The organism is Tardiphaga sp. 866_E4_N1_4 (assembly GCF_052076075.1).
Classification (GTDB): domain Bacteria; phylum Pseudomonadota; class Alphaproteobacteria; order Rhizobiales; family Xanthobacteraceae; genus Tardiphaga; species Tardiphaga robiniae.
This window is the reverse complement of record NZ_CP197242.1, coordinates 6652246-6767588: the sequence shown is the minus strand read 5'-3', so window position 1 is coordinate 6767588 and position 115343 is coordinate 6652246. Positions and strand designations below refer to the sequence as shown.

At 60.8% G+C, this 115343-nt stretch carries 79 protein-coding genes and 1 pseudogene (1 of these 80 running past the window's edge); 34 read left to right on the top strand and 46 right to left on the bottom strand.

Going from position 1 to position 115343, the window contains the following annotated elements; all coding sequences use genetic code 11:
* The 9 genes from AB8B20_RS32180 to AB8B20_RS32140 form a co-directional block, all read right to left on the bottom strand.
* Nucleotides 1–702, bottom strand: the 5' portion of a protein-coding gene (locus AB8B20_RS32180; protein ID WP_439071112.1) for a TetR/AcrR family transcriptional regulator. Its footprint begins 6 nt before the window's first position; only the first 702 of its 708 coding nucleotides appear in the window; it begins with the start codon at nucleotides 700–702; its stop codon lies off the left edge, out of view.
* Between the two features lie 594 nt (nucleotides 703–1296).
* Complete coding sequence (locus AB8B20_RS32175; protein WP_439071111.1) at nucleotides 1297–2160, bottom strand: sugar phosphate isomerase/epimerase family protein; 864 nt, start codon at nucleotides 2158–2160, stop codon at nucleotides 1297–1299.
* 1 nt (nucleotide 2161) lies between these two features.
* The gene (locus tag AB8B20_RS32170; RefSeq protein WP_439071110.1) at nucleotides 2162–3361 is read right to left on the bottom strand and encodes a dihydrodipicolinate synthase family protein; all 1200 of its coding nucleotides are present in this window, start codon (nucleotides 3359–3361) and stop codon (nucleotides 2162–2164) included.
* Nucleotides 3362–3369: 8 nt separating this feature from the next.
* Complete coding sequence (locus tag AB8B20_RS32165; protein WP_439071109.1) at nucleotides 3370–4521, bottom strand: Gfo/Idh/MocA family protein; 1152 nt, start codon at nucleotides 4519–4521, stop codon at nucleotides 3370–3372.
* A 2-nt stretch (nucleotides 4522–4523) separates the two neighbouring features.
* Nucleotides 4524–5936: a hypothetical protein gene (locus AB8B20_RS32160; protein ID WP_439072996.1), complete on the bottom strand. Its 1413-nt coding sequence runs from the start codon at nucleotides 5934–5936 to the stop codon at nucleotides 4524–4526.
* A gap of 11 nt (nucleotides 5937–5947) precedes the next feature.
* Nucleotides 5948–6799 carry an ABC transporter ATP-binding protein gene (locus AB8B20_RS32155; RefSeq protein ID WP_089266959.1) on the bottom strand — a complete coding sequence of 284 codons (852 nt, stop codon included), beginning with the start codon at nucleotides 6797–6799 and terminating at the stop codon, nucleotides 5948–5950.
* A 50-nt stretch (nucleotides 6800–6849) separates the two neighbouring features.
* On the bottom strand, nucleotides 6850–7842 hold the full coding sequence (locus tag AB8B20_RS32150; RefSeq protein ID WP_439071108.1) for an ABC transporter substrate-binding protein: 993 nt from the start codon (nucleotides 7840–7842) through the stop codon (nucleotides 6850–6852).
* Nucleotides 7843–7917: 75 nt separating this feature from the next.
* Nucleotides 7918–8649, bottom strand: a complete 732-nt coding sequence (locus AB8B20_RS32145; protein ID WP_246297556.1) for an ABC transporter permease — start codon at nucleotides 8647–8649, stop codon at nucleotides 7918–7920.
* Nucleotides 8650–8820: 171 nt separating this feature from the next.
* Entirely contained in the window at nucleotides 8821–9504 is a 684-nt protein-coding gene (locus tag AB8B20_RS32140) for a TetR/AcrR family transcriptional regulator (RefSeq protein WP_439072995.1), read from the bottom strand.
* Nucleotides 9505–9735: 231 nt separating this feature from the next.
* Here AB8B20_RS32140 and AB8B20_RS32135 point away from each other — a divergent pair, with 231 nt between their 5' ends.
* Entirely contained in the window at nucleotides 9736–10500 is a 765-nt protein-coding gene (locus AB8B20_RS32135; RefSeq protein WP_439071107.1) for a sulfite exporter TauE/SafE family protein, read from the top strand.
* Nucleotides 10501–10581: 81 nt separating this feature from the next.
* On the opposite strand, the gene AB8B20_RS32130 is transcribed toward AB8B20_RS32135, so the two are convergent.
* Nucleotides 10582–11424: a VOC family protein gene (locus AB8B20_RS32130; RefSeq protein WP_439071106.1), complete on the bottom strand. Its 843-nt coding sequence runs from the start codon at nucleotides 11422–11424 to the stop codon at nucleotides 10582–10584.
* A 204-nt stretch (nucleotides 11425–11628) separates the two neighbouring features.
* Between AB8B20_RS32130 and AB8B20_RS32125 the strand changes: the two genes are divergently transcribed.
* Together AB8B20_RS32125 and AB8B20_RS32120 are read left to right on the top strand one after the other, a co-directional pair.
* Nucleotides 11629–12522 (top strand): sugar kinase, encoded by an 894-nt coding sequence (locus tag AB8B20_RS32125; protein ID WP_120291164.1) that lies wholly within the window; start codon nucleotides 11629–11631, stop codon nucleotides 12520–12522.
* Nucleotides 12523–12527: 5 nt separating this feature from the next.
* The gene (locus AB8B20_RS32120; RefSeq protein WP_439071105.1) at nucleotides 12528–13439 is read left to right on the top strand and encodes a ribokinase; all 912 of its coding nucleotides are present in this window, start codon (nucleotides 12528–12530) and stop codon (nucleotides 13437–13439) included.
* Between the two features lie 2 nt (nucleotides 13440–13441).
* On the opposite strand, the gene AB8B20_RS32115 is transcribed toward AB8B20_RS32120, so the two are convergent.
* On the bottom strand, nucleotides 13442–15148 hold the full coding sequence (locus AB8B20_RS32115; RefSeq protein WP_439071104.1) for an IlvD/Edd family dehydratase: 1707 nt from the start codon (nucleotides 15146–15148) through the stop codon (nucleotides 13442–13444).
* An 88-nt stretch (nucleotides 15149–15236) separates the two neighbouring features.
* On the bottom strand, nucleotides 15237–16052 hold the full coding sequence (locus AB8B20_RS32110; RefSeq protein ID WP_439071103.1) for an NAD-dependent epimerase/dehydratase family protein: 816 nt from the start codon (nucleotides 16050–16052) through the stop codon (nucleotides 15237–15239).
* Nucleotides 16053–16198: 146 nt separating this feature from the next.
* Between AB8B20_RS32110 and AB8B20_RS32105 the strand changes: the two genes are divergently transcribed.
* Nucleotides 16199–17158 (top strand): SMP-30/gluconolactonase/LRE family protein, encoded by a 960-nt coding sequence (locus tag AB8B20_RS32105; RefSeq protein WP_439071102.1) that lies wholly within the window; start codon nucleotides 16199–16201, stop codon nucleotides 17156–17158.
* Between the two features lie 199 nt (nucleotides 17159–17357).
* On the opposite strand, the gene AB8B20_RS32100 is transcribed toward AB8B20_RS32105, so the two are convergent.
* The 3 genes from AB8B20_RS32100 to AB8B20_RS32090 all read right to left on the bottom strand — a co-directional run bounded on the left by AB8B20_RS32100 (nucleotide 17358) and on the right by AB8B20_RS32090 (nucleotide 21116).
* The gene (locus AB8B20_RS32100) at nucleotides 17358–18788 is read right to left on the bottom strand and encodes an aldehyde dehydrogenase family protein (protein ID WP_068738114.1); all 1431 of its coding nucleotides are present in this window, start codon (nucleotides 18786–18788) and stop codon (nucleotides 17358–17360) included.
* 275 nt (nucleotides 18789–19063) lie between these two features.
* Nucleotides 19064–20038, bottom strand: coding sequence for a DMT family transporter (locus tag AB8B20_RS32095; RefSeq protein WP_093761931.1), 975 nt, complete (start codon nucleotides 20036–20038; stop codon nucleotides 19064–19066).
* A 157-nt stretch (nucleotides 20039–20195) separates the two neighbouring features.
* On the bottom strand, nucleotides 20196–21116 hold the full coding sequence (locus AB8B20_RS32090) for a c-type cytochrome (RefSeq protein ID WP_439071101.1): 921 nt from the start codon (nucleotides 21114–21116) through the stop codon (nucleotides 20196–20198).
* 164 nt (nucleotides 21117–21280) lie between these two features.
* On the opposite strand from AB8B20_RS32090, the gene AB8B20_RS32085 reads away from it, so the two are divergent.
* From AB8B20_RS32085 to AB8B20_RS32075, 3 genes are all read left to right on the top strand, one after another.
* On the top strand, nucleotides 21281–21703 hold the full coding sequence (locus AB8B20_RS32085) for a CHRD domain-containing protein (protein WP_439071100.1): 423 nt from the start codon (nucleotides 21281–21283) through the stop codon (nucleotides 21701–21703).
* A gap of 140 nt (nucleotides 21704–21843) precedes the next feature.
* The gene (locus AB8B20_RS32080) at nucleotides 21844–22059 is read left to right on the top strand and encodes a type II toxin-antitoxin system PrlF family antitoxin (RefSeq protein ID WP_089266946.1); all 216 of its coding nucleotides are present in this window, start codon (nucleotides 21844–21846) and stop codon (nucleotides 22057–22059) included.
* Nucleotides 22046–22399, top strand: a complete 354-nt coding sequence (locus tag AB8B20_RS32075; protein ID WP_439071099.1) for a type II toxin-antitoxin system PemK/MazF family toxin — start codon at nucleotides 22046–22048, stop codon at nucleotides 22397–22399. Before AB8B20_RS32080 ends, AB8B20_RS32075 begins: the two co-directional genes overlap by 14 nt.
* A gap of 8 nt (nucleotides 22400–22407) precedes the next feature.
* Here the strand turns inward: AB8B20_RS32075 and AB8B20_RS32070 are convergent, their stop codons facing one another.
* From AB8B20_RS32070 to AB8B20_RS32050, 5 genes are all read right to left on the bottom strand, one after another.
* Nucleotides 22408–22854, bottom strand: coding sequence for a c-type cytochrome (locus tag AB8B20_RS32070; RefSeq protein WP_093761935.1), 447 nt, complete (start codon nucleotides 22852–22854; stop codon nucleotides 22408–22410).
* A 92-nt stretch (nucleotides 22855–22946) separates the two neighbouring features.
* Nucleotides 22947–25244: a xanthine dehydrogenase family protein molybdopterin-binding subunit gene (locus AB8B20_RS32065; RefSeq protein ID WP_439071098.1), complete on the bottom strand. Its 2298-nt coding sequence runs from the start codon at nucleotides 25242–25244 to the stop codon at nucleotides 22947–22949.
* A 102-nt stretch (nucleotides 25245–25346) separates the two neighbouring features.
* Nucleotides 25347–26879, bottom strand: coding sequence for a murein biosynthesis integral membrane protein MurJ (gene murJ, locus AB8B20_RS32060; RefSeq protein ID WP_439071097.1), 1533 nt, complete (start codon nucleotides 26877–26879; stop codon nucleotides 25347–25349).
* Between the two features lie 43 nt (nucleotides 26880–26922).
* A complete protein-coding gene (locus AB8B20_RS32055) occupies nucleotides 26923–28074 on the bottom strand; it encodes a DegT/DnrJ/EryC1/StrS family aminotransferase (protein ID WP_439071096.1) in 1152 nt (383 codons plus the stop codon).
* A 78-nt stretch (nucleotides 28075–28152) separates the two neighbouring features.
* The gene (locus AB8B20_RS32050) at nucleotides 28153–29163 is read right to left on the bottom strand and encodes a Gfo/Idh/MocA family protein (protein WP_439071095.1); all 1011 of its coding nucleotides are present in this window, start codon (nucleotides 29161–29163) and stop codon (nucleotides 28153–28155) included.
* 272 nt (nucleotides 29164–29435) lie between these two features.
* Here AB8B20_RS32050 and AB8B20_RS32045 point away from each other — a divergent pair, with 272 nt between their 5' ends.
* The gene (locus AB8B20_RS32045; protein ID WP_439071094.1) at nucleotides 29436–29924 is read left to right on the top strand and encodes a hypothetical protein; all 489 of its coding nucleotides are present in this window, start codon (nucleotides 29436–29438) and stop codon (nucleotides 29922–29924) included.
* A 116-nt stretch (nucleotides 29925–30040) separates the two neighbouring features.
* Here AB8B20_RS32045 and AB8B20_RS32040 read toward each other — a convergent pair whose 3' ends face one another.
* The 8 genes from AB8B20_RS32040 to AB8B20_RS32005 form a co-directional block, all read right to left on the bottom strand.
* Complete coding sequence (locus tag AB8B20_RS32040; RefSeq protein ID WP_439071093.1) at nucleotides 30041–45724, bottom strand: DUF5801 repeats-in-toxin domain-containing protein; 15684 nt, start codon at nucleotides 45722–45724, stop codon at nucleotides 30041–30043.
* A 637-nt stretch (nucleotides 45725–46361) separates the two neighbouring features.
* Nucleotides 46362–46706, bottom strand: a complete 345-nt coding sequence (locus tag AB8B20_RS32035; protein WP_089268234.1) for a hypothetical protein — start codon at nucleotides 46704–46706, stop codon at nucleotides 46362–46364.
* A gap of 125 nt (nucleotides 46707–46831) precedes the next feature.
* A complete protein-coding gene (locus tag AB8B20_RS32030; protein WP_439071092.1) occupies nucleotides 46832–47869 on the bottom strand; it encodes a transglutaminase-like cysteine peptidase in 1038 nt (345 codons plus the stop codon).
* A 224-nt stretch (nucleotides 47870–48093) separates the two neighbouring features.
* Nucleotides 48094–49428, bottom strand: a complete 1335-nt coding sequence (locus AB8B20_RS32025; protein WP_116660556.1) for an HlyD family type I secretion periplasmic adaptor subunit — start codon at nucleotides 49426–49428, stop codon at nucleotides 48094–48096.
* Complete coding sequence (locus AB8B20_RS32020; protein WP_089268213.1) at nucleotides 49415–51601, bottom strand: type I secretion system permease/ATPase; 2187 nt, start codon at nucleotides 51599–51601, stop codon at nucleotides 49415–49417. Before AB8B20_RS32020 ends, AB8B20_RS32025 begins: the two co-directional genes overlap by 14 nt.
* Before the next feature lie 216 nt (nucleotides 51602–51817).
* Complete coding sequence (locus tag AB8B20_RS32015; RefSeq protein WP_439071091.1) at nucleotides 51818–53401, bottom strand: TolC family outer membrane protein; 1584 nt, start codon at nucleotides 53399–53401, stop codon at nucleotides 51818–51820.
* A 393-nt stretch (nucleotides 53402–53794) separates the two neighbouring features.
* Nucleotides 53795–55207 carry a mannose-1-phosphate guanylyltransferase/mannose-6-phosphate isomerase gene (locus AB8B20_RS32010; protein ID WP_439071090.1) on the bottom strand — a complete coding sequence of 471 codons (1413 nt, stop codon included), beginning with the start codon at nucleotides 55205–55207 and terminating at the stop codon, nucleotides 53795–53797.
* 9 nt (nucleotides 55208–55216) lie between these two features.
* On the bottom strand, nucleotides 55217–56215 hold the full coding sequence (locus AB8B20_RS32005; protein WP_439071089.1) for an NAD-dependent epimerase: 999 nt from the start codon (nucleotides 56213–56215) through the stop codon (nucleotides 55217–55219).
* Nucleotides 56216–56471: 256 nt separating this feature from the next.
* Here AB8B20_RS32005 and AB8B20_RS32000 point away from each other — a divergent pair, with 256 nt between their 5' ends.
* The gene (locus AB8B20_RS32000) at nucleotides 56472–57485 is read left to right on the top strand and encodes an MraY family glycosyltransferase (protein ID WP_439071088.1); all 1014 of its coding nucleotides are present in this window, start codon (nucleotides 56472–56474) and stop codon (nucleotides 57483–57485) included.
* 7 nt (nucleotides 57486–57492) lie between these two features.
* On the opposite strand, the gene AB8B20_RS31995 is transcribed toward AB8B20_RS32000, so the two are convergent.
* The 3 genes from AB8B20_RS31995 to rfaD are packed head-to-tail and all read right to left on the bottom strand — an operon-like array spanning nucleotide 57493 to nucleotide 61872.
* Nucleotides 57493–59403 carry an SDR family NAD(P)-dependent oxidoreductase gene (locus AB8B20_RS31995; RefSeq protein ID WP_439071087.1) on the bottom strand — a complete coding sequence of 637 codons (1911 nt, stop codon included), beginning with the start codon at nucleotides 59401–59403 and terminating at the stop codon, nucleotides 57493–57495.
* Entirely contained in the window at nucleotides 59400–60869 is a 1470-nt protein-coding gene (gene rfaE1, locus AB8B20_RS31990) for a D-glycero-beta-D-manno-heptose-7-phosphate kinase (protein ID WP_439071086.1), read from the bottom strand. The genes AB8B20_RS31995 and rfaE1 overlap by 4 nt, the downstream gene beginning before the upstream one ends.
* Nucleotides 60870–60891: 22 nt before the next feature.
* Complete coding sequence (gene rfaD / locus AB8B20_RS31985) at nucleotides 60892–61872, bottom strand: ADP-glyceromanno-heptose 6-epimerase (RefSeq protein ID WP_439071085.1); 981 nt, start codon at nucleotides 61870–61872, stop codon at nucleotides 60892–60894.
* A 191-nt stretch (nucleotides 61873–62063) separates the two neighbouring features.
* Here rfaD and waaF point away from each other — a divergent pair, with 191 nt between their 5' ends.
* Nucleotides 62064–63137 (top strand): lipopolysaccharide heptosyltransferase II, encoded by a 1074-nt coding sequence (waaF, locus tag AB8B20_RS31980; protein WP_439071084.1) that lies wholly within the window; start codon nucleotides 62064–62066, stop codon nucleotides 63135–63137.
* A complete protein-coding gene (locus AB8B20_RS31975) occupies nucleotides 63134–63664 on the top strand; it encodes an HAD family hydrolase (protein ID WP_439071083.1) in 531 nt (176 codons plus the stop codon). Before waaF ends, AB8B20_RS31975 begins: the two co-directional genes overlap by 4 nt.
* Here AB8B20_RS31975 and AB8B20_RS31970 read toward each other — a convergent pair.
* The gene (locus tag AB8B20_RS31970) at nucleotides 63646–64704 is read right to left on the bottom strand and encodes a glycosyltransferase (protein ID WP_439071082.1); all 1059 of its coding nucleotides are present in this window, start codon (nucleotides 64702–64704) and stop codon (nucleotides 63646–63648) included. The genes AB8B20_RS31975 and AB8B20_RS31970 overlap by 19 nt on opposite strands.
* Before the next feature lie 115 nt (nucleotides 64705–64819).
* On the opposite strand from AB8B20_RS31970, the gene galE reads away from it, so the two are divergent.
* On the top strand, nucleotides 64820–65833 hold the full coding sequence (gene galE, locus AB8B20_RS31965; protein ID WP_439071081.1) for a UDP-glucose 4-epimerase GalE: 1014 nt from the start codon (nucleotides 64820–64822) through the stop codon (nucleotides 65831–65833).
* 424 nt (nucleotides 65834–66257) lie between these two features.
* Here galE and AB8B20_RS31960 read toward each other — a convergent pair whose 3' ends face one another.
* Together AB8B20_RS31960 and AB8B20_RS31955 are read right to left on the bottom strand one after the other, a co-directional pair.
* Nucleotides 66258–72176, bottom strand: a complete 5919-nt coding sequence (locus tag AB8B20_RS31960; protein ID WP_439071080.1) for a DUF4082 domain-containing protein — start codon at nucleotides 72174–72176, stop codon at nucleotides 66258–66260.
* Nucleotides 72177–73147: 971 nt separating this feature from the next.
* A complete protein-coding gene (locus AB8B20_RS31955; protein ID WP_439071079.1) occupies nucleotides 73148–73999 on the bottom strand; it encodes a hypothetical protein in 852 nt (283 codons plus the stop codon).
* 464 nt (nucleotides 74000–74463) lie between these two features.
* Between AB8B20_RS31955 and AB8B20_RS31950 the strand changes: the two genes are divergently transcribed.
* The 5 genes from AB8B20_RS31950 (at nucleotide 74464) to AB8B20_RS31930 (ending at nucleotide 80295) form a co-directional block, all read left to right on the top strand.
* Nucleotides 74464–74868, top strand: coding sequence for a hypothetical protein (locus AB8B20_RS31950; RefSeq protein ID WP_439071078.1), 405 nt, complete (start codon nucleotides 74464–74466; stop codon nucleotides 74866–74868).
* Nucleotides 74869–74900: 32 nt separating this feature from the next.
* Entirely contained in the window at nucleotides 74901–75116 is a 216-nt protein-coding gene (locus tag AB8B20_RS31945) for a hypothetical protein (RefSeq protein WP_439071077.1), read from the top strand.
* Between the two features lie 1403 nt (nucleotides 75117–76519).
* Nucleotides 76520–77059: an FkbM family methyltransferase gene (locus AB8B20_RS31940; protein WP_439071076.1), complete on the top strand. Its 540-nt coding sequence runs from the start codon at nucleotides 76520–76522 to the stop codon at nucleotides 77057–77059.
* A gap of 656 nt (nucleotides 77060–77715) precedes the next feature.
* Nucleotides 77716–79518, top strand: coding sequence for an ABC transporter ATP-binding protein (locus tag AB8B20_RS31935; RefSeq protein WP_439071075.1), 1803 nt, complete (start codon nucleotides 77716–77718; stop codon nucleotides 79516–79518).
* A gap of 78 nt (nucleotides 79519–79596) precedes the next feature.
* Nucleotides 79597–80295: a fumarylacetoacetate hydrolase family protein gene (locus AB8B20_RS31930; protein ID WP_439071074.1), complete on the top strand. Its 699-nt coding sequence runs from the start codon at nucleotides 79597–79599 to the stop codon at nucleotides 80293–80295.
* 873 nt (nucleotides 80296–81168) lie between these two features.
* Here the strand turns inward: AB8B20_RS31930 and AB8B20_RS31925 are convergent.
* On the bottom strand, nucleotides 81169–81564 hold the full coding sequence (locus AB8B20_RS31925; RefSeq protein ID WP_439071073.1) for a hypothetical protein: 396 nt from the start codon (nucleotides 81562–81564) through the stop codon (nucleotides 81169–81171).
* Nucleotides 81565–82942: 1378 nt separating this feature from the next.
* Between AB8B20_RS31925 and AB8B20_RS31920 the strand changes: the two are divergent.
* A pseudogene (locus AB8B20_RS31920) lies at nucleotides 82943–83117 on the top strand (LLM class flavin-dependent oxidoreductase); the annotation flags it as partial.
* A gap of 203 nt (nucleotides 83118–83320) precedes the next feature.
* Here AB8B20_RS31920 and ahcY read toward each other — a convergent pair.
* The 3 genes from ahcY to AB8B20_RS31905 all read right to left on the bottom strand — a co-directional run bounded on the left by ahcY (nucleotide 83321) and on the right by AB8B20_RS31905 (nucleotide 87493).
* Nucleotides 83321–84742 carry an adenosylhomocysteinase gene (gene ahcY / locus AB8B20_RS31915; RefSeq protein ID WP_439071072.1) on the bottom strand — a complete coding sequence of 474 codons (1422 nt, stop codon included), beginning with the start codon at nucleotides 84740–84742 and terminating at the stop codon, nucleotides 83321–83323.
* 142 nt (nucleotides 84743–84884) lie between these two features.
* The gene (metK, locus tag AB8B20_RS31910; protein ID WP_089268239.1) at nucleotides 84885–86078 is read right to left on the bottom strand and encodes a methionine adenosyltransferase; all 1194 of its coding nucleotides are present in this window, start codon (nucleotides 86076–86078) and stop codon (nucleotides 84885–84887) included.
* A gap of 59 nt (nucleotides 86079–86137) precedes the next feature.
* Complete coding sequence (locus tag AB8B20_RS31905; RefSeq protein WP_068738171.1) at nucleotides 86138–87493, bottom strand: hypothetical protein; 1356 nt, start codon at nucleotides 87491–87493, stop codon at nucleotides 86138–86140.
* A 176-nt stretch (nucleotides 87494–87669) separates the two neighbouring features.
* Here AB8B20_RS31905 and AB8B20_RS31900 point away from each other — a divergent pair, with 176 nt between their 5' ends.
* From AB8B20_RS31900 to AB8B20_RS31880, 5 genes are all read left to right on the top strand, one after another.
* A complete protein-coding gene (locus tag AB8B20_RS31900) occupies nucleotides 87670–88980 on the top strand; it encodes a UDP-glucose dehydrogenase family protein (RefSeq protein WP_439071071.1) in 1311 nt (436 codons plus the stop codon).
* A 1080-nt stretch (nucleotides 88981–90060) separates the two neighbouring features.
* Nucleotides 90061–90378, top strand: coding sequence for a hypothetical protein (locus AB8B20_RS31895; protein WP_439071070.1), 318 nt, complete (start codon nucleotides 90061–90063; stop codon nucleotides 90376–90378).
* A 975-nt stretch (nucleotides 90379–91353) separates the two neighbouring features.
* A complete protein-coding gene (locus AB8B20_RS31890; RefSeq protein WP_439071069.1) occupies nucleotides 91354–92766 on the top strand; it encodes an AAA family ATPase in 1413 nt (470 codons plus the stop codon).
* A 333-nt stretch (nucleotides 92767–93099) separates the two neighbouring features.
* Entirely contained in the window at nucleotides 93100–93480 is a 381-nt protein-coding gene (locus AB8B20_RS31885; RefSeq protein ID WP_439071068.1) for a transcriptional regulator, read from the top strand.
* Nucleotides 93470–94750 (top strand): type II toxin-antitoxin system HipA family toxin, encoded by a 1281-nt coding sequence (locus AB8B20_RS31880; RefSeq protein WP_439071067.1) that lies wholly within the window; start codon nucleotides 93470–93472, stop codon nucleotides 94748–94750. Before AB8B20_RS31885 ends, AB8B20_RS31880 begins: the two co-directional genes overlap by 11 nt.
* A gap of 18 nt (nucleotides 94751–94768) precedes the next feature.
* On the opposite strand, the gene AB8B20_RS31875 is transcribed toward AB8B20_RS31880, so the two are convergent.
* Nucleotides 94769–95029, bottom strand: a complete 261-nt coding sequence (locus AB8B20_RS31875) for a hypothetical protein (protein ID WP_439071066.1) — start codon at nucleotides 95027–95029, stop codon at nucleotides 94769–94771.
* Here AB8B20_RS31875 and AB8B20_RS31870 point away from each other — a divergent pair.
* Entirely contained in the window at nucleotides 95028–95789 is a 762-nt protein-coding gene (locus tag AB8B20_RS31870) for a hypothetical protein (protein ID WP_439071065.1), read from the top strand. The genes AB8B20_RS31875 and AB8B20_RS31870 overlap by 2 nt on opposite strands.
* Before the next feature lie 579 nt (nucleotides 95790–96368).
* On the opposite strand, the gene AB8B20_RS31865 is transcribed toward AB8B20_RS31870, so the two are convergent.
* From AB8B20_RS31865 to AB8B20_RS31840, 6 genes are all read right to left on the bottom strand, one after another.
* Nucleotides 96369–97487 carry a cobalamin-independent methionine synthase II family protein gene (locus AB8B20_RS31865; protein WP_439071064.1) on the bottom strand — a complete coding sequence of 373 codons (1119 nt, stop codon included), beginning with the start codon at nucleotides 97485–97487 and terminating at the stop codon, nucleotides 96369–96371.
* Nucleotides 97488–97518: 31 nt separating this feature from the next.
* Nucleotides 97519–98265: an ABC transporter ATP-binding protein gene (locus tag AB8B20_RS31860; protein ID WP_439071063.1), complete on the bottom strand. Its 747-nt coding sequence runs from the start codon at nucleotides 98263–98265 to the stop codon at nucleotides 97519–97521.
* Nucleotides 98258–99010 (bottom strand): ABC transporter ATP-binding protein, encoded by a 753-nt coding sequence (locus tag AB8B20_RS31855; RefSeq protein WP_439071062.1) that lies wholly within the window; start codon nucleotides 99008–99010, stop codon nucleotides 98258–98260. The genes AB8B20_RS31860 and AB8B20_RS31855 overlap by 8 nt, the downstream gene beginning before the upstream one ends.
* On the bottom strand, nucleotides 99007–100050 hold the full coding sequence (locus tag AB8B20_RS31850) for a branched-chain amino acid ABC transporter permease (RefSeq protein WP_439071061.1): 1044 nt from the start codon (nucleotides 100048–100050) through the stop codon (nucleotides 99007–99009). The genes AB8B20_RS31855 and AB8B20_RS31850 overlap by 4 nt, the downstream gene beginning before the upstream one ends.
* A gap of 7 nt (nucleotides 100051–100057) precedes the next feature.
* Nucleotides 100058–100924 (bottom strand): branched-chain amino acid ABC transporter permease, encoded by an 867-nt coding sequence (locus tag AB8B20_RS31845; protein ID WP_439071060.1) that lies wholly within the window; start codon nucleotides 100922–100924, stop codon nucleotides 100058–100060.
* A gap of 191 nt (nucleotides 100925–101115) precedes the next feature.
* Nucleotides 101116–102285, bottom strand: coding sequence for an ABC transporter substrate-binding protein (locus AB8B20_RS31840; RefSeq protein WP_439071059.1), 1170 nt, complete (start codon nucleotides 102283–102285; stop codon nucleotides 101116–101118).
* A 232-nt stretch (nucleotides 102286–102517) separates the two neighbouring features.
* Between AB8B20_RS31840 and AB8B20_RS31835 the strand changes: the two genes are divergently transcribed.
* The gene (locus AB8B20_RS31835; protein WP_439071058.1) at nucleotides 102518–103009 is read left to right on the top strand and encodes a MarR family winged helix-turn-helix transcriptional regulator; all 492 of its coding nucleotides are present in this window, start codon (nucleotides 102518–102520) and stop codon (nucleotides 103007–103009) included.
* Nucleotides 103010–103665: 656 nt separating this feature from the next.
* Entirely contained in the window at nucleotides 103666–103929 is a 264-nt protein-coding gene (locus tag AB8B20_RS31830; RefSeq protein ID WP_439071057.1) for a hypothetical protein, read from the top strand.
* A gap of 18 nt (nucleotides 103930–103947) precedes the next feature.
* Here AB8B20_RS31830 and purU read toward each other — a convergent pair whose 3' ends face one another.
* Nucleotides 103948–104823 (bottom strand): formyltetrahydrofolate deformylase, encoded by an 876-nt coding sequence (purU, locus tag AB8B20_RS31825; RefSeq protein WP_439071056.1) that lies wholly within the window; start codon nucleotides 104821–104823, stop codon nucleotides 103948–103950.
* Nucleotides 104824–104955: 132 nt separating this feature from the next.
* Between purU and AB8B20_RS31820 the strand changes: the two genes are divergently transcribed.
* From AB8B20_RS31820 to AB8B20_RS31785, 8 genes are all read left to right on the top strand, one after another.
* Nucleotides 104956–105792 (top strand): uroporphyrinogen-III synthase, encoded by an 837-nt coding sequence (locus AB8B20_RS31820; RefSeq protein WP_439071055.1) that lies wholly within the window; start codon nucleotides 104956–104958, stop codon nucleotides 105790–105792.
* A 61-nt stretch (nucleotides 105793–105853) separates the two neighbouring features.
* A complete protein-coding gene (locus tag AB8B20_RS31815) occupies nucleotides 105854–108313 on the top strand; it encodes a CoA transferase (RefSeq protein ID WP_439071054.1) in 2460 nt (819 codons plus the stop codon).
* A gap of 116 nt (nucleotides 108314–108429) precedes the next feature.
* Nucleotides 108430–109662 carry a branched-chain amino acid ABC transporter substrate-binding protein gene (locus AB8B20_RS31810; RefSeq protein ID WP_439071053.1) on the top strand — a complete coding sequence of 411 codons (1233 nt, stop codon included), beginning with the start codon at nucleotides 108430–108432 and terminating at the stop codon, nucleotides 109660–109662.
* A gap of 196 nt (nucleotides 109663–109858) precedes the next feature.
* Nucleotides 109859–110806 carry a branched-chain amino acid ABC transporter permease gene (locus AB8B20_RS31805; protein ID WP_439071052.1) on the top strand — a complete coding sequence of 316 codons (948 nt, stop codon included), beginning with the start codon at nucleotides 109859–109861 and terminating at the stop codon, nucleotides 110804–110806.
* Nucleotides 110803–112104 carry a branched-chain amino acid ABC transporter permease gene (locus AB8B20_RS31800; RefSeq protein ID WP_439071051.1) on the top strand — a complete coding sequence of 434 codons (1302 nt, stop codon included), beginning with the start codon at nucleotides 110803–110805 and terminating at the stop codon, nucleotides 112102–112104. The genes AB8B20_RS31805 and AB8B20_RS31800 overlap by 4 nt, the downstream gene beginning before the upstream one ends.
* On the top strand, nucleotides 112101–112850 hold the full coding sequence (locus AB8B20_RS31795; RefSeq protein ID WP_439071050.1) for an ABC transporter ATP-binding protein: 750 nt from the start codon (nucleotides 112101–112103) through the stop codon (nucleotides 112848–112850). Before AB8B20_RS31800 ends, AB8B20_RS31795 begins: the two co-directional genes overlap by 4 nt.
* Nucleotides 112850–113545, top strand: a complete 696-nt coding sequence (locus tag AB8B20_RS31790; RefSeq protein WP_439071049.1) for an ABC transporter ATP-binding protein — start codon at nucleotides 112850–112852, stop codon at nucleotides 113543–113545. Before AB8B20_RS31795 ends, AB8B20_RS31790 begins: the two co-directional genes overlap by 1 nt.
* A gap of 1299 nt (nucleotides 113546–114844) precedes the next feature.
* Nucleotides 114845–115240, top strand: coding sequence for a hypothetical protein (locus tag AB8B20_RS31785; RefSeq protein ID WP_439071048.1), 396 nt, complete (start codon nucleotides 114845–114847; stop codon nucleotides 115238–115240).
* Nucleotides 115241–115343 lie beyond the last annotated feature (103 nt).

Below are 115343 nucleotides of genomic sequence, written 5' to 3'. Positions count from 1 at the left end.
GCTTTCTGTCGTAGTCGCTGGCATCAGGTCCGGCGGAAGCTCGCGATCGATATACGTCGCGATCGCCGTGTCTTTCAGTCCGATTCCGCGGAGAATAAATTCGCAAAGTTGCCGCTCATTATCCGCGGTGCCGGCATAAGGCAAACAGGGAACCGAGGGAAGGCGCGATAAAGCCGCCATCATCGCGGTGTGGTGCGCGAACCAGAAAAGACCCATCGGCTCTTTTCCGATCCGCACCGCATCGCCTGTCCCGACAGCGTGCTCCAGCGACGCAGTAAAGGTCGGGCCGATCAGTGCGCCGATCTTGTCAAACAGCAGCCGGGCGAATTCGCCGTCCTGTAACTGGCTGATGACCATTAGCCGCAGGCGCTGCGCCTCTTCATGATCGGGATCGGGATCGCGCGGAATGTCGAGGAAATGTCCGACCATGCCGCGAATCAAAATCACCAGCGTCTCGGTCGACGGCGGCAGACCGAGCAGCTTGTTCAGTCCGGGATCGGCTTCGCATTCCTCCGCCAGGATCTCGGCATAGAGCGCAGACTTGGTCGGGAAGTGCTTGAAAAGCAAGCCTTCCGAAATTGACGCTGCGACCGCGACGCTCTTGGTCGTAGTGCCGGCAAATCCATTGCGCGCAAAGCATCGCTTCGCCGCGCTGAGGATCAGCTCGCGCCTGAGGTCATGGGTCATTCGAAGTGTTGTCATAGCGTCGTGAGTAAGCACTCACCCAAGTTTCTGTCAACAAAATGGTGCGCCGCGTCAGGAGAATGACTGTAGGTGGTATCCGCCCGCCACAGTGTTGCATTCTCGCGACGCCGATGCGCCGAGCCATGCGATCCCCTCAAGATGAGGGGTGGCTGCGCGCCTTGAGGCGCAAAGGGTGGTTTCCGTCGCGATCGCTCCACCGGACCGCCGGTAAATTGCAACCGCGCAACGCCTCACGGCGCGCCACACCAGCCGACAAGCGGCAGAACCCGGTAGTGGCCCGGACGGCTACCCGAGACCTCCCGAGTGCGCGAGCTACGTCCCATCACCGCCCGCGGGCGCCCCTTGCTCCACTTGAAGACGCCTCCAGAAGCGCCCCCTCATGAACAGGGCTGACGGAGTATAATCCTATTTAGGATATTATCAATATAGATAGGAAAAAATGTTTAGGCGGATCCGAACTCTGCGCAGCCCCACGCTGTCATTCCGGGGCGACTGCGCGCCTTCGCGCAGGCGAGCCCGGAATGACAGTCTGTGAAGCGCCTGCCGGAATGACAAATGAGGGTGCAGTTCGGTTCGCGACAGAGAGACTCGCTACACCACCGTTTTATGCCGCTCTATGCAGGTCGTCAGCACCTCGTCCATCGATCTGCTCCACCAATTCTCCGAGAAGATCTCGATCTCGGAGTACCCGGCGAAGCCCTGCGCCTCGACAGCAGCGCGGGCAGATTTGATATCGATGACGCCATCGCCCATCATGCCGCGGTCGTTGAGGATGTCCTTGGTCGGGACCAGCCAGTCGCAGACATGGAAGGCCAGCAGACGATCTTGCCCTGCCCGCGCGATCTGGGCATGCAGTTCCGGATCCCACCAGATGTGATAGACGTCGAGGGCGACGCCGAGCATGCCGGTGCGGTTGGGATCGAGACGGTCGCAGATGTCGAGCGCCTGTTCGGTAGTGTTCACGCAGGCACGGTCGGCGGCGTAAGCCGGATGCAGCGGCTCGATGGCCAGCGGCATCTTCGCTTGCCTCGCATATTCCATCATCTCGGCGATGCCGTCATCGACCTGCGCGCGCGCATTGATGATGTTCTTCGAAGGCGCAGAGCCCGGCCGCGAATATTGCGGCAGGCCGCCGACGACCAGCACGATGCACGGTGAGCCCAATGCCGCCGCTTCATCGACGCAGCGTTTGTTGTCGTCGCGCTGCTGCTGGCGATGGGCTTCGTCCGAAACAAACATACCGCCGCGGCAATAGCCGGACAATTCGAGGTCGTGATCCCGCACGGCCTTCACGGCCTTGTCGAGACCCACATGGGCGACCTGATCGCGCCACGGGCTGATGCCGCGGATCTTGTGGCGGGCACAGGCTTCGGCGATGGCGACAAAGTCACCCTGCTTGCGGACAGTCGCCGTGTTCAGCGATAGCCAGCGATGGTCATTCGAGAAGTCACGCATCTCAGGCTTCGATCCCGCGCGTTGCCATGATCGCCTTCATACGCTGCGTCGCCAGTTCGGGATTGGCCAGCAGACCTGCCTTGTCGGCGAGACGGAACAGTTCGGCGAGATGCTGGGTCGAGCGCGTGCTCTCCTGCCCGCCGATCATGGTGAAGTGATCCTGATGGCCGTTGAGATAGGCCATGAACACGATCCCCGTTTTGTAAAACCGGGTCGGCGCCTTGAAGATGTGACGCGACAGCGGCACTGTCGGGCCGAGTACGTCGTGGAAGCCGGCTTCATCACCGGCTGCGAGACGCGACAGTGCGTAGGACGCCGCCGGCGCGATGGCATCGAAGATACCGAGCAGCGCGTGGGAGAAGCCCCTGTCGTCTCCGGCGATCAATTCGGCATAGTTGAAATCATCGCCGGTATACATCTTCACTTCGGGCCTGAGACGGCGACGCATGTCGATCTCGCGCTGCGCATCGAGCAGCGAGACCTTGACGCCATCGACCTTGGCGGCATTACGGTTGATGACGTCCACCGCGATGTCCATCGCGGTGTCGAGGCTCGGCGTACCCCAGTAATTGGCCAGCGCCGGATCGAACATGTCGCCGAGCCAGTGAATGATCACCGGCTGTGCTGACTGCGAGAGAATGCGGTCATAGACGCGGCCGTAATCCTCGGCGTTCTTGCCGAGCTTGGCCAGCGCACGCGACGCCATCAGGATGATGCGGCCGCCGACTTTCTCGATCGCTTCGAACTGCTGTTCATAAGCCTTGATCACGTCGTCGATCGATTTGGCATCTTCCACCGCGAGGTGATCGGTGCCGGCGCCCGAGAATACAAGCGCGCCGCGCGGCTTGGCCGCCGCGACGGAGCGCGTGATGAGTTCGAGCGAGGTCGGCCAGTCCATGCCCATGCCGCGCTGAGCGGTGTCCATCGCTTCCGCGACGCCGAGACCGAGATCCCAGACGTGTTCACGGAACGCGATGGTGCGGTCCCAATCGATGGTCTGATTGAGCCACGGATCGCATTCCGCCAGCGGGTCGGCAACGATATGCGCCGCCGAGAAGGCGATGCGGTTCAGCGCACCTTCCAGCTTGGCCGGAAACGCGCGCGACGCTGCGAGACGATAGGTCTCGATCGAACGATCGGCCTTCGGCAGCTTCAGCGACAGCGTCGAGCCGGTAGACGTGGGCATGACTGGCTTGTTCATGGCGGACCTCAGACCTTGAGTGCGGGAACGTCGATCCAGCGGCGCTCCTTCCAGCTTTCCAGCGCGCATTCGACGAGCTGCACTCCCTTGGCACCTTCGAGCAGCGTGTACTTGTAGGGCGCATCCTCACAGACGTGACGGATGAACATTTCCCACTGTTCCTTGAAGCCGTTGTCGTAGACGGCATTGTCCGGAACCTTCTGCCAGTCGGCATAGAAATCGTGGGTGCGCTTCTCGTCGGGATTCCAGATCGGGCGCGGCGTCGCCTGACGCGCCTGGATCATGCATTCGGTGAGACCGGCTACAGCCGAACCGTTGGTGCCGTCGACCTGGAAGGTCACGAGATCGTCGCGATAGACGCGCGTGGCCCAGGACATGTTCATATGGGCGATGACGCCGCCCTTCAACTTGAAGGTCGCATAGGCCGAGTCGTCGGCAGTGGCCGTGTACTTCTTGCCCTGCTCGTCCCAGCGCGCCGGGATGTCAGTGGTGCCCAAGCACGTCAGGCTCTCGACTTCGCCGAAAAGATTGTCGAGCACGTAACGCCAATGGCAGACCATATCGAGGATCATGCCGCCGCCGTCTTCAGCACGGTAGTTCCACGACGGGCGCTGGGCTTCCTGCCAATCGCCTTCGAACACCCAGTAGCCGAACTCGCCGCGTACCGAGAGCATCTTGCCGAAGAAGCCAGAGTCACGGAGCATCGCCAGCTTCTTTAGACCGGGCAGGAACAGCTTGTCCTGCACAGTGCCGTGTTTGAGACCCTTTGCGTTCGCCTTCTTGATGACGTCGAGCGCGGCTTCGAGATTGGTCGCGATGGGCTTCTCGCAATAAATATGCTTGCCGGCCTCGATGGCGCGGTTGAGCAAACCCGGACGCGCCTGCGTGGTCGCCGCGTCGAAGAAGATGCTGTCGTTCTTGTCGGCGAAAGCCTTGTCGAGATCGGTGGTCCAGCGCTCGATGCCGTACTTCCTGGCGAGGCCTTCGATCTTCTCGGCATTGCGGCCGACCAGGATCGGATCCGGCATCATGCGGTCGCCGTTCTTCAGGGTCACGCCGCCCTGTGCACGGATCGCGACGATCGAGCGCACGAGATGCTGGTTGAGACCCATACGGCCGGTGATGCCGTTCATGATGATGCCGAGGCGGTGGACAGCCATAGTCAGGACTCCTGGAGAACTTTAGTTTGAGAATGATCGGATGAAGCGAGCTGGAGCGGCGACAGCACCGACCAGTCGGGATGTGCGCCGGATGCAAATCCGGCAGAGGTCAGCGATCCCGTGAGAAGATCGCCGTCCTGGATCGATAGACGGATGGTGTCGCCGTCGCGGCGGTAGAGATCGGGATGGGCATTCAGGAATGCCTCGGCCTCCTCCGCTGGTGCAGTGCCGAAACCATCGACGTAGTGATGGCCGTTGCGTTCGGCGTGGGTCACGCCGATCAGCGCGCCAAGCGCCAGATCCTGCTGCACGCCAAGGCCGGCCTGGCAGGTGAGATCCTCGCCGGTGATGAAATGGTTGACACCCTGCGCGCTCCACGCGGCAGCACGGGTCGCATTCGCAATCGACTTGTAGAAGCCTTTGCAGGATTTCGAGGAGATACCGCGGTAGCCCAGCGCATTGGCGGCGGGGAATGCGTCCCAGCTGTCGTCGGCTTCGTCGATGATGAAATTGCGCGACGACAAATTGCCGAGCGGCGACTCGCGCGTGATGTCGCGCGGCATCGGCTGCTCGATGTAAAGTAGCTTGGATGCAATCGGCGCCAGTGCGCTGTCATTGTCGAGACGATCGACCAGCGCGCCGAGCGCGTTGAGATCGGCATATTGCTCATTGGCGTCGAGCGTCACCTGATAATCGTAAGGCAGCATCGTCAGCGCGTTTCCGATCCGGGTCAAACGAGCGGCGTCTGCCGCGGGATCGCCGTTCATCTTGAGCTTGAAGTATCGTGCGCCGCTATTCTCACGGGGGTCGGCGACACCGCCCTCGCCTTCGATCACATCGTCGAGGCCGACGGTGTGGCGCAGCGCGACGCGCTCAAGCCGGTGACGGCTGGCCAGGAACGTCGCGATGTCGTCGGCGCCGAGATCGGGAGCAAGACGCGCGGTAAGACCGGCGACGTTGGCCTTCATGCCCGTGAAGAAATCCGTGCCCAAGCCACGCAGCAGTGCGTCGAGCACAGCCTTGTCTATCTCCGCCGGCCCGAAAGCCGCCGCCAATGGTGGAATGTCCAGTTCGGCGCAGGCCTTCATCTGCTCGCCGATGCACGCCGCATGCAGACCAAAGGCCGAAATGAAACCGGACTGCGTGCGATAGAGCTCTTTCGCGATTGCCAGCGACTGCCGCAATTCGTTCACGGTGTCATCAATGGCGAGATGCGGCCGCTTGTCGAACCATTTCGGCACCATCAGCTCGGCTGAGGCGCCGACGAACACGCCCTTGCCTTCGACCTCGACCTCGACCCGCACGAAAGCCTGTGGCGCGGCATTGACCGTCACGGCGCCAAAGCGAAACGGCCGCACGAATGCCACGTGGCGCTCGAACAGCGTAATGTCTCGCAAGGCGATCCGTGCCGACATGGACATGGGCGCTAGTCCAGCGTGCTGTTGGTCATGAAGTGCTTGCGGATGCGCGCGACCAGATCGGTGAAGATCGGGTTCGACATCGCATCGAGCGTGCGCTCGCGGCCGAGCGGCACGTCATAGATCGCGGCAATGCCGCCGGGGCGCTCGGTCATGACCAGCACCTTGTCGGCAAGGAACACCGCTTCCGGGATCGAATGGGTGATGAGGAGAATCGTCTTGCCGGTGGTGCGCTGGATGCGCGACAGCTCGACATTCATCTTCTCGCGCGTCATGGCGTCGAGCGCGCCGAACGGCTCGTCCATCATCATGATCTTGGGATCATGCACCAGCGCGCGGCAGATCGAGGCGCGTTGCTGCATGCCGCCGGAGAGCTGCCACGGCAGCTTCTTCTCAAAGCCCTCGAGGCCGACCATTTTCAGCAGCTGCTTGGCGCGGTCCATATACTGCGCGCGCGGCAGATTCTTCATGTCGATGGGCATCAACACGTTGTTGATGATGTTCCGCCACGGCAGCAGCAGCGCATTCTGGAACACGATTCCGACATCGCCATGAGGCTCGGTGACTTTCTTGCCGTCGACGTGGATTTCGCCTGATGTCGGCGCAAGAAGGCCCGAGATCAGTTTCAGCAGCGTGGACTTGCCGCAGCCGGATGGGCCGACCACGACGAAGAACTCACCGTCATTGATGTGGAAGTCCAGGGGACGCAGCGACTGCACCTGGCCGTCGCCGGTCCCATAGGTTTTGGAGACGCCGGAGAGATTGATCCCCGACGCCTTTGATGGTGCGGACTGCTCGGATACGACGCGAAGATGCGCACTCGGTTGATCGACGCTCATGGTCCTCATCGCTGCAGTCATTACGGCTAGTCCTGTTGATTTCGTCAGTTCGGTCGAGATAACCGGGCCGGTTACTTCGGCAGATATTCGTTGGTGTAGAAGGCCTTCGGATTTTCCTTGGCCTTGGCTTCCAGACCGCCGTATTCGACCATCAGCTCCACCGATTCCTTCATGTTCTGATCGGTGACCTGGAACGGGCGCTTACCCTTGGTTTCCGGCGTGGTGTAGAGCGGGATGGTGAGTTCGAAGCCCTGGGTCAGGGTCTCGATCTTGCCGCCCTTCGGGTTGGCATCGAGGATCGACTGCGCGGCAGCCTTCGGCTCCTTCGACGCAGCTTCGACGGCCTTGGTGGTGGCCGACATGAAGCGCTTCACAAGATCCGGATTGGCCTTGGCATAGTCAGTATTGGTGATGATGCCCGACGACACCAGATGAATGCCGTAATCGGCAAACTTGATCGGATACACATCCTTGCCGGTGGCATCCTTGATCTTCATGGACTGGTCCATGACATAGCCGAGCAGCAGGTCAGCCTGGCCGTTGATGACGGCGTTGAGCTTGGTCTGTCCGTCGCCGGCGACGGTCTTGAAATCGGATTCCTTGAGGCCGGCCTTCTTGAGGAACAGCGGCCAGATCTGGGTCATCGAATCCGCGGGCGTAATCGCCACGGTCTTGCCCTTGATATCGTCCGGCTTCTTGATGTTCTTGTCGACGAAGCCCATCACCGACATGGCCGAGGTCTGCAGCAGCACGCCGGTGGCGATCACCGGGGCGCCCTTCACGGCTGCGCGCATCATGGTGGGAACGTCGACATAGCCGAAGTTCACGCTCTTGGCGGCAACGGCCTGCACGGTGGCCGCCGAACCGCGGCCTTCCTGGATGTCGAGATCGATGCCTTCGGCTTCATAGATGCCCTTGGCCTTGCCGTAATAGAACGGCGAATGCTCACCATAGACATACCAGTTGAGCATCAGCGTCACCTTGTCGGCCGCAGCGGCCGGCGTGGCGAGTGCGAGCGTGACGGTGATCGCGGCAGTCGAAACAGCAGTAACCCATTTCAGCATTTTTAGCCTCCCATTGAAGCAGGTGATCGCGGCCCGTTTCGCCGGACCGCTTGTTTGGAAATTGCGCGTCCCCGATCAGGACCCGATAAAGACATCCGCGCGCTGGCTGACGTGCCAGGGAATCGCAAAGCGTTCGATACGATCGACCAGCCAGAACAGAATGACGCCGAGCAGCGCGAGGATCACGAGAGCCGCAAACATCGTCGGCAGATCGAACGTGCCGATCGAGCGCTGCAGCACATAACCGATACCGGAATTGGAGCCGACGAACTCACCGACCACCGCGCCGACGACGGCGAGCGTGACGGACACCTTGAGACCGGAGAAGATCGCCGGCAGCGCGTGTGGCAGGTTCACGGCGCAGAACACGCGCAAGCGGCTGCCCTTCATGGCGCGGGCGAGATCGACCATATCGGGATCGACCGACTTGAAGCCCTGCACCGCCGACACGACGACGGGAAAGAAACCGAGCAGGAAGGCGGCGATGATCTTCGGCACGATGCCGAAGCCGAACCACACCACGAACAAGGGCGCGATAGCGACTTTGGGAATCGACTGCGAGAACACCAGCAGCGGATAGACATAGCTTTCGACGGTCCGCGAACCGGCGATCAGCATGGCAATCGGGATGCCGAACACGGCCGAGGCGAGAAAGCCGAGCAGCGTGGCGTAAGTCGTCGGCCCTGACTGCGCGAGCAGCTCGGGCCAATCGGTGTAGAGCACCTTCACGACGTCGCCGGGCGCAGGGATCTGATAGGCAGGAATGTTGAAGATGCGGATCGCCAGATCCCAGCCGACAACGATCATCACCAGCAACAGGAATGGGCGCAGCCATGAGGCGTTCAGCAGCTTCGATACACTGCCGGGTGCTTTCTTCTCACTCACGCGTCTCGTCTCCCAGATGCCGGCTTCGCGGTCGCATTTAACTCGTTGGATAAATACAGCGCATGGCTTCGCCGTTGTCAATTGGGCGCTTAACTAGCGAGAATTATGCAATGATTTCAGGCGCTCTGGCGCGTCGGGGTGTGGACAACCGATGCCGGGGGGCAACTGGAATTCGGCGACCGAACGCCCGGTGAGCGCCGCCAGGACGAGTGCCACCATATGGGCCAGCCGCTCGTCCCTCGCCTCCTTCGCCAGGAGATCCCTGCCGAAAATCACGCTGAGCGTGGCGTTGTTGCCGATATAGAAAAAGCTCAGCGCGGCGATGGAAATGTAGAGCTGCACCGGATCCATCGCGACCTTGAAATCGCCTGACGCGACGCCGCGCAACACCACTGTGCGGATCATCTCCACGAAGGGCGAATGCATCGACTTCACCTTCGTGGAGCGCTTGATGTGCTTCGCGCGCTCCAGATTCTCGGTGTTGAGCAGCGCGAGGAATTCCGGATTGCGGATAAAGTAGTTCCAAGTGAAGGCGATCAGGCTCTCGATGGCCTCGGGCGGATCGAGATGTTCGAGATCGAGCGTGCGTTCTTCGGCGCGGATCTGCTCATAGGCACCTTCGAGTACCGCAAGATAGAGCGCATCCTTGTTGCCGACGTGATAGTAGAGCATGCGCTTGTTGGCGCCGGCCTGTGCAGCAATGCGATCGACGCGCGCACCAGCGAGGCCCTTGCTCGCGAATTCCTTCTTGGCAGCCTCGAGAATGCGCAGACGCATCCCTTCCGGGTCACGCTGCCACTTCAATGCTTTCTTCGGCGCTTTTTTAGTTGTTTTTGCCAAACCCGAATCCCGTCGCTCAGCGGAATGACGCAACAGCCGCACGTCTATCGCGTGTAGCATGCGTTTGCCCGCTTGAGAACAAAGCATGTTCCAGGCCATATGCGCAAACGGGCATCGCCTTTTGCGGATGCCGTCGCTATCACTGCCCTGCCCCAACCGGACCTGCTTGTGCCTGCCATCATCACAGACCCGTTCTTCTATGCCGTCGCCATTCCGGCAGTGATTTTCCTTGGCCTCTCCAAAGGCGGCTTTTCCGGCGTCGGCATTGCCGCCACGCCGCTGCTGGCGCTGTATCTGCCGCCGCTCGAGGCCGCCGCCTTGCTGCTGCCGGTGCTGATCACGCAGGACCTGATCTCGATCTATGTCTATCGCCGCGAATGGGACGCCTCGAATCTGAAGATCATGTTGCCGGGCGCGGTCGCCGGCATGACGCTGGCGTGGCTGCTCGCCTCCTATATTTCCGACAATGCCGTTCGCATCACTGTCGGTTTGATCGGCCTCATCTTCGTGATCGACGTCTGGCGCAAGCGCGCCAGGATCGAACCGACCCGCATGGGCCCGGCCGGCGGCGTATTCTGGGGCGCGGTATCGGGCTTCACATCCTTCATGACTCAAGCCGGCGGCCCACCATTTCAGGTCTATGTGCTGCCGCAGCGGCTGCCGAAGCTGGTGCTGGTCGGGACCACCACGATTTTCTTCGCCGTGGTCAATGCGCTGAAGATCGTGCCCTACATCGCGCTCGGCCAATTCCAAGCCGGCAATTTTGCGACATCGCTGGCGCTGCTGCCGATGGCCATCATCGCGAACTTCATGGGCATCTGGCTGGTGAAGCACACGCCCACTAATCTGTTCTACAACATTGCCTATGCACTGCTGCTCGTGATCTCGCTGGTGCTGCTGTGGCAGGGTTGTTCGATGTTGTGGCGGGGGTAAATTCTTTCGGTCGTTCCCGCCCCGCGCACGCCTTCGGCGTGCTAGGCGGGGACGACACCGAGGGCGATGTCCCGCCCTTCTTCAATCCTTCCCCGTCCGCTCGATCAGCAGCGTCGGAATTCCGCAGGTCCCGTCGCGGAGGCTGACAACGCGGGTGCCCGGCTTGCGCCCGTTACGCACCTCCGACACGTTGACATGCGCGGCGAGCAAACGCTCGCGCACGGCATCGACGTCGGCAACGCGCCAGGTCATGCCCCAGAGCTTGTCGCGATTCTTGTCGGCCTTGTCGTCGGGGCGATGCACGACCTCGACGATCAGATCGCCGCAGCGGAAGAACATCAGATGGCCCCACTCCGGATTGGAGCGATCGAGCGCCATATCGAGGCCCAGTCGCGCGCCATAGAGCGCAGCGGCGCGCTCCGGATCCTGCGTGGCGACAACGATATGGTCGAGGCCAAGGAACGGCGTATCGCCCACCGGGGGCGACACCGGGCGCTCGTCGGACAGTTCCAGAAAGAATTGCCGGACGCCGCGCGTCGCGTCCGTCGCCGCGCGGGTGCGCTTCCAGGAGAGTGTGGCGCCGGTCTCGGTATCCATGCTCTCGACCTCGGCGATAGGATCAGGCTTCAGCGCCAGGCGATCGAGCCGGCGATGCATCTTCGCGATATCGCCGGTCCGGAAACAGATGCTGGCCAGCGTCGCACCCTGCTCCGGCAACACGGCCCTGATGCGATCGGCGGCCGGGCCGTGACCGACAGGCGCCATCAGCTCGACCGACATGTTGGCCACCGTGAAGATCGCCATGGCCGCACCGTCGCTGGTGCTGCGCCAGGCGGGCGCGCGGGCGAACAGGGTCTGATAGGTGGCGATCCCCGCCTCCAGGTCCTCCAGCAAAATGACGACGTGATCCAGCCCGGTGATCATCGCATCCCTCCCCTCTTCGTGGCGTTGTTGTGATCGAACTATGCCAGTTTTCGAGCCGCAATGCTGAAAACCGAGTCCGCCCGGCTGCGGCATCCCGCGGCATCGCACAATTTCGGTGGTGACCTCGTCGCAAGCGCTGTTAAGCTGACTGATGCGCCGTCTCCGGACGGGTGCAGCCATCCCTCAGGCGAGACGGACGGATTCATGAAGGCACTTTTTATCGGACAGACCTATATCGACGTCACGTTCATTACCGACCATATGCCGACCGGCGACGAGAAACACGTCGCCTCCGACTATGCCGTGTCATTCGGCGGCAATGCGGTGACGGCGGCCTTCTGCTGCGCCAAGCTGGGCATTGTGCCCGATCTCATCGCCACCGTAGCCAATGACTGGCTCGGCCGCATGTTCATGGACATGTCGGCGAAATACGCTATCGAGGTCCATCCGCGGAAAGTGGCGAGTTCGTCGCTATCCTTCATTATGCCGAAAGACGGCAAGCGTGCCATCGTCCGCTGCCGCGACGACGAACACATCCATCCGTTCCCGCTGCTCAATCTCGGCGCCTGCCGCGCGCTGCATATCGACGGCCATCAGCCCGATGCCGCGATCCATTATGCGAAGCTGTGCCGCGAAGCCGGCATTCTCACCTCACTCGACGGCGGCGGCTTGCGCACCAATACGCACGAGCTGCTGGAGTTCATCGACGTCGCCATCGTCGCCGAACGTCTGTGCGAACAGATGGATCTGACGCCGGAGAAGATGCTCGACTATCTCAAGAGCCGCGGCTGCCGCGTCGGCGGCGTCACGCTCGGCGAGAAGGGCCTGCTCTGGTATGACGAGGCAGGCACCGTGCACACACTGCCCGCGCTGCCGATCCCGCGTGAGAAAGTGATCGATACCAATGGCGCCGGCGATGTCTTCCACGGCGCTTATGTCTATTCGTACCTCGCCAATCCCGGCCATAGCTGGGCCGAACATTTCAAATTCGCGCGGGCCGCGTCGACGTTCAAGATCCAGCGGCTTGGCAATGAAGCGGGACTACCGACATTGGCTGACATCGCAGCGGTGCGTGAGGAATATCGGGCACAGGTGTGACCACCATGAGCCGGATTGTCGTCGCCGGCAGCATCAATATGGACGTAGTCGCGACCGCCGACCGCCATCCGGCAATCGGCGAAACCGTGGCAGGCCGCGAGGTATTGTATTTTCCCGGTGGCAAGGGCGCCAATCAGGCCGTTGCTGCGGCGAAACTTGGTGCAGCGACCATGCTGATCGGCTGTACCGGCGCGGATGCCTTTGGCCGCGACACCAGGGCATTTCTGGCCATGCAGGGCGTCGATCTCGCTTACGTGCGTGAGGTCGCTGGCGCCGGCACGGGAACAGCGATCATCACCGTTGCGAAAGCTGAGAACACCATCGTTGTCATTCCCGCCGCCAATGCGTTGGTCAATGTGGCCGATGTCGCTGCGTCCGCATTCCGAAAAGGCGATATCGCCGTCAGCCAATTCGAGATTCCGCTGCCGGCCATCACGGCTTTCTTCACGCGGGCGCGCGCATCCGGCGCAACGACGATTCTCAATCCAGCACCGGCGATGCCGATTGACCGTGAGCTGATGGCTCTGGTGGATATTCTGATCCTCAATGAAAGCGAACTCGGCCTGCTTGCAAGTCTCGAACTGCTCGACACCGATCCCGATGCACGCTTCATCGCCGCCGCATCGACATTGCAAACCGATCATCGGCCGAACATCTGCATCACGCTGGGCAAGCGCGGCGCGATCGCGCTGATCGATGGCCGGGTCCACCTCGAAGTCGCCCGCATCGTGAAGGCCATTGACACCACCGGTGCCGGCGACTGTTTCGTGGGGGCTGTTGCCGCAAAGCTTGCGGATGGACATTCACTGCAGAGCGCCATTGGCTATGCTAATGTCGCCGCCTCGCTTTGCGTACAGCGGATGGGCGCCGGGCCGTCGATGCCGACAGCGCAAGAAGTGTCGGCGGCTGCCGGCTAGCGTCAGCTCTTCCCCTTCGCCGTCATGAAGTCGAAATCGCAGCCGTCATCGGCCTGCAGGATCGTGGTGTGAAACAGATGCGCATAGCCGCGCTTCGCCCAGTCCGGCGTCTTCGCTGGCGGGAGCGCAGCCTGGCGCTTTGCAAGCTCGGCATCGTCGACCAACAGATCGATCGACCGTTTCGCCACATCCAGACGGATCATGTCGCCGTTCTTCACAAGCGCCAGCGGGCCACCCACGGCGCTCTCCGGCGTGATGTGCAGCACAATGGTGCCGAAGGCCGTGCCGCTCATGCGCGCGTCTGAAATACGCACCATGTCCCTCACGCCGGCACGCGCCAGCTTCATAGGGATTGGCAGATAGCCGGCCTCCGGCATGCCCGGTGCGCCCTTGGGACCGGCATTGCGCAGCACCAGCACGTCATCCGCAGTCACATCGAGATCGGGACTATCGACGCGGTTGGTCATGTCCTCAACGGACTCGAACACCACGGCACGGCCGGTGTGCTGCATCAGCTTCGGCGACGCGGCGGAATGTTTGATGACGGCGCTGCGCGGTGCCAGATTGCCGTGCAGGATCGCCAGCCCGCCTTCGCGCTTGATCGGATTGTCCTTCGAGCGGATCACGTCCTGGCCCGGCACTTCTTCGGCATTCTCAACGATCTCGCGCAGCGTCTCGCCGGTGACAGATTTCGCGTCGAGATCAATGAGATCGCCGAGCTGCGCCATCAGTTTCGGCACGCCGCCGGCGTGATGGAAGTGCTCCATATAGTGATCGCCCGACGGCTTCAGATCGACCAGCACCGGCACGTCGCGGCCGAGTTCGTCGAAAGCAGCGAGATCGATCCGGTTCGGCGTACGGTTGGCCATCGCGGTGAGATGAATGAGGCCGTTAGTGGAGCCGCCGATCGCCTGCAGCACCACCTGCGCATTGCGGAACGAGCCCGGCGTCAGGAATTCGCTCGGCTTCGGTCCCTTGTTCTTCGCCAGTGTCGCCGCCACCTTGCCGCTGGCTTCAGCGGACCGGAAGCGCTCGGCATGGGGCGCCGGGATCGTCGCGCTCATCGGCAACGACAGGCCCATGGCTTCTGTGATGCAGGCCATGGTGGAGGCCGTGCCCATCACCATGCAGGTGCCGACCGACGGCGCGAGGCGCGCATTCACATCGTCGATTTCCTGCTGATCGATCTCACCGGCGCGGAACTTGCCCCACATGCGTCGGCAGTCGGTGCAGGCGCCGAGCACTTCTCCCTTGTGATGGCCGACCACCATCGGACCGACCGGGATCACCACGGTCGGCAGATCCACTGAGAGCGCCGCCATGATCTGCGCCGGCAGCGTCTTGTCGCAGCCGCCGATGACGACCACCGCATCCATCGGCTGTGCCTTGATCATCTCCTCGGTATCCATCGCCATCAGATTGCGCAGATACATCGAGGTCGGATGGGCGAAGCTTTCGCCGATCGAGATGGTCGGAAACACCATCGGTAGCGCGCCGGCCAGCATCACGCCGCGCTTCACGGCCTCGATGATCTGGGGCGAATTGCCGTGGCACGGATTGTAGTCGCTATGGGTGTTGGTGATGCCGACGATGGGCCGGTCCAGCGCATCGTCGGAATAACCCATAGCCTTGATGAAGGCCTTGCGCAGGAACAGCGAGAACCCGGCATCACCGTAACTGGTCAGCCCCTTGCGCAATCCGTCGGCCATGTCGCGTTCCCATTCCAAGCTTGTTTTGAATGCTTCTTATGAAGCCGCCAAAATTCTTGTCAATGCGCGGGACGGACTGGCTGGGCCCCTATTTCGGCTCCCACACCTTGCTGAAATCGCCGGCGAATTCGGCGCTGCAAAATGCGCCGCCCTGATAGAAATCACCGACCGGATCGGGTTTCATCTTCGCCTGTTCCGCCATTGCGTGTTCGCGATGATCCTCGGCTTTGCCGACCGGGCGATAGCCGAGTTCATAGGCGCGGGAGTTATCCCACCAGGCGCGCTCGTTATAGGAGGCGCCATACAGCACCTCGAAATGGATCGCGGGATGTTCGAGCCCGATCTGGCAGAGCTGCACCAGATCCTCGGGCTTGAGCCAAATCGACAGCCGACGTTGATCCAGCGGACGGTCACCGAAATTGCCGATGCGCAGACATGTCACCGACAGTCCATATTTGTCGGCGTAGAGCGAGCCCACCGCCTCGCCGAACACCTTACTGACACCGTAGCGGCTGTCCGGCCGCGCGGTGACATCGGGCGGGATTTTGCTGTGACGCGGATAAAAACCAACTGCATGGTTCGATGACGCGAAGATGATGCGCTTGACGCCCTTCTTGCGCGCGGCCTCGAACAGATTGTAGCCGCCGATGATATTGGCCTGCAGGATGGTGTCCCACGGACCCTCCACCGAGAAGCCGCCGAAATGCAGGATGCCGTCCACGCCCTCGCAGATCGCCTCCACGGCGGCGAGATCGGCGAGGTCGGCCTGTTTGAAATTCTCGGTCGGCTTGAGATTGGGCGGCGTGGTGAGATCGCTCAGCGCCAGGTCAGGATAGATCGGCGGCAGCAATTCGCGCAAGCGCGTGCCAATTCCGCCAGATGCGCCCGTCATCAAGATCTTCATTCCGTCCCTCGCAATGTTGTCAGTTGTCAGACAAGTATGGCGCGGTACAGGCGCAACGGCAAGGCAGTGGAACCGACATTGCTTGCCGCCTACCCTCGCCGATGTTAGCAAACGCATCCGAGGAAACGACAGAGAACGAGACGCCAATGTCCGACATAACATCGCGCGGCTGGCAGCCGGCGACCTATTATCCCGACCCTGCCATTCACGCCCTCGATCCCCGCTTCGAAAAATACTGGATCAAGCTCGGCGCCATTGAACGCATCGCCACCGGCATGCGCTGGGCCGAAGGACCGGTCTATTTCGGTGACGGCCGCTATCTGTTGTGTTCGGACATTCCCAACAACCGCATTATCAAATGGGAAGAGGAAACCGGCGCGATCGGCGATTTCCGCAGACCTTCGAATTACGGCAATGGCAACACGCGGGATCGCCAGGGACGCCTGATCACCTGCGAACACGGGCGCCGGATCACACGCACCGAATATGACGGCTCCATCACGGTGCTGATGGATAATTTCGAAGGCAAGAAGCTGAACTCGCCGAATGACGTCGTGGTGAAGTCCGACGGCTCGATCTGGTTCACGGATCCACCCTTCGGATTGATGAGTGATTATGAGGGCAACAAGGCGCCATCCGAGATCGGACAGAATATCTATCGCATCGATGGCGATACGTTGACGTCCACCATTGTCGCCGACGATGTGCTCGGCCCCAACGGGCTATGCTTTTCACCGGACGAGAAGCTGCTCTATGTCGTGGAATCCCGCGGTGTGCCGAATCGCAAGATTCTCGCTTACGACGTTGCTGCCGACGGCAAGACACTCAAGAACAAGCGCGTGCTGATCGATGCTGGTCCGGGCACGCCCGACGGCATGCGTTGCGATATCGACGGCAATCTCTGGTGCGGCTGGGGCATGGGCAAGCCGGAGCTAGACGGTGTCTTCATCTTCGCGCCCGACGGCGAACAGATCGGCCGCATCGCGCTGCCCGAGCGCTGTGCCAATGTCTGTTTCGGCGGCGTGAAACGCAACCGGCTGTTCATGGCATCGAGCCAGTCGATCTATGCGGTGTATGTAAACACGCAGGGGGCGTTGGGGGGCTGACGGGTACACCGCCCTCTCAACGTCATTGCGAGCGTAGCGAAGCAATCCAGTCTTTCCACGCTTGTGGCCTTCTGGATTGCCGCGTCGCTTCGCTCCTCGCAATGACGGCGGAGAGACCATCGTAGAAACAAAAACGCCGGCATGGATGGCTCCATGCCGGCGTTTTCAGTCACGAAGCTTGCGCTTCAACGACGCGGTCTTACGCCGCGGTGTAGCCGGCGATTGCTTTGACCTCGAGGAAGTCCTCAAGACCGTGCTTACCCCATTCGCGGCCGTTGCCCGACTGCTTGTAGCCGCCGAACGGCGCCGTGCGATCGTTCGGAGCGCCCTGCAGGTTGACGTTGCCCGCGCGGATGCGACGGCCGAACTTGCGGGCGTTCTCAACCGTGTCAGCCGAGACGTAGCCAGCGAGGCCATAGGGCGTGTCGTTGGCGATGCGGAGCGCATCGGCTTCGTCCTTGGACCCCATGATCACGAGCACCGGCCCGAAGATTTCCTCGCGCGCGATGGTCATGTTCTCGGTCACGTCGGCGAAGATCGTCGGACGCACATAGAAGCCCTTGTTGACGCCTTCCGGCAGGCCGGGCCCACCGGCGACCAGCGTGGCGCCTTCCTCGATGCCCTTCTGGATCAGGCCCTGGATCTTGTCCCACTGGCCGCGATTGACCACCGGACCGATGACGGTGCCATCAGCGCGCGGATCGCCGGCCTTGGTCTTGTCCGCCTGGGCCTTCGCGATGGCGGCGATTTCCTTCATCTTCGCCTGCGGCACGATCATGCGGCTCGGCGCGTTGCACGACTGTCCGGAGTTGTTGAACATGTGCGCGACGCCGCCGGTGACGGCCTTCACGAAGTCGGCGCCATCGAGGATCACGTTCGGCGACTTGCCGCCGAGTTCCTGGCTGACGCGTTTCACGGTGTTCGCGGCGCGCTTGGCAACGTCGATGCCGGCGCGGGTCGAACCGGTGAAGGAGATCATGTCGATGTCGGGATGTTCGCTCATGGCGACGCCGACGTCGGGGCCCAAACCATTCACGAGGTTGAACACGCCTTTCGGCACGCCGGCTTCATGGAGGATTTCCGCGAAGATCAAGGCCGAGGTCGGGGTGTATTCCGACGGCTTCAGCAGCATGGTGCAGCCGGCGGCGAGCGCGGGTGCGACCTTGCAGGCGATCTGGTTCAGCGGCCAATTCCACGGGGTGATCATGCCGACGACGCCAATCGGCTCCTTCGTGATCATGGCGGCGTTGTGCGCCTCGTCGAACTTGTAGGTCTTCAGCACGTCGAGCGTGGCGACGAGATGACCGAGCCCGGCACCGGCCTGCAGCTTCTCGGCCATCGGCAGCGGAGCGCCCATCTCGTCGGAGACCGACGCACCGATATCCGACATACGGGTCTTGTAAACCGCGATGATCTTTTCGAGCAGCGCGATGCGCTCTTCACGGGTGGTCTGGGAGAACGTCTCGAAAGCGCGCTTGGCAGCGGCGACAGCCTTGTCGACGTCGGCCTTGGAGCCCAGCGCAATGTCGTACATCGCATCTTCAGTCGCCGGATTCACGACAGGGGTGGTCTTCTTGACGACGGGATCGACCCAGGCGCCATCGATGTAGAATTGCAGGCGGTTGACCATTGGTAACCTCTTTGATTTCGGGAACGTCTGTCGTCAGAAAATTCTGTGCAGCCGGGTCTATCTGGGAAGGAACGACACGTCCGGCAAGCACCCTTGCGCGGTCATTTCGCCTCATGAGCCCGTCATGCACGGGATGCCGCGTGAAAGCAGCAAATGCATATAAATCCAGCCGCGTGGCAGGAGCAAGGCCCTGTGATTTGCGCGCGTTCTAAAATCAAAATGGCACAGCTTGCCAGCCAAGCGCAGTGTGCATTGCAACAAAATCGAACGAAAAATCAGCGCGACTTTGCGCGGACGGCAATAGGCGCATCCGGATCGGCTTCGTCATCGGCCATGGTAGAAATCGGCGACATCGGTGTGTCACGCAGCCGCTTCAGGCCAAGATGGCGTTCGCGCAGGATGACGAAGATGCCTGCGCCCGCGACGATTACCGCGCCGCCGACCACGTAAGGCGTCGGCACCTCGCCGAACATCCAGAAGCCGAGCAGGAAGGCCCACAGCATCGCCGTGTAGTCGAACGGCGCCAGGAAGGACGCCGGCGCATAGCGATAGCTCTCGGTGAACAGCATCTGCCCGAGGCCGCCGGAAATGCCGATACCGACCAGCAGTGCCAGTTCGAAATTCGTCGGCCAGCGCCAGCCGAATGGCGCCGTGAGCAGCGATGCCGCCATCACGATCAGCGTCATGAAGATGACGATCGCGGATGAGGACTCCGTTGCGGTCAGCCGGCGGATCTGGATGGTCGCACCGCCCGACGAGAAGGCATTGAGCAGCGCCAGCGACAGACCGACGATCATCGACGTGGTCAGCGCCGCGTGGTCGTGGAAATACGGCGACAGCATCAGGATCACGCCGGAAAAGCCGATCGCTACCGCCGACCAGCGATAGGCATGGACCTGCTCTTTCAGGAAGATCGCAGCGAATACCACGGTGATCAGCGGCGCGATGAAGGCAATGGCGGTGACATCCGCGATCGGCAATCGCGCCAGGGCGCCGAAGGTGCAGAACGTCCCGATCACGCTGAACGAGCCACGCACCAGATGCGCGGAGACCCGGTTGGTGCGCAGCGCGCCGCGCAACTGACCGCGCCAGCCGAAGAACAGCACGATCGGGATCAGCGCAAACAACCCGCGCGCAAACACGATCTCGCCGAGCGGCACGTCGCTGCCGAGATAGCGACCCTGCGCGCCCATGATGGCAAACGCCATGGTGCTGGCAATCTTCAGCGACACGGCTTTGAAGATGTTCATGAGTTCGAGGAAATGGAGATCAGGGGAATCGTGGGGGTCTTCATGTTGCAGCACACAATCACGTGAGCCTCCTCACGAAAACCGCCGATGCGACATGGCTTGGCGGGTTTCCATGCAAGGCTGCACCTCGCCACAACCCAACCTTGCGCGGGCGGTTTTAGCCCTTTTTGGCGGGCCTGATGGGCCCCTCCACCGCAGGGAGCGATTTCAGATAGAGCGCCATCGCCGAGCGGTCGTCTGCGCTCAACTGGGAGGTATTGCGGATCACGCGGGCCATTGAGCCACCGGCGGTGTCACCTTCCGGGGTCTGCCCGGTTTCGAGAAAATACCCGATGTCCTTTTCGCTCCAGTCACCGAGACGCTTTTGGGTGATGTTGGGTACCCAACCCTCTCCGTCAGGATTAGGACCTCCGGCAAAGCGCTGTGCCGTCACGATGCCGCCCAGCGCATTGCGCGGGCTGTGGCACTCGGCACAGTGGCCCAGCGCATTCACCAGATAACTGCCGCGATTCCACTGCGGCGACTTCGATGCATCCGCCTCGAAGGGTTTGCCATCGAGGAACAGCAGCTTCCAGACGCCGAGATTGCGGCGGATGTTGAACGGGAATGGCACCGCATGATCCGGCGCCTTGCTGGCGACCTGTGGCAGCGTCTTTAGATAGCCGAACAGATCGCGCACGTCCTCCATCTTCATCTGCTGATAGGACGTGTAGGGAAAGGCCGGAAAGTAATGCGAACCGTTCGGCGACGTCCCCTTCAACAGCGCCGTGACGAAATCAGCCTCGCTCCAGCGGCCTATCCCGGCGACCGGATCCGGCGAGATGTTTGGCACATAGAACGTACCGAACGGCGATGTGAGCGGCAGCCCGCCGCCAAGCTTGAGCCGATCCCGCTGCGCCGGCGTCGCATGGCATGACGAGCAGCCACCGGCATTGAAGACCACTGCGCCATTGCCGGGATTGGGCGTGTGCGGCGGGAGCGTGCTCGCAGCCACTGTTACGGGAATCGTCAGCCACCAGAACACGCCGAGGCCGATGACAGCCGCGACAAATGCGAGAATGAAAAGCCGTTTCAGCACGTGCATGTCCAATTGGTATCCGGGTCAAACTTCAGCACATAAAGCGCGTCGAACAGCCGCTGCCGGAACGAAACCGTGATCCATCCCTTAGGCTCCCGGGGGAATGAATTGGCGTCTCGGATGTTTCCAGCCATGACGACCTCACCATCATCAGGGAGAAAACCATGTCATCTCGTTCGATCATGCTCGCGTCCCTCGCACTCGGCGCCAGTATCGCCCTCGCCGGCCCCGCTTCCGCCGACAAGATGAAGGCGACCCTCGACAGCGCCTCCGAAGTGCCCGCCAATACCAGCGCCGGCAAGGGCACCGCCGATATCGACTTCGATCCCGCCACCAAGAAGCTGACCTGGAAGCTGACCTATTCCGGCCTCACGGGTCCTGCGACCATGGCGCATTTCCACGGCCCCGCCGAAGCCGGCAAGAATGCCGGAGTGGCCGTACCGATCACACCAGCCACATCCGGCTCCGAAGGCAGCGCCACGCTGACCGACGCACAGGCCGCCGACCTGTTGGCCGGCAAGTACTATGTCAACATCCACACTGAGGCCAACAAAGGCGGCGAGATCCGCGGACAGGTGACGAAGTAACATTCGTGCCGAACATGGCCTGGACACGAGGGCGAGTGCTACAGCACTCGCCCTCGTGCTGTCGGGAAACATCTCATTTCCGGAGACATCCACTTGAACAATGTAAGGACTTTCCTTACATTGTAATCTGAGGATGCTCGATGATCACCAGCAAGATGACCAGCAAGGCTCAGACGACGATCCCCCAACCCGTGCGCGCGGCGCTTGGGCTGAAGGAAGGCGACGAGATCGCCTATGCCATCGAAGAAGGCCGCGTGGTCCTTACGCGTGCCGAGCAGAGCAAACCCGAAGACCCCTTCGCGACATTCGACGAATGGGATAGCGCCGCTGACCGGAAGGCCTATGGCCGACTTTGAGCAAGGCGATATCATCCGCGTCCCATTTCCTTATACAGATAAGGACACGAGGCAACGTCGCCCCGCTTTGGTCGTGTCTTCCGGCCCGATAGGAGAAGCCAGCGCGTTGCTCTGGGTCGTCATGATTACATCCGCAGAGAACAGGCCATGGCTCGGCGATGTACCCATCCCGAAGCACGAGCGTAGCGGCCTCCCCGTCGCATCAGTCGTTCGCCCGTTCAAGATCGCGACCATTGAAGTTCGGCACGCTGACCGCATCGGCAAGATCGCCAAGCCTGCGCTTCGAAATGTCATGCACCAACTTCAGACAATCTTGTCCGTAAATAGCTCTGCCGACTGAGGTCTGACTCAGATCTTGAGCCTGAACGTCTCGTGACAGCCACCGCATGCCTTGCCGATGCCGCCGACATTCGCCTTGAGGCTGTCGAGATCTTTGATCTTGGCCTTGGCGTCGGTGACGGCCTTGGCGAAGGTGACGATGTGGGCATCGAAACCGGCCTTGTCTTCCCAGACCTTCGGCGACGTCGAATAGTCACCCTCGGCCTTCAGACCCTTGGTGCTGTCCGGAAACAGCGTCGGCAGCTTCTTGGCGGTTTCGTCCAGCACGGTCAGCGCGGCCTCGACCGCGGCCTGATCATAGGGCTTGTCGCCCTTGGCCATCGCGCTGAGCGTGCCGCCAAGAGCGCGACCATTGGACTTCATCAGCGTCTGGCGTTCCTTGACGATCTCTTGCTGGGCCGAGACCGCCCCCACGCCCAACAGCAAAGCTCCGACAACGAGAAGCGCACGTTTCATCAACCAATACCCCTGTTTGGAATTCAATTAGGACTAGTTCGCAACATGTAGATGAACCCCGCCGCCATCCGGCTATTCCCGGCGGCGGCGCTTTACAGCGTGTGGAGCCGTTCGTGCTCGCGGATCGCCATCCACACCCGCTCAGGAGTTGCGGGCATGTCGATGTGCTCGATTTTGTATTCGCGATAGAGACCATCGATGATGGCGTTCATCACAGCCGGACAGGAGCCGATGGCGCCGGCCTCGCCAGCCCCCTTCACCCCCAGCGGATTGGTCACGCAGGGGATGTTGTGGGTCTCGAACGAGATCGGCGCGCCGTCGGCCGCGCGCGGCAGCGCATAGTCCATGAAAGTGCCGGTGACGAGCTGGCCGTCCTCGGGATCATAGATCGCCTGCTCCATGAGCGCCTGGCCGATGCCCTGCATGGTGCCGCCATGAACCTGGCCGGCCAGCAGCAACGGATTCAGCGTGACGCCGAAATCGTCGACGATGACGTAATTGACAATGGCGATCTTGCCGGTCGCAGGATCGATCTCGACTTCGACCAGATGGGTGCCGTTGGGGAAGGTGCCGTCGGCGCTGCTGAAGGTTTCAGACGCATTGAGCTTCGACGGATTGGCCTTCTTTGCGAGATCGGCGAATGACACCGAGCGATCAGTGCCGGCGATCTTCACCACGCCGCCATCGATCTCGAGGTCGGCGGCGCTGGTTTCCAGCACATCCGCCGCCAGCTCCTTGAGGTTGATACCGAGCTGCCTGGTGGCGCGCTGCACGCTGACGCCACCGGTCGGGATCGATGCGGAGCCGCCGGTACCGAGACCGGTCGCCACCTTCGCCGTGTCGCCCTGGACGATGTGGACGCGGTCCGGTGTCACACCGAACTGTTCGGCGACGATCTGGGCATAGGCGGTGTGGTGACCCTGCCCGGTCGATTGCGTGCCGATCAAAATGGTGATGTCGCCATCGGCGCCAACAGCAACATTGGCGGTCTCGTCGCCCATAGTGCCGCAGACTTCCACATAGGTGGCCATGCCGATACCGCGAACCAGGCCCTCCTTCTTCGCGGCCTTGGCCCGCTTTGGAAATTCCTTCCAGCCCGCGACATCCATCGCGCGTTTCATATGCGCGGTGAAATCGCCGGAGTCGTACACCTTGCCGGTCGCGGTCCTGTACGGCATCGCCTTCGGCGGGATGAAGTTCTTGCGGCGGATCGCATCCGGCGACATGCCGAGCTTGCGCGCGCATTGATCGACGAGACGTTCGACGACGTAGGCGGCCTCCGGACGGCCGGCGCCGCGATAAGCATCCACCGGCACGGAGTTGGTGAACACCGTGCGGACGCGGCAATGGAATGTCTGGATATCGTAGAGACCCGGCAACATGCCGGCACCGCCATGCGGGATATATGGCCCGAAGGTCGACAGATAGGCGCCCATGTCGGCCATCAGGTCGACATCCATGGCGAGAAACTTGCCGTCCTCGCTGAGCGCCATGCGTGCATGGGTGACATTGTCACGGCCCTGCGCGTCGCCGAGGAAGTGATCGGTGCGATCCGCCGCCCACTTCACATTCTTGCCGAGCTTCTTCGCGGCAAAGGCCACCAGCGCATATTCACGGTAGGGAAACAGCCGTGTGCCGAAACCGCCGCCGACATCAGGGCAGATCACGCGCATCTTGTCCTTCGGCATCTTCAGCACGTTATCGCAGAGGATGTCGCGCAGACGATGGCTGCCCTGGCTGCCGATGGTCAGCGTCATGTAATCGCGCCTGGCATCGTATTCGCAGATCGCCGCGCGGGTCTCCATATAATTGATGATGACGCGCGGATTGACGATCTTCACTTCGGCGACAACTGGCGCCTTGGCGAACACCGCATCGACCGCCTTCTTGTCGCCGATCGGCACATCGAACAGCACATTGCCGGCATGCTTGGCCCACACCTGCGGCGCGCCCTTGGCGACGGCATTGACCAGACCGTTCACGGACGGCAGCGACTTCCAGTCGACCTCGATCGCCTCAATCGCATCGCGCGCCTGCGCGACAGTCTCCGCAACCACGAAGGCCACGGCGTCGCCGACATGGCGGACTTCCCCGGCGGCGAGGATCGGATAATCCGGCCCGGTGAAAGGATGATCCTCGAGATTGAACAGGCAAGGCAGACCGCCGAGGTCCTTGGTGTCCTCTGCCGTCAGAATCGCAGCCACACCAGGAAGCGTGCGCGCCTTGCTGACATCGATGGTGAAACTGGCATGGGCATGCGGCGAGCGCAGCACCAGGGCATGCAGCGTGGCGGGCGCGTGATCGTCGGTATAGCGGCCACGGCCACGAATGAGGGCGTCGTCTTCTTTGCGCAGGACACTCTGTCCGACGCCGAATTTGATGGGGGCCATCGTTCCTCCGCATGCAGTTTAGACTCAATCTACACTGCGGGAGAACGGCGGCAAGTGGCACAGAGCGTCGCCCTGCCCGACTTTGGGACACGATGAAGCGAGCTATCTGGCGCGGACCAGGCTGCGCAGCCAGCTTTTGCCGAAAAGCATCAGGACCAATGCCGAATAGACCAGGACGGTCACGATGATGAGAACTCCCAGCGTCGCTTCGTCGCGGAGGCTGGTGAGGCCCGCAAACTGCTCCGCCGCAAGACGCGCGGTCCCCCATAGCACCGCAGCGAGGACCACGCCGGTCAGCGCGAATTTGCCGAGTGCCAGCAGGAATGCGTGGTCGAATTCAAGATAGCCGGCCCGCATGGCGAAGAAGATCACGAGCAACAGATTGATCCAGGCTCCCGCCGCGGTAGCAAGCGCGAGGCCGATCTGCGCCAGAGGTCCCATCAACAGAATCTTCAGCGCGACGTTGACTGCGATACCGGTGAGCGCGGCAATCATCGGCGTCGTGGTGTCCTTGCGGGCGTTGAAAGTTGCGACTGCGCTGCGGATCATCACGAAGGGGATGAGCGCAATGGCATAGGCGGCCAGCGTCGCCGCAGCGACGGCGGCATCGGCCTTGGTGAAAGCCCCGCGGGCAAACATCGCCCGCATGATGACATCGGGCACCACGAGAAATGCGGCGACGAAGGGCAGCGAGAACAACAGCGTGAACAGGAAGGCACGCCGCTGCGCGCCCATGGCGCCGACGTGATCGTCTGCCGCCATCCGCCGCGACATTTCCGGCAAGAGCACCGTACCGATGGCGATGCCGATCACACCGATCGGCAACTGGTTGAGACGGTCGGCATAATACAGCGCCGACAATGCGCCGACCGGCAGGAAGGTCGCGATGATGGTGTCGGCAAACAATGCGACTTGCGTGCCCATGGAGCCCAGCGTCGCCGGGCCGAGCGCGCGGAAGAACCCGCGCACGTCCTCGTCGAGGCGCAGCGGCGCAAAACGAGGAAGTCCGCCATGACGCTGCAGGTCTCCGGCGAGCAGGAAATATTGCAGAAAGCCCGAAATCAACACGCCCCAAGCCGCCGCGTGACCTGCACTCGGAAAGAACGCAGCCAGCGCCAGTGTCGCCATCATTGAGATATTGAGGAAGATCGAGGCCGCAGCAGCACTGGCGAAACGCTGCATCACGTTGAGCATGCCGCCATAGAGCGTCACCAGCGTGATCAGCAGCAGATAGGGAAAGGTGATGCGTGTCAGCTCGATGGCGAGATGACGCTGCGCGGGATCATCGGTAAAGCCCGGCGCCAGGACGCTCATGGCCTGCGGCATGAACAGAATGGCCAGGATGAGCAGCACGACCTGTGATGCGAACAGCAGCGTGAAGATGCGATCGGCAAACAGATGCGCCGATGCCGGGCCGCCCTTTCCCGTCACATGGGCATATGCCGGGACGAAGGCGGCATTGAATGCGCCTTCGGCGAAAATGGCGCGGAAGTGATTGGGCAGCCGCAGCGCCACGAAGAAGGCGTCAGCCACCGGCCCGGCGCCAAGGATCGCCGCGAGCATGATGTCGCGCGCGAAACCGGTGATCCGCGAGAGCAGCGTATATCCGCCGACGGTGAAAATGCGTCCCAGCATCAGCCGCTTCTACAGCATGAAGCGGCGCTGCAAAACGGCCAAATCAAGCGGCCAGTGCGTCCCGCACAGCCTGAATGACACGATCCTGTGTGGCCTCGTCGAGATAGGCGTGCACCGGCAAGCTGATGACGTCGGCCGACAGCGCCTCGCAGACCGGCAGGCCGCCATCGACGACAGGATAATCCCTATAGGCGGTCTGCATATGCATCGACTTCGCATAATAGATCGCAGTCGGCACGCCCTGCGCCTTCAGCGCATTGGCAAAGGCGTCGCGGTCCGTGCCCTTGGGCAGGCGGATCACGTAGCAGGCCCAGATCGACGTATTGCCTTCGGCGACACGCGGCACCGTGACGAGGTTGCCGAGGCTGCGGGCGTAGCGGTCGGCTACTTTGTTGCGGGCGGCGATTTCGTCGTCGAAGATCTTCAGCTTTTCCAGCAGCACCGCGGCCTGGATGGTGTCGAGGCGGCCGGTGATCCCCAACCGGACATTGTCGTATTTGTCGGAGCCCTGGCCGTGGATGCGGATGCTGCGCAGGTCCTCGGCGAGCTGGTCGTCATCGGTGAAGATCGCGCCGCCGTCGCCGAAACAGCCGAGCGGCTTGGCCGGAAAGAAGCTGGTGGTGGTGGCGAGCGCCGAGGTGCCGATGCGCTTGCCTTTATAGGTGGCACCGAAGGCCTGCGCCGCGTCTTCAAGCACGAACAGGCCCTCGGCTTCGGCGATGGCGTTGATCGCATCGAGATCGGCCGGCTGGCCGAACAGATCGACCGGGATGATCGCCCGGGGCCTGAGACCGGCCTTCCTGGCGGTGGCAATGCCACGCTTCACGGACTCAGGGCTGATGTTGAAAGTGACTTCGTCGACTTCGACGAACACAGGCGACGCGCCGACCAAGGCCACGGCCTCGCCGGTGGCGCAGAAAGTGAAGGACGGGCACAGCACCGCATCGCCCGGCCCGATCTGTTTAGCCATCAGCACCATCATCAGCGCGTCGGTGCCGCTGGCGCAGCTGATCACATGCTTGGCGCCGCAATACTTGGCTAGCTCGGTCTCTAACTTAATGACTTCCGGGCCGTTGATGAACTGGCAGTGATTGAGCACGCGGGTGACCGCTTCGTCGATCGACGTGCCCAGCCGCTGACGCTGCGCATTGAGGTCGATAAAGGGAACGGGATCGATGCGCGTGTGCTGGTTCATGATACTTGGCCTGCAGAGTGTCGTGTTAAAGTCTGTATATTGGACGCCGGCGCATGCATGCGCCGGTTCACCGTTGCCTCAGCCGACGACCTTGCGGGGCGCCGGACGTGATGCTGTGGCCGTGCGCGTCTTCGGCGCTTCAAGGCACTGGATGGCTATTTCGAGGGAGGCGACGCCCTCCTCGCCGGTCACTGCCGGCACGCCGCCGGTGCGCACGGCGTCGAGAAACGCCATCAATTCGGCGCGCAGCGGTTCATCCTGCCCGACCGGCAGATGGCGCATCGAATAGCTGCCGTCGGTCTGAAAGCCGAAGCACTCGGTGACCTGACGGGTGAGGAGATCGCCCATCACATATTTGCCGCGTGTCGCGACGGTGACGGTGCGCGCCTTGAACGGCGTCAGCCAGTTGGTGTTGATATGAGCGAGCACGCCCGACGCGGTGCGGAATTGGAGCAGCGCAATGTCCTCACGCTCGGCGACGGCGGAGGCCAGCTGCGGCTGCACCTCGACGATGTCGCTCTCGGTGAACCAGCGGATCAGGTCGATGTCATGCACGGCCAGATCGATTACGACACCGACATTGGACATGCGCGGCGGAAACGGGCCGACGCGCGTGATGCCGATCGACAGAATATCCTCACCCTCGATCGCCTTCTTGATGGCGGCGACCGCCGGATTGAAACGTTCGACATGGCCGATCATCAGCGTCACGCCGGCCTTGCGCGCGGCATCCACGATGTCGCGGCCTTCTTCCACCGTCGATGCCACCGGCTTCTCGACGAGGGCGTGGATGCCCCTAGCGATGCAGGCGAGCGCTATCTCGTGATGCAAGTGAGTGGGAGCTGCGATGACGACGGCATCGACGCCAGTGGTGAGCAATGCATCGAGATCCAAAAAAGTCTTACAGCCGATCAGTTTCTCGGCGCGGGTGCGATGTTCGAGCATGGGATCGACGATGCCGACCATTTCAATGCCCGGCAGCCCGGCCAGCACGCGGCCATGATTGGTGCCCATGACACCTGCGCCCACGACGCCGACCCGCAGCGTGCGCGCCGCATCCTTCGCTGCGGAAGTTTCTTTCGACACCATTCAACAAACCTCAGAATTCTTAAAGGCGCGCGGCGATTCACCATATCGGCGCCGTGCGTTCTCCTAGCATGCCCGCCACAGATGTGGCGATTGCCCCGCGAAGCTACCCAAACACGTTTTGATTCAAAGAATTACACCAAGTCGTGAGACCGGCCAACCGCCCCTCGTCGACCCGGCCCACGAACTGCCGATCCATTGATATGACAGCACTTTTGCTGCATCCTTGGGATGTCGCGACGCGCTGTTATCACCCGCCAATCGAGAGAAATTCCATGTTTCGCAAGCCGGTTGTCGCGCTGAGTCTCGTCGTAAGCACTCTGGCGGGAACCGGTGCCGGAACCGCCGTCTGGGCGCAGACGCCCCTGCCGCCTGCCGCGACGCCGTCTGTCGTCGAGCGGACCGCCAAGGGGCCGACTGCGCGCAACTTCCAGGTCGGCGTTTATCTCAACGTTCAGCCCGACTGCACCTCGGGCACCCTGCCCGCCCTGCGCATGGTCACGCCGCCAATCAACGGCACCGTCAGCATCAAGCGCGGCAAGGTGAGCGCCACCAATTACAAGCAGTGCCTCGCTCTCGAAGTGCCAGGATTCATCGCCTTCTATCAATCGAAGGCGGACTTCGTCGGCAGTGATGAAGTGATGATCGAAGTGAAGTATCCGGCAGGCCGCACGGAAGTGCAGCGGATCAAGATCGATGTGGGCGGAAGCGGCAGCGGCGTGGCGCCGGCAGTGCCGAAGGCGCCGCAGGGGCAGAAGATTTAGCAGCAGACTTCCGGGCTGCAAAGAAACGACGGCGCGCCGGCCACGCAACAGCACGCCTCAAACGCAAGGAGGTCGCCCAGTCAGGCGCGACCTCCTTCCATTCAATGTCAGACCTCTCAGGTCGTGTAGGTCTGATGCTGATTGGTCATGTTGTTCAGTACGATATTGACTGAGTTAGTTGCGCTCGTATCGAATGCTACGAGCGTTGCAACGTCCTGCCAATTCGTAACTGGGCCGGTATTGACATCGACCTGAATCGAGACGTTGCCGCCACTCCCATCAAACAATCGAACATTACTGCTGATCTGGCTTCCGCCATAAAGCCCATTGAGAAGACCTGTGAGGTCGATCTGGTCGCTCTGAGCCGACGAATAGTCCAGGATCGTATCAACGCTGCTGTTGGGACCGCCGCTGTACTCGCCAGCATTGAACACAAAAGTATCAGCACCTAGGCCGCCGGTGAGCGTATCGTTGCCAGCGCCGCCGACCAGCGTGTCGACGCCGGCACCGCCATTGAGGAAGTCATTGCCGGCACCGCCGTTCAGGACATCGTTCTGCCCACCGCCGAAGATCAGGTCACGGCCGCTGCCGCCCGTTATATTGTCGGACGTTCCGGTTTCACCCGCGATGAAGTTGTCGGCAGTCGACGCCGCCAGGTTGATGACACGTTGGCCGCCGCTATTGGTTGGGTCCAAGCTATTGATCAGATAGGATTCGCTGCCGAGATCATATCCGGACACCGAACCGCCATCGAACGAAATAGACTCAACTTTCAAATTCGCGTCGCTGCTGTACTGATTGTTGATGGTAATCGACTGACCGTTGAACTGGATCACCAGGTCACCAGAATTAGTGCCTGTATTGTCGTCATAGGCGTTCAACGAGGTCAGTGCGGCACCACCGCTCGCAATCAGGATACGATCGGTACCACTCGTTTCGTTGATCGTGTCACTGCCGCTGGCGAGACCGAACACGTAGGTGTCGTTGCCGGCTCCACCGCTAATCGTGTCGTCGCCTGAACCACCGGTGATCGTATCATTGCCTGCAGACCCCGTGATGTTGAGCTTTTCGGCCTGATGCGACAGATTCAGCGTTCCGCCTGTCGTCAACACTACATTTTCAATGCCGCTAAGCTGTGCATCGCTCGTATCCGTGAACCCGCCGGTGAGTGTTAACGTGTCGTTGCCGTCAGCGAGGTTGATCGTCGTGAACCCCGCAAGCTGCTGGGCTGACATTGTAACGGTGTCATTGCCCGAGCTCCCTGTCAGGATTTCGACATTACTGATCGTGCCGGTACTGAAGTCGACCGCCGTCCCATTGGTCAGCGTAATTGTGTCGCTATCAGCTCCACCATCGATCGACTCGCCGGCCACCCAGTCGCCATTAGCCAGTTGGAAGTTATCAGCGCCCGCGCCTCCGGAGAGCACATCCGCGCCGCCATTTCCATCGATTGTATCGTTCCCGGCGCCGCCGTAGATATAGTCCACGCCGCTGCCACCGGTCAGGACGTCACTTCCGCCAAATCCGTACAATACATTCGTGCCGCCAGGCAGTGCTGCCTGGACCGGAAAACCAGACGTGCCGTTGCCATTATTCGTCCCGACATAGAGGCCAATCACATCGGTCACGTTTCCGGCAGCATCGGTAACAGCCACCGTACCCGACTGAGCCGAGAGCTGCGCCGTCGGCGTCAAAGTGAAATGATTGACGTTTGAAGAGACGGTCGAGCCGGCAGTTCCCGACAGCGTCGCCGTTTCCGAGACATCGAAGCTGATGCCGGCCTCTGTCGCGACAAGATTGGAAATCGTCGGCGCCGTCGTGTCGATCGTGACCGACAGTGCCGCAGAAGTCCCGACATTGCCCGCCGTATCCGACGTCGTTGCCGTGATGCTGTGCATGCCGGCCAGCAGAGCCGACGTCGTGATGCTGTAAGTGCCACCGCTCACCACGGCAGAACCGATCACCGTCGAACCATCCAGCAGCGTCACCGTCGTCCCGTTGACACCCGTGCCCGTAAAGGTCGGCGTGTTGTCTTTGGTAATGTTGTCCGTGTTCGACGAACCCGTGTCCGATGTGCCCAAAAGATCAGGCGTGCCAGGCACCGCCGACGCCGTCGTGTCGATCGTGACCGACAGTGCCGCAGAAGTCCCGACATTGCCCGCCGTATCCGACGTCGTTGCCGTGATGCTGTGCACGCCGTCCAGCAGAGCCGACGTCGTGATGCTGTAGGTGCCACCGCTAACCACGGCAGAACCGATCACCGTCGAACCATCCAGCAGCGTCACCGTCGTCCCGTTGACACCCGTGCCCGTAAAGGTCGGCGTGTTGTCTTTGGTAATGTTGTCCGTGTTCGACGAACCCGTGTCCGATGTGCCCAAAAGATCAGGCGTGCCAGGCGCCGCCGGCGCGGTGTGATCTTCGATGACCGCATAATTTGACGAGGCAGTGCTGGTGTGTCCGAAAAGATCTGAGATCTTGGCGTTGAGCTGATAAGTTCCATCGTTGAGCGAAGGCGTCGTCACGTCGACGTGGCCCGCCGCAATATCAGCAGCCGTCAGCACCACTGCAGAGCCCAGAGCCGTCGCCCCGTTATACAATTGCACGCGGTCGCCGGCCAACGCGCCGGTTCCCGATAGCGAAACCTCGACAGTCAGGGTTGGATCATTCGTGTAGCCACCAGGAGCAACTGTTACAGGATTTGCGGGCGGGACGTTGTCCGTTACCGAAGCAATGCTCGGTGCCGATGGACCAGCGCCCAACTGCGCGTAGGTCTGCGTCACATCCGTAAACTGGAAGTTCTCGAAATTGGTCAAGACGTCGGTGATGCCGTTATGCGTGATCTCGAAACCGCCAGTCACCGCTAACACACTCGTGATGGCGCTATAGGCGAAATCCAGTTTCACCGTATCGCCACCTGCAGTATTGGCGCCGCCATCGGCGACCACACGGTGGATGTCACCGGCACCGCGCCCGGTCAGATTGACGACATCGTCGCCCGCGCCACCGACGATGTTGATGGTCGAGACATCCAGTGCGGTGCCGTTGAGCGAGGTCGTGACGTTGACGGCGTCGCCGCCCGAACCGAGGTGAACGACGATATCCTCAATCCCGTCCATGCGGATTGTCGACGCGCCGCCATTGTAGGACACCCGGATGTCGGTCGCATTGGCGCCTGTGGTCGGCACCACTTCCGCACCACCGGTGATCGTGCCGATGTTGAAGACCTGTGCGCCACCGTTGTTGGTGATATCCAGAACGTCACTGCCCGACCCACCGTCCGCGACGTCGTTGCCGTCGCCGACCGCATAGTAGATCGTGTCGTTGCCGCTGCCACCATGGATCTGGTCATTGCCGGCGCCGCCGGTGATCTGGTCGTCACCTTCCTGACCATAGACGACATCGTTGCCGGCGCCGCCATTAATCGTGTCATTGCCGCCGCTGCGGCCGCTTTCGCCGGCGAGTTCGGCCTGATGCGACTGGATGTAAGCCAACGTGTCGGCGCGGGTCCATGAGTTCGACCCTGCCACAGCTCCAGTCTCGAGCAGTGCGAACACGGCCCAGCCGGAGCCCGCAGCCAATGTGGTGATGCCCTTGGCAACGGCCAGCGTATCGGTGAACAGCACGTCACCATAAATGATGTCGTCGCCGCCCTTACCGGTGATCGTATCGCTTCCGGCCGCGAGCACCGACGCCGGCGTTCCAGCGAGGCCCGCAATAACCCCGGCATAAGCCGTCGTCAGACCGGTGCCGTTGCTGGGCAGATTCGTTGCGCTGCCGCCGGAACCTTCGACCTGACCGAGAATGCTGAGCGCACCATTCAGTCCGAATGCCTCGATGGTGAATGCCAGATCGCGGCCCGCGCCATCACTGTCGGTCTCAATAGCTCCTACCTCATTGGTGGTGTCGCCACCGGTGCCCAGAATGTGATTGATCGCGGTCTGTGCATTGGTCGAGATTATGTTGCCATTTTCGTCAAGCGCTTCGTTCGGCTCGCCGTCCGACACGAAGACGAGTTGATTGACAGTCGCGTTAGGCAGCGTGCCCGCGGTGACCGGAGTGGTGATCGACTGCAGGTCGATGTCGCCTTCTCCCGAACCGTTGGTGACGGAGAATTCGACGTAATCGATCAGGCTGCCGAGATTGCCGCCGCTGCCCGCCAGCGTGACATCGGCTGCACTGTTCACCGTTGCCGTGCCGCTCTGCGTGCCGCCGCCGACGAAGTGGATCGTATAGGCGAAATTGGTGCTACCCGATCCGTTATTGTCGTCGAGGGTGAACGTCGCAGTCAGAACCGGAACGCCGTTGAAGGTGACCCCGTTAGGATAGCTGCCTGCACCGTCGAAGTCGGTGAGAGCTCCGAAATCGAACCGCAGGACCTCTCCCGATTCCAGCTGAGAACCCGGGCTCCAGCCACCCGAGATGCTGCCCTCGACGCTCTTAAGCGAACCAATCGTCGTCTCCGGCGCGGTCCACCCAGACACCAGCGCGATCTGGGTATTGCCGTGGCCGATAATATAAGCAGTGTCATTGTTGCCGCTGCCGGTTCCGGCATTGGCGTCAAACGCCGATATCTGCGTGTCCACCGCGATCGACGTGCTGCCACCCTGGATCCAGAGTTGTGCGGCCTGCAGACCAGCTTCGTAGTTCGTGCCGCTACCGTCGCCATCCATGCTGCTCACTGCAGCGATCGCGGCATTGTAGGCAGCAGTGTTGATGACGCCGCCCTGAACGATGTCGAATGTGCCGAGATCGGTCGCGGTTTCGTCAAAGGACACCAGATGAATACGGATGTCCTGCCCATGCGAGTCGCGTAGCGAGGCAAGCATATTGCCAACCGACGTCTTCATCAGCGCGAGGCTGTCATCGACGCTGCCCGAATTATCAAGCACGAACACGAAATTCGCGACCTTGCCGGCTACGGCAGCAGTCGCGCCGCCTGGATCGCCTACCAGGATGTCCTGACCGCCTTCACCTGAGACCACGCCGTGATCGGCGATCGGGCTGGCAACGGTGTGCGTGGCAGTTGCACCCGAGACGTCGTTCACGTTCGAGCCAACCACCAGCAGGTTCTGCTGTCCGAGATCGATGGACAGCGTCGCCGTCGTCGTGTCGCCGTCACCGTCGGTCAGCGTATAGGTGAACGTGTCCGTCGCCGCATCCACCGCGGTGCTCGAGCGGGTGTAGGTGTAAGAGCCATCCTCGTGAATAACGAGATTGCCGTAATGGCCGGCCACCTGGAAGTTATGCGAACCGTCGGCCTCTGAATCCGAAGCGCCGTTGTATCCGACGATCTTCGTGACATGCGCACCGTCAGCACCGACCGTGTCTTTGCCACCAGCGGGATCGCCGGTCAGATCGCCACTGATCACATTGCCGGTCGCGCTGGTCCCTGCCCCCGTCGTGTCGGAATCGTTGTGTGCGGTCGGAACGTCGTCCACAACGGTGATCGAGACATCGCCGGCGACGGTATCGCCGTCGGTGTCGGTGGCCACAACGGTGACGCCCGAGATCGTGACGTCGCCCGAGCTTGCGGCATGCGGGAAGTTGTCGGTCAGCGTTGCCGTGATCGTCGGCGACGCCGTACCGCCCGCCGCCGCAGTGGTCGTGCCGCTGATCGACAGGATGATCCCGACCGGCCCACCGGCATTGCCGATATGGCCCTCGAGCTGGCCGGAGCCATTGACAACCCAGGTGAAGGAGCCCGTGGCGCCGCTGACGTTGATGCCAGCGGTCGCGCCGAAGGTCACGCCGGTGATGTTGTCCGATCCCGCCGTGAAGGTCAGGCCGGTCGACTGCGCCGTTTCGGCCGTGCTCGACGGTGAGGACCCGGTGACGAGGCCAGCCAGGATATCCTGGCCACCCTGCGCGGTATCGAGCGCAGCTTCGTTCATGGTGAGCGAGGCCGTACCGGACACGGTCGGATTGGCACCGTCGCTGATGGCGATCGCGAGTGTCGCGGACGACGTGTCGCCGTCACCATCGGTCAACGTATAGCTGAACGTATCGGTGACCGGCGACGCGTTGCTGATGTTCTTGTTGGCGGCATAGCTGTAGCTGCCATCCGGGTTCAGCGTCAGGGTGCCGTACTGACCCACGATGGTCAGGACGCCATTGCTGCTGGTCGCAACATTGCTCGTGTTGGCGCTGGTCACCTGCGTGACGGTTGCGCCATCGGCGCCCGTCTTGTCGACGACGTGCGACGTCGTATCCACGCCGGTGATCACATTGCCGGTCGCAATCTGGCCTTCCGTCACGGCGTCGGTGTCGGCGAGCGCCACCGGGACGTCGTCATTGATCAGAACCGTGAAGCTGCCCTTCGCCGTATCACCGTCTGAATCGGTGGCGGTGAAGTTGAACGACAGCGTCATGTCGTTCTCGCGGCCGCCGCTCACCTGATCGAGCGAATCCTTCAGGATGAAGCGGAACGCGCCGGTGCCGTCGTCCGACAGCGACACTTCGAACACGGTGCGGATCACGCCGCCATGCGTGGCCTTGCCGATCAGCGTCGTCTTGTCCGGCGAAAGCTCCAGCACGATGGTGTCGCCATGCGACGTCAGCGTGCCGCCGGCTACGGCGATCGCGCTGTTGGTGAAGGTCACGCTGCGGCCGGACGCATCCTGCACGAAGCCGGCTGCGCTGTTGCCGCCGACATGACCGTCGGTGCCGCCATTGAAGTTGTCCGCACCCCACTTGATGCCGAGCTGGCCCGTGGCCGTCGACTCATTGGCGTCGCCGTCGCCATCGACAACAACGATATCGCCGGCCTGGCTGTCATGGGCACCGTTCGGCAGACCATCCTCGTCGACTGCGGCTGCTGCAGTCGAGATCAGGCTGACACTATCGATATAGGCGCCGAGCGAATTCTCCTGGCCTGTGCCCTGGAAGCCCAGCACGTCGCCGCTCACGGCACCGGTGCCGGTGACCACGACGGAGACCTGATACCAAAGGCCCGGAGTCATGCCGGACGAGTCCACCGACTTCACGACCGCGCCATTCCACAGCACGTTCATGCTGCCGCTATCGGCATCGCCCTCATTGGCGCGCGGCGAATACCAGAAGGTCAGGACATAGGTCTGGCCCAAAACCGTCGTCACGCCCTGCTGGACGATCGCATTGGTGTGGCCGGAGTCGTTGTAGTGATCGGTACCACCATCAGCCACCGTATGCGCGCCAAACTGGCTGTTCGCACCGGTGACGTCGGAATCGAGCTCCAGCTTCGCGCCGCCCTGGTGAGCGCCGAAACCATCGAAGGTGCCATTCTGGATTTCGAACGGCACGACCGTGCCGGCGACGCCCGTCGGCGTCGTCCAGCCGGTGATCGCGTGGTACAGTCCCCACTGGCCGCTGTTCAATCCGTCGAGACCGTCCTCGAAGCTGCCATTGACGATCAGATCCGTCGCGGCAACCACGCTCGGGCCGTCGTCCAGGAACTTGATCTGGCCAGTGATGCTGGTGAAGCCGGTCGACGAGTCGTTGTCGCCATCGGTGATGGTCACAGTCGCCTGCACGACACCGCTGGCGAGCGTCAGCGGCAACGAGCTCTCGTTCGGATCGGTAACGTCCGAATGCTGGAGCGCCGAATATTCCACCACGGTGAGGACGCCCGAGTTCGGATCGATCGAGATCGCGAACACGACTGCGCCGGACGGATTCGCGGTGTTGCCGCTACCCTCGCGACCGACAACCAGCCCGCCTTCCTGATACAGGAACACCTTCTGTCCGTCCGTCGCATTCACGCCCGAATAGACACCTGCTGCGCTGACCGTGACGCCGAATGCCGGCGCAGTGCCCTGCCCGTCGGCACCATAGGTGCCGGTGAATGAGACCACGGCCCCGCTGCCATGGGCGATTTCGATTGGCGTACCGAGGTTGGTGAAAATGGACGTAATCGGGGTGTTGGCGTCGCCAAGGGCATCATTGGTCAGGCTCTGATCGCCATAAGTCTCATCGATGATCACGGCATTGCCGGTCGACACGATGGACGCGTGAGGAACGTCGTCCTTCACATTGATCGTCAGGCCGGTCTGCACCGCGTCACCGTCGGAATCGAAGGCGTTGATCGTGAAGTTGAGAACGGTCGTGTCCGTTCCAGTGCCGGCATGGTCGATCTGCTGATACTGAACGAAGGTATAGTAACCCTCACCCTGCTCATAGAGCGTGATACTGAAGACGATATTGGCCTCGACCGAAGGATCGTCACCGTGCTTCACGGCAATGATCTGCTCGTTGCCCTTGGAATCGCTGGCAAAACGGACGAAATAGTCCAGCGACTCGCCACCGGATTTCAGCGCCGGGCCGATGACGTGGCCGTCGTGATCCTTGGCGAATTCCAGATGCTTCGCAGCGCCATTGTCGGCGCCCCAGTTGATATGCAGGAACCCGGCCTTCGCCTGACTGATACCCGAGGGATTAGCGTCGCTGTGCAATAAGGATTCATCGATATTGAGCACGTCGGCCGCAGCCGTGATCACAGGCCTGTCGTCGTCGATACCAACGATGAACGAGCTGCTTGCAGTGTCGCCGTCTGAGTCCTTCGCCGTGTAGTTGAAGGCCAGCGTGATGTCGTTCTCGTTGCCGCCAGCCGCATGGTCGATATTGCCAAGCAGGTTGAACTGGAAAGAACCGGTCCCGTCGTCGGAGAGCTTCACTTCGAAAACGAGGCGATCGCCGTTGCCGTAACCGCTGTTGGCGGTCCCGTTCTCGACATAGCCGACCAGGCGCGTGCCGTTGTCCGTGAGCTGGAACAGCACCGTTGCACCGTTCGACGTCAGAGCGGACGTGCCGCCGACGGTCACGCTTGCATTCGTGAATGTCAGGCTGCGACCGACACCGTCCTGCGGACCACCGGCATCCGCCACGTCATAGCTGTCCGCGCCCCAGTTGACGCCGAGCACACCGGTGACGCTGGCCGAATTCGTGGCAGCGTCGCCGATCTGGTTGCTGTCATGGATCCCATGCGCGAGGCCATCCTCGTCAACAACCGCGCTGACAGCCAAGACGCTGACATTGGCGATATAGGTGCCGTGATAGCCTTCGGTCTGGTTGTCGCCGCCGAGCGGCGCGTTGCCCTGACCGACTTCATGGAACGACAGCTTGTTGTCGCTGGCCGTCGCGGATGCCGTCACGATGAAGCCGTATTTGTCGAGGGTGCCCGACGACTTCGTCGTGTCGATGACGCCGATCAGCGTGGTGCCCCAATAGACTTCAAGCAACGCAGTTTGCGGGAACGGCGCGCCGGCTTCGAAGTTGATGGTGTATTGCTGACCGCCGACCAGCGTATGCCCGGGCGCATCGAAGGTCTGGGAGAGCTGATAGTTGCCCGGCGATGCGCCGAGATCGATCATGCCAAGACCGTTCGACGAATGCAGGCCATCGAAGCCCTCAGCCTGACGCTCGAACTGGATGTTCCCCGGGTTGTCCGACGGATCGCCCGTGAGCGTCCAGCCGGGGACGGAGCCCTGCGGAGCAGACGTGCCCCAGTATTGCGGAGACGACCAGTTGCCCTGGGCGAAGTTGCCATTGATCGCGAGATCGCCGCCAACAGGCTGCACACTCGGTCCATCGTCCAGGAACTTGATCTGGCCGCCGAGATCGATGGTTGCCGTGGACGTATCGCCATCGCCATCGGTGACGGTGACAGACGCTTTGACGGTGCCGGTGAGCAGCGTCAGCGGATTGAGAGACTCGTTGGGGTCGGTGGGAAGCGCATGATAGAGCGCGATATATTCGGCAACGGTCAGCACGCCGGTTGCGCTGTCGAGTGAAATCGCAAAGGCAACGGGGCCAGCGGGATTCGCGGCTCCGCCGACATCCCCCTCGCGACCGACAATGAGGTTGCCCTCCTTGTACAGGAAGATGCTTCGGCCATCGGTGGCGTCGAGACCGGAATCCACCCCCTGAACCGATACGCTCAGGGCATAGACGGGATTTGCAGCGCCCTTCCCGTCAGCACCGTAAGAGGTGCCGGCGATCGAGAATGCCGAACCTGCCGTCTGCGCGACTTCGATGGGCGTACCGGAAATGGCACTGAACAGGCTGAACACCGACGCGCCGGCGGCGTGCGGCACATCCTGCGTGCCGATGTCCTGACCATTCGTTTCATCAATGATCAGGTTGGCCGAGGCGGAGAGCACGGCCGTCGGGCCGTCGTCATCGAAACGGATACGGGTCGAGACGTCGGCGGTCTGCGAGGCCGTGTCGTCGTCGCCATCGGTGACGGTGACGCGAACCGTCAACGAGCCGGCGTTGAGATAGACCCCTTCGTCATGGCTCGACGTATTGGGTTGATGCAGCGACACATATTGCACTACCGACAACACACCGGTGGCCGGGTCGATACGGAACGCGAAAGCAGCACTATCATTGCCATTGACGACGTTATTGCCGGTGGTTTCGTAACGTCCTACGACAAGACCGTTTTCGTTGAACAGATAGATGTGCTGACCAGCCGTGGTTGTCAGGCCTGAATCCACGCCGGACGTGGTCAGCAGTTCGAACGCCGTGCCGGCCGCGGCCGATCCGCCCTTCGGGCCATCCGCGCCAAAGTTTGCCGTCACGGTGACGACCGGGGCTGTTCCCGCCGCGAACTGTGCGGGGGACATGTCCGGATCAAAGCCCTTGTTTGCAACGCTGCTAAACAGGTTATTGGCAGCGACTTCATTGGAATCGCTTTGCTTGCCCAACGTTTCGTCGATCACGATATCGCCGACGGACACATTGGCGAGATAGGTGCCCTGGTTGTCGGGCGAGCCGGTTTCGCGGAACTCAAGCAGGTTCGAGCCATTGCCCGATCCGCCGATCAGCGTGAGGCTGTATCCCTGCATCTGGCCGGTCGGGGAAATATCTCCGCCGCTCACCAGCACACCGCCGAAATAGACCTGCAGATGGGCCATACCCGGAAACGGCGCACCAGCCTCGAAACGCAGGTCATAGGTCTGGCCTGGCGCCAAACCATTCAATACCTGGGTGATCGACACGTCACGGGCCGACGCATCGAGGTCGATCATGTAACCATTGGTCGACGAATGCATACCGAGATAGCCGTCGCCGACGCGCTCGAGCTGCAACGCGCCGCCACCGCCCAAACCTGCATCGCCGATCGTCCAGCCACCGTTGGTTCCGGTGGCTGTGCCACTGCCATTGCCCCAGACATTGCCGTTCGGGGTAAAGGTCCCGAAATCGAGCCCGTTGAGAGCCACAGGCGACGTCAGCGACAGCGTCGGGCCATCATCCTGGAACTGGATCTGTCCAGAAATATCGGCGGCATCCGTGTCCTGGTCGCCGTCGCCATCGGTGACAGTCACAGTGGCGATTACATTCTTCAGGCCGGTTGCCGCCTCGTCGTGGCTGGAACCGCTGACTGGATTCTGCAGCGAAACATACTGCGCCAGACTAACCTTGCCATCCTGTCCGATGGAAATGGCGAAAGCTGCGGGGTCAGTCGAACCCGGGCCGTTGCTGACTGATGAATTGCTATCAGGTCCATCGTAGCGGCCGACGATCAGACCATTCTCAAGAAACAGGTAGATGCGGTGGCCATCGGTGGTCTTCAGGCCGGAATCCGCGCCGTTGCCGCCGTTGATGGCCAGCGCCAGCACTTGGGCGTTGCTTGTCGCCTGACCGTCGGCGCCGAATGCCGCGGTAACGGCTACCAGAGCTGCCGTGCTGGTCGCAAATCCCAACGCGCCGTGATCCCGCAGGCCGCTGGCGACATCGGTGTCGACGCCCTTGTTGGCGACGGCATCGAACCGCGCCAGAACTCCCGCTGGCAAATCCGAGATGCTGACATCATTTTGGCTGCCTGCAGGTGTCGTCTGTACGCCCGGGGTCTCGTCATGGACGACCTTCGCGGAAGTCGTATTGATCGCAACGCTCGGACCATCGTCCTCAAAGCGAATCTTGCCGGAAATATCGACGGAATCCGAGTCCTTGTCGCCGTCGCCATCGGTGACAGTGACAACTGCGGAAATCTTGCCGTTGGCAATCGCGACATAGTCATCCGGATTGCTGGTGTTCGGATGCTCGATGGACAGATACTCGACGACTGAAATCTTGCCGGTCGCAGGATCGATCGCGATCGCGAATGCTGCCTGGCCGTTGAAGGTGCCGCCATCGACGCGGCCGACAATCAGACCACCCTCCAGAGACAGCCGGATACTGTGACCGTCCGTCACATCCAGTCCGGAATCGTTGCTGCCATTGCCGAGCTTCAACGAATAGACGACGGAACCCGTCGTCGCGGCGCCATCGGACCCGAAGTCGATATTGACGCTCAGCGCGGATACGCTGCTCTGCGCATAGGCAAGCACCCCCGCCCGGTCAGGATCAACGCCAGGGCTCGACACCCCGGCAAACACGGCCAACGGGCCTGTGACGTCATTGTTCTGCAAACCAGCCGTCTCATCGGCCGTGACGCCAAAATCGTTCTTGAGACTTGCGCTGACGCTCGGGCCGTCATCGGCAAACAGAATCTTGGAGCCGACGCTCACGGTGTCCGTCGACACATCACCGTCGGAATCGGTAATCGTCAGGACAGCGTTGATCTTGCCGGACAGATTGACCGTCTCGTCATAGCTGTTCGGCGCCGTCGGGTGCTGCAGCGACAGATACTGCGCTACGCTGATATAGCCGTTGTCGTCGATCACGACCGCAAAGGCGGTCTTGCCGGACAGCGAGGGATTGGCCGTGTCGGTGTCAACGACGCCGAGAATACGCCCGCTGCTGTCCATCACCAGATGGATCGACGTTCCGTCTGTCAGCTTCAATCCGGAATCAAGCCCGCTGATGCCGTTGATCTGCAGCGAGAAATGCTGGCCGAGGGCGGGCGCATCGGCGCCGACATCTGAATTGTTGGTGACAACGGGGTCATCACTGCGCGCATAGTTGATCGCGCCGCTCCCGTTCACATCCGGGTCGTTGCCCTGATTGGCAACTGTAGTGAACAGCGCGCGCACGGCGTTTAAATTGGTGTCGTCGTGCTGATTGCCGGGCGTCTCGTCTATCGTGACGGATTCCGAGCGCAGGCGGATGTCGGCGACCGGCGCATCGTCGTGAATCTTGATCAACACAGACCCATCCAGAGTGATCGTATCGCCATCACCGTCGGTGACCGTGATGATTTTGCCGAAGTCGAGCGCGTCGATGAAGCCCGACGCACCGGACCGCAATGCGTAGTCCGAGTCGGCGCCCGTGCCTGGCGCGACATGGATCAGTTCATCGAAAATGCGGAAGGTGAACTCGCCGGTATCGGTGTTCAGGGTGAACGAGAATACGGGATTGCCGGTATTGCCGGGACCTGGGGTGTCAGGCTCGCTCGCTGTCAGGACAACCGTATTGCCGCTGGTCGTGATGGCATAGGTCAGTTCGAGCCCATTTTCCGGCAGCGCCGTCTGCTTGGAAAACAGATGAAGCGACTCGAAATACGCCTTGGCGCCGTCCGTGAATCCGTACTTACCCAGACCGTCTGCACCGGCGCTGACGATCGTCGATAGCGAGCCTGAGACAACCGCGGCGCCGGATGATTCCGTGAGCGAGCCATCGCCCGCGCCATCATGCGGACTGGTGCCGTGCGACCATGCGGTGTCGATATCGTTTTCGTTCACCGTGAGGACGATCTTGGCCGGCTGTTCGCCACCGCCGTTGATGCTCGGCATGTCGTCGTCGACATTGATAGTGAGATGTGCGCTGGCCTGATCGCCATCACCGTCCGTAACTGTATAGGTGAAGGACAGTTCAAGATTGTCCTCAGTATTGGTGATCGGGTGCTCGAGCGGAGCGTTGAGCTCGAACTTGAAATCGCCTGCCGCGTTGAGAACCGTCAGCGTGAAGACCGGCGTGCTATCGAAATGACCGTTGACGGTGAATCCCTGCAACACGCCACCGCCCGTCACCGGGTCCGCAGTCCAGACAAAATGCGTGACGGCTTCCGGGCTTCCATGTCCAGTCACCGGATCGACATACATGACATTGAGCGTGTCGGTGCTCTCTGCTCCGAGCGAAACGCCCTCTGCAAACGCGATCTGCTTGACGCCATCGGCACCGGCCGAAAAATTCAGGGTGCCATAGGCGGTCTTGCCGGCGCCGTCGTCGCCATTCCCGTCACCGCCAGAAATGCCGTGGGCCTGGTCTTCATCGTCGAGCACAACGCCGGCTTCAACGCGCGCCGATACCGGGCCGTCGCCCCCGCCATCCGGAGCTGTGATCGACGTCGGCACCGAGTCTGTTGCCACGGGCGCATCGTCATTTACAGTGATCGTGAGGCTGGCGCTCACCTTGTCGCCGTCACCGTCCGTGACCGTGTAGGTGAAGGACAGGTTGAGATTGTCTTCGAAGGACGTCTCGGTCGTTCCTGCAGTCGCCGGATCATCCGTCAACGGATGGGCCAGAGGTGCATTGGCAGTGAACGTATAGTTACCCGTTGCATCGACCGAGAGCGTGAACGCCGGCGTGCCTTCTGGATAGTGAAGGCTGGTGCCGGACAATGTTCCGGTCGCCGCATTCCATGACAACGTCACGTTTTCGATGTGGGCGACGCCATTGCCGTCGACCCAGATGGCCTGCAGGGCAACCGGATTGCCGTTGCTGTCCGTGACGGCCAGAGCAGGGCTACCGGCCTGATTGGTGAAAGCGATCGAACCGATGCCATCGGCACCGGCACTGAAGTTCAGCTTGCCCGAGACCGATGTCGCGTGACCGACGGTGTCGCCCTGCTGGCTGTAAAACGGATCCTGGTTGCCGTTCGCCTGACCTTCGTCGTCAAGCTTGGCATAGAGCGTGATCGTCCCCTCTGATCCTTCTCCGGACGGCTGCGTGCTGTCGCTCGGCGTGCTGGCTTGCGCCGTCGGCGTGTCGTCATTGATGACCAGATTGACCGTGCCGTTGACGACTTCGTTGTCGGAATCGTGGACAGTATATGTCAGGACGAACGTGCTGTTGCCCTCGACATTGTCGCCGGTCGTGTGATGCAGCAGCGCGTGCTGTAGGGTCACCGTGAAATTGCCGTTCACCGGGTCGGTCACAACAAGCTGGAAGACGTCATTAGCACCGTCGTTGCCGGTCAGTGTATGCGTGGCGTCGTTCCATGCGAAATTCACCGTGATGCCGTTGACGACCTGCGTCGTGCCGTTCATCGCGGCGAAGTCGATCGTTCCCGGCCCATTCGCATTGAAGTTATGAGCGAGCACACCCGAGACGGTGTACGGAGCATCGATATCGCCCGTACCGCCCGGGTTGCCGTTGGCACCCGGAATGCCGTCTTCATCCAGAACGATATCCGCATTCACGCCTGCGGTCGGTTGGGTGTTCACGCCCTCGCTCTGAACACCGAACTGAATGCCCGGCAGCTCTTCCTGTCCAAGCAGATCGAGCGGATTCGGCGTCGACAGCGGATCAACTGACGCGTTGGTGAAATTCGCGCCGCCCGTCGGGCCCGCGTTGCCCGCAGCAGGCAGAACCGATTGATCGGTGGTGATCGGAAACGTCTGCGCGAACTCATCACCCGTAAGCGTGCGGTTCGACCCCATGTCGAACGCAAGATCCGTAAGCGGCCTGCCCAGCGAATCGAACACCGGATCGACAGTGACGGTCGATTGATTGTCGAAAAGGACGATCAGCTTTTCGCCGACCTTGACGAAGGTCAGCTTCTCGCTCGCGACATCCGAGAAATCGAGCTTGGTGTTTCCGTCGAGATGGACGGTCACGGCCTGCCCATTTTGCGGCTTCTCGAGCTTCAGGTTCTTCGGAGACGGCGGGGTCTGCGTGGTGGAACCGGCGAGCTGCGCGAGCAATACGGGAGCGTTCATGACTACAACCTCAAGCTGATCGGACCGAAAAACGTCCAAGTCCTGCGAGGGTTAAAATATTCTTAAGAACGTAGAGACGTCAATGAATACCTGTAAAATTTGAAGCGTTTTCGTTGCATTGGTTAAGTTCAAAAATGAAACAGCGTATTAATAAATATGAACTTTTGGATAGTAATACTTCTTTTAGACAGTCTATTTTTGGGAATGCCCGAAAAAATCCACAAATCGTGACGCATCTATTGTAAAAATAAGAAAGTATTAGGAAAAATGACTTATTTTATACTTTGTAAGATGACTTCTCATATCACACTGAACAACGAAATCAGCTCACAACCACAGGCACCTCCGCCAATATTGGACGGGCGTCTGAATTTGCTTTCGCAAGCCGATATCGACAGCGGCGCGAACCGCCGCATAGTGGTCGCCCTTCGCGAGCAAATTTCGAAATGGGACAGTTGCTTAAAGCGCATTCGCGTCACGGCCAGATGGCAAGGTCGCCATTTGCAGTGCGCATTCCGCGAATCGCTGGGATCGCGGACCTGTTCTCCGGACACAGACGTGAAGCAGCAAGCTGCGCAGATAAGCAACTCGCTATCGCAGGACTGCTATCGCACGAGATAATTGATAGGATAAAAGTCTAGATGCGGGTAACGACGCACGCGACCGGGCTATACTTGGCCCGATACAGAAGCGCGTGCTCGCGAATGCCATCCAGCCATACGCCACGGCCTGCATAGCGATATCCCTCACCCATCGGGATCAGGCGAACAGGCATTGCACGGTGCGGGGTCAGGTACAGGTGGCCGGTGACGATATCACCGGGAAAGGTCACCCGGCCCGAGGTCAGCTTGTAGACCGCCCCATTCTGACAATCGACGGAGAATGCAGCGCCTGGAAGCAGGCCTTCGGCATGCGAGACAGTTGCACCGGAAGCCATTCCGGCCGCCACCAACAAACCCAACAGCGTGTGCTTGAAGCGCATCTCAATCCCCTCGTCGACCTCACCCTGGCGGCATTAAGAGCCCAAGATGCACGGAAGTACAAGATCGCGAAGCGCATAAAACGTCGATATCAGACCGATTGTCGACGTTGTGTTGTCGAACTATCTCAGAGAGCCAGCGGCAAGGAAGAGCCGCCGCCGAAGCCGTCCACCTCGGCCGCGGGCAACATGTCGGTTTCGCTCTCATGATGCGGACGCGCGGCATAGGGCGCGGCGAACAGGCTGACGCCTTTGTGGTCGATAGCGAAAAGCGGCATGAAATGCGGCAGATCACGTGTTTCCGACAGTCGGGAGTAGCGATTGTCGAGAACCAGCCAGCGTCCATCGACACGGACGGTCAGCACCGCATGGTCCTGGCGCACCGCCATGTCACGCACCAGCATCATCTTGATATCGGCCTCCGGCACGCCCGCTGCGACCAGCATGGCGAATTTGGCGATCGCATAATCTTCGCAATCGCCGATGCCCGCAGACAGCGTCTCAAGCGGCGAACTCCACAGATCGGCGACGCCGTGCTGCTGATAGTCTCCGACATAGCGGATCGCATAGTTGACGTCGCGATTGATCGCCTCGACGCGTGTGCGCAGACCCAACTCCGCGGCGGAACGCGTGACGGCGACAAACTTGCGCGCACCGGCGGCGCAGTTCTCGCTATCAGCCTTGCAATCCTCGATCGATTTCAAGTCGGCGCGCATACGCGCTTCCACACCGCGCCATTTCGTCCATAGCAGCCCTTCAGGCGCGCGGAACGTGAACAGGCCGAACGGCTCCTCGCTGGTGGCAGGCAGGATCGCGGCCGGAGACGGCGCATCGCTGATGACCTTGGCATCTGATCCCTGCGACGCGTCCAAGGATGCGAGTTCGATATTGCCGGGCTTTGCACGGTTCTCGCTGTCGCGCTTGGCCAGCACCTGGTTGATCGTGAAGAACCGAACCGGCGGCGCGGTCATGCCCGCGTTCGGCGTATCCATGACAGGGCGTTCAAGCACCGTCTTCTTCGCGCGTGACTTTGCAAATGCTCCATCGCAAGCGCTGACGCTTACGACACCGGCGAGCACGAACCCCAGCGCACGCGGGAATGCCCGCGTCTGATCGATACGCAACATGACTGACGCCCCGTTGTCCGGAGCATCGGCCGACGTCATTGCGTCGATCCCCGTCCGGATCTTGTGGCATCAGGGATAAATCGGGGGCTGCTTCAGGCCGGTTAAAACACGTCAACCAGTGCTTGTATGTCGTTGAACGCGCTCAATCGCCTACCAACGCATTCGCTCGAATTTTAGCGAAGCCTGCGTTTTAAGAGTTCGTTGACTCTAATGGACTGGGAGCAAGGTAACATACGGAGCAGCGGAGATGCTCCGTAGCGCTATCAGCGTTCACGAAACGCCTCGTCGCGCAGCATGCGCGCAGGCTTCACGAGATAATCCAGCACCGACTTCTTGCCGGTCAGGACTTCGACTGTCGCTACCATGCCGGGAATGATCGGCAGCGGCTGCTCGGCAGTGCCGAGGTGGTTCTTTTCGGTACGCACCATGACGCGGTAGAACGTCTCGCCGCGCTCATTCTTGTCGCCCTTCTCGTCGGTGATCGTATCGGCGCTGATACGTTCGACCCGGCCGTGAAGCGAACCATAGACGGAGGAGTCATAGGCGCTGAGCTTTACCACCGCCTCATGGTCCGGACGGATGAAGGCGATGTCCTGCGGACGAATGCGGCCTTCGACCAGGAGCGTATCCTCAAGCGGTACGATCTCCATCACGCTGGCGCCAGGCGCCACGACCGCGCCAATCGTTGTGACGTTGAGTCTGTTAACGATGCCGTAGACCGGCGAGCGCAGTTCGGTGCGCCGAACGCGATCCTGCGCGGACTTGATGTTCTCGTCGAGCACCGCGAGATCGCCGCGCGATTTCGCAAGATCATCCTCCGCCGTGGAACGAAATGCCGTGGTGATATTCAAAAGCCGCGACTGCGCTTCCTTCACGGCAGCCTCGGTCTTGACCATGGTTGCCTGCACCACCGCGAGCTGGCCGCGCATGTCGGTGGCCTGCCGGTCGGACCGCAGCATCTCGATCTCGGGAACGACCTTTTGCTCATAGAGCCGGCGCGTCAGCAAGGTTTCGCGGGTCAGCAGCGTCAGCGTCTCGGAGAAGCGGGTTTCCGACGCACGGAGCTCGTCGATTTCCTTTTTCTTCTGCCATTCCTGCTGGGCGATCACGTCGATGTCCTGCGCAAGCTTGCGCATATGGGCGTCGAACACGCTGCGTTCGGTCTGAACCGCACGCGGTGCAAGCTTTGTGAGATCTTCCGGAAACTCGACGCTGGTCTTGCCGAAGGTCTCTGCTTCCAGTCGGATCACGCGGGCAGCCATGGCACCACGCCGCTCGCGGATTTCGCCAAACTGCGCCGCGAAGTTGGTATCTTCGATGCGGGCAAGCGGCTGATCTTTCCTGACGATCGCGCCTTCCTGGATCAACAATTCGCTGATGATGCCGCCTTCGAGCGATTGCACCACCTGGGTCTGGCGCGACGGCACCACCTTGCCATTGCCGCGCTTCACTTCATCCAGCACCGCGAAATGCGCCCAGAGCAGGAACACGACGAGCAGACCGGTGACGGTCATCAACAACATCCGCGCCGTGCGCGGCGTGCGCATTTCCATGGCCGCACGAACGTCGTTCGAAAATGCGAAATCAGACTGCGACATTGACCGGCCTCCCCGCGGCTTGAGGAGCCTGCGGCTGCGGACGCAAGCGCGTCAGGATCTGATCGGCGGGACCGTCGGCGACGATCTTGCCGTTGTCGAACACGAGGATACGATCGACCAGCGACAGGAGCGACGGGCGATGCGTCGAGACGATGATCGACATCTCACCCTTGGCAAGCGTCTTGAGGCGATCGAGAAATTCACCTTCACTGCGCACATCGAAATGCGCAGTGGGTTCGTCGAGAAACAACACGCGCGGCTTGCGGATCAGCACACGCGCGAGGCCGATCGCCTGTTTCTGGCCGCCCGACAGGCTACGGCCGCCTTCGGCAACCATCATATCGTAGCCCTGCGGATGACCGGCGATGAAGGTCTCGACGCCGGACAGCCTTGCAGCAGCCAGCACTTCCTCATCGGTCGCATCGGGACGGCCCAGCGTGATGTTGTCGCGCAGCTTGCCATAGAACAGATCGGTGTCCTGCAGCACGAAACCGATGCCGGCGCGCAAGTCCGCCGGATCGTATTGCCGGATATCGATGCCGTCGATCAGGATGCTGCCTTCGCTCGGCGGATAGAACGCCGTCGCCAGACGGCCGACCGTGGTTTTGCCAGAGCCAACCCGGCCGATGATGCCGATCTTCTCACCCGGCTTCACGTGGAAAGAGATGCCATCGAGGGCTTTGGCCGGGCTGTTCGGATAAGAAAAGCTGACATTGCGGAATTCGATGCTGCCCTTGGTGATCTCGCGGGCCACGAAGATTTTTTCCGGCGGCCGCTCGCGCTCCGTCGCCATCAGGCGATCGATCGAGCGCAGCGCCGACATGGTCTGTGTCGCGCGCGTCATCACAGCCGCGATGCCCGCGATGGGACCGAGAATGCGGCCCGATAACATATTGGCGGCAACCAGCGCACCGACCGACAGCTTGCCGTCGAGAATGAGGAACACACCGACCACGACAAGCAACAGACTGCAGAGCTGCGTCGCCACGCTCGCACTGGTCATCGCCAGTGACGACCAGAACTGCACGCCTTCGCTGGAACGTGCCGTCGCTGCGACGGAACGTTCCCACACTGTCTGTACCCGGCTTTCACCGGCGACAGCGCGAACGGTCTCGATGCCGTTCAGCGACTCGATGAGGATGCCGTGGCGTGCGGCCGATTCCGCCTGCAGGCGCTTCATCGCCCGATCGAGCGGCCGCTGGATCAAGAGACCGACGAGGATCATCACTGGCAGCATCGCCAGCGGGATCCAGGCCAGCGGCCCGGCAATCACGAACAGCACCGCAATGAAGATGATCGCGAATATCATATCGGTCGCCGAAACGACCGTGCCCGACGTGAAGAATTCGCGCACCGAGTCGAAGTCGCGCATCTGATTGGCGAGAATGCCGACCGAGGGCGGACGCTTGTCCATCTTCAGCGCCATCACATGTTCGAAGATGTTCGACGCCAGCACCACGTCGATCTTCTTGCCGGTCATGTCGATGATGCGGCTGCGGACCACCTTGAGCAGGAAGTCGAAAGCGATCGCCAGCGACAGGCCGATACCAAGTGCGACCAGCGACGGGATCGCGCCATTCGGGATGACGCGGTCATACACGCTCATGGTGAACAGCGGCGCGGCGAGCGCCAGCATGTTGACGATGAAAGCTGCAATGGCGACATGGCTGTAGTTGGAGCCGAACCGGCTGACGACGGACCAGAACCAGTGAGCCTTCGGCAGATCGCCGGCGGCGATCGCGCGCGGATCGCTGACGGACGCCGGACGGACGAAATAGACGAAGCCGGCATATTTCTCTTCGACGGCTTCGATGCGCTCCATGGCGATCGCACCGTCACCGACGGGGGTTGCCAGTGTCAGACGGCCACTCGCCAGATCGATGCCGCGCAGAATCCGCGTCGAACCGTCGTGAAAGAGAAGCACAGCAGGCAGGACCAGCGCAGGAATATCCTTGAGCGGCCGCTCGTTCAGTTCGGCCTCGAGGCCTGCCCGCTGCGCCGCGCGCTCATACAGAGCCGTTGTCAGCACGCCGCGCTCGACCGGGAGACCGGCAAGGAGGGCACTGCGGCTGACAGCTCTGCCGTGATGCGCGGCTAGGTAAAGCAGGCTGTCCGTTAACGGATCGGCATGCTGATGCTCGACCTCCGCTACGGGCGCAGCCGGCAGGTCCATTGCAATATCGAACTGGGGTGAGCGAATGTTCAATGCAGCCTCGGAAATTCCAGGCGCCTTGTATGACCCGTGCGCGGATCTACTGGCCTTATAAAATATGACTTGCCAGCTTTACAGGCGATCCTTGCGGAGCGCCTGTACTATTTCGCGGTTCGGACGAATTGCTGAACTTACGGTAAACCCGACCGCGGATTATAAATCCGCTTGCTTAATTGGTTAACGGCGTCCCGCAGAAGCATCGGCCGACACGCCGCCCTGCCCGACCTGGCCCGATGTTACGAACAATGCGTTGGCGTTCGACAGATCTTGGGAGGCCCAGCGATCACCGAACAGCACGACTTTCGGTTCCAGAGCCGCGGCGAAAGGTGAATTCCAGGTCTGGAAGGGCAGAACCGTATTGAGTGGTTCGGATCCCGGCTCCGGCGCCGTCAGCAGGATCGGCGGCAGGCGATACGGGATCAGACCGGATGCACGGCTCTCGATCGGCTCAGACTCCGGCGGCTTGCCGGTCTTCAGATAAGACAGCAACTGTCCCATAGCTGCCAGCAATTGATAGTCGGCGAACACCGTAACGCCGCGTGCAGACACCAGCGAGACGTTGGCGTTGAAATACTGATTCTGCGAGTTCAGTAGATCGATCAGCGTGCGCTGACCGAGCTCGTATTCCTTGTTGTAGGCCACGAAAGTACGGCGAGCCGCTTCAACTTCACGCACCAGCGCTGCTGCACGTTCCGTCGTGATCGTCCGCGCAGCCCATGCCTTGTCGAGCGACTCCAGCGCATCGCGCTGCAGGCGTGCATGGCGCTGCTGCTGCTCGATCATGCGTTCGCCGGCTTCGGCGCGCCTCCACGCATCCTGACCGCCGCGGAAGATATCCCAGCTCACAACAACCTTGCCGCTGACTTCGTCGCGATTGCCCGGATAGGTGATCGAATCCTTGCCGCGCAGCGCGCGGCCTTCCAGAGCGACGTTCGGAACGAATGCGCCGGCGGTCGAGTCAAAAGCGCGCTTGGCTGCATCGACATCTGCGCCGGCGGCACGGATCGTAGGATTGTACTTGAAGGCGACGTCGAGCGACTCGTTCTTGGTTGCCGGCATATCCGGCAGGCGACCGGGGAAACGCACATTGAACGGCTCAAGACCAACGGTCTTGCGATACTTGGCGCGCGCGAAATCGAGGCTGAGGCGGAAATCCGACAGCACGGCTTCTGCCGCAGCCACCCGCTCTTCCGCCTGCTGGGTATCGCCCTCACCGGCACGCCCGCCAGCGAAACGCGCGCGGACATTGGCGCGCAGTTCGAGATGAACCTTGAGATTTTGTTCGGCCAAAGCGACCAGACGCAAATAGCGCGTCACATCGACATAGGCTTCGGCCGCATCGAGCGCGATCAGTTCGGTCCGTTCAAGCACCCGGAACGCCGCAGCATCGACGCGCGCAGCCTGACGCCAGATGTCGTTGATCGACGCAAAGCCGTCGAACACCAGTTGGCGCACCGTAACCGACGCCTCGCTGCCGTTGACATAGGAGCCATTGCCGGCCGGGGCTGGAACGATCGCCCGGTTCAACATCTCGGGGCCGGTATTCGCCTGCAGCCTAATCTGAGGCAGCAAAGTACCTTGGGTCTGACGCAACTCGGCTTCGGTGGCGCGGCGATTGGCTGAAGCCTCGCCGACACCTGGGTTCGTCTTTACCGCCTGATTGATGGCGTCAAGAATGAAAAATGGCTCGGCTGCATCAGCGAACTTGCCGCTCGATCCCAGCAATACAACTACAAGGAAAATCTGTGCGATCTGCTTCATGGATTGAGCGCTAACAAGAAACGGAACTTGCCGCAATCCGAAAGCCACATTTTAGATCGAAAACTGACTCATTGTTGCAAGAATGCATTACCTTCTGCGGAGGCGGCACGGTCCGCTTATTCGCCGCGGCACTGTCATTTTTCGTCCCTGATTTCAGGCATTTATCAATTCCTAACAACAGGTTAACACGATTTCGTGAGAGGCAGAACCAACTCCAGGACGATGAATGCGCGCTGGGCGAGCCAGAGCGCGCACAATTGTGGCAATCATCGCTATTTCGTAAAATGGAAAAAGATACGGCATGAAGGGACCGTGGTAGCCCCTCGCCGCCATCAATTCGGGCGAATGCACGCTGTGGGTGCGTCGATTCGGGCGAGTATCGCCCGGATGCCGCTAGCGCCGCTTGTAGTCATCCTCGATGCGAACGATGTCGTCCTCACCAAGGTAGCTGCCCGTCTGCACCTCGATCAGCTCAAGCGGAATCTTTCCGGGGTTTTCCAGACGGTGCGTGGCACCGAGCGGGATGTAGATCGACTCGTTCTCGTGGACGGTCTTGATCTGATCGTTGATCGTCACCTTCGCGGTACCACGCACAACGATCCAGTGCTCGGAGCGATGGTGGTGCATCTGGAGTGACAGCCGCTCGCCGGCTTTCACCACAAGGCGTTTCACCTGATAGCGCTCGCCATCCTCAAGAGCCTGCACAGATCCCCATGGGCGATGCACCTTGAGATGATCCTCGGTGACCTGCGGCGCCGTGACCTTCAGCTTCGCCACAAGCCGTTTCAAGCCGTTGGCATCCTTCTGGCGGGAGACCAGCACGGCGTCGTGCGTCGCCACCACCACAAGATCGTCGACACCCTCCAGCGCCACCACCGGACCATCGCTGGCCACGTTGCAGTTACGCGAGTCCTCGAACACCGCCACGCCCTGCGCGGCATTGCCCTGCCCATCCTTGTCGGACAGTTCCCACACTGCGAGCCACGAGCCGACATCCGACCAGCCGCAGGACACCGGCACCACGGCCGCCTTCGTCGTCTTCTCCATCACGGCATAGTCGACAGAGATCGATTTCGCCTTCCCGAAAGCGTCCGCATCGAGCGTAAAGAAGCCGAGATCGCGGCCGGCCTTCGCCACAGCGCTGGTGATGGTCTCGACACTATCGCTGTCGACGCGGCGATATTCATCGAGCAGCATCCCCGCCCGAAACATGAAGTTGCCGCTGTTCCAGAGATAACCGGCCTCAATATAACCGGTTGCCGTCTGCAGATCCGGCTTCTCGACGAATTTGGCGACACTCTTCACCTCGCCGGAAAGCACCTGGCCGGGTGAAATATAGCCGTACTCGGTGGCCGGACGCTCCGGCTGAACGCCGAACGTCACGATATGCCCGGCATCGGCAACCACCAGCCCAGCCCGGCACGCCGCCACGAAAGCCGGCACGTCGCGCACCACGTGATCGGCGGCAAGCGCAAGCACGACGGCTTCCTCGTCCCGAGCCTGTGCAAAAGCAGCACCGGCGGCAATGGCCGGGCCTGAATCGCGCCGCGCCGGCTCGAGCAGGATGTCTGCATCGAGCCCGATCTCGGCGAGTTGTTCGCGCACCATGAACCGATAGGCGGCGCTGGTGATGACAATGGGACGATCGAACAAGCCAGCATCGGACACGCGAATCACGGTGTCCTGAAAGGTCGAGCGCGGCCCGAACAACGGCAGAAATTGCTTCGGGCGCCCCTCACGCGAAGACGGCCACAGGCGCGTACCGGCACCGCCACACATAATCAGGGGAATAATGCGCTTGCTCATCAGTCGCTCTCAACCCTTCGCGTTCAGATTACCGTAGTGGCTGCGATACCACGTCACGAATTGCCGAATCCCCTCCTCGATGGAGGTATCCGGTTTGAAGCCGACGTCACGCATCAGATCGTCCACATCGGCAAAAGTCTCAGGCACATCGCCCGGCTGCATCGGCAGCATCGTCTTGATGGCTTCCAGCCCGAGTTCTTTCTCAAGAACCGAGACCACATGCAAAAGGTCCTCCGGCTTGTGGTTACCGACATTGTAGATTCGTGCTGGCGCCTCGTCCTCGCTGCCCGTCGGCACATGATCAATCAGCCGCTCGACAGCACCGACAACATCATCCACAAAAGTAAAGTCGCGCCGCATGTTACCGTGGTTAAACAGCTTGATCGGCTGCTTGTCGAGGATCGCCTTGGTAAACAGGAAGATCGCCATATCAGGCCGGCCCCAAGGACCATAGACGGTGAAGAAACGAAGCCCGGTGGTCGGCAGGCGATAGAGATGGCTGTAGGAATGCGCCATCAGCTCGTTGGCCTTCTTCGTCGCAGCATAGAGACTTATCGGATTATCGACCCTGTCGCTGACGGAGAACGGTTTCTTCTTGTTGGCGCCATAGACCGAGGATGACGACGCATAGAGCAGATGCGCGCAGCCGTTGTGCCGACATCCTTCAAGGATATTAAGAAAGCCCTCGAGATTGGCATCGGCATAAGCGTGCGGCTGCTCGATGGAATAGCGCACGCCCGCCTGCGCAGCGAGATGAATGACAACTGGGAATTTGTATTCGCCGAACAACGCCGAGATCGCGGGTCGATCTGCCAGATTCGCCCTCACAAAGGTAAAGCGAGGCTGGCCTTCCAGCAGCTTCAGCCGCGCCTCCTTCAGAGCCGGATCGTAATAGCTGTTGACGCTATCGAGACCAACGACCGTGCGGCCTTCGGCCAGCAGCTGCCGCACCAGATGAAAACCGATGAAGCCCGCAGCACCGGTGACAAGAATGGGTTGTTCAGACATCGTGTCCCCAGACATTCGCCAAAAATCGCCACATTGCACGACGATCCGTGTCGCATTCCATTAGCCATCCGGGCGATGATGCTGCAACATTTCGGCATCGCAACATCCGATTGCGTCAGAAGCGCGGCCTTCGCCGCTAGCTATGCCGCAGAAACAGGATAAGAAGAGCCGCCGTGCATAACTCCGAACTATTTGTCGCATTGCGACCCAAATCCTCCCTGCAACGCATGTCATTTCCGCGATCAATGTCATCCCGATGTCGTCATTCGAATTGATTACAACCTTCGTCGCTCTGGTTGTGGCCGCCGTTCTGTCCGCGGTCTGCATCAAGGCCATTCATCCGCTGCTGATCCGCTACGCGATGGCGCGACCGAATGCCCGGTCGTCCCACAAGGTGCCGACACCGCAAGGCGCAGGCATTGCGGTGATATCAGTCACGCTCCTGGTTGCCGGGTGCTCGATTGCAGTTCTTCCCGTTTCAGCAATACCGGCACTGTGGGTAATGTTCGGGGCAGTGATCGTGATCGCGGCCATCGGCGCGATTGATGACCTGCGCCCGATTTCCGTGACGCCGAGACTGCTGCTGCAAGCCGTCAGTATTGCCGCAATCCTGTTCGCCCTCCCCCCGACACTGCAGATCGTGCCGGTTATTCCTCTCTGGATCGAACGCGGCTTGCTGCTGCTGGCCGCACTCTGGTTCGTCAATCTCGTGAATTTCATGGATGGGCTCGACTGGATCACAGTGGCCGAGGTGATTCCGATCACCGCGGCGCTGGTGCTGATCAGCTTCTCCGGGCAACTGCCGTTATCGACGGCGCTCATTGCCGCTGCGCTTTGCGGCGCCACACTCGGATTCGCGCCGTTCAATCGGCCCGTTGCGAAGATGTTTCTGGGCGACGTCGGCAGCCTCCCCATCGGGCTGTTGCTGGCCTGGTGCTTCCTGCAACTCGCCTATGCGCACCATCTGACTGCCGCCATCCTGCTGCCGCTGTATTACCTTGCCGACGCGACCATCACCCTGCTCCGGCGGCTGGCAAAACGCGAGCCGGTGTGGCTGGCGCATCGCTCGCACTTCTATCAGCGCGCGACGGACAACGGCTTCGCCGTGATCGAGGTTGTGCGAACGGCGTTCGTGCTCAATATCGGCCTGGCGGCACTGGCCGGCCTGTCGATCTATCTCCGCTCAGGCGTCGCCGACGCAGCTTTGCTTGTACTTGGCAGCATCGCCGTCGCCGCGGTATTGCGGGCATTCTCGACGCCGCGCCGCTAATGCAGACTCACTGTGCCGCCGCCCGATATTCCGGCACCGCATCCTTCAACGTCGCCACAGCGACCTCGTGTTGATCCGCCTCAATGGCTTTCCGCAAGATCGCGAGCCAGCTGTTCAGCGTCTCCAGCGGCAGTTCGTTCGGGCGGGCGGCGACGATGCCGGCGATACCGATCTCGCTGGTCGGCTCCTGATCGGCGAACAATATCTCGTTGAGCCGCTCGCCCGGTCGAACACCGGTGAACACGATATCGATATCGTAGCCGGGCTGAAGACCGGACAACCGGATCATGCGGTCGGCGAGATCGACGATCTTCACCGGCTGCCCCATGCTGAGCACATAAACCGATGCATCGGCATGTTGCGCATTCATCGCATGGGTTGCCGCGGTGACGACCAGATCGCAGGCCTCGCGGATGGTCATGAAGTAGCGCACCATATCGGGATGCGTCACCGTCACCGGCCCACCGGCTTCGATCTGCGCCTTGAACTTCGGCACGACGGACCCATTCGACGCCAGAACATTACCAAACCGCACCGAGATGAGCCGCATGGGCGATTTGGCGGCACTGCCGCTGATGGCGTCGCCATCCAGCGCCTGGCAATACATCTCGGCAAAACGCTTGGTGAGGCCGAGCATCGACACCGGCTCGATTGCCTTGTCGGTCGAGATCATCACCATCGCATCAGCGCCCGATGCGAGCGCCGCATCGGCGACATTCACGGAGCCGAAGATGTTGGTCTTGACGCCCTCGCCCCAGTCGCGCTCCAGGATCGGCACATGTTTCAGCGCGGCTGCGTGAAACACCGCATCAGGCTTGAAGGCGATCATCAGTTGATGAATGCGCTCGCGGTCCCTGACATCGGCGATGCGGCCCTCGATCTCTGCGCTGGTGACTTTGGCCGCCAGCTTTTCCATGGCCGCATGAAGCGCCGGCTCCGAATTCTCGATAATGAGCAGCCGTGCCGCGCCGAACGTGATGACGCGGTCGCAGATCTCGTAGCCGATCGAGCCGCCGCCGCCGGTCACGACGATCGCCTTCCCGCGCACGAAATTCTCCAGCCGGGCATAGTCGATCTTGACGCTCGGCCGCAGCAACAGATCCTCGACTGCCACCGGCGCCAATTGCGGCGTATCGCGGCTTTCCTCAAGCGACGGAATCCGGCTGACAGTCAGCCCGAGCTTGCGCGCACGCATCAATACCGACTCGGGCAACGCCTCTGCTTCAAACGCCGACGGCGTCATCACGATCCGTTCGATCGGACGTTGCCGCGTGCTGAAGTCATCAACGACATTACCGAGATCGTCGATGCCGCCGAGGACCGGCACACCTCGGATCGCCTGTCCGCGATCGGACATCGCCGGCGACAAGATACCAACCGGCCACATGCGCTTGACGGCGCCGCTTTCAATGCCGCGCAAGAACACCTCGGCATCGGCCGCACGACCGATCAGCAGTGCCGGTGACGCATCCATCGCGCGCGCTTGATTGCGCGTACGCGTGTAGCGGAAATAGCGGTAGGCCAACCGGGTTCCGCTGAGAAAGAAAATCTCGATGAACCAGTAGATGATGATCGTTGTCTTGCCGAGGAAGAACGTGCCGTACACGTTCGGCGCCAAGAAGATGTAGTCGAGCACCAGAAGCGCGCCCGTCAGCACCGTGGATGCCTTGATGATATTCAACAGGTCGGGCAGCGAGATGAAGCGCCACTTCGTTGTGGTCAAATTGAACAGATAGCAGACGAAGAAGCTGAAGACGACGAAATACGGCAGGATATTCAGGAGCAACGGCAGCCGATCCCACAGATTTTCGCCGTCGAAACGCAGCACGAAGCTGAGAACGACCGCGGCCGCCGTGACGATGGCGTCATGCGTCGCAATCATCCAGTTGCGGACAGAAAACTGTGTGATGCGTGTCATGACTGTCCGCTGCGCGCGCGCTCGACCAGCGACGTCGTGCTGTGGCCTTGCAGAATATCGATCAGGATCACCTCTCCGCCGTTGGCGGCGACAACCTCATGGCCGACCACCTGTTCGCGCGTGTAATCGCCGCCTTTGACCAGCGTAGCCGGCGCTATCTGCATAATCAGGTTCAGCGGAGTATCCTCTTCGAAAATCACAACCAGATCGACGGCCTCCAGCGCCGCAAGCACTTCTGCGCGGGCGCGTTCGTCCTGCACAGGACGCCCCTCGCCCTTCAGCCGCTTCACGGACGCGTCGCTGTTAAGGCCGACAATCAGGCGATCGCAAGTCGCGCGCGCTGCCGTCAGAACCTTCACATGGCCGGGATGCAGAATGTCGAAACAGCCATTGGTGAAACCGATCCGCAACTGCTGCTTGCGCCAGTCGGCCAGTTGCCCATTGAGTTCAGTCGATGTCAGGATCTTCTCTTCGGCGGCCAGAAACGCATGCGGCAGAATCCGGCGGCGCAGTTCGGACGGTGTGACCACCGCCGTCCCCTTCTTGCTGACGGCGACCGCGGCCGCGGCGGTTGCCGCGCGTAATGCCGTTTCCCAGTCAGCCCCGGCCGCCAGTGCCACAGCCAGCATCGCTGCCACTGTGTCGCCGGCGCCCGAGACGTCGCGCACCTTGACCGGCAGTGCCGGCACATGGATGGGCTCGCCATCGCGCGGCACCAGCGTCATGCCGTGCTCGCTCTGGGTCACCAGCATCGCGGCGCAGTCCGCCAAGATCATCGCTTCCTGCGCGGCAGTCGCGATGTTGATGTCGCTGTCCGCACGACTGCGCGTTGCCTCGGCGAATTCCTTGCGGTTCGGCGTCAGCAAGGTCGCACCGCGATAGATCGCAAAATTTGCGCTTTTGGGATCGACGATAACGCGCTTGCCGAGCTTCTTCGCCGCATCGATGACGTTGCGGATGACCCGCGCGGTCAGCACGCCCTTGGCGTAATCGGACAGCAGTACGATGTCTGCACGCGCGAGCTGCGGCAGAATTATATCGATCAATTGCTTTTCGATCGACGCGGACGCAGGCGCGGCCAGTTCCCAGTCGGCGCGCAGCATATGTGTCGAGAAATGCTCGGACACGAAGCGCACCTTTCGCGTCGTCGGACGCGATGAATCCGTAACCAGCAATGCTTCGATCAGAGGCTCCTGCGCGAGCGCATTCTTGAGCGTTGCACCGGCATCGTCCTCGCCGACCAGACCGACAAAGATACATTTCGCGCCGAGGGCGGCAATATTGCGCGCCACGTTGCCGGCACCGCCGATATTGATCTCGCTGCGCTGAACCGCGATGACCGGCGCAGGCGCTTCCGGCGAAATCCGCGACACCTCGCCGTAAACGAACTCGTCGAGCATCAGATCGCCGACGCAGAGCACCGTCTGATCGACAATCGCGTGCGACAGGGCGTCGAAATCAAACATCACACCGGTACCTGTTGTGTCGTCAACGGAAGCGATCGGGCTGGTCGAGAAAGCCCTTCACGTAGTGCGAGACCGCATCTTCCAATGGCGTAAAACCGCCATTGTAACCGGCGCCGCGCAACCGATCGACTTCGCTCTGAGTGAAATACTGATAGCTGCCGCGAATCTGCTCGGGCATGTCGATATAGTCGATGTTCGGCCTGGTGCCGAGAGCAGCATAGGCAGCCAGTATCAGGTCCTTGAAGCTGCGTGCGGTTCCGGTGCCGACATTGAAGATGCCGCTGACACTGGGTGACGCCAGCAGCCACATCATCACGCGAACGACGTCCTCGACATAGATGAAGTCGCGGCGCTGATCGCCATCGGCGATGCCCTCGCGATGCGACTTGAACAGCTGGATGCCGCGGCCGGCCTTGATGTCGTCGAAGCGCCGCGTCAGCACGCTCATCATCGAGCCCTTGTGGTACTCATTCGGCCCGAACACGTTGAAGAACTTCAGGCCTGCCCATTGCGGCGGCATCTTTTCGCCTCTGGCCACGCGCTCGGCCACCGCGAGGTCGAACAGATGCTTGCTCCAGCCGTAGAGATTCATCGGCCGCAATTTCTTGAGTTCCGCAACACTCTGCTCGTCGCGAAACCCTTCCGCGCCGTCGCCATAGGTCGCGGCGGACGACGCATAGATCAGCGGCGTCGCATTGGCCGTGCACCAGTCCAGCAGGCGCATCGAAAGCCGAAAATTCGTCTCGATGACCAGATCACCGTCGGTCGCAGTCGTTTCCGAAATGGCGCCGAGATGTATGACCGCATCGAGCTTGCGGCCCTTCAGCCAGTCCATCAGTTCGGCTGGCGGGACCACGTCCGCAAGTTGCCGCTTGGCGAGATTACGCCATTTCCCATCATGGCCGAGCACATCGCAGACAGCCACATCCGCGCGGCCGGCGTCATTCAGCGCGGCCACGACATTCGATCCGATAAAACCGGCTCCCCCGGTCACAAGCAGCATGAAGTCCCCGATCTCATGATTGACCCACCTTTGCCTCAACCCCGCCCCACAGGCAACTTGGCAACGGGATGTTCATCGCCGCCATGGGGACATGGTTGGAAACATCCCAAATGGCTTTACCTGTCCGAATGGAGCGGGTACCGACTTGAGCCGGATATAGCCCGCGGCAGAACAGCGAAGTCTTTGAAAGAATGAACGTAAATTCCCCATACCAGGGCGTGATGGTCGATCCGGACGACACCCGGCCGATCCTGATCGTGCCCTATATGTGGATCGGCGATTTCGTCCGGGGTCACACGGTCGTTCGGGTCCTGAAAGAGCGCTGGCCGAACCGGCCGGTCGATTTGCTGGTGACCAGACTGGTCGCCCCGCTGGTCGATTACATGCCGGGCGTGCGCTCAGGCATCGTCTGGGACCTGCCCCGCAGTCAGCTCGCGCTCGCCAAGCAGTGGGAACTGGCAGCCACCCTGCGCGCACGGGACTACGGCACCGCGCTGGTCATGCCGCGGACCTGGAAATCGGCCCTCGCACCAGCGCTGGCCGGAATCCCTGAGCGCATCGGCTTTGTCGGCGAGGCCCGCTTCGGCCTGCTCAACCAGTGGCGCTGGGGCGAGAAGAAGCTGCCGCGCATGATCGACAAAAAATGCGCACTGGCGCTGCCTGACGGCACGCCGCTGCCGCCGGAATGGCCGGTGCCGGACTTTCGGGTGCCGGCTGATGAAATTGCGCGCTGGCGGCAGGCCAATGGGCTGGGAACCGGTCCGGCCGTGGCGCTTGGGCCCGGCTCGGTGGGCTCGTCGAAGCGCTGGACCTATTATGCCGAGGCCGCAAAACTGCTGGTCGAGCGCGGGCTGGATGTCTGGGTCATCGGCGGCCCGGGCGAGAAGGAGCTCGCCAACGAGATCATTGCAGCGGCCGGTCCCCGCGCCCGCGACCTCACCACGGGCGACCTGCGCAATGGCGTGATCGGCATGGCCGCCGCCAATGTCGCCGTAGCCAACGATTCCGGCCTGATGCATATCGCGGCCGCCGTAGGCACGCCGACCATCGGCATTTTCGGACCGACCAGCCCACAGCTATGGGGTCCCCTCAATCCGCTTGCGGCCACGGTGCAGACCAGGACCATCGTTCCGTGCCAACCCTGCCACAGGCCGGTCTGCACCATGAACAATCATGCCTGCATGCGGGACATTCCGGCCGAAGATGTCGCCGGAATTATTCAGAGCGTGATGGCCGAGGCGTCCGACAGAAGCGCGCAGATATGACGAGCACGCAAACAAAGCCCGCAGCGTTTCTGGATCGCGACGGCGTCATCAATTACGACGACGGCTATATGGGCACGGCCGATCGCATCCGCTGGATGCCGAATGCGGCCAAGGCCATTCGCCGGCTCAACGACGCCGGCTATTTCGTCTTCCTGTTTTCCAACCAGTCCGGCGTCGCACGCGGTTATTTCACCGAAGACGAACTCAAGACACTGTTCACATGGATGCGCGCCGAGCTCGCGAAGCAAGGCGCCCGCATCGATGACGTCCGCTATTGCCCGCACCATCCGGCCGGATCAGTTACGGGCTATCTGGAAGACCATCACTGGCGCAAGCCGAGCCCGGGCATGATCCTTGATCTGATGCAGCACTGGCCTGTGCAACGCGAAGGCAGTTTTGCTGTCGGCGACCGCGATACGGATATTGAAGCGGCCAAGGCTGCGCACCTGCCCGGCTTCCTGTTTGCAGGCGGCGACTTGGATGCGTTCGTTGCAGATATCCTGCAGGGTCAGAGCAGTCTGCGATAGACTGCCGCTATTCCGCGCGCCTCTGCATCCAGGCTGAATTTGTCGAGCACGCGCTGCCGCGCATGTGTGCCCATGGCTGCAGCGGCATCGGGATCGCGCATCAGCGGCTCCAATACCATCGTGAGTGCCGCGGCATCGCCGGTCGGCACGAGCTTGCCGGTCACGCCCTCCTCGACCGCGATCTCGGCTGCGCCGGCGCGTGTTGCGACCAACGCAGCACCTGCCGACATCGCCTCGATAAGCGTCAGACCGAAGCCTTCATTGCGCGATGTAAAGACATAGATCGTCAGACGTTGATACCATCGTTTGACGTCTTCAATGGGCAGTTCGCCGGTGATGACGATGCGCGACTGCAGACCGGCGTCAGCGATCCTCTTCTTCAGCTCACCGGCAAAGCCGATCTGGTCAGGCGTGATTGCGCCGACAATGACGGCGGTGAAGTCCGGATAGCGCGGCAACAGCTCGCACATCGCCTCGACAAAAAGATCAGTTCCTTTCTGCGCACGCACCCGGCCGAAGCAGCCGATCGCATAACGTCCCGGCAAATTCGCTTCTGCAAACGCCGCTGCACGATCGATGGGCGGCGCGTAACAATCGGTATCCACACCATGCGTCACCACCGTCGCCGATCGCTTCAAATATGAGGCGGAGATATCGCTGGTGGCGATGATGGCGTCCATCCGGTTAATCAGCCAGCGCGTAATCCAGGTATGATGGCGCTGTGCAGCCGAGGTGAAGAGCAGCTTCAGAGGCCACCCGAGCGCCTTCAGCAGGACACCAACAATCATCTCGTTGTTGCGCCTCGCATGCCAGATCACAGGCTTGCGGCGCAGCCACAACTTCATGAGATCGCCGACATCCATGCGCGCAATGCCGCCAGGCGCGTCGGATCCGAGCCATGCCGCATCGAACAGGTCTGCGAGTTTCGGGGCTACCATGCGATTGGTCGCCGTCACGCCGGAGTAGCGCCAGTGCAGATTTGTGACGATCAGCTGCAGTTTATCGGCCGTTTTGCCCGCAATCGGCACAGGTTTCTCCATTTCGCCTGATTTCCTATACGCAACATTAAGCATAGCCGCCAGTTGCCGGTCGTCGAAACCCACTCTTCATCCCGGGCGCGATAGCGTTCCCAAAACAGGAGAGTGAGTAAATCCAATGACCGTCCTTGTCACCGGCGGCGCCGGTTATATCGGAAGTCACATGGTCCATGCGCTGGTGGAAGCCGGCGAGAGCGTGGTCGTCATCGACAATTTGTCGACGGGCTTCTCAACATATCTCCCCGAGGGCGTTCCGCTGTTTATCGGCGATGTCGCTGACGAGAATCTTGTCGAGGGCGTCATCGCCGCACATGGCATCGACGCCATCATCCATTTCGCTGGCTCCGTCGTCGTGCCGGAATCGATGCGCGACCCGCTCAGCTACTATCGCAACAATACGATGACGACGCGCAACCTGCTCAGCGCGGCTGTGAAATGCGGCGTCAAGAAATTCATCTTCTCCTCGACCGCTGCCGTCTACGGCAACCCCGATTTCACGCCGGTGGCCGAAGATGCAGCGACGAGGCCGCTGTCACCTTACGGGTCATCGAAACTGATGACTGAGATCATGCTGCACGACATCGCGCCGGCCTACGGCATGGAGTTTGTCGCGCTGCGTTACTTCAACGTCGCCGGCGCCGACCCGCAGGGCCGCACGGGCCTTGCCACCATGGGTGCGACGCATCTGCTCAAGATAGCCGTCGAGGCTGCGACCGGCCAGCGCAGCAAGATCGACGTGTTCGGAACCGATTACCCCACTCCCGACGGCAGCTGCATCCGTGATTTCATCCATGTCAGCGACCTCGCTCAGGCGCACCGCGCTGCACTGAACTATCTCCGAGAAGGCGGCGCATCCACGACCCTCAATTGCGGCTATGGCCGAGGCTATTCGGTGCTGGAAACCATCGAAGCCGTACGACGTGCATCGGGCCGCAACTTCGCCGTTCAATACGCACCGCGCCGCGACGGCGACATCATGACGATGATCGCCGACACGTCCCGGATCCGCGCGACGCTGGACTGGACGCCTGTTTACGACGATCTCGAAACCATTGCACGTCACGCGCTGGCCTGGGAAGAGAAGCTCGCCCGCGAGCGTCACGGCATAGAATTATTGGCGAAGTCGGCCTGAGCGATCGGACCGGATCCGCTCAGATCAGCGTCGGCGTCTGGCCGAAAAGCCGTCGAAATCTCGGATTGAACTGGTAAATGTCGCGGACGAAATCCAGCGACGAGCGTTCGGCATGGCCTCGACGATGATCGGCGCCCTAGCGCCCGCCGCGCGCGACGGGCACGGCGCTTGCGAAGGCCGCGGCCTCTTCCGGTAGAGCCGGTAGATCCGATTCAGCCCCGACCGCTCGCCCCGCTGACGAGCGGCACGACGGCCGGCGGTCGCATCGCGCCGGGCGGATGCGACGGATGATATAAGGTCTCTTTGTTTTCACCTCCGAAACGCTCACCTCACCTGCAAATCTCGCGAGACCGAACGACCGCCCTTAGTCGACGCGTATTATGCCGCATCATCGCAACGTTGTGTGCAGCAGCAGCCGGACGTCCTAGCCGGTGAGTTGTGGTCGGAATACGATATCGGCCCAGTAATTGCTTGTGTTGAAGGTGTTAGTTGGGAAGAGCCCGGCGCTATTGGTGCCCCCATAGGCAAAGACACCGTTACCTCCCGCGCTCGCTGATGTCGGCGCAGTCAGTACGCCGCTCGTGACGTCGGCTGTAAAATAGGGTTCCGTCACCACATAGGCGCCGGTCGTGTGGTACGACGCGACATAGGTAGTATTGGCGGCGATCGTGACCGGTGTCGCCAGGTTCACCGTCTGCCAGCCGCTGGCCGCCGTGTTGGTGAAGGTCGCGCTGGCGAGCTTCGTCCCGGTCGAGGTCCAAAGGTCGAGAAGATCCGGGCCGGTGTCGTTGGGGCTACGGTAGAACTTAAGCGCGATGACCTGACCGGCAACGGAAGAGCTGAACTTCACGCCGACTTCAAGCGGCGAGCCGTCATTCAAATTGGTCTGTGCCGGTGCATTGGACCCGGTGAAGAGGCTCACCGTCGCGGGCGCTGTCGTCACGGCGAGATTGAAGGTCTCGCTGGCGACGAAGCCGCCGAGATCGGCGGCCGAAGTCTTGATGCTCAGCGTGCCGACGTTCACAGCCGCCGGTGTGCCGCTGAACGTCCGTGTCGCAGCGTTGAATGTCAGCCATGCAGGAAGTGCGGAGCCATCGGCGGCCGTTGCCGAATAGGTGAGAGTGTCGCCGGCATCTACATCGGTGAAAGTGCCGGCAGGCAGCACCAGAGAATAAGCCGAGCCGACGGTCGCGTTTTGATTGGCGGTCTGCGCCGTCAGCACCGGCGCGTCATTGGCGCCCCGAATGCTTACCGTGAGCGTTGTCGTGGATGTGGCGCCGGCCGTGTCGCGCACGGTGTAGCTGAAGACATCGGTCACCGTGTTGGTGGATTGCCGCAACGCCTGCACGGCGGCGTCCGTCTCGTTGACGGTGTAGGTGAAGGCACCGGCGGCGTTGAGCACGAGACTCCCATGCGCGCCGGTGAGCGCCGCGCCGACCGTGCCTGCCACCGTCCCGAACTTGACCGCGGTGACAGTCTTGGTGTCGCCCAGGTCCGGATCGGTGTCGTTGATGAGGACGTTGCCGCTGGCAGGCGAGCCGCCTGAACCGTTGGCGACGCCACCCTTCTCAGTGGCACTGGCCGCGTCGGCGACTGCCGTCGGCGGAGTGTTCGGTGTCATCGTCACGGCGAGATTGAAGGTCTCGCTGGCGACGAGGCCACCGAGATCGGCGGCCGAAGTCTTGATGCTCAGCGTGCCGACGTTCGCAGCCGCCGGTGTGCCGCTGAACGTCCGTGTCGCAGCGTTGAATGTCAGCCATGCAGGAAGTGCGGAGCCATCGGCGGCCGTTGCCGAATAGGTGAGAGTGTCGCCGGCATCTACATCGGTGAAAGTGCCGGCAGGCAGCACCAGAGAATAAGCCGAGCCGACGGTCGCGTTTTGATTGGCGGTCTGCGCCGTCAGCACCGGCGCGTCATTGGCGCCCCGAATGCTTACCGTGAGCGTTGTCGTGGATGTGGCGCCGGCCGTGTCGCGCACGGTGTAGCTGAAGACATCGGTCACCGTGTTGGTGGATTGCCGCAACGCCTGCACGGCGGCGTCCGTCTCGTTGACGGTGTAGGTGAAGGCACCGGCGGCGTTGAGCACGAGACTCCCATGCGCGCCGGTGAGCGCCGCGCCGACCGTGCCTGCCACCGTCCCGAACTTGACCGCGGTGACAGTCTTGGTGTCGCCCAGGTCCGGATCGGTGTCGTTGATGAGGACGTTGCCGCTGGCAGGCGAGCCGCCTGAACCGTTGGCGACGCCACCCTTCTCAGTGGCACTGGCCGCGTCGGCGACTGCCGTCGGCGGAGTGTTCGGTGTCATCGTCACGGCGAGATTGAAGGTCTCGCTGGCGACGAGGCCACCGAGATCGGCGGCCGAAGTCTTGATGCTCAGCGTGCCGACGTTCGCAGCCGCCGGTGTGCCGCTGAACGTCCGTGTCGCAGCGTTGAATGTCAGCCATGCAGGAAGTGCGGAGCCATCGGCGGCCGTTGCCGAATAGGTGAGAGTGTCGCCGGCATCTACATCGGTGAAAGTGCCGGCAGGCAGCACCAGAGAATAAGCCGAGCCGACGGTCGCGTTTTGATTGGCGGTCTGCGCCGTCAGCACCGGCGCGTCATTGGCGCCCCGAATGCTTACCGTGAGCGTTGTCGTGGATGTGGCGCCGGCCGTGTCGCGCACGGTGTAGCTGAAGACATCGGTCACCGTGTTGGTGGATTGCCGCAACGCCTGCACGGCGGCGTCCGTCTCGTTGACGGTGTAGGTGAAGGCACCGGCGGCGTTGAGCACGAGACTCCCATGCGCGCCGGTGAGCGCCGCGCCGACCGTGCCTGCCACCGTCCCGAACTTGACCGCGGTGACAGTCTTGGTGTCGCCCAGGTCCGGATCGGTGTCGTTGATGAGGACGTTGCCGCTGGCAGGCGAGCCGCCTGAACCGTTGGCGACGCCACCCTTCTCAGTGGCACTGGCCGCGTCGGCGACTGCCGTCGGCGGAGCGTTCGGCCCCCCCTGGGAAAATACAACATCGACGAAGTAATTGGCGGCACCATAGGTATTGGTCGGGAAGATGCCGGCGGTAGCGGTTCCGCCATAGGCATAGACGCCGTTGCCGCCGGCCGTCGCGGTGGATGGCGCAGTCAGGGGACCCCTGGTGACAGCGGTGGTGAAGTAGTTGTCGGTCGCGACGTAGGTACCGGAGGTATGATAAGATGCCACGTATGTGGTGTTGGCAGCGATAGCGATGGGAGTTGCCAGGAAGACCGTCTGCCAACCACTCGCGGCGGTGTTGGTAAAGGTCGCACTGGAGAGTTTGGTCCCCGTGGAGGTCCAGAGGTCGAGAAGATCCGGGCCGGTGTCGCTCGCGCTGCGATAGAATTTGAGTGCGGTGATCAGGCCGGCGACTGAGGATGTGAACTTTACGCCGACTTCGAGCTGCCGCCCGTCATTAAGGGCGGGCAGCGACGGTGCGTCGGAGGCGGTGAACAGGCTCACACTGGATCCCGGCGCGTCCACGGTCAGGCCAACGCTCGCCGAAGCTACGCCCCCACGCCCGTCCGAGATCGTGTAGCTAAAGCCAGCTGGACCAATGTACGCAACGTCAGGTGTGAAAGTAATGGTATTGTTCTGCGTGTTGAGCGTGACGGCGCCGTGGGTGGCTGCGTTCACCGCTGTGATCGTTAGGACATCACCATTGACGTCGCTGTCATTGACGAGCAGCGATGCCGCCGTGATCGTCAAGGGCGTATCGCGCGTCGCGGCAAGCCCGGAGTCGTCCACGGCTACCGGCGGCACATTGGCTGTCCCAGTGGAGGGGTTGAACATGACATCAACCCAAAAATTCGTTGCCTGAAAGGTATTCGTCGGGAACAAGCTGGTGCTCCCGTAGGCGTAGACTCCGTTGCCGGCCGCCGGCGCGGTAAGCGGACCGCTGGTCACATTCGTCGCGAAATAGCTGCCCGTGCTGGAGTAGTGGCCGACATTGGTGTGGTAGGAGGCGATGTAGGTCAAACCCGGCGTCACCGTTACGGGGCTGGCGAAAGTAGCGGTCTGCCAGCCGCTGGCGGTTTCATTGGCGAAGGTGAGGGTTGCCAACTTCGCGCCTGTGCTCGACCATAACTCGCCTGTATGAACGCCGGTATCCTGGCTGCTCTTGTAGAACCGGATGCCGCTGACAGTACCGGCCACCGAAGACTGGAATTTCACTCCGAGTTCTACCGCGCTCGCATCGGTAGTGTTTAGAACCGCAGGCGTAGCCGAGGCAGGGAACAGAGTTACATAGCCCGGCGCCGTTACCGTGATCGTGCGTCCGGCGGAGGGCGTTTCCAGATTGATGCTATCGTCGACGGCGCGGGAGAGAATCTTATACGTGCCAGCGACCTGCGGCGACCAGGCGTACGTCCACATCTCATCGCCGGTCACCGGATGCCAGCTGGCACCGTTGTCGGTTGAGACTTCGACGCCGGCAATCACACCGCCGACGTCGGAAGCTGTACCGGAAATCGTCACCACGTCTCCTGAGGAAACAGACCCGAGCGCATTGACGACGGAGGTCGGCGCGGTATGGTCGGTCGAAGGCGCGCCGGTAATCAGCCCGGATTGCAGAGTCGCCGGCTGGACGCCCATATCCGCGAACAGGTTGACCATCGCCTGCTGTACGCGCGGATCGGTCGGCGTCACTTCCTTGTCGTGATTGTCGCTGACGGCCCAAGACCAATAGACAGTCCCAGCACCGAAGACCAATGCGCCGCTAGGCGCGCGATAGAGGGTCAAATTGTGGGTCGCGACGGCGTTGCCGGTCGTATTGCCGTAGTCGAGCAGATACGAAGTCACGGGAAGTGTCGTCGAAGAGAGCCGAACAAGACCCGCGGGATCGAATCCGTTATCGGGCGCTTCATCCCACTCATAACCGAGGTAGTTTTTGGTCAGCGTCGCGGTCTGGCCGGGCTGAAGATCGGCAACGCTTGTGTTGGCCCAAAATCGCAGGTTGGCGTCGTCGTAGGGAATTGTAATGGCGCTGAGATTGGCGCCTACGTCGTCGACTTGGAAAATTGTCCCGGTGAGCGAGTTCTCCGGACTTCCCCCGCCGGTCGCCGGCGGACTGAACCGCGGGTCGCGAAAAGTCCCAGTCCACTGATTGGTGGGATCGATCGAGGAGTTCGCCCAGGTTTCCTTGTAGGAGATCAGCGTCCGGTAGGGCGTGGCGTCGCTGCTCAGGCTGTTGCCCCAGCGGGTGCGCCAGTAGACCTCGTTGCCGCTCCAGAACTGTAAGTTGACACCCGCATCCCGGGCCGCCTCAACGTTGGTGCGTTGCTGCCCTGACCAATATTCGTCGTGACCGGTATCCATGTAGACTTTGTGGTTAAGGAGCAGGCTGCCAAACCGGTCGACGTCGACTCCCGCCATGTAGGACACGTCATAACCGTTCTGCTCCAGCCAAGAGATTGACGCATATTCGGCACCGAAGAGGTAGTCTTGCGGACCTGCGTAGGTCCCGACCCCACCTCGCGTCGCGATAGGACGATTGTAGCTCACGGCATAAGCGCGTCCCGCGCCCTGCCCCGTTGCGGGGCCGTTGCCGCCGTAGAAATTTGCTCCGCCCCACCCATTATAGGCTTGCCAAGTTTCGTCTGCGGTCTGGAAGACGATGTCGCTGTGGCTGCTGTCATCTCGCACGATAAAAGGGATTTGGTTTTCGCCGGCGGTCCCATCCTGGCGAACGAGCTTTGCAATGTAGACCCCCGACACGGCATCAGCCGGAACATCCCAACTGGCCGACACGGCCCAGTTGCCGGCGTCTACTTCGCCGGTCGATGCATCGCGCAGCGGCGCCGGCTGGTTCTGCAAGCCGGTGTGCTGGATAGTCGCAACCTTTCGGGCGCCCATGCCCCCATAGTATCCAAGGCGGTAGACATCAATCCTGTAGTTCGCCGAATTCGTATTGACCTTGAAGCTGACCGTTGTGCCGTGATTGACGCTGATATCCGTCGCGAAGCCTTCGATGTTCGAGTCGCCCGAGCCGTCAATACCCCACTCGCTTTCGGGGTTTCCAAGCTTTTGGTTCTCGATGGCTATCGGGTTGCTCGCTGTCGCAGCAGCCGCAGCGAGAAGGTTAGCGGATGCTTCCGGGGCGACTTGCGACTTGCCCGAAGGTGCCGGCCCTGATGTGACCTGGCCGGACAAGATCCCGATCTGGCCCGTCATTGTACCGCTGCCGGTTTCTCCGCCGCCGGGCAACTGCGCCCCCCAGTTCGCCAACGGAGCGACATATTGCGACGGCATAACAGCGCTCATCGAGCTGCCTATGGTCACGCTCTGGCCGGTCGGCACGAAATCGGCTTGGCCGGTCACTCCACTGGACGGCATCTGACCGTTCAACTGCGATTGCGGCGCGCCGCCGGGACTCTGACTGAGCAATTGTGTCGGGCAATTGACATAGCCGCACGTGCCGCAACAGATCGGCTTGGCCAGGACAGCCGGCTCAAACGCTGGAGGCTGCAGAGATCCGGTGGCCTCTGCGGCGACGTTCGTAGAGGCAGCCTTATCAAGAATGATGCCGGGAGCTAAGGTCACCGGCTCGCTTGGATCAGAGGACGGCCTTAGGACTTCCGCTGTCCGCGCTGCAAATTCAGATCTCCCAGCTTCAGCGGACTGCGACAAGGCGACCGCAGCGGCGCTTCCCGACGACCGCAACGGTTCGAAAGCCGAGGACCAGTTTTCATCTCCTGCATTAATCGCATCGTCTCTCGGATTTCTCCACCACTGGAGAGGACGTTGCCAAGTCTGCAATCCGAGGGCTATCCGACTCCAAGCCGAACCTTCCTGCAAAGACCTCATGACATCTGTGACCTCGCGCGAGAGAGGTGGACACGCATCAAAAGACTAAGGACGCTACAGCTGCGGACGCCGACGCGAGAGCCGCGGTTTCATGGAGTCCAACGACCGTGGGCCACTGCCTCCGGAAGGGACGCCACGACCATGGCATTCTCCCATTTAACTCTGCAGCGCTAATTATTAACCACGAAATTAAATATTTTAACTTTTAATGTTATTTTCGCGAATCGTCTATATAAATTTCTCTCAAATTACGTCCTACCGCCCTGCTATTCGAAGGCACGCTCTACCGCGTGTTCGGTCCTGTTCGGCGTGGGCGGTCCTATCCGGTAAAAGATCTTGTCGGGCCGCGTTTCGACTTGCTCTCGACAGCCACCGACCATGATGCGGCTGTTGCAGCACCTCAACATCTGTCCGGACTTCACTTGCCACTGGATGAAAGCTCCCGGAAAGGCTGATTGATGCTGAACTGCTCAAAACCACATTAAAGAGCGATGCGCGGATCAGTTAACAAACCGCACTGCTAACATGAGCCGATCATTCTGGGTGGGCGGCGTCGCACGGTGAAAGCAGGACGTGTCTTGGACGAAGCCTGTTCCGGCCGGCCCTTCGATCATGATCTCGTTTTCAAGGCCGAATTGTTGCCTCACGGCGGCTTCACTCGCCGTTACCGAGCCCAGCAACATCGATAATGGTTTTTTATTATGCGAGCGCTTCATCATAACGTGCGCGCCAGAACGGCGATCACAATCGGATATGTAAAAACTCGCATATACGAAGTTATAGCCCTCGATGTCATAATGGTAGTCAATGACATGATGCTTCAATTGCCGACGGTTTTCATCGGTTATTCCAGATGCAAAACTCCAACTCAGCAGCGTCAGTATCTTGCGCGGCTCGTGACCTAAATACCCCCTCGCAATAGCGCGGAGCACCGGGTCGTCAACCACTGTTTTTACGGCCGGACACCGCAAGGGATCGCGAATGCCTCCGACCGGAATCACCCTTCCATCGGAGGATTTTCCACGCACCACATCCGAATAATAAAAGGTCGGGCCGTTCGGATCGTAAATGGCATGAAGGGGCTCCGACTCAGCAAACGCTCTGATGTCGGCGACAGTATCGGCCGGAAGATTTAGACCGACAAACACCGCGTCCTCTCCGACGGTCTTAACAATTCGGGCAACGTCGGCGTCCGGAAACAGCGTCGCGGTTCGCTGGCTGGCGGCCTCTCGCGTAAAGCCGGCCGTTAAGCGCCGGACGCTGCTATAGGTCTTGCGGACTGTATTAAATCGTCCCAGAACGTAATGGAGTTCGCCCTGATTGACCTTACGTACAATCGACTTGAGGTCCATATCTGCTCTCCTGGTGATGACTGGAGACGGACATTCAATGTGACTTTGGAGCGCAAAATAAAAACCACGGCCGCGCCGGAAACCACAGGACGTCGCGATTATTCTTGTACACAACGGCTTGGCAATTAAATATAAATAACACGAATAAATTGTGTTAGATAGTTGTTTGACGCGCAACGACCCGCCATGACGGGGCACGTCGGTCGGAAGCACGCCCGCACAAAAGTAACGGCTACATCGCCGGCGCTGAAAATGCCCGAGCAGCTATATGGTACTCTCGACGTCCTGCTTAGGTTGCTCGAATTCACAAGTGAGCTTCAACGGAAACGATCGGCAGCAAGACCCCCTGCCACCCTCCCCGCGGAGCAAGCATCCGATGAGGGCCGCGGTCGCGTGTTTAGCGAACTGCGCAGCACTTTCTGAATTTCCGTGCCGCGACGAACAGGACGTGTACGTCAACCTCGATGAACCGCGCGCCGGAAACAGGCGCTCGAATTCTCGGCAGCTGCACTCGAGCACTGCAACCCAATGCTTTAGAAGCAAAGCTGCTGAATTTGGTATTGCCGGCCCCGCCGGCCGCCAGCGGAGATGGCGGAATCTCTCCTGCCTTCAGGCGAATGAGTATGCCCGCCGCCCAGTTTCGCTTGGCGAAGATCGAGGCCAAGATTCAATGGCGTCGCGAGTATCAGCAGGCTGCTACGGCCGCCGCTGCCTGCTTCAATCCGCCGTATTGTTGCGGCGCGCGTTACAAGCGACCATTGGAGCTCTGTATTGTGCGGAACGCACGCGATGGCACCGTTTATTCGGTGGTAGATTGCTACGGCAGAGGCGGACACATCTCGAAGGGGAAGCCCGTTATCGTCTATTAAAAAGGATCGTGCTCGCCCTAAAGGGATCAGTGATGCGCGACATTGACATCATCACGAAGGCGATGGGAGACGCGCACGCGGTATTGCACGGCTACGTGAACCGGTTACAGCACGGCTACCTTGAGCCGGACCCCCGCAATGCCGAGGCCACGCTGCAGCAAATGTTCGATATCCTCGACCGCGACGACGTCGTCGCGGCCCGGGAGCGAATATCAAATGGCTATGGCCATCTGAGCGTTGTCAAATGACGCTCGCTGCACGAACCCGCTGCAAGTGCCCGATGTCTCGGCGTGACACCTTCGGCATACGGATGGCTTACTGCGCGACACATTTACGTTGCCCGTACAGGAGCGTGAGCGCGGGCTCAATCGCCCTGCAGTCGATGTCTGGATCGAATTCACGGGCGCGACCTTGAACGTTGGCTCATCGCGCCGCTGCTGCCCAATAATCCGCGCAGCGTTGCGGCGTCGACGATCGCCGGATCGTCAATGCGATCTTCTCGATCATCCGCGCTCATCAGGACGCCACCGGCGGTATAATGAGGCAGCCGTTTCAACGAATACAGGCGCCGCCTCCGCAGCACCGGCCAGCAAGTCGGCCGAACAGGCGGAGCGCAACGCCGGTGCGCGCAGCAGGTCAACCTCAACGTTCCAAACTAACATCCGAGAGGGTTGGCGCAACGGTGAAGCGGTCAATGCAAAGCTCTTAAATACGCGGGCTCGCCGAAAGCTCATGATGCCACCTTCTCGCTCTGACAGCGAAACGCAGATGAAATCGTTCGGCGCTGCTTGTCGCCCCGTTGCGCACGGCGGAACGCGACCGGACCTTTCCCCGGCGAACCGATTATCTTTCGCGCCCCATTCGACGTTGCGGAAGCAAATTGCCGATGCGGTCCTTAAGTTCGCGGTCATGATCAAGGAAGAAGCATGACAACTACACATGCTCGCGCGCTTCGAAACGTGGAATACGTCTACGATCAGGTTCGCCTATCCTCACTTATTCGAGCGAGCGAGGCTGTTTCACCCATATGGCTGACTTCGGCCAAACGATCACGCGTTGCTGACGAAACATTCCAAACCTGTGTACCGCACCTTACAGAACCACGCGTTCGTCATAACGCAAGGCGCAGTTGATTTGAAAACAGAGACGTACTTGCATTTCAGAATGAATGGGACAGGATCGCGAGGCTGGTGAGATGGCCTAGCATAAGCCCTATTGGCGGAGAGCTGCGGGTCACATTCATTCTGTCGGATGGCCCCATGGATGCAACTGCCTCGATCAGACTCTCGGGGGTTAGTACCTCCACAGTCGGTCGATTTTGAAGTCGGTCGATTTTGGCCGGCGAGTATCAGGTCGGCAACGCAAGCCTCCTGATGTTGTCCGCCCGGCTATCTATCCTGGGCAGCGGAGGGATAATTTCAATGACCTTCAAATATGCATGCCATAAATTGATCGACCAAACCGTACGGTCAATCTTGTTCAATAGCGATCGTGTTCCTACCTACTACGGCGGTCAGGTCATTTGGCCGACGCGTACCGCTTGGCCGTCGATTTACTGGCCCTATGAGCAGTACATGGCACGCACGATGCGACATTGTTGGCGAAAGAATCCGTCTTCTGGGATATCGGCGCCAACGTCGGCTAGTTCAGTTTGTTCGCCTCATCGCTCGTCGGCCCGAGCGGCATCGTCGAATCCTTTGAGCCGTCGCCCGACGTGTTCCAGGCACTTTGCGCAAATCTCGAAAACCGAGCGAATGCCAGAGCTCACAATGTCGGCGTCGGAGATACGGATGAAGTTCGAGAATTTTCTGCACAGGGCATGAGCCCCGCATCGTCGTTCGTCGAAGAAGTCACACAGATCAATTCACGCTATTTTCCGGACGATCAGATCAAGCGCACTTCCGTTGCAATCACTCGACTCGATACATTCATGTCCGCGTCGGGAAAACGCCCTCCCGAACTTTTGAAGCTCGACGTTGAAGGTTACGAGCAGCGCGCGCTCATGGGAGCTGAGCGATTGCTGGATACACACAAACCCGCGATTCTTATGGAGATACATCCACCGCAACTTGAACTTTCCGGAGGAAGCGAAGAAGGCATATTCGACCTGCTGCGTGGGCACGGATACCGATGGACTACGCTCCACAGAAACGAAAACTCTCTCTATACGATCTTGGCCAATGCGCGTTAGCGGTGCTGCGTCGACCGGCATCGGGGTCTTTATTTCCAACGATGCGGCGCGTCCGGCCGTCCTTCTGCAGGGGCGCCGTAGTGACAATGGTTCTGTCTCCTAATCGAAGTTCACCAGCACGCGAACGCCGCTATCCAGGATGAAATTCGCGCAAAATAGCTGCGTTATCCGTATCGTTCGATATCACCGGCCGCCCCATCGGGAATGGGCAGCTTCCGGACAAAGTCTCCTCGACCTTGATCTTCACCCGTCCGACAACGCCAGGCTTCCGTTCAAGCCGGCTTGGCGGGGGAGCGTTTCTTCGTCCTGTAGTTGCATACTCTTCGAGATCAGTCCCGACCGCCTCACGGACCGGCGCGTAAGCCTGACCCGGCACTCCATCCAGGTCATCGGAGTTGAGCGCAAGCTCGCCCGCCGGCGATAGCTCTTCGTTTGGGAAGAGCGCATTCTGCTGCGGGGTTGTTCTTCCAGCAGATCATACGGCAAAATCGGCCCGAATCCTGCGGCCGGAACCGCCGGCCGACGGGTTAACAAAGTCTCGCCAAGCCCGATTTTGGCTTGAAATACCGCGATTTAACGGGCAATCAGGCGGCTGTTTCGCAAGCTGACCCTGACGCCTCGGCAAATCCCTGCCCGGCGCCGTCGCTGGACCGCGGATGGCCAAGATTACTCGCAAAGTCACTGACGATCCATACGGCGCCTGGGCGCTGATCCGCCGTCTCGTCGCCGAACAGGCGATGACCTATTGGCGGCGCTACCTCGTGGCGTTCCTGCTGATGGCGGTCTCCGCCGCAACCACTGCCGGCGCCGCCTACATGCTCGGCGAGGTCATCAACCAGGCCTATGTGGACAAGAGTATCGAGCGGATCGCACTGTTCTCCGGCTTCGTGGTGGTGATCTTCCTGATCAAGGGCGCCTCGACCTACGGCCACACCGTGATCCTGTCGAAGATCTCCAACGCCATCGTTGCCAACAATCAGCGCCGGCTTTTCGCCAAACTGATGAACGAGAGCATCGGCTTCTTCTCCGAGCGGCATTCATCGGAATTCCTGCAGCGGCTCACCGCAGGCGCCAATTCGGTGACGCAGGTGCTCAGCCTGCTGATCAACGCCGTCGGCCGCGATCTCTTGTCACTGATCGCGCTGGTCGGCGTGATGGTGATGCAGGACCCGTATATGGCGCTGTTCGGCTTCCTGGTCGCGCCGCCTGCCATGCTGGTGCTGCGCAAGCTGGTCCGCCGCATCAAGGGTCTCGCCCGCAATCAGTTCACCGGCACTACCGAGATTCTGGAAGTGATGCAGGAATCGCTGCAGGGCATCCGCACGGTGAAGGCCTTCACGCTCGAACAGACCATGCAGCAACGCATGGAAGCGAGCATCACGGCTGTCGAGCAGAACGCCAACAAGATGGCGCGTGTTTCCAGCCGCTCCAGCCCACTGATGGAAACCCTCGGCGGCTTCGCCATCGCGGCGTCGCTGATGTATGGCGGCTATCGCGTGGTGGCGATGGGCGCGACACCCGGGCAATTCTTTTCCTTCGTCACCGCCTTCCTGCTGGCCTATGAGCCGGCGAAGCGGCTGGCGCGGCTGAACATCGATCTCAACAGTCAGATCATCGGCGCGCATACACTGCTGGAGATCGTGGACAGTCCGGCCTCCGAGCCGAATGACGACCACAAACCGGCGCTCAAACTGACCGATGCGCGCGTCGAGCTGCATGACGTGACGTTCCGCTATCGCCCCAACGAGGTCGTGCTCAACCGCATGAGCTTCGTCGCCGAGCCCGGCAAGGTTACCGCGCTGGTCGGTCCGTCCGGCGGCGGCAAGTCCACGGTGCTGGCACTGCTGCTGCGGCTCTACGAGGTCAGCGAAGGCGACATCACCATCGACGGCCAGTCGATCGGCCAGGTGTCACGGCGCTCGCTGCGCGGCCAGACCGCCTATGTCGGCCAGGATGTCTATCTGTTCCGCGGCACGATCCGCGAAAACATCGCCTTCGGCAAACCGGGCGCCACGGAAGACGAGATCGTCGCGGCAGCCAAGGCCGCCTGCGCCCATGATTTCATCATGGGCTTCCCGCTCGGATACGAGACGCCGGTCGGCGAGCATGGCGCACAACTCTCCGGCGGCCAGCGCCAACGCATCGCCATCGCGCGCGCGCTGGTGAAGAACGCGCCGGTCATCCTGCTGGACGAAGCTACCGCAGCGCTGGATTCCGAATCCGAAAAATCGGTGCAGGAAGCCATCGAGCATCTCTGCCAGAATCGCACCACGATCGTCATCGCCCACCGCCTGCACACGATCATGCATGCCGACGCCATCTTGGTGGTCGAGGGCGGCGAGATCGTCGAGCGCGGCCGCCACGACGATCTGCTGCGCCGTGGTGGACGCTACGCGTCGTTCTTCCGGCTGCAACATCGTGATGCCTCGCCGCTGGCACCGCTCGACGTGTCAGCGTAAGACTTGCTCCTGTTTTCTGCCGCGCAAGCGCGGCATCCGTTTTGATCCCAGCCTTCACAACCAGCCCGAGAGCCGTCCATGACCGCATCGTTCGTTATCGCCCCTCCGCCGCAGGCCGCTATCGCCGTTCACGGCGAGACTACAACATTCCCGGTGCGCCGTGTCTGGTGCGTGGGCCGCAACTATCTCGAGCACATCCGCGAACTCGGCAATGACGAGCGCAACCCTCCCTTCTTCTTCGCCAAACACGCCGACATGATCGTGCCGGATGGCAGCGAGATCCCCTACCCGACCCTGACCAAGGACATGCAGCACGAGGTCGAACTCGTTGTCGCGCTGAAGAGCGGCGGCCTCGACATCTCACCGGAAAAGGCACTCGATCACGTCTGGGGCTATGGCGTCAGCGTCGATCTCACCCGCCGCGACCTCCAGACCATCTCGCGCAAGAAAGAGCAGCCCTGGGAAATCGGAAAGTCGTTCGACATGTCAGCGCCCACCGGCGCGCTAGTGCCCGCTTCGAAGGTCGGCCATCCCTCCAAGGGTAAGATCTGGCTCTCGGTGAACGGTACCGAACGCCAGAAGGGCGACCTATCCGAGATGATCTGGAACATCGCCGAGATCATTTCCAAGCTCTCGCTGCAGGTCGAACTCGGCGCCGGCGACGTGATCCTGACCGGTACCCCGGCCGGCGTTGCAGCGCTTCAGCCAGGCGACAAGGTCGAATGCGGCGTCGATGGCATCGGCACCTTGAAGTTCGAAATCACCAAACCCAAGTAAGTCAGGCACGCCTTTGCAGTAAAAGGCCGCGCGTCATGCGCGGCCTTTTTCGTTTCAGCCCTCCTGGAGGAGAGCCCACGATGCAGTTCGAACCCGGCCTCGATACAGCACGTGGAGCTACGGATCATCTCGACGTAAGACCCAACGACGCCACAATCATAAGTTCGACTTCCTGGACTTGCATTCGATGCGCGCGCGATTGTTCCGCGCCGCTTCCCTTTCCGCGCGCCGAGGACGAGCCGCCTTTCGGCCTCTTCTGCCGGCTTCCGGAGTTCCTCCACAATCAATGTCTACGCTGTCGCCCGGCCGTTCGTCGCCTCGATGATATTCAATAGTTTGGTGTCATCGATCTTGATTCGCTCGCTTCCAATCGTACTCCTCAATCACTCAGCTATTCACTCAAAGGCCGCCACGTTCGCGGCCATACGAAAATGATGAATGCAATTTTTGCACGGCACAAGTCTCTCAACCCGATCGCTTTAATTTTTCTGCACCGCGATCAGAAAGTCGCGACCAGGCAGCGGACGCGATTGTTAACTGCCGTAGCGGCAGCCAAAAGCTCAGCCATCGCCTTGAACACGCCGTCGATTTCGATCCCATCGTGATCGGTCTCACAAAGCCGATGATCGCCGAAGATGCGTAAAGCACCGGCTCGGAACGCACTCGCTTAACATGTCGACGCCGGAAGCCGCGGCGAAGCAAAAAGGATTCACGGCAAACGTGCGTTCACAACAAAAAATGAAATGTACGCTTTAAGGATTCGGCTGATCTTCACAGACTCGAGTGATCGCCATAAGGATTCGCCACGCGCCAAGTAAAACTGCGATTGCAATTCCGATAACGCGAGGCTTTATCGACCGACAAGGTTCGGATTCAACCGTGTTGTAGGCAACACGTAGATGAGTGGATGTCTTCCGACGCTGACGGCGGCGCCGTTTCGAGATGCGGTCCATAGCGTTCGAGCACTTCCCATGTCCCATCCGGATGCTCGAAGAACTCGTCCCGATCAGGGTATTCGCATCGCCAAAAATTTCGCGAATGAATAATTGCGTAGTTGAAATCCTCTCGCCGCCCGAACGCGGTGATCAGACCGGGGCCGTCGGCGAACACGAGCTCGATACGCGTCATGCCACCTTCGCGAAAGACGTCCCACGTCGCTCCGATGCTCTCATAGTATGCAGACAGCCTTTCGATCTCGACATTCGGGCCGGTAGGCTCTGCGCTGGCAAGATCATTCATGAAAGGAAACTGTGCTTGCGTCGTGAACACGTCGTCTACCGCATTGTCGAACGGCGTGGAATGCTGTGATCTCTCTCGTATACTCATGGCAAGTGCTCCTGGCATTGTCCGCCGATGGGCGATGACTGGAACAATGCTGAGAGAAATTCTTGCGCTGGGCAACATCACAGTGCGACAAGGTAAACGATCGGCCTGGGAGGCCCACTATCAACCTCCGCACCGCGAGCGATGTGCTGCTGCTTGTCCAACGCTGCAACGATGTGGGCTGAGGCATTGCGACTGGATTTCGGAGGAAATGCTGGTCGGTGATATGTCGATGCGGGCGTAGAACCGCATTGCGTCCGCCGCTCTTCGACAAGGACGGACGACGGACTGTGCGACTGATGGGGCGGCGATCACGGTTCGACGTCCGTTGCCCCACTTGCGGCCGCTCGGCGCCTTCCGGCTTCGGCACGCGTTCCCCTGTCAGAGACAGCCGGTCCCGAGGATGAGGCAACGCTCCAGCGATACCCGAAGAGTTTTTTAGAGCTTTGACGAGCAGGATGCCAGCACGCCGTCCCCGCGGTATGCCTTACGTTACCTGCACTTCGGCTCGTCGATGCTTTTTCGCGACGGGCATCCTCTATCGCTTTTCGGACCATCGCGCGCGACACACCGAGATCGAATGCAGTCTCCCCATATGTGTGGCCGTCTTTGACTCCCATCCGGAGTGCCTGGATTCCAAGCTGAATGCGCTTCACCGGTCTTTTTGCCATACGACGCAGCACCGTCGTGCTGCGGCCTAGTCCGACAAGGCCGAACGTTACGCTCGCGGCGCGCTTCCGGAAATCCGAACAACCCGAAAGCGGGCACGCAAATCAAGTTCGGTGACCGCTAGCCACGGACATCGGGGCACTCAAAGAACCTCGCATCAGCGAGGAAAGCTTCCGTCGTGGGTAACCACGGCAGTCGCTCGATTGCTCCGATGTCTTGATGCTGCATTCGCTCGATCGGCCTGTCAACCAATCCCGTCGGGCTTGTGTAAGACGGAGCGCTCGTAGTTAATAATCATGCCGAAGGATCGGTAGAACGTCGAAGCATTCGAAGCCGAAGGCATCGCATCGGATAATGAACGTCTTCTCTATTCATCTTTGACTTCGACGGGAGCGCGACGAAAACATCGGCAAAGCGAACGACGTTCGCCGATTTCCGTCGCCTCTATATCGGCAGACAGGCTTTAACGAAGGTGACCAGTTTTTTGAGGTTGCAGACGGAAGAAAGGCCCCGATTGCCCAGGGCCTTTTCCGCCTGTACGGCGGTTGATTAACGAAGATAGCTTTATCAGCGATTGCAATCGGCATCGTGAATTTCATTATGACACCGAGCCGCGCTTCGGCGGTCGCCACGATGATGATGGTTCAGCAATCCCGTCGGATCACTGGAGACCGTCGCGAAGACGATCGCAAAAGACGGCAAAGGCGCTCTGCATCTCGCGCTTCGACATCACATACAGTACTGGATCATTGCCGCACGAAAAGCTGATGACCTGCATCGAGCTCTATGGGCGAAAGGTCATTCCGATGGTGCGGCAGATGCTGGGTTAGCGGCGAATGCCTGCATCTCCACGTCCTTGCGAGGAGCCATTGCGACAAAGCAATCCAGTCTTCGCTGGAGCCTTCCGGATTGTTTCGCTGGCCCGCAATGACTGCCGATGGGTCAGCGGCTGCACCGCAAGCGAAAAACATCCGAACAACAAAAAGCCCCGGATCGCTCCGGGGCTTTTCTCATTCAAACCATCAAACTGAACTCAGTAGCGATAGTGGTCGGCCTTGAACGGGCCTTCGGTTTTCACACCGATGTAAGCGGCCTGCTCCTTGCTGAGCGTGCTCAGCTTGACGCCGATCTTGGCCAGATGCAGGCGCGCGACCTTCTCGTCGAGCGACTTCGGCAGCACGTAGACTTCCTTCTTGTACTTGCCATCCTTATTGTTGGCGTAGAGTTCGATCTGCGCCAGCGTCTGGTTGGTGAAGGAGGCCGACATGACGAAGGAAGGGTGACCCGTCGCATTACCGAGGTTCACGAGGCGGCCTTCCGACAGCAGGATCATGCGCTTACCGTCCGGGAAGGTGATCTCGTCGACCTGCGGCTTGATGTTGTCCCACTTGAGGTTCTTCAACGTTGCGATCTGGATCTCATTGTCGAAGTGACCGATGTTGCAGACGATGGCCCGATCCTTCATCGCGCGCATGTGCTCGATGGTGATGATGTCCTTGTTGCCGGTGGCGGTGACGAAGATGTCAGCACGCGGTGCCGCGTCTTCCATGGTCACGACTTCATAGCCTTCCATCGCCGCCTGCAATGCGCAGATCGGATCGATTTCCGAGACCAGCACGCGGCAGCCGGCCTGGCGCAACGACGCGGCCGAGCCCTTGCCGACGTCACCGAAGCCGGCGACCATGGCAACCTTGCCCGACATCATGACGTCGGTGCCGCGGCGGATGCCATCGACCAGCGATTCACGGCAACCGTAAAGGTTGTCGAACTTCGACTTGGTGACGGAGTCGTTGACGTTGATCGCGGGCCACAGCAGCGTACCGGCCTTCTGCATGTCGTACAGACGATGCACGCCCGTGGTGGTCTCTTCCGAGACGCCCTTGATGCTCTCGGCAATCGCCTTGAAGTAGCCCTTCGGCTTCTCCTTGAGCTGCTTTTTGAGCAGCGCGAAGAACACTTCCTCTTCTTCCGAACCGGGCTTGTCGAGGAACGCCGTATCGCCGTTCTCAGCCTTCAAGCCGAGATGGACGTACATGGTGGCATCGCCGCCGTCGTCGAGGATCATGTTGGGATGACCGCCGCCATGCCAGTCGAACAATTTCGCGGTGTAGTCCCAATATTCAGTGAGACTCTCACCCTTGATCGCGAACACCGGAATGCCGGCGGCTGCGATCGCGGCAGCGGCGTGATCCTGCGTCGAATAGATGTTGCACGACACCCAGCGGATGTCAGCGCCGAGCGCCTTCAGCGTCTCGATCAACACACCGGTCTGAATGGTCATGTGCAGCGAGCCGGCGATGCGGGCGCCCTTCAGCACCTGCTTCGGGCCGTATTCCTCGCGGGTAGCCATCAGGCCCGGCATTTCGGTCTCGGCGATCGAGAGCTCCTTGCGGCCGAAGGCGGCGAGGTTGATGTCCTTGACGATGTAGTCGGTGAAACCGTTGGGGGCGGTCATATGGGAATCCTTGTTCTGGGGAGTCGTTCCGGACGCTCGCGCCTTCGCGAGCGAATACGGAATTTCGATGTGATAGTCACTTCCGGGTTCCAGGTTCGTATGCGCAAAGATGCGCACACGTCCCGGAACGACGAATTTGTGGTTAGACGTTGCGCTTCAGCGCATCGACGAGGTCGGTCTTCTCCCAGGAGAAGCCGCCGTCGGCATCCGGCGTGCGACCGAAATGACCGTAGGCGGATGTGCGGGCGTAGATCGGTTTGTTGAGGTCGAGATGCTTGCGGATGCCGCGCGGCGTCAGATCCATCGCGGCGGCAACGGCCTTCTCGATGGCGTCATCAGCGACCTTGCCGGTGCCATGGGTGTCGACATAAATCGAGAGCGGGCGCGCCACGCCGATGGCGTAAGCGAGCTGCAACGTCGCCTTGTCGGCGAGGCCGGCGGCAACGATGTTCTTGGCGACGTAACGCGCAGCGTAAGCGGCCGAACGGTCCACCTTGGTGGAGTCCTTGCCCGAGAATGCACCGCCGCCATGCGGGGCTGCGCCGCCGTAGGTGTCGACGATGATCTTGCGGCCGGTGAGACCTGCGTCGCCATCGGGACCGCCGATGAAGAACTTGCCGGTCGGGTTGATGTGCCAGATCGTCTTGTCGCTGATCCAGCCATCCGGGAGCGCCTTGCGGACGTAGGGCTCGACGCGTTCGCGCACCTGGTTCGAAGTCATGTCCTCGACGAGATGCTGATGCGAGACGACGATTTCGCGCACGCCGACCGGCTTACCGTTTTCATACTGCACGGTGACCTGGCTCTTGGAGTCCGGGCCAAGCACCTTCTCGGTACCGGCGTGACGGGCTTCCGAGATCAGGCGCAGGATCTTATGGGCGTAGAAGATCGGTGCCGGCATCAGCTCCGGCGTTTCGTTGGTGGCGTAACCGAACATGATGCCCTGGTCGCCAGCGCCTTCTTCAGCATTGGTCGGCTGCTTGGCATCGACGCCCTGCGCGATGTCGGCCGACTGCGGGTGCAGCAGAATCTCGACGTCGGCGGTCTTCCAGTGGAAACCGTCCTGCTCGTAGCCGATGTCCTTGATAGCGGCGCGAACGACGGCTTCGATATGGTCGTTGGTGACGGTGGACGGACCCCGGGTCTCGCCGGCGATCACGACCTTGTTGGTGGTGGCGAGGGTTTCGCAGGCGGCGCGAATGTCCCAGGGATCGATGCCCGCCTTCGGGCCTTCGCGGAAGAACAGGTCGACGATCTCGTCGGAGATACGGTCGCAGACCTTGTCGGGATGGCCTTCGGAAACCGATTCACTGGTGAAGAGATAAGACGCGCGCATCAACTGGTCCTCTTTATTTGCGCCGGGTACGGCAGCTTCGTCAGATTGTTCCGGAAATGTCAGTCGCGACGCCGCGAGATGACGTAGGATTCGTCGTAGAACCAGAGACCGTTGTGCTTGCGCAGAACCTCTCGGGTGGCATCCAGGTAACGGCCGCTCTGGGTCACTTCCGTCAAACGGTCATCCTCGATTTGAGCCACGTAAACCGCCGCGTTCCACGCTGCAAAAGCCGTCGAAGTTCCGATCGATCCGGTCACCTCGTTCGGCAGCGCCTCCATGGCGTAGCGAAAGATCGACCGCTGGTCGGAATAGGCATTGAAGTTCAGATCGCGGCCGGCTGAGCCCAGCTCGTATTTCACCGCCCGCAATAGCTCATGCCGGCTGACGGCGAAAGGATTTTCTTTGGGCCAGACGGCTTGGACGATCTCCATACCGGGGTCCTGCCCATGCGAATGGATACCGATCAGTCGCCCACCGGCCCGCAGTGCCCTGGCCAGCGGCGCCATGATCCGTTTGGCCCGAAATTGCACCGAAGACTTCGCCCGATAGGGCTGGGAGGCGATAATCAGGTCGAAATTGGCCTCCGTGCGCCCTGCCCGCGGGATAATCGAATCCAGCAGGAACCGGTGATCTTCGCGATAAACTACCAGCGCCACAGGCCGTTCATAGGTCGGCATGCCCGATCTGGGGTTGATGCTGGCTCGCCAGTTGTCCTCAAGAAAAGCTCCAAGTCCGGCGATCTGGTCGGCGAATTCGCCGGACGAAGCGCCCCGCAGCGGAACCTCGTGCCAGATCATGGCGGCGGCAGCGGCCGGCGATGCCGGGGTGAGCGTGGGCGCCTCGGCATAATGCATATTGGTCAGGACGAAGACCGTGGCGGGATGTTCGAACAGCCGATCCGGCACCTTGTCCAGCGTCAGCCGGACGTCTTCAAGGCTGAGCTCCTTGCCGGCGATATAGAACGGCATATGCGGAAAACGGCCGTGCATCGAGCGCATCACCCGCGCCAGCACCGTGCCGTCACCGACGCCCGCATCGAACACCCGCAGCGCTGGCGGGCGCGGATGGATGCTTGCCAGTTCGAGCCCGACGCGGTCGGCGATCACCCGCTTTTCCGAGCAGGTATGGACAAACAGCAGGTATTTCTGCCGGTTCTCGAAGAAGCGGAAATTGCTGCGCGGATCGCGACGTTCGATCGGCGGTTCCAGCCCGCGCGGCGGCGGCACGCCCTCCGGCATCGACTGGGCGATGAAGGCCTGGATCCGCTCCAGCGTGTCGATGGTGATGCGTTTTCCCTCGCGCAGGCGGTTGACCAGCTTGCCGTCGTTGACGGCACGGCGACCGAAGGTCGACTCCGCCATCTCCGCCTGTCGGCAGAAATCGGAAATGATTCCGAGGATCTGATCGTTCTTCATGTGTGGGGATGCGACCAAAAGTGGGCAGAATTATTGTCGGCCCACTCTCTAGCATAATCTGCCCACAGATGGAATGCCCGTTCGCTCCACCTGCCGCGTCGTGTGAAAGTCGCGCACTTCTGCTAGGATGTGGCAACTTCATCTCGCCTTCCGACTACTCAAAACGGGCTTTCTCCATGCGCATTGCGATGATCGGCACCGGTTACGTCGGCCTTGTGTCCGGCGCCTGCTTCGCCGATTTCGGCCATAACGTGATCTGCGTGGACAAGGACAGCAGCAAGATCGACGCCCTGCTCCGTGGCGAGATTCCGATCTTCGAGCCAGGCCTCGACGCACTGGTGGCCAGCAATGTGAAAAGCGGCCGGCTCGGCTTCAGTCTCGACCTCAGTGAGGCCGTGAAGGCCGCCGACGCGGTGTTCATTGCGGTCGGCACCCCGTCCCGCCGCGGGGACGGCCACGCCGATCTCAGCTACGTCCATGCCGCCGCGCGCGAGATCGCCGCCAACCTGCGCGATTTCACCGTGGTGATCACCAAGTCGACGGTGCCTGTCGGCACCGGCGACGATGTGGAACGCATCATCAGGGAAGCCAATCCGGACGCCGACGTGGCCGTGGCATCCAATCCGGAGTTCCTGCGCGAGGGCGCGGCGATCCGCGACTTCAAGCATCCCGACCGCATTGTCGTCGGCACCGACGACGAGCGCGCACGCACGGTGATCTCCGAGATCTATCGCCCGCTTTATCTCAATCAGGCGCCGATCATGTATACGGGCCGGCGTACCGCCGAGCTGATCAAATACGCCGCCAACGCGTTTCTTGCGACCAAGATCACCTTCATCAACGAAATCGCCGATCTGGCCGAGCGGACCGGCGCGGATGTCCAGGACGTCGCGCGCGGCATCGGGCTCGATAACCGCATCGGCGCGAAGTTCCTGCATGCCGGTCCCGGCTTCGGCGGTTCATGTTTTCCGAAGGATACCCGTGCACTGGTCAAGACCGGTCAGGACTACGACGCCCCACTCCGGATCGTCGAGGCAGTCCTCACCGTCAACGATAACCGCAAGCGGGCCATGGCCCGCAAGGTGTCCGCCGCACTCGGCGGCAATCTGCGCAGCAAGACCGTCGGCGTGCTCGGACTGACATTCAAGCCCAACACCGACGATATGCGCGAGGCGCCGTCGATCCCGCTGATCACTGCGTTGCAGGATCTCGGCGCGACCGTGCAGGCCTACGATCCCGTCGGCATGGAACAGGCCAGGCACGAACTGCCCGATATCATCTATTGCGAAGACGCCTATGCCTGCGCGACCGGCGCCGACGCGCTGGTGATCGTGACCGAATGGGAGCAGTTCCGCGCACTCGACCTTGCACAACTGAAGGCGAAGATGAAGCAGCCGGTCATCGTCGACCTGCGCAACATCTATCGGCCCGAGGAGATGGAGAAAGCCGGCTTCGCCTATGAGAGCATCGGGCGCGGAAAGAGGTAGCACGACGTCACCGTATTGCCGCCGAACACGCTCTTAACGGCTCGGGACAGTCCGATAGGTAAGGTCCGGTCATCACCAGATTCTGGACTTGATGTTCGCGGGCGAGTGGAGCGACCGGCGAACGACCGTCCCTTCCGGAACATCATCGTGTCGAGCCGGCGCAACGCATCGTCATCTGGCGGAAGACGAGCAGAGCTCGAAGCAGCTGCGCTGTTTTGATTCAAACGTCGAGACGGACGATTCAAAATCCATTATTTGCGTTGCAGACCCCGACGCAGGCGATTCTAAACCGAGGAATATCGATTCAAAGTCCCGGATGAGCGTTACATTTTCAAACGGTGTGCGTTCCGGCCTCATTTACAGAGATCGGACGATCGCAAGGCGCGCATCGCGTCTCCGACCCATTGCGTGACTATGCTTCAACATCGTCTCGCGTTCCCGGCAATCTGAATCATGTTGCACGAACGTCGAACCAAGTTGTCGCTCACACGAAAGCAGTTGCGCATTTCTGATTCAAACATCGAATTTTTCGATTCATAGCCCGATATCTTCGTTGCAATCTTCAAGATCGGCGTTGCGGAGTTCGAATTATTCGATTCAGAGAGGACGTGACGGCAACGCCGGCGAAGACTGTTTTGACCGGCATGCGTTTTCGAGACGATGAACGGACGAGGCGGGATACCGATTTCCAATGCCGCACTCCCTCGTGACAACATGTCTCCCGGCAGCGAGCGCGCGTCCGTGATTCAGTTGTCCGTGCTTCAGTCTCAGCCGACCCGTCAAACGGGCGAGCGTCCGCACCGTCATCCGGATCCATCTCGTGCGATGCAACGGTGAGCGCAGCTGCGATCGGCCCCGTTCACTGTGTCGTCGCCCCGAGCACTTTTGAAATTCTGTCCACGCCATCGCGCCGCCGCAATCGTGTTTCGCACAGATCGAGCATCATCGACCGTTTCCGTTAGGAGCGGACGAATTATGACCGGCGGGAGTTGTATCTTGCGAAGCCCAATCCCTGACTGGGACGGCCGACACATATGCGTCGTGTTGGGCGGCGTAACCGGCATCACGGGAGGACGGGGGATGCGCAAATCGAAAGCTAAGCGCCTCAGCGAACAGGCAGATTATCAACGCGCCTATCGCATGCAGCAGAAAGCGCTACGCAAACCGTCTCGTGACGACGTCGCGCGCGTGGCGCTGCACTTGATGATCGGTGAAGCGCTGAAGCACAATCACGATGGGGAGCTCGACGAATGGTGCGCGGCCCTTGTCATCCGGTTGGCCGATCAGGGCTTCAACCGGCATGCCGCGCACCGGCGAGTGGACGAGCTTATCGCGCGCTACGCCGACGGCTGGGCTTTTCAACGCAAGCCCCATCTGACCTGCCCCGAGGCGGATTAATGCGCTCGCAGGGTCATCGGTTCCCCCCATTACTGCGCTAAACGGCGTTGACGATTGAATCGCTTCCAGATCTCCTTCGAAAGCAATTTCCGGACTGTCGTTTCGATGGTGACAGTATCGCTGCCTCGCGGAAGTGCTTCCCATCGGGGCCCGAGAGACGATGAGACCGGCCGACTCGATTGCAGATCCGACGGCAGCGTGCACGTCCGGGAGGTGAACATCTCCTGGATTGTTGACCGGGTTCGGCGCTGTCGGGGCCGCTCAAGATCAAAGAGCCGGATCCTGGAATCCCCCTCCCAAGATCCTGCCGGCTGCGGTCTCACGTCGGAAGGGGCGGTACTGATGGGCAAGACTTTACGCCGAATTTCGACCGCATCGTCGCGTCAGGGCCGACCCGGCGCCGGCCGGCCACATTCCTGGTCAGTAGAGCGATCCCGGATAGGAATGTGCGGGGGCATTACACGATCGTCACCGTTCTGAACGGCGCGGATCAGTTTGAAAGAGATAAACTGTCCGGATGGCTGACGGCGATGCTGCGCGGCACGTCCGGAACATCAGCCGCTGCGCCCACGTCCGTATCTTCTTGCCGCTGTCATCGCTGGGGGCGGCGGCCGGCAGCAAGGGTTCATTTTCGGCACTTGGAAAAAACCGCCGCCTCGACCATCGGCAAATGTCACGCTCCACAAAAAACGACCTCGACACATCCGTTCGGTTCAGTCATCGAGCGGCCGAACAAGGCTGCCGACAGATCTCAAGTTCATAATTTGCCGCCGATACTCGGACTTGTGATCCGGTCGTTTTGCCTAGTCGTGAGAGATCATCCGAAAATCGCCTGCGATCAGAATGCCGACCTCGTCGTGGGTCCGGTTCTTCCCGCTTTTGCTTGTCTCAAATTCGAACTATTCCGCGCGCAGTCTGCCGAGGATTCTGCGCTACGCCTTACTTGTGCGGAACGAATTCGCGAGCGATACGGCTTTGCGCCTCCTCGCGGAGATCGATGCGATATGTCCCGACCTTGCGCAGGCCACGACGTGGGCGCTCGTCGTCAATGAAGATACCGGCCTCCCCCTCGCCGACGAACTGGATCGTCTTTCCGTGGTCCGTGACCTGCCGCTCCTGCGCTCGCTCGGCGACTGCGTCCGCATGCTGTCGCTGACCCTGCCGTGCGGCGCGGAGCGCTTCGAAGCATTCCGGCGTGTCGGCCGCACCATGCTTCTTGCCTTTGATCAGGTCGCCTCGACGCTTGACGATCAGCAACGCTTCGAACTCGAGCAGGTCGCATATGGCTGGGCCGCGTGTCCCGTTGCCACCCGCTTCGACGGCGCCGGCGGCTCATGGCCGGCCGCGAAGAGCGCGATGGATCTCGGCCGTCAAATGGTGCGGTACCGGATCCGCGCGGCCAAAATCGATACCGCACGCCGCATCCGGGAAGACATCGAACGGCAACAGGAGGCGGCCAGGCCACCGGTGCCTCCCGGACCTTCCGGAAGCGATCCGACATCATCCAGCGCAATCGTCGGGCCGGCTGCGCTCCATCGTGTCGTTGTCGGGCGCATCGATGACGCCGCGATCAAGACCCACAAATTCATCCAGCCGGTCGGGAAGATTCTCAACACCGCGCTGCCGCTTGTCGAGACGCCGGCTCTCGATCAGGTCCGTAATACCCTGGCGGCTGAGTTTCCATATGCGATCGATGTGATCGACTTTGCGCTCGCCGACCTGATCGGGCGGCCGACCGCGCATTTCCGACCGCTTCTGCTCGTCGGCGACCCGGGCGCCGGCAAATCATACTTTGGTCGCCGTCTCGGCGAAGTCCTTGGTTTGACGATCTGGCGTATCGACGCCGCACAATCAGACGGCAATTCTTTCGGGGGGACCGATCGGCGTTGGCATTCGGCAGAGCCCTGCCACCCGCTACTCGCGATCGCTCGTGGCGGAAACGCCAATCCGATGATCCTGATCGACGAACTGGAGAAAGCCGGCACGCGGAGCGACTATGGCCGGCTGTGGGATTGCCTGCTCGGCCTGCTCGAGCCCGAAACCAGTGCTCGCTATCCGGATCCTGCCCTGCAGATCACGCTAGACCTAACCCACGTGAGCTACGTGGCGACCGCAAATGCCGTGGATCCCATACCACCTCCGCTTCGCGACCGCTTCCGGATCGTCTCCTTTCCGAAGCCCTCCCGCGCTGACCTCGACGCACTGCTGCCGGCACTGCTCCAAAGCTATGCCGGCGACCGCGAGTTGGACCGCAGCTGGATCCCTCCGGTCGGCCCCGATGAGCGGGTCGTCATCGCCGAGGCCTGGCGCGGAGGCTCGGTGCGTCGCCTGCGTCGCATTCTTGAAGCGATCCTCCGGACGCGGGATCAAAGTGCAAGCAGGCACTGATCAGATCAGAGTAAAGACGCTCCGTCCAAACCGCTGGGCACGATTCTGGTCGCGATCAACCGCTGGGAATTCGATGGCGAAGGCGTGTCCGGAAGATCGATGCGTTGTTCGCGTCGATGAGACGATGGTCGCTTTCGAGCGGCCCCCCCCCCTTTCGATCATGACCGTCTGTCGGGCGCGATCACACTGAAGACGATGAAGTCCACGGAACGGTACCGCCCGGTCGGCCAAGCTATCCGGAAATAAGATCATCTAAGGAATGAGTTCGCACCGACATGAACTCATGGGATCAAAGGGTCGTAGATCAATGACAACCTGCATGCGGAGCCATCAATGGACCATATGATACCTCACCGTCTATCCGTGAGCTTATCCCCAATACCTGAAACCGTTCGTCCGCTATCGCCCTATGCCGTTGATGCGGTGACCCTGCTCGGTCGGCTTCTTCAAAAAACGCGTAGCGAGAGCAAGCTGAAAACGACGGAGGTGTCGGAGCGGCCGGGGATTTCACGCGATCGTCCGCGCCGCTTGGAGGCCGACGATCCGCGCTGCACGATCAGTGCGGCATTTGATGTGGTGACAATCGTCGGCTTGCCCCTTTTCAACTCCGATCAGGCGACCATGCCCCGCATATTGGCTTTCAACCGTGAAGTAATGACACTCATTCCGAAATCAGTGCGGACGTCGCGTATCGAGATCGACGATGATTTCTGATCCTCAATACAGCCGGGCGTATGTATGGACCTGGCTGCCGGGCCACACGCAGCCTGTCGTCGCAGGCCTCGTCACCTCGAATGATCGGCAACTGCTTTTCAGCTACGGGCGGAGCTATCTTGCCCGGAAAAACGCCATCCCGCTGTACGAACCAGAGCTGCCCCTGAACAGCGGGGTCCGGCCGCTTCCGGACGGCCTCAATATTCCCAACTGCATCCGAGACGCGGCACCTGACGCTTGGGGACGCCGCGTCATCCTCAATCGGAAATTCGGAGCACGCGGAAAGGAGATCGACCCGGGGAATATCGACGAGCTGACCTTCCTTCTGGAGTCCGGTTCGGATCGTATCGGTGCGCTCGACTTCCAGGCGACCTCTTCAGACTACCTCGCCCGCGAAGGCCAAGGTGCGTCGCTTGAAGAGTTGTCGAATGCGGCCGCGCTTGTGGACAAAGGAATACCGCTTACTCCCGAGCTCAACTATGCCTCGTTTGATGGAAGCACCATCGGCGGAGCGCGCCCAAAAGCGACGATTACAGCGGATGATGCCAAATTCATCGCGAAGTTTTCTTCTGCGACCGACCTTTACAGCGTCGTGAAGGCCGAATTCATCGCGATGCGGCTGGCGGCCGAGGTCGGCCTAACGGCCGCACCCGTCCGTATGGAGAAGGCAGCAGGCCAAGATGTGCTGCTCATCCGACGCTTTGATCGTGAAAAAGACGAGAACGGATGGCTCCGCAAGGCCATGGTTTCCGCTTTGACGCTGCTTGAACTCGATGAGTTGATGGCGCGCTACGCCAGTTACGAAAACCTTGCGACGATCATCCGGCATCGGTTCGGCACGCCGAAGGAAACACTCCGGGAGCTTTTCTCCCGCATGCTCTTCAATGTGCTTTGCGGTAACACGGACGACCACGCGCGAAACCACGCGGCATTCTGGAACGGCAAGAGGCTTTCACTTACGCCGGCTTACGATATCTGTCCGCAAAACCGTACAGGCGGCGAAGCCACGCAGGCCATGTTCATTCAGGGACAAGATCGAAGGAGCCAGATTGCCGTTTGCCTGAAGGCTGCGCCATTGTTTTTGCTCTCCGAGATCGATGCGCTGGACATAGCCGTCAAGCAAATCAAAACCATCAAGGAGCGATGGTCCGACGTGTGCCATGAAGCGCAACTCAGTCAGGTGGATCGGAATCTCTTGTGGCGTCGTCAGTTTCTCCATCCCTATGCGTTTGCGGGAGCTCCGGAAGCGATAACGAACCTTGTCGAATAAGACGGCGTGCGAGCTCGATCATTCTTCGCTGAGCAGCAAGAGTTCCAAATCACCACACCGGCATTCGACCGAACTGCCGACCCGGCCCGCCGCAAGCGCCCCGATCTCGACGAGAGTTGTTGCGATCCGGACAGTGGTTTTTCGCATTTTCGACAAAGCCGTTAAATCACGCTGACGTAGCCTCTTCATGCGCGACATTACACAGGTGTAACCGGCGCGAACACGCAGTCCCTCTGGATCAAGCCGTCGCCTGTTGGAAGATGACAGATGCGCTTTCATGCCTTTGATCCGCGCCAATTGGACTGCAGACCGGCGCGCGTTGATCACTCTCCGGATCTCAGGACGACCGTTCTTCCGTCGTGCCGATGATGTCGCGCCGTCGTTTCAGCGCCTCATGCACCAACTTGCGCAAAAGACAGAAAATAATTTACTGGGAGCGATTTTCTCAATCGGTGATTTTCCAATCAACGTCTGGAATATTCGCGTTGCGTTCATGCACCTGCCGTCGCCGCCGCTGAGCTTCAGGCACTTGCGCCGGCATTACTTCCGTCAAACTATAAATGTGTGGCTGAACAACGCTACGCTCATCGGACTGGAAAAAAGGAAGGACTGCATGACCCATTCATCGAATCCCGTCACCGGATACTCATCCGCCGTAAGTGAACAGGTCTCATCCGAACATGACGTCTTCTGCACAAAAGCCCACGTCAAGGCCGTGCCCATCTCGGCTGCTCCGGACGAAGACGCGATCGGCGGGGTCCTCATTCTCGACGCACCATCCATATGTGTTGGAGGCTTACCCACTGAAGAAATGCAAGAGGACGCTTCTGATTCCGCCTTTGCTCAGCTTGGTGAGGTAGAGCACACGCTGTATCAGTTCGACATGCCTGCGTCGTTCTTCTGCGCGCAGATCCGACGCTTCTGGGGTTCGCGTTCACCGTTCTCGAAACAGTGCAGAGTTTCGTGGATGACTGCGACATCAAATCACCTGTCTCACTCGAGGAGCGACTCGATGAAGATCAACGGTGGCGTGACCTGATGCTGTCCATCGCAGGAGATCCCGCCAAGCAAAAGCTGAGCCACGCTGTATGCGACATGGAACTTGACCTCGCACGTGACAGGATTTCCTGGATGTTAGACGGAGGCCGTACGTATTAATCACTTCTCTTCCAACTAAGTCCGGGGCGAGGCAATTGTCGGCTTAGAGCGCCTTCTCCGACGAATCTCGCCGCCGACAATGCCGAATCCACGCGTCCATTCCGAGCAGCGGCGCAGGCCGTCAACACCGTCGACACTTCAACCTCTTCCGGACACCGGCAGCATCAATATTGCTCAGCGAAAGGATCCGAATTTGAATGAGTAACGCAGTAACCTTCAGCTTGGCTCGTCATTCTTTGCGCTGGAAACGTGTAAGATTTCAATGCGGCCTGGCGCCCGGCCGAAGACGAACGAATGTCCGGCCACCTTCGGGGCCGGTTGGACCACCGGACCGGCCGGCTGCTTCGGTTCCTGCAATCGACTGAAGGCGAAGCAGGAAGCCGAGGATGCCCTGACCATGCTCACGATCGAGATAGGTCATTGCGGCCCGATGGCCTCTCTTAAGTTCAGCCAGCCGAACCTATTTCCCCCACAGCTCGTTCGCTACATCGACAGCGAGCTTGAGCTTTGCCCACTGCTCGTCTTCGCTGAGGATGTTGCCCTCTTCCGTGGACGCGAAGCCGCATTGGGGGGAGACCGCGAGCTGATCGAGCGGCGCGAACTTGGCGGCTTCATCCAGGCGCGCCTTGATGTCTTCCTTCTTTTCGAGCTCACCGAACTTTGAGGTTATGACGCCGACCACAACAACCTTGTTGCCCTTAGGAAGGAAGCGCAGCGGCTCGAAGCCGCCGGCGCGGTCCGAATCGTACTCGAGGAAGTAGCCGTCGTAATTGGTGCCGGCGAGCAGCGTTTCAGCCACCGGCTCGTAGCCGCCGGACGAAATCCAGGTAGAGCGGAAGTTGCCGCGGCAGACATGGGTGGTGATCACCATGTCGGCGGGGCGCTCGGCGATCGCGTAGTTGATGATCCGAGAATAGATCTGCTGCAGATTGTCGGCGTCCTCGCCGCGGGCGCGAACCTTGTTCAACTCGTCTTCCGAGCAGAGATAAGCCCAGACCGTGTCGTCGAACTGCAGATAGCGGCAGCCGGCGTCGTAGAACGCCTTCACGGCCTTGCGATAGGTCTTGGCGAGATCCTCGAAGAACACTTCGATATCCGGATAGACCTCCTTCGAGATCGCTTTGCGACCGCCGCGGAAATGCAGAACTGCCGGCGACGGGATGGTCATTTTCGCGGTGACACCAGCGGTGTCGCAATGCTTCTTCAGGAACTTGAAGTGCGCCAGCATCGGATGGTCATCCGGGAAGTCCAGCTTGCCGATTACGCGCACCGAGTCATGACGGGTCTCGACGCCGGTGAACTGGATGCCGGTGTCGGGGTGATAGAGTTCGCAGCCGGTCAGCTTGGCGAGGAAGTCGAAGTGCCACCACGAACGACGGAACTCACCGTCGGTGGCGAGCTTGAGGCCAGTCGAGGCCTGGCGATGCACCACCTTCTCGATCTCGATGTCTTCGACCTTGCGCAGGTCGTCGGCCGAAATCTCGCCCTTCTCCAGCTTGGCGCGCGCCTCCTTGATCGACGCGGGGCGCAACAGGCTGCCGACTTCGTCGGCACGGAATGGGGCTTTGGTTCTCTGCATAGTCGTTACTCCAGAATGCTTGGTTTGCAGATCAGCCGGTTGTGCCGGCCGTGTGTTTATTCTTGCTGCCGGCCGCGCCGGCGACGCCGAGGAAATGCTCCAGCACGGCGGGATCGGATTTCAGCGCCGCGCTCGTTGCATCATGCACGATGGCGCCGCGTTCCAATATCACGACACGATCGGCGAGCCCGAGTATTTTTTGGGCATTTTGTTCCACGATAATGGAACAGATGCCGCCGGCGCGTGTGATCTTGCCCAGCGCTGCCAGCAATTCATCGACGATGATCGGTGCGAGGCCTTCGGTCGGTTCGTCCAGCAGCAGCACCTGCGGATTGAGCGTCAGCGCACGGCCGATCGCCAGCATCTGCTGTTCGCCGCCGGACAGCTGATTACCGAAATTGTTCTTGCGCTCTTCGAGCCGCGGAAACATCTCGTAGATCTTCTTGACGTCCCATGGCCCGGGCTGCGCCACGGCGGTCATGTTTTCTTCCACGGTGAGCGAGCGGAAGATATTGCGCTCCTGCGGCACCCAGCCGATGCCGGCGCGGGCGCGCTGATCCGGCCGCAGCGACGTGATGTCTTTTCCGCCGAGCTTCAACGTCCCGCTGAAGCGGCGGGTGACGCCGACGATGGAATTAACCAGCGTGGTCTTGCCGGTGCCGTTGCGTCCCAGCAGTGCCAGCACCTGGCTTTCGCCGAGCTGCAGCGTCATCTTCGGAATGACCACTGCTTCGCCATAACCGGCGCGCAGGTCATTGATGTCGAGAAGATCAGACATCGGCGCCCTCGCCCAGATACACCGCCTTGACGCGCGGGTCGCGTGCGACTTCATCCGGCGGGCCTTCCACCAGCATGGCGCCCGCAACCAGCACCGATATGCGATCGGCAAAGGAAAAAACCAGATCCATGTCATGCTCGATCAGCAGCACCGTGACATCGCGCGGCAGGCCGGCGACTGCAGAGAGAATATCGTGGCGCTCGCTTTCCGGCACACCTGCAGCCGGCTCGTCGAGCAGCAGTACACGTGGCTTGGTGGCAATAGCGACGGCGATTTCAAGAAGGCGCTGCTTGCCATAAGGTAATGTCGCCGTCGGCTCATTCATGACGTCGAGCAGATTAAAGCGCGCAAGGTTTTCGGCGATCTCGTCATTGACGTCGCTGCGGGTGCCCATGCGACGCCACCAGTCGCTGCCATGGCCGAGATGTTCGGACACGGCGAGACCGACCGTCTCCAGCGGCGTCATGTCGGGATAGAGCTGGTTGATTTGGAAGGTGCGCGACAACCCGCGCAACACGCGCTTGTGCACCGGCAGGCCGGTGATGTCGTTGCCCTCCAGCAGGATGCGTCCGGAATTAGGCTTCAACACGCCGGTCAGCAGGTTGATCACGGTGGTCTTGCCGGCACCGTTCGGGCCGATCAGCGCATGGCGCGCACCGGCCTCGATCTTCAGCGACAGGTCGCGCGTGACCCGGAGCCCACCGAAAGACTTTTCGAGATTGACGGTTTCCAGCGCGATGGTCATGGCGCCTCACTTTCCGGCGCAATGACCGGCGCCTTGGCGCGCCCGAACTTGCTCGCGATCAGGCGTGGCAGGAACATCGCCCAGCGATGCATGCGGTCGCGGCCGATCAGCACGATGATCACCAACACAGCACCGATCCAGAATTGCCAGTATTGCGGCGTCAGCGTCGAGAACAGCTCCTGCAGCAGTTTGAAGATCACCGCACCGATCAACCCGCCATAGAGATAACCGGTGCCGCCAATGATCAGTACCAGCATCAAGTCAGCCGAGCGATCGAAGGCGAACCCATCGAGCGAGGCCAGCGCGGTAGTCTGCGTCGACAGTGCACCGGCAACACCCGCATAGAAGGCGGCGATGGTGTAGATCGCGATCAGTCGGCGATTGACGGGAATGCCGATCGCCGAGGCACGCAGCGGATTGTTGCGGATCGCGCGGAGCGACAGGCCAAATGGCGAATGCACGATGCGGCGCGCCAGCAGGAACATGACGAACAGCACGCAGAGGCAATAGATGAAGCCGACCTTGCCGAAAATGTCGAAGGAGAACTGGCCGAGGATCGGGGCCATCTCGATGCCTTGAAGGCCATCGGAGCCGCCTGTGATATTGGAGAAGCGGTTGGCGAGTTCGCGCAGCAACAGCGCGATTCCGAGTGTCACCATCAGCCGCGTCAGATCCGAACCGCGCATGACAAGGAAGCTCGTCACGAAGCCAAGCGCCATCGCGGCAAGACCAGCAACGACCAATGCAATCACCGGTTCGGTGACGATGCCGTGCAATGCCAGCAAACCCGCCGCATAACCGCCGAAACCGAAGAATGCAGCATGGCCGAGCGAAACGATGCCGGCATAGCCGAGGATCAAATCCAACGACAACGCGAACAGCGCAAGCCACGCGATCTCCGTCAGGATCAGGTAGCGGTTCGGGAACAGCAGGATGCAGCCTGCGGCGGCGAGCCAGAACACGACTTCGGGCCAGCGCCATTGCGCACGCGCCATGGCGAAGGTGCCGACTTCCGGATGGGTGGTACTATTCGCTGTCATGATCCTCTCACCGCGCCGCGGTGCGGCCGAACAGGCCGTTCGGGCGCCAGATCAGGATCACGATCATCATGGTGTAGATCACGAAGGCGCCGAGCTTCGGCACGTAATATTTGCCGGCGACATCGCCGATGCCCAGCAGCAGCGAAGCCAGGAACGGCCCGGTGATGCTGGACGAACCGCCGACGGTCACCACGATCAGAAAGTAGATCATGAACTTCAGCGGGAAATACGGATCGAGGCCGAGGATCTCGGCACCAAGCGCCCCGCCCAATCCGGCAAGCCCGCAACCGAAAGCAAAGGTCAGCGCGAAGACCTGCGGCACGTTGATGCCGAGACCGGACGCAGCCCGCGGATCATCGACCGCAGCACGCAACCGGCTGCCGAAGCGGGTCTTGGACAGGATCATCTGCAGCGCTACCGTGAGCAGTCCGCAGATGACGATGATCATCAGCCGATAGCGACCGACGCCGAGGCCGAACAGATTGATCTGGCCCTGCAAATAATCCGGCAGATGGATGAAGGTCTGCGACGAACCCATGAAGTAGTCCACCGCCGTCACCGACATGAAGACGAGACCGATGGTGAACAGCACTTGATCGAGATGACTGCGCGTATAGAGGTGCCGATAGAGCGAACGCTCAAGCAGCGCGCCGATGGCCGCGCTCGCCACAAAGGCGATGGGCAAGGCCGCGAAGAACGGCAATCCGGAGCGATTGACCAGAATGGCGCAGATATAGCCCCCGGCCATGGCGAACGCGCCATGGGCGAGATTGACGAAGTTCATCAGCCCCAGCGTCACCGCCAGCCCGCACGCCAGCACGAACAGCAACATGCCGTAGGCGACGCCGTCGAACAGAATGGTGAGAAGGGTCATGAAACGACAGGTGCTTTCTATCTTGACTCTCCCTCTTGCGGGGAGGGTGGCCGGCCGCGAGGCCGGTCGGGTGGGGGTGGCGCCACCTGGAGAGCGGCGCGTGCGGCGCCCCCACCTACCCCTCCCCACGCAAGCGCGGGGTAGGGAAATTGCCGATGGCGGAGCTTGCTACGCTTCCGAAAAAGTGTCGCTTACTTCTTCGTCTTGCCGGGATCCTTTACCGCCTCGAACGTCGCGAATTCGATGTTGTAGAGTTCGCCGTCGACCTTCTCGACCTTGCGGATATAGATGTTCTGCACGATGTCACGGGTCTCCGGATCGATCGAGATCGGGCCGCGCGGGCTCTCCCACTTCATGCCCTTCATCGCAGCGATCAGGCTGTCACCGTCGGCCTTGCCGCCGGTCTTCTTCAGCGCTTCGTAGACGAGGTGGATGCCGTCCCAGCCGCCGACGGCCATGAAGCCCGGACGGGTGTTATAGGCCTTCTTGTAGGCCGCAACGAAGTCCTTGTTCATCGCCGAGGGATGCGCTGCCGAATACAGATGTGCGGTCACGGCGCCGAGCGCTGCATCGCCCATGTTGTTCAGCAGGTCGTCGTCCATCACGTCGCCCGGTCCGATCACCTTGATGCCGGATTTGTCGAGGCCACGCTCGGCATACTGCTTCATGAAGTTCCCGCCCTGCCCGGCGGGCACGAACACGAACACCGCGTCGGGCTTGCTGTCCTTCATGCGCTGCAGGAACGGCGCGAAATCGGGATTGGCCAGCGGCACCTTGACCTCTTCGACGATCTCGCCGCCGCCGGCGATGAAGTGTTCCTTGAAGAATTGCAGTGCGTCGTTACCCGGGGCGTAGTCGGAGGTCAGCGTCGCGACCTTCTTGATGCCGTTCTTGGCGGCCCAGTCACCGATAATGGTGGAGGACTGCGCCAGCGTGAACGAGGTGCGTACGATATAGGGCGAGCGCTCGGTGATGATCGAGGTGCCGGCAGCCATCACGATCTCCGGCACCTTCGCCTGGGTCGCGAGCGGCGCAGCGGCCAACGCGGCCGGCGTGACGCCGAAGCCGGCGATGATGTTGACCTTGTCGTTGACGATCAGTTCCTGCGCGAGGCGCTTGGTATTGTCAGGCAGCGCCGCGTCGTCCTTGAGGATGACTTCGACCTTCTTGCCGGCAACGGTGTCCCCGTTCTTCTGCTGATAGAGCTTGATGGCATTGTTGATCTGCTGGCCGGTCGAAGCCTGACCGCCGGTCATCGGCACAATCAGGCCGATCTTGACCGTCTCCTGCGCCTGCGCAAAAGCGCTGATCGACAGCACGCCGACGGCCGTCACGGTCGCGGAAATGAAATTCCTCAGCATTAATTCCTCCTCTGTAGGTGATGCCGGCTCTTCAAGGCCGTGAAGTCATAGTCCCCATACGCTATTGCCCGCGATAACGGAGCCATGTTGACCTGTCAACGGCTGGGTTGACAACACAACGCGGTCTGTTGAACTGCGTAATTCCGACGCATCGTGGCATGCTGCTAAAGTCTAGGCCAGCAGCCACGCCCGCGTGCATGTTCCTTCGTTTCAGATTGCAGATCGTCTCCAAATGACAAAGCCGGTGATCAACCATGGACGATATGTACCGGCGCTCATCAATTTCCTGGGCAACAAGCTCGCGGCGGGTGCTTCGAGTGCCTATCGGCGCGAATTCGGCGTCGGTGTCACGGAATGGCGTATCCTCTCGAAGCTCGCCAGCGAAGACGCGTGCACCGCACAACAGATTTGCCAGTATTTCGACCTCGACAAGGGTCTCGTCAGCCGCACCCTTAAATCTCTGGTCGATAACGGCAGCGTGACGGTGACCGATCTGGCCGGCGACAACAGGCGCGTCGTCATCCTGACCAAATCCGGGCGCGCGCTGCATGACCGGATCATCGAACTGGCGCTGGACCGCGAACGCGTCCTGCTGGATTGCCTCGATGAGAAGGAAGTCGAAAAGCTGATCGACATGCTGGGCCGCCTGCTGGCACAGGCACCGGCGGTCAACGCGGTACAGGTTCGCAAACCCGCGACGTCGCGGCGCAAGACGACGGCCTAACACAGAGCAGCTTTATGCGGCCACGCGCCATCGACACCCGCGCAGTGCGCTCGAGTGGCGGTCCCAAAGCTCTCCTTCGAAACGCGGGCGAGATGAATCGCCGGAAGGCGCGACTTGGTAGCAGTGCTGCTGCGTAACTGGCCGGATCGCCGGACATCAGAGGCCGCAGAAGCGCCTTTCGACGCTCCGTCGTGGATTTCTGTCCCGGGGCCGTGCTTCCGGGTACTGGCACGGGCATCGCGTCCGTCACCCGGTAGGCTTTCGCCCGCACCCAACCGGCCGCAAGCGGCAAAGCCCTGTAATGGGCCCGGACGGCTACCCCAGACCTCGCAAACGTGAGGGAACGTCACCCTCGCGCCCGCAGGCGCCCCATCCCGCCCAGCGTCAGTCGGCCCCCCACGGTAACGCTCTTTCAAGTAGACGGGTTGTATAGGATCATTTACTGGATGGAGAGGGCGCAGGATCATTTTCAATAATTCTGACAGGCGAAAGTGGCATCGCGCCGAGCGTCCTTACGATGATCGTCAACCATGGCGGGATCGCGCGAAGACCCAGTTGCGCTCAGCAAAATGACCATGGATTTGCCGTCAATTTTAGGCTAAGGACGACGCAAATCTGTTACATTTAGCAGATCGCCACAAAACCATGTTGCCGCCATGTCAGCACCCCGCCGCGTATCTGCCCTCGCCTGTCTCGTGCTACTGTCCTGCAGCCTTGGCGGTTGCGGCTCGATCAATTCGTTCATGGCTGGCGGCATGGCCGACCTGATCCCGGCATGGGCTGGCGGCCTGCCCGCCGATGCGCCGCCGCGTCCGGGCTCTCCTGAATACGAAGCCTATGCGAAGCGGCACGAGCAGCAATCCGGCGCCATGAATGGTTCGGACCCCGCCTCATCGCCGTCCACAGAAGCCGTTCGCTGATCGCGCCGACGGCGTCGCTCAGTTCATGAAAACGACTGTCTTCTTGCCGTTGAGGATCACGCGATCCTCCAGGTGATTGCGCATGGCGCGCGCCAGCACGCGGCGCTCGATGTCGCGGCCTTTGGCCACCAATTCTTCCGGCGTGTCGCGGTGGCTGATGCGCTCGACGTCCTGATCGATGATCGGACCTTCGTCGAGATCGCTGGTCACGTAATGCGCCGTGGCGCCGATCAGCTTGACACCGCGAGCATGGGCCTGGTGATAAGGCCGCGCGCCCTTGAAGCCCGGCAGGAACGAGTGGTGGATATTGATGCACTTGCCGGAGAGTTTCGCCGACATCTCGTCGGAAAGGATCTGCATGTAACGCGCCAGCACCACGAGTTCGGTTTCAGTCGTGCCGACCAAATCCCAGATCGCCTGCTCCTGCTCGCGCTTGGTCTCCTTGGTGATCGGCAAGTGGTGGAACGGGATGTCGCCGAAATCGAGATCCTTGAAGGCTTCGCGCGGATGGTTCGAGACAATCGCGGTCGGGATCATGTCGAGATCGCCGGTGCGCCAGCGATAGAGGATATCGACGAGGCAGTGATCGGACTTCGACACCAGCAGCATGACGCGGCGACGGGTCGCCCGGTCGCGCATCTGCCAGTCCATCTTAAAGCGCTCGGCGATAGCGCCGAAGCCGGTCTTCAGCGCCGCCAGCTCGACGTTCACATCCGCGGCGTTGAACACGACGCGCATGAAGAAGTGGCCGGTCTCGACATCGTTGAACTGTTGGGCATCGAGAATGTTCTGGCCATTTTGGGCCAGGAAGGTCGATACAGCGGACACGATGCCAGGGCGATCCGGACAGGACAGGGTCAGAACAAATTGATGGGATGTGGCTTGAACGGACATGGGCGGGCTGATCTGCTTCAAGTGAACCGGAAATCGACGCCCTGCTCTATCATCCCAAGCAACCTTGCGCCAATCCAATTGCGCGCTGCAATATGGACGTCATTAACAAACGAAAACAGGCAGAAAACGGATATGGCTGACAAGCTCAACGGTTATCGCATCCTGATCCTGGAAACCCGCGAGGAAGCGCAATTCTCACGCCTGCTGACCGAACAGGGCGCCGATGTGCTGCAGTGTCCGATGTTCACCATTGAGGACGCGCCAGACCCTGCTCCGGTCGAGGCTTGGATCGGCCGATTCATCGCCAATCCGTTCGACGACCTTGTTCTGATGACCGGCGAAGGGCTGCGCCGCATGATGAAAATCGTGCGTCAACGCGGCATCGAAAAAGAGTTCGTGGCGGCTGTCGGCAAATCGCGCAAATTCGCACGCGGACCGAAGCCCGGACGCGCGTTGCGCGAGATCGGCCTCGAGGCCGACATCACCACCGAGAAGCCGACCTCCGAAGGCGTTGCCGAGATGCTGTCGCGGCTCGATCTCAAAGGCCATCGCCTCGGCCTGCAGCTCTATCCCGAGAAGGATCATAGCGTTCTGATATCAGCGATCACCGCATGCGGCGCCGAGATCGATACGGTGCAGCCTTACGTCTACGACTCCAAGGCCGCTGAAACGAACATCCTCTCGGCCATCGACGAGATGGAGGCCGGCCGCGTCGATGCCATCGCGCTGACGAGTTCGGGACAAGTGCGTCGTCTCGTTGATGCTGCGAAGGCGAATGACCGCGAGGATCAATTGCGCAGTGCACTTGCGAAAACACCGATCGCATCAGTCGGTCCGGTCGTGTCTGATGAATTGAGATCCTTCGGCCTCGAAGCCGACATCTATCCTGCCAATGATGCGTTCTTCATGAAGCCGCTGATCTCGGCGATGTCGATTGCGCTCGATAAGTTTGCAGCGCGCGCCGAATGACTTGACGCCCGCACACATCTCGACATGATGCCCCGACACATAAAAAAATGATCGGGCGGAAATGCCAAACTTGCCACTCTCTGACTTTCCGCTATCGGATTTGCGTGTCGCGGAAATCGGATCCGGCGATACGCTGGATTACTGCGGCAAACTGTTTTCCGATTTCGGCGCCGAGGTCATTAAGATCGAACCGCCGGGCGGCGATCCTGCTCGGCACTATCCGCCGCTCGTCGATGCCGGCGATGGCCGTCGCGAGAGCGGATATTTCGCCTGGCTGAATACCAACAAGCGCAGTGTCATCGCCGATCTCGATAACGCGACTGACGTGGCGCGTGTCCGCGCATTGCTTGCGACATGCGACCTGCTGATCGACGCGCGCACGCCTTCGGAGATTCCCAACTCACTCCTGACGCATGATGGTCTGCGCAAGGAGCAACCGGGCCTCGCGATCACCGCGATCTCGTGGTTCGGCGAACACGGCCTGTACAGCAATTATCAGACGACGGACTCCGTTTGTCGCAGCCTGTCCGGCAGCGTGAAGCTGGTCGGTGCGCAGGAAGGCCCGCCGGTGCTGCCTCGCGACGGCCAGATCGCCGTCATGGCCGGCCTCACTGCGTTCATTCCGACGTTGGCCGGCATCTATGATCGCAACACCGGCGCACGGCGTTTCGCGGTCAGCGCACATGAGGCGATGCTGCAGATCAGCGAGTTCGACACAGGCTTAGCGCTGGAAGTCGGCTTCACGCGGCCACGCATGGCCATCAACCGGTTCGGCCGCGGCTACCCAGTCGGCAATTTCCCGACCAAAGACGGCTGGCTCGGCATCACTGTCGTGACACCGGCCCAATGGGCCGCATTCTGCGTGATGCTCGGCCTTCCGGAACTGGAGACCGAGCCGCAGTTCAACGACGGTCTCGCGCGCACCAACAATTCCAAAGCGCTGTTCGATATCTTCCAGCCGATCCTGATGCACAAGAGCGCACATGAATGGTTCGAGATGGGCATTGAGCTGCGTCTTCCGCTCGCTGTCGTGCCCGATATGAAGACGCTGCTGAAGCAGCAATACTACCGCGATCGCGGCGCCTTCGCGAAAGTCGAGATCGGAACCGCATCATTCGATGCGCCGGTGCTGCCGCAAACCCTCACCGGCTCGCGACCGAAGCCGAATGGCCGCGCGCCATTTGCCGGCGACGACACGATCGACGCCCTGCCCGCGCATCGGCGCGTGGCGACACGGCAGGCGACATTAGACGATCCGCAGCCGCTGAAGGGGCTGCGCATCATCGATCTCACCATGGGCTGGGCCGGGCCATCGGCAACACGGCAGATGGGCGATCTCGGCGCCGACGTCATCAAGGTCGAGTCCTGTCAGTATCCGGACTGGTTTCGCGGCACCGATCCGCGCGGACCGTATTTTCCGGAACGCACCTACGAGAAGATCTACTGGTTTCAGCAGATGAACCGCAACAAGCGCGGCATCACGCTGGATCTCACCAATCCGCGCGGCAAGGAGCTGCTTAAACAGTTGATCGCCGACGCGGATGCTGTGATCGACAACTATGCCGCCGACGTGCTGCCGCGAATGGGCCTTGATGCTGCAGCCATGCACAAGATCAATCCCCGTCTCGTCGTCGTGACGATGCCTGCCTTCGGCATGACCGGTCCTTGGAGCGGTGCGCGCGCCTATGGCTCGACGCTGGAGCAGGCCTCAGGCCTGCCATCTGTCACCGGCCGCGAAGGCGATCCGCCGACCATGCTGCACGCCGCACTCGGCGATCCCTTCGGCGGCGTCAGTGCCGCGGCGGCCCTGATGCTCGGCTTCATGCATCAGAAGAATACGGGCCTCGGCCAGCACATCGATCTCAGTGCAACGGAAGCCCTGCTGCCCCTTGTCGCGCCCTCTGTCATCGAACAATCCGCCACCGGCAAATCCGGCCCGCGCATCGGCAACCGGCATCCGCGCTTCGTGCCGAACGGTTGCTTTCCCTGTCTTGGCGAAGACCAATGGGTCACCATTGCCGTGCGCAGCGACGACGAATGGCGGGCGTTGTGCAAGGTCATGCATCGTGCTGACCTGGGCGATGACGCCGCATTGGCCACAGCCGAAGGCCGCCGCGCCGAGGAAGATCGCATCGAAGTCGCAGTCCGGCACTGGACGACGACCGTGCGGCCGGACCTTGCCATGGTGACGCTGCAGGACGCCGGCGTGCCCGCGGGTACCGCGCGACTGCCGCTGGATCTGGCCGGCGATCCGCATCTGCTCGCAGTCGGCCACTGGCAGCCGGTGACGAAGGTCTTCATGGGCCCCCACCTGCTGCCCTCCGTTGCCTATCGCGAAGGCAATGCCAAGCTGCCCTACCCGATCACCCGTCTGGCGCCGACGCTCGGCCAGCACAATGAGGAAGTCCTGCGCGATATCCTGGGCCTCAGCGCCACCGAAATCGACGAATTGCGCGCCGCGGAAATCATTGGCGACGCTGCGATATCCAAGAAAGCGAAGGCCGCGCCTACGACCAAGTGAGGCTTGCAGCTTCGGCGGCCATGGCTCACACTCCCGGCATAAGGCCAGCGACGGATGGATCACAAGATTCGGCGTCGCGACAACGGCCCGCACAAATGCTTCCAGGGAGAAACACTATGCGCAAACTAGTCCTCATTGCATCCATTGCACTGCCTATGCTCGGCGGTACGGCGATGGCGCAGGAAACAGTCAAAATCGGTTACATCGATCCGCTCTCCGGAGGCGGGGCCAGTGTCGGCGAAGGTGGACTGAAAACCTTCCAATTCCTGGCCGAAGAATTGAATGCCAAGGGCGGCATCCTCGGCAAGAAGGTCGAGATCGTGCCGCTCGACAATAAAACAAATCCGCAGGAGAGCCTGATCCAGGCGCAGAAGGCGATCGACAGTGGCGTGCGCTACCTCACCCAGGGCAACGGCTCGTCCGTCGCCGGCGCATTGACCGACTTTGTCACCAAATACAACGAACGCAATCCGGGCAAGGAAGTCCTGTACTTCAACTACGCCGCCGTCGATCCGGTCCTCACCAACGAGAAATGCAGCTTCTATCATTTCCGCTGGGACGCGAATTCCGATATCAAGATGGAGGCGCTGACCAACTACATGAAGACCACGCCGAGCATCAAGAAAGTGTACCTGATCAATCAGGACTATTCGTTCGGCCAGTCGGTGCGCACCCAGGCGCGCGCTATGCTCAAAACCAAGCGCGCTGACGTCGAGATCGTCGGCGACGAGTTGCATCCGCTGCTCAAGATCACCGACTTCGCGCCTTATGTCGCGAAGATCAAGGCGTCGGGCGCCGACAGCGTCGTCACCGGCAATTGGGGCCAGGACATCGCGCTACTGCTGAAGGCGGCGGCTGACGCCGGCCTGAAGGTCAACTGGTACACCTATTATGCCGGCGGCGCCGGCGGCCCGACCGCCATCAAGCAGACGGGTCTCAACCATCAGGTCTTCCAGATCACCGAAGGCTTCGCCAATATCGACCACAAGACGTCTGTGGACTTCGAAAAGACCTTCCGCGCCAAGGTCAATCTAAGCCTGTGGTATCCGCGGGCGGTGAACGAAATACGGATGTTCGCAGCCGCCGCCGAGAAGGCGAAATCGCTTGAGCCGGTGAAGGTCGCGCAGGCGCTGGAAGATGCGAAGTTCGAGGTCTTCAACGGCGGCGACGGCGTCATGCGCAAGGACGACCACCAGTTCTTCCAGCCCATTTACATCTCGTCCTTCGGCGAGCGCACCGAAAAGGAGCCGTTCGACGAGGAAAACACGGGCTGGGGCTGGAAGCTCGCCGCGAAGGTCGACACCAAGGACACGATGCTGCCAACCACGTGCAGGATGGAACGGCCGTAAGGCTCCGGCTGCGATGAGATGGGACGGCGTTTCTGAACTCCGTCATGCCCGGGCTTGACCCGGGCATCCATCTAAAGCGGCGCAATCGAAAAGATGGATGGCCGGATCATCCAGCGAAGCTGCGCTTCGCGCTTTAGCCCGGCCATGACAGCGGATCGAATGCGCGCACTGCGTCGAATACGTCCCGAGGTCCTTCGTGCTCGAACTCATCGTCATATCCACGCTGAACGGCATTCTGTTCGGCATGCTGCTGTTCTTGATGGCTTCCGGCCTGACGGTGATCTTCAGCATGCTCGGCGTGCTGAATTTCGCCCATGCCAGCTTCTACATGCTCGGCGCTTTCTTCGGCTTCCAGATCTCGCGCTGGTTCGGCTTCTGGCCGGCGCTGATCATCGCCCCGCTCCTGGCCGGCGGCCTCGGTGCACTGGTCGAGCGCTTCGGCCTGCGCCAGGTGCACAAGAACGGTCACGTTGCCGAACTGCTGTTCACCTTCGGGCTTGCCTTCGCCATCGAGGAAATCGTGCAGATCATCTGGGGCAAGAGCCCGGTGGATTTCCGCGTGCCGCCGCTGCTCGACTTTCCGGCCTTCACGATCTTCTCCACCAACTACCCCGCCTTCAAGATGTTCATGCTGCTGGTGTCGGTGGTGATCTTCATAGGCCTGCTGCTGGTGCTGAAGCGCACACGAATCGGCCTTATCGTGCAGGCAGCGCTGACCCATCCGCATATGGTCGGCCATCTCGGCCACAATGTCGGGCGCATCTTCATGCTGGTCTTCGGCGTCGGCACCGCGCTCGCCGCCGTCGCCGGCGTGATCGCAGGCCCTGCCCTTGTCACGCAGTCGAATATGGCCGGCCTCCTGGGGCCGATCCTGTTCGTGGTTGTTGTGGTCGGCGGCCTCGGCTCGTTGCCCGGCGCATTCATCGCCTCGCTGCTGATAGGCCTGATCCAGACTTTCGCGGTCTCCATGGACGGCTCATTGGCCGGCGCTTTCGGTCCTCTGAGCCCTGACTATGCCGCCACATGGCTGTCCGATATCTGGAATGTCACCATCGCGCAGATCGCACCGATCATGCCCTATCTGCTGCTGGTGCTGATCCTGATCTTCCGCCCGATGGGCCTTCTGGGAACACGCGACACATGAGCGACGCAACCGCAACCATCGCGCCGGCGCGCCCTGCCACGTCCGACCGGCTGAAATTCTACGGCATCTGGATCGCCGCAGCACTGGTGCTGCTGGTGCTGCCGAAACTGTTCTCGTCGGGCGGATCGCTGACCACCTTCAGCCTGATCGGCATTTCGATCATCTTCTCGCTGTCCTACAATATATTGCTCGGCCAGACCGGCATGCTGTCCTTCGGCCACGCGGTCTATTACGGCCTTGGCGGCTTTTTGGCGATCCACGCCATCAACATCATCGCCAAGAACAAATTTGCGATCCCGCTGCCGCTGGTACCACTGGTCGGTGGTGCGGCAGGGCTGATCTTCGCCATGCTGCTCGGCTGGGTGTCGACGCGGCGCTCCGGAACGGCCTTTGCGATGATATCGCTCGGTGTCGCAGAACTCGTGGCGTCATCAGCGCTGATCCTGCGCACCTTCTTCGGCGGCGAGGCCGGCGTCTCCGCCAACCGCACCAAGGTCCTGCGCCTGTTCGACTGGAGCTTCGGCCCCCAGATCCAGATCTATTATCTCGTGGCGGCCTGGACGTTGATCGCCGTCATTGCCATGTATGCCCTAACCCGCACGCCGCTGGGCCGCATGTGCAATGCCGTGCGCGACAATCCGGAACGGGTGCAATTCGTCGGCTACGACCCGCATATCATCCGTTACATCGCGTTCTGCTTCTCCGGCCTGTTTGCCGGAATCGCTGGGGCGCTGGCCGCGATCAATTTCGAGATCGCCAATTCCGCCTATCTCGGCGCCGTACAATCCGGGACCGTATTGTTCGCCACCTACATCGGCGGCGTCGGCTTCTTCATCGGACCAATCGTCGGCGCCATCTTCGTCACGCTGCTGTCGCTCGGGCTTTCCGATCTCACGCAGGTCTGGCAGCTGTATTTCGGCCTGATCTTCATTGCCGTGGTGATGTTCGCGCCCGGCGGCATAACCGGCCTTCTGATGATGCACCGACCGCTGCTGAAAGGCGGCACGCTCGGTCGCGTATTGCCGAGCTATCTCGTCGCCTTCGTGCCGACGCTGGCGATGATCACCGGCCTGATGCTGGCGATCGAGACCACAGTTCATTACACCGTTAATCCTAATGAAGATTCTCACATCAAGGCCTTCGGTATCCCGTTCGATGCGGCGAACCCCGCGATCTGGGTTGTAGCCGCCGTGCTTCTGATTGGCGGCTTCATCATCGCGCGCATGACATGGGCACGCGTCGCCGCCAGTTGGGACGATGCTCTCACGGCCGCGCGCGAGAAGGGAGTGGCAGCATGAGCACCGCCATTGAACTCCGCGGCGTCGAAAAGACCTTCGGCATCACGTCCGTGATCCGGAATGTCAACCTGACGGTCGCACAAGGCGAACGCCATGCCCTGATCGGTCCCAACGGCGCTGGAAAGTCGACTCTGTTCAATCTCATATCAGGCTATATGAAGCCATCAGTCGGCAGCATCCTGCTGCGCGATCAAGTGATCTCCGGCCTGCCGCCGTTCCAGATCAACCGACGCGGATTGTCGCGCTCGTTCCAGGTCACCAACGTGTTCGCCAAGATGACCGTGTGGGAGAACCTGCGCTGTGCGGTTCTTTGGGCTTCCGGCCATCGTTACGCGTTCTGGAAGAATGTCGATAACCTGCCCGAGGTGCGCGAGCGCACCGCGCAAATCCTCCAGGATATCAACCTCGTCTCACGCCGCGACGTGCCCGCCGGGCTTTTGACCTATGCCGAACAGCGCGCGCTGGAGATCGGCATCACCATTGCGGGCGGCGCTGACGTCATCCTGCTGGACGAGCCCACGGCCGGCATGAGTCACGCCGAGACCGAGCGTGCTGTGGCACTGATCCGGCGGCTGACCGAGGGGCGAACGCTTCTAATCGTCGAACACGACATGAGCGTGGTGTTCGGGCTCGCCGACCGTATCTCAGTTCTCGTCTACGGCCAGATCATCGCCTCCGGGACGCCGGAGGAAATCCGCGGCAATCCCAAGGTCAAGGAAGCCTATCTCGGCGAGGAAGTGGCGTGATGCTCCAAGTTCAGGACCTGCACGCCTATTACGGCAAGAGCCACATCCTGCAGGGCGTCGACCTGCATATCGACGCCGGCGAAGTGGTCTCGCTGCTCGGCCGCAACGGCGTCGGGCGCTCGACCACCGTGAAAGCCATCATGGGCGAAGTGCGGCCGCACGGCAGGATCACGTTCAAAGGCAACAATATCGCCGGCCTGCCGAGCTTCAAGATCGCGCATCTCGGCCTCGGCTATGTGCCGGAGCATCGCGACATCTTCCCGGGCCTGACGGTGCGCCAAAATCTCATGCTGGGCATCAAGGATCCGCGCCATCCCGGCAAGTGGAAGCTCGACGACATGCTGGGCATGTTTCCCAACCTCGCTGCACGCGCGGACACCGCCGCTGGCGTGCTGTCCGGCGGCGAGAAGCAAATGCTGACGATCTGCCGGACGCTGATGGGCGATCCTGAACTCGTGATGATCGACGAGCCTACCGAGGGCCTCGCACCGATCATCGTGCAGCAGGTCGGCGATCTCATCGCCGAGATCGCGCGGCGCGGCGTCGCGATCCTGCTCGTCGAACAGAAGCTTTCGATCGCGCTGCGCATCTCGCACCGGGTCTATGTCATGGGTCACGGCCGGATCGTATTCGAGGGGACGCCGGCCGAACTCAAGGCCAATGACGCCGTGCGCAAGGAATGGCTGGAGGTCTAGGATCCGACGAACCGTCATTCCTGGGCACACGGGCGTAGCCCGAACGAACCTCAGCCACCTGCAACTGGAGTGGCGGGGCATCCCCCGCCATCATCACGCCACACGACTGAAATCGCACAATCTATTGAGCTGAACGGACTTCTAAACCGCCGATTGGTACACAACGGCGGTACATATGGTCCTTCGCATGTCGCGTCCTGTTCGTCATCCCACCACTGAAATCTACTGGTACCGGAAGCTGTTCCGGACAGCCTCCGCTCCCTCGTCGGCAAACGCCAAACAAAAGGTATCGCTCCGCACACGCGACCCTGCGGAAGCCACAGGGGACGGTGGCATCGGTTGACATCAGGCGCTCAAGACCTGCCGCACCGGCAGGTCCTAGCTATAGCCCGACGATCGGGACGCACGACGACAATCCAGACAAAATGCGGGACGGCTTGGGAGCGCTTCTCACTGATCGGATTGTTAAGCCGCGAGGCACCTCGGCGATTTGGAGAGGATCATCGACAACCTGAAGAATGCAGGATCATGCAAACTCGACGGCGACGATGCCATTTTGAATGTCAAAGATCGGCTGATCGATCTCGCGCAGTGTTGCTGCGCCTGACCTAGGTTGGCGGAGTGAAGCCCAATTGTTGACACGGCGTTGCGGTTCTCGTCGCCGCCGCGATCGCTTACCGTGTAGTTCGCCTTGGCGAGTTTCCGACCCGAACGATGGGCGAAGGTAGCAGCCTTCAATGCAGCGATGGAAATCGCATCACTAACGCGCTGAGTATATTTTTGCGCCGAAATCTCCCAGTATTTGTCTACGAAATCTCGGATCGAATTCCGAATCGAGTGCGGGGGCTTGCCACCAAGCAAATTCTGGACTCATAATTTTCTTGTGACCGATTAAGTCACTATCAACGAGAGGGAGTTTTGAGATGGAAGCGAAAATTGAGCAGGATGGTGCCGCTGTCGTGTTGACGTTTGACAACGGATATCTCGTTACCGGCAGGCTCATCGTCGGCAGGGTTGGGGAGGATCAAGGGAGGAACGGATGGCGGCAGGTCTGCGAAGGTCTCCATCGCTTGGGGAAAACACTCAATTGTTCCGGGGAAGATTTGATCGACGTCATGAATTTCGCTACTCGCCCTACGGCGCCGCGTGAGAGATATCGACTTCCTAGAAATCATCGCTCAGTGGCGCCCCGATTTAGCGGCAGTTGGGTGAGGGCTTGCGCCGTGCAAAATTTGCCACTCAGCATTTTCGTGTGACCGACGACGAGTGGCACGACATATCACTAGTAAGGGTAAAAGCATGATCAAGTTTGATGTTTCCGCAACCACTGTTTACGTGAACCGACGTCTCTTCGTTGAGGCAAATACTAAGCAAGACGCTCTGCGAAGCTTCGTCGAAGAGTACAGCAGCAACTCTCTTGATGCTCTCGACTACACCAAGCCGCTGTGGGTTATCGAGAATGGCGGAAATAACGGTATCGCGGGAGTGTACAACGGCGATACCGAAGACGATGCCCGCTCTGTTTACGCGAACGATGCCGGGTTTGAATCCCTCGAAGCATTCACGGCATGGGAGCATGAAATCGATCGAGAATTTCAACGTGATCGCGGTATTCCGGACGAAGAAGTTGAAGAGAAAGAGGATGACGAGGTCGCGACGATCGACGTTACCTTAGTCGAGATTTTCGCAGCATGACCGGAAACGATTTCCGCGCGTGGCGCCTCCGCTGGGGTTTGACCGTACCGGGCACCGCGCAAGCTCTTGGGGTAAGGCGAGCAGGACGATCTACAACTTGCAA

What these genes read in the sequence shown, in the direction of transcription:
- AB8B20_RS32175 (WP_439071111.1), bottom strand. Translation starts at nt 2,160, where the DNA reads ATGCGTGACTTCTCGAATGACCATCGCTGGCTATCGCTGAACACGGCG.
- AB8B20_RS32170 (WP_439071110.1), bottom strand. Translation starts at nt 3,361, where the DNA reads ATGAACAAGCCAGTCATGCCCACGTCTACCGGCTCGACGCTGTCGCTG.
- AB8B20_RS32165 (WP_439071109.1), bottom strand. Translation starts at nt 4,521, where the DNA reads ATGGCTGTCCACCGCCTCGGCATCATCATGAACGGCATCACCGGCCGT.
- AB8B20_RS32160 (WP_439072996.1), bottom strand. Translation starts at nt 5,936, where the DNA reads ATGTCGGCACGGATCGCCTTGCGAGACATTACGCTGTTCGAGCGCCAC.
- AB8B20_RS32155 (WP_089266959.1), bottom strand. Translation starts at nt 6,799, where the DNA reads ATGACTGCAGCGATGAGGACCATGAGCGTCGATCAACCGAGTGCGCAT.
- AB8B20_RS32150 (WP_439071108.1), bottom strand. Translation starts at nt 7,842, where the DNA reads ATGCTGAAATGGGTTACTGCTGTTTCGACTGCCGCGATCACCGTCACG.
- AB8B20_RS32145 (WP_246297556.1), bottom strand. Translation starts at nt 8,649, where the DNA reads ATGATCGTTGTCGGCTGGGATCTGGCGATCCGCATCTTCAACATTCCT.
- AB8B20_RS32140 (WP_439072995.1), bottom strand. Translation starts at nt 9,504, where the DNA reads ATGCGTCTGCGCATTCTCGAGGCTGCCAAGAAGGAATTCGCGAGCAAG.
- AB8B20_RS32130 (WP_439071106.1), bottom strand. Translation starts at nt 11,424, where the DNA reads ATGATCACCGGGCTGGATCACGTCGTCATTTTGCTGGAGGACCTGGAG.
- AB8B20_RS32125 (WP_120291164.1), top strand. Translation starts at nt 11,629, where the DNA reads ATGAAGGCACTTTTTATCGGACAGACCTATATCGACGTCACGTTCATT.
- AB8B20_RS32120 (WP_439071105.1), top strand. Translation starts at nt 12,528, where the DNA reads ATGAGCCGGATTGTCGTCGCCGGCAGCATCAATATGGACGTAGTCGCG.
- AB8B20_RS32115 (WP_439071104.1), bottom strand. Translation starts at nt 15,148, where the DNA reads ATGGCCGACGGATTGCGCAAGGGGCTGACCAGTTACGGTGATGCCGGG.
- AB8B20_RS32110 (WP_439071103.1), bottom strand. Translation starts at nt 16,052, where the DNA reads ATGAAGATCTTGATGACGGGCGCATCTGGCGGAATTGGCACGCGCTTG.
- AB8B20_RS32105 (WP_439071102.1), top strand. Translation starts at nt 16,199, where the DNA reads ATGTCCGACATAACATCGCGCGGCTGGCAGCCGGCGACCTATTATCCC.
- AB8B20_RS32100 (WP_068738114.1), bottom strand. Translation starts at nt 18,788, where the DNA reads ATGGTCAACCGCCTGCAATTCTACATCGATGGCGCCTGGGTCGATCCC.
- AB8B20_RS32095 (WP_093761931.1), bottom strand. Translation starts at nt 20,038, where the DNA reads ATGAACATCTTCAAAGCCGTGTCGCTGAAGATTGCCAGCACCATGGCG.
- AB8B20_RS32085 (WP_439071100.1), top strand. Translation starts at nt 21,281, where the DNA reads ATGTCATCTCGTTCGATCATGCTCGCGTCCCTCGCACTCGGCGCCAGT.
- AB8B20_RS32080 (WP_089266946.1), top strand. Translation starts at nt 21,844, where the DNA reads ATGATCACCAGCAAGATGACCAGCAAGGCTCAGACGACGATCCCCCAA.
- AB8B20_RS32075 (WP_439071099.1), top strand. Translation starts at nt 22,046, where the DNA reads ATGGCCGACTTTGAGCAAGGCGATATCATCCGCGTCCCATTTCCTTAT.
- AB8B20_RS32070 (WP_093761935.1), bottom strand. Translation starts at nt 22,854, where the DNA reads ATGAAACGTGCGCTTCTCGTTGTCGGAGCTTTGCTGTTGGGCGTGGGG.
- AB8B20_RS32065 (WP_439071098.1), bottom strand. Translation starts at nt 25,244, where the DNA reads ATGGCCCCCATCAAATTCGGCGTCGGACAGAGTGTCCTGCGCAAAGAA.
- murJ (WP_439071097.1), bottom strand. Translation starts at nt 26,879, where the DNA reads ATGCTGGGACGCATTTTCACCGTCGGCGGATATACGCTGCTCTCGCGG.
- AB8B20_RS32055 (WP_439071096.1), bottom strand. Translation starts at nt 28,074, where the DNA reads ATGAACCAGCACACGCGCATCGATCCCGTTCCCTTTATCGACCTCAAT.
- AB8B20_RS32050 (WP_439071095.1), bottom strand. Translation starts at nt 29,163, where the DNA reads ATGGTGTCGAAAGAAACTTCCGCAGCGAAGGATGCGGCGCGCACGCTG.
- AB8B20_RS32045 (WP_439071094.1), top strand. Translation starts at nt 29,436, where the DNA reads ATGTTTCGCAAGCCGGTTGTCGCGCTGAGTCTCGTCGTAAGCACTCTG.
- AB8B20_RS32040 (WP_439071093.1), bottom strand. Translation starts at nt 45,724, where the DNA reads ATGAACGCTCCCGTATTGCTCGCGCAGCTCGCCGGTTCCACCACGCAG.
- AB8B20_RS32035 (WP_089268234.1), bottom strand. Translation starts at nt 46,706, where the DNA reads ATGCGCTTCAAGCACACGCTGTTGGGTTTGTTGGTGGCGGCCGGAATG.
- AB8B20_RS32030 (WP_439071092.1), bottom strand. Translation starts at nt 47,869, where the DNA reads ATGACGTCGGCCGATGCTCCGGACAACGGGGCGTCAGTCATGTTGCGT.
- AB8B20_RS32025 (WP_116660556.1), bottom strand. Translation starts at nt 49,428, where the DNA reads ATGTCGCAGTCTGATTTCGCATTTTCGAACGACGTTCGTGCGGCCATG.
- AB8B20_RS32020 (WP_089268213.1), bottom strand. Translation starts at nt 51,601, where the DNA reads ATGGACCTGCCGGCTGCGCCCGTAGCGGAGGTCGAGCATCAGCATGCC.
- AB8B20_RS32015 (WP_439071091.1), bottom strand. Translation starts at nt 53,401, where the DNA reads ATGAAGCAGATCGCACAGATTTTCCTTGTAGTTGTATTGCTGGGATCG.
- AB8B20_RS32010 (WP_439071090.1), bottom strand. Translation starts at nt 55,207, where the DNA reads ATGAGCAAGCGCATTATTCCCCTGATTATGTGTGGCGGTGCCGGTACG.
- AB8B20_RS32005 (WP_439071089.1), bottom strand. Translation starts at nt 56,215, where the DNA reads ATGTCTGAACAACCCATTCTTGTCACCGGTGCTGCGGGCTTCATCGGT.
- AB8B20_RS32000 (WP_439071088.1), top strand. Translation starts at nt 56,472, where the DNA reads ATGTCGTCATTCGAATTGATTACAACCTTCGTCGCTCTGGTTGTGGCC.
- AB8B20_RS31995 (WP_439071087.1), bottom strand. Translation starts at nt 59,403, where the DNA reads ATGACACGCATCACACAGTTTTCTGTCCGCAACTGGATGATTGCGACG.
- rfaE1 (WP_439071086.1), bottom strand. Translation starts at nt 60,869, where the DNA reads ATGTTTGATTTCGACGCCCTGTCGCACGCGATTGTCGATCAGACGGTG.
- rfaD (WP_439071085.1), bottom strand. Translation starts at nt 61,872, where the DNA reads ATGCTGCTTGTGACCGGGGGAGCCGGTTTTATCGGATCGAATGTCGTG.
- waaF (WP_439071084.1), top strand. Translation starts at nt 62,064, where the DNA reads ATGAACGTAAATTCCCCATACCAGGGCGTGATGGTCGATCCGGACGAC.
- AB8B20_RS31975 (WP_439071083.1), top strand. Translation starts at nt 63,134, where the DNA reads ATGACGAGCACGCAAACAAAGCCCGCAGCGTTTCTGGATCGCGACGGC.
- AB8B20_RS31970 (WP_439071082.1), bottom strand. Translation starts at nt 64,704, where the DNA reads ATGGAGAAACCTGTGCCGATTGCGGGCAAAACGGCCGATAAACTGCAG.
- galE (WP_439071081.1), top strand. Translation starts at nt 64,820, where the DNA reads ATGACCGTCCTTGTCACCGGCGGCGCCGGTTATATCGGAAGTCACATG.
- AB8B20_RS31960 (WP_439071080.1), bottom strand. Translation starts at nt 72,176, where the DNA reads ATGCCGTCCAGTGGAGTGACCGGCCAAGCCGATTTCGTGCCGACCGGC.
- AB8B20_RS31955 (WP_439071079.1), bottom strand. Translation starts at nt 73,999, where the DNA reads ATGGACCTCAAGTCGATTGTACGTAAGGTCAATCAGGGCGAACTCCAT.
- AB8B20_RS31950 (WP_439071078.1), top strand. Translation starts at nt 74,464, where the DNA reads ATGAACCGCGCGCCGGAAACAGGCGCTCGAATTCTCGGCAGCTGCACT.
- AB8B20_RS31945 (WP_439071077.1), top strand. Translation starts at nt 74,901, where the DNA reads ATGCGCGACATTGACATCATCACGAAGGCGATGGGAGACGCGCACGCG.
- AB8B20_RS31935 (WP_439071075.1), top strand. Translation starts at nt 77,716, where the DNA reads ATGGCCAAGATTACTCGCAAAGTCACTGACGATCCATACGGCGCCTGG.
- AB8B20_RS31930 (WP_439071074.1), top strand. Translation starts at nt 79,597, where the DNA reads ATGACCGCATCGTTCGTTATCGCCCCTCCGCCGCAGGCCGCTATCGCC.
- ahcY (WP_439071072.1), bottom strand. Translation starts at nt 84,742, where the DNA reads ATGACCGCCCCCAACGGTTTCACCGACTACATCGTCAAGGACATCAAC.
- metK (WP_089268239.1), bottom strand. Translation starts at nt 86,078, where the DNA reads ATGCGCGCGTCTTATCTCTTCACCAGTGAATCGGTTTCCGAAGGCCAT.
- AB8B20_RS31905 (WP_068738171.1), bottom strand. Translation starts at nt 87,493, where the DNA reads ATGAAGAACGATCAGATCCTCGGAATCATTTCCGATTTCTGCCGACAG.
- AB8B20_RS31900 (WP_439071071.1), top strand. Translation starts at nt 87,670, where the DNA reads ATGCGCATTGCGATGATCGGCACCGGTTACGTCGGCCTTGTGTCCGGC.
- AB8B20_RS31895 (WP_439071070.1), top strand. Translation starts at nt 90,061, where the DNA reads ATGCGCAAATCGAAAGCTAAGCGCCTCAGCGAACAGGCAGATTATCAA.
- AB8B20_RS31885 (WP_439071068.1), top strand. Translation starts at nt 93,100, where the DNA reads ATGGACCATATGATACCTCACCGTCTATCCGTGAGCTTATCCCCAATA.
- AB8B20_RS31880 (WP_439071067.1), top strand. Translation starts at nt 93,470, where the DNA reads ATGATTTCTGATCCTCAATACAGCCGGGCGTATGTATGGACCTGGCTG.
- AB8B20_RS31870 (WP_439071065.1), top strand. Translation starts at nt 95,028, where the DNA reads ATGCCTTTGATCCGCGCCAATTGGACTGCAGACCGGCGCGCGTTGATC.
- AB8B20_RS31875 (WP_439071066.1), bottom strand. Translation starts at nt 95,029, where the DNA reads ATGAAAGCGCATCTGTCATCTTCCAACAGGCGACGGCTTGATCCAGAG.
- AB8B20_RS31865 (WP_439071064.1), bottom strand. Translation starts at nt 97,487, where the DNA reads ATGCAGAGAACCAAAGCCCCATTCCGTGCCGACGAAGTCGGCAGCCTG.
- AB8B20_RS31860 (WP_439071063.1), bottom strand. Translation starts at nt 98,265, where the DNA reads ATGTCTGATCTTCTCGACATCAATGACCTGCGCGCCGGTTATGGCGAA.
- AB8B20_RS31855 (WP_439071062.1), bottom strand. Translation starts at nt 99,010, where the DNA reads ATGACCATCGCGCTGGAAACCGTCAATCTCGAAAAGTCTTTCGGTGGG.
- AB8B20_RS31850 (WP_439071061.1), bottom strand. Translation starts at nt 100,050, where the DNA reads ATGACAGCGAATAGTACCACCCATCCGGAAGTCGGCACCTTCGCCATG.
- AB8B20_RS31845 (WP_439071060.1), bottom strand. Translation starts at nt 100,924, where the DNA reads ATGACCCTTCTCACCATTCTGTTCGACGGCGTCGCCTACGGCATGTTG.
- AB8B20_RS31840 (WP_439071059.1), bottom strand. Translation starts at nt 102,285, where the DNA reads ATGCTGAGGAATTTCATTTCCGCGACCGTGACGGCCGTCGGCGTGCTG.
- AB8B20_RS31835 (WP_439071058.1), top strand. Translation starts at nt 102,518, where the DNA reads ATGACAAAGCCGGTGATCAACCATGGACGATATGTACCGGCGCTCATC.
- AB8B20_RS31830 (WP_439071057.1), top strand. Translation starts at nt 103,666, where the DNA reads ATGTCAGCACCCCGCCGCGTATCTGCCCTCGCCTGTCTCGTGCTACTG.
- purU (WP_439071056.1), bottom strand. Translation starts at nt 104,823, where the DNA reads ATGTCCGTTCAAGCCACATCCCATCAATTTGTTCTGACCCTGTCCTGT.
- AB8B20_RS31820 (WP_439071055.1), top strand. Translation starts at nt 104,956, where the DNA reads ATGGCTGACAAGCTCAACGGTTATCGCATCCTGATCCTGGAAACCCGC.
- AB8B20_RS31815 (WP_439071054.1), top strand. Translation starts at nt 105,854, where the DNA reads ATGCCAAACTTGCCACTCTCTGACTTTCCGCTATCGGATTTGCGTGTC.
- AB8B20_RS31810 (WP_439071053.1), top strand. Translation starts at nt 108,430, where the DNA reads ATGCGCAAACTAGTCCTCATTGCATCCATTGCACTGCCTATGCTCGGC.
- AB8B20_RS31800 (WP_439071051.1), top strand. Translation starts at nt 110,803, where the DNA reads ATGAGCGACGCAACCGCAACCATCGCGCCGGCGCGCCCTGCCACGTCC.
- AB8B20_RS31795 (WP_439071050.1), top strand. Translation starts at nt 112,101, where the DNA reads ATGAGCACCGCCATTGAACTCCGCGGCGTCGAAAAGACCTTCGGCATC.
- AB8B20_RS31790 (WP_439071049.1), top strand. Translation starts at nt 112,850, where the DNA reads ATGCTCCAAGTTCAGGACCTGCACGCCTATTACGGCAAGAGCCACATC.
- AB8B20_RS31785 (WP_439071048.1), top strand. Translation starts at nt 114,845, where the DNA reads ATGATCAAGTTTGATGTTTCCGCAACCACTGTTTACGTGAACCGACGT.